Here is a 115343-nt window from a genome sequence, read left to right as displayed (position 1 = left end):
TGTCTGGCTCAGGTCCCTTCGGCCCGAGCTTCAGCGGTGTGTGGCAATCATTGCAAGCAGCAATGGTGACGAGGTATTTGCCACGGCTGACTTGGTCGTCGGCGGTCGCGACGCCGAGCATGAGCACATACGCCGGAACAATCATGAGGAACGAGGCGGCGACGGATTTCATGAGATTACTCCCTGGAGGTGGATGGATTCTTGTCTTGATCGATCCAGCGCGCGATCAGCGCCAGACCTTCGGAATCGGGGATTGCCGTGCCGAGCGGCGGCATCTGAACGCTCGCGTCGCGTGATCGCATTCTGATCAGCAATGCGCTGTTGTGAGATGCGCCGGGCGAAACGAGCGGCACGGCGGCGGTCGTCCCCGGCAGGCGAAACTGCGACGATGAAGAGCGCAGCGACTGCAAGACTTTCTCCGTGCTGGCTGGATCGGTGACGTCTTGAGCCAGCTGCAGATCGACGGGCACCGATGCATCCGAGGAATTCGTATGACACTGACCGCAGTTGCCATGCAGATAGCCCAACGCGGCGCGCTCTGTCGGCGACGCGGCGCTGATCCGCGGCGGTGTTTTGATCAAGGACGTCGGCAGGTTCCTCACCAGGCCGCGTTCGATCAGCTTGCGCAGATCGACATCGTCCGCCCGCAACGATTCCGCATGTACTGCCAGCGGATCGCGATCCGACGACAGCTGCAGCGCGCTGAACCCCAGCACGGGCACGGCAGGTCCCTCATGACAGGCGCGACAATCCAGCTCGGAGGGAATGGAATATTGCCGGGGCTCGGTGCCGTTCAGCGTGAGCGAAGCAATACCCTCGCCCGATGCGAGCACGGCGTCTTGCCCATCTTCGCTCCAAATGTAGGTCGCGTATCGCCACGAACCGTCCGCAAGACGCTCGATGAAACGCGTCTCCACCCGGCGCTCCAATCGGAACTCCTTCCACAACCGTGTGCCTCTCGGAAACTCCCAGGCCGAAGGGCGGCTCGCATCGATGAAAGTGCCGGGCGGCAGATAGATCCAACGCCGCTTGATCGCACCATCGGACCACAGCGGGTACTGCGGAGTGAAGGACAAGACGCCCGCTCGTACCTCGCTCGTCGAGCCTTCGACGAACAGGCCGGTGTCACTCAGCCGGTCGGGCAACGGTCCTGCGCCAGCAGAAACAACGAACACCATGCCCGCAAGAGCAGTGATCGCCGCGGCCATGAGAACTTTGAAGCTCATGGCGGAAATGATGCCTCCGTGCCGGGGCACGAACATCGCCTTCAATGGGCTATGCGCGTGGTCTCAATGGGCCATGCCGCGGGCCATGCCCGTTAGTACCAGCCCCGCTCAGGCCTGACTTCGATAGGTCTGCGCCGCTTCAGCCCGCGACGCGACGCCAAGTTTGTCCAGGATGTTGGCGACATGTCGCTTCACGGTATGCGGACTGAGGTCAAACGCACGTGCAATAATTTTGTTTGTATCGCCCGAGGCAATGCGTTGAAGGATTTCCCGCTCGCGGACTGTCAGTTGGTTCTGGCAGTCGGTAACCGCCTGCGCCAGCCGACGTTCGAGCGTCGAACGCACGACAAAATGCCCTCGCGAGCGTGGCGGCCGGATCTTGTGTGCGCGAATGCCGAGGATGACATATGGACTGCGCTGTAGGTTTTTCCGCGTGATACCGAGGGATCGGCGGGCGTAACACTCACTAAAAGAGCCATGAACGTCACCCGGTCGGTGCGCACGGCACACCGGGACACGCGGCGGATACACTTGTTCGACGAGCCCGCTCCGGGCGTTAATTCCGAGGCCATGCGAACAGAACTCAGTGAACTGCTGTCGGGCATGACCGCCCAAGCGGCCCCGGTGTCGACCCGGCACGCCGAGCGGATTGCACTCGATCACTACGGGATCGAGGCAATCGCCCAGCGCCTGACCGGCGAGCGCGACGAAAACTTCCAGTTGCAGACCCCGGATGGCGCGATGTACGTGCTCAAGATCGCGAATCCCCTGGAGGAACGCGCATTTCTGGAGCTGTTGACGGCCGCGCTGCTGCACGTCGAGCAGGCCGATCCGACGCTGCCTTGCCCGCACGTGCATCGAGATCTGTCCGGTCAGTCTCAAACCGAGGTACGCGACGAAGATGGCGCCGCCCGGTCCGCACGCATGCTGACCTGGGTCGCCGGCAAGCCTCTGCGAATGGCGCAGCGGTCGGCCGAACAGCGCCGGCATTGCGGCCAGCTCGCCGCGCGACTGTCGCTCGCTCTGCGAGACTTCTCACATCCCGCCGTGCATCGCCCGATCGTCTGGAATCTTCGCCATCTGCCGAAGATGCAGAAACTGCTCGAGGAACTGCCCGACTTCCCGCGCGCCGATCTGATTGCAGAATTCATTGCGCACTTCCAGACCGACATCGCCTCCCGCCTCGCCACGTTGCGCCAGCAAGTGACCCATAACGATCTGAACGATCGCAACATCCTGGTCGCCGACGGCGACGACCGTCGGATCGCGGGCATCATCGACTTCGGCGATACGGTCCACACCGCGCTGGTCGCCGATGTCGCCATCATGATGGCCGAGCAGATCCGTGAACCGCACGAGGCCGAGCAGGTCGTCGCCGACTTGCTCGCGGGCTACGAAAGCGTTACGCCGCTGCAGGAATCGGAGCTGGCGATACTGCGTGAACTGATCGTCGCGCGCATCGTAATGAGCGCGGTGATTCCGTCGTGGCATCGTCATCGCAATCCCACCAACACCCACTACGCCAGAGTCACCCGCGACTTCGTCAGCAAACGAATGCTGATCGCCGAAACGCTGCTGACCACTGCTTGAGAGACCTGTCCGATGTCGAGCTCATCTTCCAGGACCGCCGACCTGCTCGCACGCCGCAGACGCCTGCTCGCCCCCACCTACGGGCTCTTTTACGAAGAGCCGGTGCACATCACGCGCGCCTCGGGCGTATGGATGTATGGACCGGACGACCGCGCCTACCTGGATGTTTATAACAACGTGCCGGTCGTCGGCCATTGTCATCCTCATGTCGTCGCAGCGTTGGCCCGTCAGTCCGCGCTGCTGAATACACACACGCGCTATCTAACCGACAAGCCCATCGAACTGGCGGAGCGGTTGCTTGCAACCTTCCCGCCGGAGCTTGCGACGGCGATCTTCACCTGCACCGGCAGCGAATCGAACGACCTCGCCATTCGTGTCAGCAAGGTGGCGACCGGCGGCACGGGCGTCATCGTGACTGAGTGGGCCTATCACGGCACGACGGAAACGCTGGCCGGCATGTCGCCTTCCTCAGGCACCGGCCGTCTCGGCACGCACGTCTACACGGTGCCGGCCCCGATCGATCCGGAAAGCGCAGGCCAATTCGCCGCCCGAGTGCAAGCTTGTATCGAAACGATGCGCGCGAATGGTGTGAAACCCGCGGCATTGCTGGTCGACACGATCTTCTCGAGCGACGGCGTCGGCTCGGATCCGCCGGGATATCTGGCTGCAGCGGCCGCGCACATACGCGCCGCCGGCGGATTGTTGATTGCTGATGAAGTGCAGCCGGGCTTCGGTCGCACTGGCCACTCGATGTGGGGCTTTCAGCGGCACGGCGTCGTGCCGGACCTGGTAACCATGGGCAAACCCATGGGCAACGGACATCCCATCTCGGCGCTGATTGCACGCCCGGAAGTGATTGCGGACTTCGCGCGACAGACGCGCTACTTCAACACCTTCGGTGGCAACACCGTCGCGTGCGCCGTTGCGTTGGCCGTGCTCGATGTCATCGAGCAGGAACAACTCATCACGAACGCTCGCGAGATCGGCGCACAGCTACGTCGCGGCCTGGAGGAGCTCGCGTCACGTCATCCGACGCTCGGCGCCATTCGCGGCGCCGGCCTGTTCATTGGAGCGCAGATCACCACGGGCAGAGCTGAGACGACGCGCATCGTCAACGCGCTCCGTCAGCGTGGCGTGCTGATCGGCTCGGCCGGTCGCAACGGTGACGCGCTCAAGATCCGACCGCCACTGGTCTTCAAACAAGAGCACGTCGACCAGTTGCTCGACACGCTGGCGCAGGTGTTGTAACGCCCGCGCCGTCGATTGCGTCAGCGCAGCCCGATTTGCGACGGGCTGCTCACTGGCGTACCGAAGTCCGGATCGCCCTTGCCCGCCAGCGGCGACTGCGGCTGCTGACGATACTCCGCATCGAGCTTCGGATCCTGCTCGATCACGTTCGGGCCCTTGCGCACCGACGCCGCATCCTTCGTGAGCATCGCATTCTCGTTGCCGAACAGCGCGCTGTAGCCAAGCCAGATCTTGCTATTGCCCAGGGCGTGCGCGGCATAGGGCTTGTTGTTCACCACGATCGAGTTGGTCACATAGATCGACGCGTCGTGCTCGGTGTACAGGCCGTCGTCGATGTTCCGATCGATGACTGAGTTCGCGACGTGCGCGGTCGAGTTGTCGTAAGCCGCGATGGCGCTGGAATCGTTGCCACGGATCACCGCGTTGCTCAGGCGCAGATAGGCCGTTTCGTGCAGCCAGATCGCGACGTGTCCATCGAGGATGCGCAACCCGTCGACGTCCAGAATGGTGTCGCCGCGACCGGTGAGGCCCATCTTCTGATACTTCTCGATGGTCACATCGTGCAGGCGCACGCGGCTGTCCATCGCGAAGATGCCGTGGCCTTCGTAGATTTCATCTTCCTCAACGTCGAATTTGAATCCGGTCAGGGTAAGGCCGCGCACCTCGAGGTTGGCGCGATTCACGACGATGCCGGTGCTGCGCGGGCCCGTGCCGCCGTCGAGCACGACGCCGGGCTCGCCCACCAGGCTCAGTCGCTTGCCATCGATCACGACGAAACCGCGAATCGTATGGATCCTGTAGGGCACGTCTCGCACTGCCGTCGCGCTGTAAGTACCGGCGCGCAGCTGGACCGTATCGCCATCCGCTGCCGCATCGATCGCGGCTTGAATCCCTGAGCCACCTGCAAACGCGCAGTCCGCCGCCATGTTGGCCGTCGGGCACACGATGTGAGTATGGGGACCGGTGCCGGGCGTCGCGGACACGGTCTCGATCGGGCGCGGCGCGCAGCCGGTCAGGACGCTCGCGATCAAGACGGCGATCAGGCTCGTTCGTTGGGGCATTCGGGTTCTTGCTGCAGTTCGATGAGCGCCTTATGTTGGCAGCCGCCGCGCGTTGGGAAGATGCGAAGTTGGTCACTCCTGGTGCCGGAGGATCACCGCTGTGACACAATCGGAACCAAGATGGGCGATGAAAAGACTGAGCTGTACGTCCCGAGTCCAAGGCTGCCGCCTCGCAAGGGACTCCCGCCGTTCGAGGCGCTACGGGCGTTCGACGCCGTGGCCCAACTCGGCGGCGTTCGCAAAGCCGCCGACTACCTGTACCGCGACCAGACCGTCATCAGTCGTCATCTGCGCACCGTCGAGGACTGGGTCGGCGCCAAGCTCATCGTGCGCACGCCGTCGGGCAGCATGCTCACCGAGCAAGGCTCGCAGTACCACAAGCAGATTGCCGCAGCCATCGATGCGATCGCCGCCGCCACCGCGGATCTGGTCAAGCGTGGCGATACCGGCAGCCTGCACATCCGCTGCATGCCCGGCTTCGCGTTGCATTGGTTGTCACGTCGGCTCGGCAGCTTCGAGGAATCTCATCCGGGCTTCTACACCGTGCATCCGGCCGAACGCCGCCCGGACTTTCTGAGCTTCGACGCCGATGTCGAAATCCGTTTCGTCGCCGGCTACAACCACGAGTCGGAGCCGCCGGAGGAATTCCGCAGCTCGCTGATCGTGCATTCGCCCGTGCTCGCTGTGGCGAGTCCCGAGTATCTGGCGCGCAGCGCCCCGATTCATGAGCCTCACGACCTGCTCCAGCATCAGCTGTTACATGAAGAGAGCTTCGATCGCTGGCGCAACTGGCTGGGCTCGTATCAGGTTAAGGACGCCGCCGACCTGACCGGTCCGCGGTTGTGGCAAGGACATCTGACGCTGCACGCGGCCTGCCAAGGGCGCGGCATCGCGCTCGCCAACTATGTGATTGCCAGCGAAGACCTCGCCGCCGGTCGGCTGGTGGATGTGGGCGCTGACAAAGCCGGCTTTCAGCCGCAGGCCATGGGCACCTACTATTTCATCGCCAAAGCCAATCGCTGGGACTCTTCTCTCATCCGCCGCTTCCGTGACTGGCTCACCGATGCCGTGCGTGCCGACTTTCCGAATCTGAAAACTTCCTAGCCACCTCGCGGTGTGCCGCGCTCACCACGAGCGGCGCGGCATCCCAAACTTGGGCGTGGCTTTGGCGTCATCATCGGTGCACCACCCTGGTTTGCTCACTTGGAGGCGACATGATCGTCCGGCGATCGCTGCTCATTGCTCTGGCCGTCACCGCAACTCTTTCTGGCGTCGCCCGCGCCGCCGACGATCAATCGTCGTTGCAACCGGTGCTGAACGCCGGCGACAACGTGCTCAAGTTCGACTGGCCGGCCGTATCGGTCGGCACCGGCGAATATGAAGAAGGGCCCACGGGCGTCACCGTGTTCCGCTTCGATCGACGCGTGCATGCGGCGGTCGACGTACGCGGCGGCGGTCCTGGGACAGTGAATACAGACTATTTGCGCATCGGCTATGAAGTGCCGGAAGTGGACTCCGTCGTGTTCTCCGGCGGCTCGTGGTACGGCCTCGAAAGCACGACCGCCGTGGCAACCGCACTCAAGGATGACCATATTCGCGACGGCATCTGGACCAACCTCGCGCTCTCCGTCGGCGCCATCATTTATGACTTCGGCGATCGACGCCTCAACGAGATCTATCCCGACAAGCGTCTCGCACAGGCCGCGGCACGCGCCGCCCGACCCGGAATGTTTCCTTTGGGCGCGCATGGCGCGGGCCGCATGGCGAAGACCGGCCACATCTTCGATTGCGGCGCGTACTCAGGCCAAGGCGGTGCCTTCAAACAAATCGGCGATTTGAAGATCGCTGCGTTCACCGTGGTCAACGCCGTCGGCGTCGTCACGGATCGCGAAGGACGCGTCGCCGCCTGTTATCGCGATAAAGACTGGCCGCAGGGCGAGCTGAAAACGGCGGAGCTGTTCAGCGCCTTTCCCGCCAGCAGCCAGCAAGGCGCGTGGCGGCCCATGGCTCAGAAGCTCGATGCCAAGCGCAACACCACGGTCAGCCTGGTCATCACCAATCAAAAGCTGGATCGCGCGCGACTGGAGCGTCTCGCCACGCAAGTCCACTCTTCCATGGGCCGCGCCCTGCAACCGTTCGCGACGGAGCTCGATGGCGACGTGCTCTACGCGGTCTCCACGGCCGAGCTGCAGGGCCCGGTCGATGAATCCCCCACTCCCAACGTGGATCTCGACATCATCGCTTCAGAACTGATGTGGGACGCGGTGCTGGCCTCGATCCCGGCGCAACAGCCCATCAGGCAGCCCGATCCAAACGTCACATTCAGCACCGCACAGCTGCGCGTTTTCGCCGGCGAGTACGTCTTCAGTAACAATGTCAGCGTGCGCGTCACTGTCGAGGGGAACAAGCTGATGGCGCAGGCGAGCGGCGCGCGTGCGGCGTTCGCGGTCCGCAAGGAGACGGTTGAATTGTTGCCCGCCTCGAAGACGGAATTCGTCGTGCCGGGCCGCTATCCGACGACGCTGAGCTTCGCCGGGAAAGGCAAGCTCGTGCTCAATCCCGGCCACTGGCAGCAGGTCGGCTCGCGCAGGAAATAGCGAGCCTCGTCGCTTTGTGCCGAGCTGCGGCTAAGCGAGCCGCAGCTCGCGTACGAAGCGATGTTTGCAGATCAGGATCACCACGCCGCCACCGATGCCGATGGCCGCGTGCAACAGCCAGAACACGCTCGGCTGCAATGTTTCATAGAAGCGCCCCAGCCAGCCGCTGACGATGCCGCCGATGAAGATGCCCAGATAATACGAGCCCACCAGCATCGCATTCACCGCGGCCGGCGCTGCCCGCGACACCAGCGACAACGCGATCGGCGCCGCATACAGATAACCGGCGGCGACCAGGAAGTGAAACACCACGGGCCAGCCGACCAGCACGCGGCCATCGACCGCCAGCGCCTGCCCCAGGCTCAGCAGGACGCACGACAAACCAAAGAAGCCGCAGCCCAGCGCGATCTTCACGAGGTCGGTGGGCTCGGCCGCCCGCTTCGACTGCCAGCGCCAGAACAGCACGGTGAATGGCGCGAGCACCAGCACCGCCAGCGCATCCAGCGATTGAAACCAGGTGACGGGAATGGTGAAGCCGAACAACTCACGATCCACGACATCGCGCAGCCACAGCGGATAAATGTTCCAGACCTGCGCCTGGACGATCCAGAACGTCGACGTCAACGCCAGCAGCGCGAGCAACGCCACGATCACCCGGGCATCGCCGGGCGCGAGTGACACACGAGCGCCGCCGGCATGACGCGGCGAATCGGGTGGCAAATATCGACGGCCCGACAAATAGATCACGATGCCGAGCAACATGCCGAAGCCAGCCGCCGTGAAGCCATAGTGCCAGCCATACAACTCACCGAGCGAGCCACACACCAGCGGAGATATGAACGCACCGATGTTGATGGCAGTGACGTAGGCGGTGTAAGCACTATCGCGTCGACGATCGTCCTTCGCATACAACGCACCCACCTGCGCGGCCAGATTGCCCTTGAGCAGACCGGAACCCAGGATCAACGACAGCAACGCGGACAGGAACGCCGCCTCGAAGGCCATCATGAAATGGCCCGCCGCCATGAGCATCGCGCCCGCGAGCACGGCGCGAGTGCGTCCGATGAGACGGTCGCCGATCAAGCCACCGACGATGGGCGTGAAATAAATGAGCGCGACATACAGGCCGAAGATCTGCGACGCGAGCGCCTGCGTCGACAGCTCACCGAACACACTTTCGAGCGCCGCCTTGAATCCCGCGAAGCCAGCAATGCCTTCCACTGCGCCCGGCTGCAACAGGTAGCCGGTCATGTACAGCATCAGCAGCGCCTGCATGCCGTAGAACGAGAACCGCTCCCACGCCTCGGTGAAAAAGATATAGGCCAGGCCGCGAGGATGGCCCAGGAACTCACCGGCCACGGCTGGGCGTGGCACGGCGGCGTCGCTTTCCAGGTTGGCGGTATTCACGCTATTGATGCGCCCAGGCTTGCTTCCAATCGATGATGTTCTGAGTGTGGCCCACTTCCCAATAGAACTTGCTACGGGGCCGCTCGCGCAGCCCGATCTCGTTCATGCTGTAAGAGTCGTAGAGCCGGCCATTCACCATCGTGTAGCGCACGGTGTTGGTCTGGCGGATGTCTGCGAGCGGATTGCCATCCAGCACGATGACATCGGCGAGCTTGCCAACTTCCAGCGAGCCGATCTGTTTATCCAGACCCAGGGTCCTGGCACCGTTCAAAGTGCTCGAGCGCAGCACATGGAGATTGCTCATGCCGCCTTCGGCGAGCAGCCACATTTCCCAGTGCTGAGCCACGCCGGGCGCCTCGCCATGGGAGCCCGCATTCACGGTCACGCCCGCGTCATCGAGCTTCTTCATCGAGCGCGACACCGAGCGGAAGCCAATGTCATAGATCTCATCGGCGGCGTGGATCGTCGTCATGCCACGAACATACGGCGGCGCATAGTGCGGCGAGCCCAGCGGGTTGTAACCGCTGGTCGTCACCTGGATGAACGTCTGCGCCTTCGGATCATCCCACAGCCGCGTGTGCTGGTAGATGTAGTTCTCACCGAGCAGCTCGCCGAACGTCATCACCAGCGTCGGCGTATGAAAGCTCCTGGCGCGCGCCATCAACTGCACGACGTCGTCGTAGTACGTGGCCACCGGCATGTTGTGCTGGAGGTTGGTGTTGCCATCCAGAATCATGGTGATGTTGTCGAAGAAATTGCTCTCGCCCTCCACGTCCACCATGATGTCGGTGTCACGACCGGCCTTGATCAACTGCTGACGCTGGCTGCGCATGGGCTGGCGGTAGCTCTTGACGATGATGCCGCCGAGCGCGCGCTTGCGCTCCATCAACACTTTCGCGTCTTCGTAGCTGTTCACCGGCAGGAATGCGTTGTCACCCTTGCCATTGCGACCGAACGCAATGAATCCCGACTCAATGGCGCGCGGTCCGACCATGTCACCCGACAACGTCATCTCGGCTTGCGAATAGCTCGGCAACTCCGAGGTGTACGGGTCGTAGTTCGTCGTGACTCCATACGCAAGGTCGGCGTAACGCGACTGCTGCTTCTGTGGCATCAGTCCGGAGGATGTGTAGTAACAATTGTTGATGTGACCGTGCATGTCGATGAGGCCCGGCATGATCGTCTTGCCGGTCACATCGATGACTTTCGCGCCCGCCGGAATCGCGACGCTCTGCGCATCGCCAAGTGCGACAATGCGATTGTCCTTGACAACCAACGTGCCGCGCTCGATGACGCCGTCGCCCGCGGCATTCTCCGCCATGGTGATGATGCGAGCATTGGCGAGCGCCACCGTGCCCGACGGCCGATCCGCCTGCGCGGTCAGCCCTGCGTCGACTCGTTGGGTCGTCGGCGCCTGCCCTGCATCGAGCTGCACCCCGATCGGCGCCGTGTAGAGAATGTTGCCTACCGACCAGTGAAGTCGCTGCGAGGTCGCCGACCACTTGAGACCGTAGCCACCGAGATCGCTGATCTGCACCGTCTTGAATGCCTGGCCGCTGGTATTCACCGTCAGCGGCTCGGCGAGCTCTCGAAACCGGCCGACGTAATACTGCTGGTGATCGCGGAATGCCAGCCACTTCAGATCCGGGCTCAGGCGCAGCTCGGATGTATCGGCGTCGCGCGTCACCGCATGCACACGCTTGTCCAACCCGTTCAGATCCACGCTTTCCAGCGTCGTGACGGTCTGGTGATCGATGTAAGCCTCGACGGTGTAGTAGATGCGCTGGCCGTTCGGCGAGAACATCGGTGCTTCGCCCGGGAGGGTCACGTAATGATTCTCTCCGGTGCTCAGCTCCATCCAATAGATGCCGACTTTCGCTTCGTGACCGCCGAGGCAGCGATCACCCGCGTCGATCTTGTATAGCAGCCGCCGCCCATCGCGAGAGAACGATGGAGAACGCAACACGCCGCCGCTGGTCATTAACGAGCGCGAAGTGCCACTGCCGAGATCGAGCAGCTTCAGTGCCCCACCGATTTCGTCGGCCCACTCCACGTACGCGACCCGTTTGCCATCGGCCGAGAACGCCGGCTCGAACTCCAACGCGGAGGCTTTAGTCAGACGCGCCGGTGTCGCGGTGCCGGACTTGCGCCACAACCGACCGAGTGCGTTGAAGATCACCGTAGCCCCGTCCGGCGAATACGCAGGCTGACGGATCGCCTTCACCGGGAACCGCTCGGGCGCCAGATCGTGCGTGAATCGCGGTGGCGTAGTCACCTTGTGCCTGGCATGCACCCGAAATGGAATCGGCGCGGCCGAGCCGTTTTCCATATCGATCTTCCAGAGCTTGCCCTTGCCCCAAATGGCAACGTGACGGCTGTCCGGGAACCAGTCGAACGCCGGATAGTAGATGCCCTGCCAGGTGTAATCGGCCTGGGCATCGCGATCCAGCGCGTCATAGATGGGCCGCTGCTCGCCGGTCGCGATGTCGTATCTGAACAGCACCGTCTTGGCCTTCACCCGTCGCACGAAAGCGATGTATTTACCGTCTGGCGACGGCTGTGGCGTGGTGGCGCTGCCGAAGCCTCGAATCAGCGACTCTGTCGCGCCCGTCCGCAGATCACGACGCATGACCGCGTAGTGAATGGCATTGGCGTCGATGTAAACGACCGAATTCGACGGCGGCGTGATCTTCTCGGTGTAATAGAGATAGCGACCGTCCGGTGAGAACTGTGCCTCGTGCACGTTCTCGCCGCTGGCAGGCGCGGGCACCAGAATCCGCCCCTCACCGCCCGACAGCTCGAACAATCGCAGCTCTGCCGCATGCAGCTTGTCATCGCCCGCGAACAACTGTGCCGCTGCAAACGATTGACCATCGGGCAGCCACTGCGCACCGGCCAATGAATTTACGGTCTGCGAGGTGACGGCGTGCGCAGCGGAGCCATCGACATTGGACAACCAAACATTGTCGCCACCGCTGCCATCACTGATGTAGAGCATCTGCTTGCCATCGGGGCTGAAACGCGGCCCGCGTTGCATGGCTGCGCCACCGTGGACGAGGCGTGCTTCACCGCCGGTCGCCGGCAAGGAATAGATATCGCCGAGCAAATCGAACATCAGCGTCTTGCCGTCCGGGCTGACATCGACGCTCATCCAGGTGCCTTCCTCGACATCGAACGCCACGTCCGTCGTCGGCTGCCCGGTGTTCTCGATATCCCAATTCGAAGCCGCACTCGCGACACTGTACGCCAGCCACGCGCTCATCAGATACGCGCGCATGTTCAACGCCCTCCCCATGCTTCGTTCCAATCGATACCGTTGCGTTGTTGCAGCTCCCAATAGAACTTGCTTCGAGGTCGGTCGTAGTTGCCGGTTTCGTTCATGGTCATCGAGTCATAGAGGCGTCCGTTCACCATGGTGAGCCGTACGCTGTCGGTGTTGGCGATGTCCTGGAGCGGATTGCGATCGAGTACGATGAGATCCGCCAGCTTGCCCGGCTCCAGCGAGCCGATCTGTCGATCGATACCCAGCGTGCGCGCGCCGTTGATCGTGGCCGCGTGCAGGATACGCATCGGACTCATCCCGCCTTGCGAGAGCAGGCGCATCTCCCAATGCATCGCGAGACCCGGAACCTCGCCATGCGAGCCGACATTGATCACGACGCCCGCGGCATCGAGCTTCGCGGTCGCACGCGCAACACCGCGAAATCCGATCTCCCACAACTCATCGGCGACGTGAATGGACGTCATGGCACGCGCATACGGAGGCGCGCCGTACGGTGTGCTCAGTGGGCTATAGCCGCTCAACGTTTCCTGCACGAAGGTCTGGATCCGGGGATCTTTCCAGGCCTCGGTGTGCTGATACATGTAGTTCTCGCCGAACAGCTCGCCGAAGTTGACCACCAGCGTCGGCGTGTTGTGCACCTTCGCCTGCGCGAACAGCTGCACGATGTCGTCGTAGTAGTTCGCGAACGGCAGGTTGTGCTCGAGATTGGTGTGGCCGTCGATCACCGCGGTGATATTGTTATAGAACTGACTCTCGCCTTCGATATCGACCATGATGCCCGCCTCGCGACCGGCGGCCACCAGCAGCTGGCGTTCGCGCCGCGCCGGATAGCGATAGCTCTTCACGATCGCGCCGCCGATGGCGCGCTTGCGAGCCATCACATTGCGCGCATCGTCGAGCGTTTCGATAGGCTCATACAGATTCGAGGCCTGTTCGGACCGGCCCCACAGCGCGCCGCCCGTGCCGATCCAGCGCGGTCCGACGTTCAATCCCGCGAGCGTGGTTTCGGTGCTCTCGTAACTGGTCAGCTCGTTCGGATACGGATCGAAGTTGGTCGTGACGCCGAACGCCAGCGCCGCGTAACGACTCGCCTGCTTCTGCGGCGACGTGCCGGTGCCGTAACAACAATCGATGTGACCGTGGGCATCGATGAGGCCTGGCAGGATGGTCTTGCCCGCCGCATCGATAACCTTGGCACCTGCCGGAATCGCGACGCTGGCCGAAGGACCGAGCGCGGCGATTCGGTTGCCGGCCACGACCACCGTGCCGTCTTCAATCACCTCATCGCCACGCATGGTGAGGATGGTCGCGTGCGTGAACGCGACCGTGCCTTTGGGCACATCCAGCGGCATGCTCAGATTGATCGAGCTTTGCGCGCTGCTCGATGCGTTGGCGAACGGCGCGGCGGCTCGATACAACTCCGGCCCCAACGCCCAATGCAGCGACCGCGAATCGCTCGCCCAGGTGAGCGCATAGCCTCCACGATTCGTCAGCTTCGTCGCCGCGACTTCGGTGGTGTTCGCACTCACTCGCAGCGGCGCGCCAGTCTCGCGATACGGCACGACGAAGTACTGCTGCCGATCCCGGAACGCGATCCAGCGCAGATCGGGACTCGCGCGCAGGTCCGTCGTGTCGGCATTTGGCGTGCGAGCGTGTTCGCGAATATCCAAGCCATCGAGCGTCGCGCTCCGCAAGCTCTGGGCAACGCTGGGTCCGGAGTAGTCGGACACGACGAAGTACACGCGCTGACCGTCCGGCGAGAACTGTGGCGCGTCGTCACCCGCCGCGATGAAGTGAGGCTCACCGCCTGTGGCCTCGACCCAATAGATACCCGGCTTGGCACGCGCGCCGCCCATGCTCACGTCGGCGGCCTGGATACGAAACGTCACGCGTTTGCCATCAGCGGAAAACTGCGGCTGCCGGATCACGCCGCGACTCATCGCAATCGTTCGCAGGCCCTTGCCGCTCTGGTTCGCGATGTTGAGCGCGCTGCCACGCTCGTCGTCCCATTCGACATAGACGACGCGCTTGCCATCGCTGGCGAACGCTGGCTCGAACCCGGCTGCGCCCGACCGACCGAACGCCGTCGGCTCACCATCCGCCCCGGCACGACGCCACAGACGATTCAGTGCGGTGAAAATCGTCACCTTCTCATCCGAACTCACGGCGAGATCGCGAATCGCCCGGACCTGCACCTGAGCCGGCGCCAGATCCTGCTCGAAGCGCACCGGCTCGACGACACGCGCACGAACATGCGCTCGGAAGGGAATCGGCGTGGCGGCTCCCGTCTCCACATCGATCTTCATCAACTTGCCCTGCGCCCAGACGGCAATGTGCTTTTCATCCGGAAACCAGGCGTAGCCAGGATAGTAGTTCACCTGCGCTTCGTAGGAGGCTTGCAGATCCCGATCGAGCCCGTCGTAGACCGCGCGTTGCGCGCGTGTCGTGAGATCCATGTGGAACAGTAGCGTTTTGTCCTTGACCCGGCGCACGAATGCGAGATGTTTGCCGCTCTTTGAGATTTGCGGCGCGAGTGCCGCGCCCCACCCGCTCGCCAGCTCTTCGCTCTGGCCGGTGCGCACATCGCGCCGCTTGACTGCGTAGTTGATGTGATTGGCGTCGATATAAATATTCGGCGTGGTCAGACGCTCGCTGTAGTACACGTACTGACCATCGGCAGACATCTCAGGCTCGGCGACGTCCCGCTTGTTCGCTGGAACTGGCACCAGCGTGCGACTGCCACCGCCCACTTCATAGAGCTTGATCTCGGCGCTCCACCGCATCGGATGCCGCGCGGGAATGAACGACGCCACGACACTTTGCTGGTCCGGCCCCCAGTTGGCCGCCTGAATCAGATCGCGAGTTTCATGCGTGACCGCTCGCGCATTGCTACCATCGACGTTGGAGATCCAGACGTTCTCCGCCCCCGAGGCATCGCTGACGAACAACAACTGCTTGCCATCGGCGCTGAAGCGCGGCGTGCGTTGCATCGCCGGCCCGCCCTGAACCAGCCTGGCCTCGCCGCCGTTCACCGGCAGCGTGAAGATGTCGCCCAGCAGATCGAACACCAGCAACTGGCCGTCCGGACTCACATCCACACTCATCCACGTGCCTTCCTGCACCGTGAACTCGACATCGCGATATGGCTGGCCGGGACTCGACACGTCCCAACTCTGCGCCGCCGTCGCGGCGCCCGCGAGCGCCATCCACGCCAAACCGACAGTCCACCGCCATCGACGCGCTGAACCGCTCGCTGAATTCGACTGAAACATTCTGGAGGCTCGATCCCCTGGTGCGACAGGCCTGGCATCGTGCCGGCCCTGTCGTCATTGATGGATAAGGGACGGCCGCTACCTCTGCAGCGGCCGTGCGCGATCGTCAGAAGTTGAACGCCGCCTTGATGCCGATGGTACGCGGTTTGGTGCGATTCGCCTGCGACCACAGCACGAACGGGTCCACCGCCTTGTTCTCGTTGGTGAGGTTGGTACCGAACAGCTCGAGCGAGGTCTTGCCCCAGCTCATGCCGAGCCGGGCACCGAGCAGCGTGAAGCTGTCGGAAGCCTGCGTGACGTACTGCGGGTAGTACATGAAACGGTCGGTGTACAGCACCTCATCGCGATGGTTGATGTCCAGGTGCACGAAGCCGTCGATGCCGGCGGCCCACTGGAACGAGTAGTTCGCCGCCAGCGTGTAGCTCACCTTCGGCACGTAATCGGACGGATCGCCGACCTCGTTGGCCGCATTGTCGGCGTCGAGCTCGACCACTTCGGTGTCGATGTAGGAGCCGGACGCGCTCAACATCAATTGATCGGTAGCGCGCCAGCCGAAGCCCGCCTCGATGCCCTTGATCTCCACCGTGCCGATGTTGGCGGCGATGTTCTGGAACTGTTGATTGACCACCACCAGGCCGCGGCGAATCATGTTCTTGTAGTCGGTGTAATAGGCCGCCGTCTCGAACTGGAACCGGCCGTCCATCACCGAACCCTTGGCGCCGATTTCGTAGTTGTAGATCTTCTCGGGATCGTACGGCGGCTGACCGTACGAATTAAAACCGCCGCTGCGGAAACCCTTCGCGACATTGGTGTAGATCTTCACGCTGTCGGTGAGCGCGTAGGACGCATAGATACGCGGATCGGTCGACTCGAATGTATCGCTTTGCGTGCGCGTGCCGTCGAAGATCGAGGAATCGTCCGTGAAGTGACGCACGCCCGCGCCCACTTCGAAGCGCTCGCCGAGCTTGACCGAGCCATCGGCGAACAACGACCAGGATTCGCTATGGTTGTCGGAGATGTAAATGTACGGCTCGAGCACCACCGAGTTGTACAGCGTCTCGATCGGACCGGAGAACGCCGAATCGACCTGGCGGTAGTAGGCACCGAGCGTGTAGTTGAAGCGGCGCTCGCCGGTGGAGACCAGTCGCAGCTCCTGCGTGAATTGATACGTTTGATCGTCGTAGGTGCTGATACCTTCCAGATTGCCTCCCGGCGGCCGATAGGTCGACTCCACCGGCGTGATGTACGGCAACGCGTAGTCACGCATGTAATCGATGTAACTGGTCGCACTGGTCAGCGCGGAGTTCTCGAACGAGTACGTGCCGGTGAGGTTGTACAGCTGATAACGATCGACGCGCGGACGGATGCGGCGCGAGCGGTCGAGCCCCATGTCGATGGTGCGATCCGGCCCCTCGTAGTCCAGACCCAGCTCGCTCTTCAATTGATACGCGGCGATGGTGCCTTCGATCTCCAGCGCATTGCTGGGACGCCACAGCGCCTTGGTGCGGATGTTGTAGACGTCCTGATTGTTGCCGTCCTTGATGCCGGCTTCGGGCTGATCGATCCAGCCACCGCCCTGTTCACCCGACGCCGCGACACGCACGCCGAACACGCCATCGACGATGGGCAGGTTGACGATGCCGGTGAGCTTCTCGTTCGAGTCGCCATCCTCGATGAACGACAGCTCACCCTCGGCGCGTCCCTCGAAGCGATCCAGTTTCGGCTTCTGCGTAATGAAGCGGACGGTACCGGCGGCCGAGCCCTGGCCGTACAGCGTGCCCTGCGGGCCCTTGAGGACTTCGATACGCTCCATGTCGAGCGAGCGCAGATCCAGTTGTCGAAACAAATACAGCGTGGTCGGCGTCTCGTCCATGTACACGGACGTGAGCGCTTCGGAACCGGCGAGATTGCCGATGCCGCGCATGAAGAGCTGCAGCGAGCCCGGACCGTCGACGCGCATGGCCACGCCGGGCACCGCGAACGACAGGTCCTGAATCGAGCGCACGCCGCGCTGTTCCAGCTCGGTGGCGCCCATCACCGTGAGGCTCATCGGCACGTCGATGGTGCGCTCCTCACGCTTCTGCGCCGTCACGACGATTTCCTCAACCACGCTGTCCTGGGCCCAGCTGGCGATCGGTTGCACGGTCGCCAGCGACATTGCCAGCAGACATTTGGTATTTCTGTTCATTTTCCCCATCCCCTTGCGCCGGGAAGCCGGCACGGTGCCAAAATAATTGAGGTGACCCGCTACGTGAACACTGCATCCGATGCAGGCAGCGGTGTGTTCAGCGCAACGCCGCCACCACACCGTTGAAGAAATCGTTGTCGACGATCGCCTCGGCGAACTTGGGCTTCGAGCGCGAACTGCACACCGCGATCACCACTTCGGCGCGCGGGTTGACGTAAATGAACTGGCCGAAGATGCCGCGTGCGCCAAAAGCGCCGTCGGCAAACGAGCCCTCGGCGTCCGGCACTGGCCACCACATGTAGCCGTAGTCCACCCGCTTGCCATGAATGGCCAGCGACGCACTTGCCTGAGCAACCCAGCCTTCGGGTAACACGCGCTTGCCCTCGATCAGGCCGTCGTTCATGAGGAACAGGCCGAAGCGCGCGTAATCGCGCAGCGTGGCGTGAATGCCGCTGCCAGCGACCTCGAGGCCCTCGGGCGACTCCAGCCACCAGGTCGCCTCGCTCTGCATCCCGAAGGGGACCCAGATTTTTTCCGACAGGTAATCGCTCAACCACCGCCCCGTCGTGGCCTGCACCAGCGCACCAACGACGTGCGTTTCGGCGGTGCTGTAATTCCAGACGCTCCCGGCCGGAGCAACCCGCGGCAGGCTTGCGACGAAATCGAGGATGGCACCGGAGCGCTGGGCGATCTGCAATTCCAGCATGTGCGAACGTTCGGAGCCCGGATCCGTGTGGGTATCGTCCCACTTCACGCCCGACGTCATCTGCAACAGCTGGCGCACCGAAACGCCATCGTACGAGCTGCCTCGGAGTTGCGGCAAGTAGTCGGTGAGCGGCTCCTCGACGCCGCCGATCAGGCCGTCCTGGATGGCCGCCCCGACCAGCGTGGTGCTGACCGACTTGGCGCACGACATCGAAATCCAGCGCGCGTCCGCGTCGAGCCCGAGGTCGTAATGTTCGAGTGCCACGCTGCCTCGATGCGCGATGAGCAGGCCGGCCACGCGATTGCGCGAAATGTAATCGGCGAGATCGAACTCGACACCGCGCGACTGAATCGCAACGTCACGCAACTCGCGATCGCTCGCTGGCAGCGCACGCACTCGCGAGCCGCGCGCGATGGATCGGGTCGCGAAGGCCCAACTGCCATCGAGGAACAGCGACCGCTGCGTGGGCGGCAGCAATTTGCCGGCGTAGGCCAGACGACTCAGCTGCCGCCGATCGGGCATCTCGCCCTTCACTTCGAACCGATTACCCGTTTGCAAGATACCGACCTGCGCTGCGCGTGACAGGTGTCTATTTACGCTGCTTGCCTCCAGGCAGGTGATTGCAATTCGATCCGCTGCCGGTGAGCTGATCACACCAGCGAGGCTGGACCCTGGCGATGCGGGCGGCTATCGTCCTGCGACATGAAGAACGATCCGCGCAAATCGCTGCCGCCTTTCGAAGCGCTGCGTGCTTTCGACGCTGTCGCGCGCCTCGGCGGTGTACGCAAAGCGGCCCCTGCCCTGGGCCGCGATCACGCGGTGGTGAGCCGACACCTGCGCACCATCGAAACCTGGACCGGCGCGACGCTGTTTCAACGCAGCCCGGCGGGCATCGTGCTCACCGAGGACGGCAAGCGATATCACAAACAAGTGGCCGCGGCGTTCGACATGCTGACGCAGGCCACGATCGAGCTGATGCGACATGGCGAGCTCCGGCGTCTGCACGTGCGCTGCATGGCCGGCCTCGCGTTGCAATGGCTGTCCAGCCGGCTCGCCGAGTTCGAACGGCTCAATCCGGAGGTCGACATCGAGCTGCGTCCCACCACGCGCGTGCCGGATTTCTCGTCACAGGAAGTAGACGTGGACATTCGTTTCATCGCGACCTATCGCGTCGAGCCCACGTTGCCGCCCGAACTTCGCAGCGTCGACATCGCATATGCGCCTATTGTCGCGACGGCGAGCCCGGCTTATCTCGCCAAGGCGCCGCCGATTCGCAAGCCCGCCGATCTGCTGCAACACAAACTGCTGCACGAAGAAAACTTCGATCGCTGGAGCAACTGGCTGGCCGCGCATGGCGTGCAAGAAGAAGTGGACCTCATCGGTCCGCGCCTGTGGCAAGGCGATCTGACGTTGAATGCCGCACGCTACGGTCGCGGCATCGCGCTCAGTAACAAACTCATCATCGCGGATGACATCGCCGCGCGGCGACTCGTTGAAGTCGGCGCAGGACTTGCGACCTTCCAGCCCTACAGCATGGGTATTTATCAGCTCGCCGCGCGAGCGGATCGATGGGACGCGCCACTCATACGCGGCTTTCGCGAGTGGCTCATCGAAGAAATCGCCAAGGCGGCACCGAATCTGGTGCCGCCCGCGAGTTAATTACCCCAGCTGTGCCGCCGCCTGGTCGAGGCCCGCGCTCAACTTGCTGACCAGCTCATCAATCTCCGCGCGCGAAATGATGAGCGGCGGGCTGAGCACCACCGCCTCGCCTACGGCGCGAACGATGAGCCCTTCCTGCAGGCTGGCTTCACGACACTTGATGGCCGGCTCCTGCTTCGGATCGAACGGAATGCGCTTTTGTTTATCTCTTACCAGCTGCACGGCGGCCATCAAGCCGACACCCCGCACTTCGCCGATCAATGGATGACGCTGCGCCAGCTCCCGCAGCTTCTGGAAGAAATACGGCGAGGCCACCTCGCGCACATGCTCGACGATGCGCTCGCGTTTCATGATTTCGAGATTCGCGATCGCAACGGCGCATGCCGTCGGGTGTCCCGAATAGGTGTAGCCGTGCGCGATCGGACCGCCGCCGGCGATGACGTCGAAGATCCGATCCGTCATCGCGACCGCCGAGATCGGCAGATAACCAGACGACAGCCCTTTCGCCATGCTCATCAGGTCGGGCGCGATGTCATACGTGTGTGAGCCGAACCACCGACCGGTGCGGCCGAAGCCGCAGATGACCTCGTCGGCCACCAGCAGTACGTCGTATTTCCTGCAGATCCGCTGAATCTCGGCCCAGTAACCCGCGGGCGCTTCAAACACTCCGCCCGCGCCCTGCGCCGGCTCGCCAATGAATGCAGCGACGTTATCGGCGCCGAGCTCGAGAATCTTCTCTTCCAGCGCACGCGCCGCCTTCAACCCATAACTTTCCCTGGTGACTCCTTCGCCCTGCCAATACGCGTGCGGATGGATGATGTGCTCGAACTCGGGCAGCGGCACGCGATCCATGCCTCGCATGTTCGGCATACCACCCAAGCTCACCGCCGCGAGCGTGCTGCCGTGATAGGCCAGCGTCCGACCGATGAACACGCGCTTGGTGGGTTTGCCCAACGTGGCCCAGTAGTGACGCACCAGTCGCACGACGGTGTCGTTGGCCTCGGAGCCCGACGATGAATAGATGAAATGGCGCAGCCCGTTCGGCGTGAGCTCGGCGAGCATGCGGGCCAGCTCGATCTGCGGCACGTTCGCCGTCTGAAAGAAATTATTGTAATAAGGCAGCTCTTCCATTTGCCGCTGCACGGCCTGCGTGAGTTCCTTGCGTCCGTAACCGACGTTCACACACCACAGCCCGGCCATGCCGTCGAGGAATCGATTGCCCTCGCTGTCCCAGATGTAAACGCCTTGCGCGCCGGTGATGACACGCACGCCGCGCCCATGCAGCGCTTTCTGGTCGGTGAACGGATGAACCTGATGCGCATGATCGAGCTGCTGCCATTCGCTCGTCGGGCGGGAGCTTGCGGATAGAGTGGACACGATCGGCCTCGTTGGAAGTACGAGGCTGTTATACCCAGGCAGGCCCCTCACCATCGCTGCAATCGGTGCAGCGATGGTGAGGGCTTCACACCGCCACCCGTTGTCAGAACTCCGTGTTGACGCTGAAACGGACCGAGCCCGGCATGCCCTGCTGCACCAGGCTCGCGCCCGTTGCGGCCCAGTAGCGTTTGCCGGTGATGTTCTCGCCGTTGACCCTGAATGTGACCTTGCGCCCGTTCATGTCCGTCGAGTAGCTCGCGCCCAGGTCGTAGGTCGTATAGCCGGGGATGAAGGCGGTATTCGCCGCGTTCACGGCACGCTCGCCGGTGTAGAACGCGCCTCCCGAAATGCGCAAGCCGGGCACGAACGGCAACCGATACTCCAGAAACACCGAACCCGTGGTCTCCGCGGTGTTCTCGATTTTTTTGCCCACCACGGCAGCGGCGCCGCTCTCCTGGATGGCATCGAGCGAGATGGCGCTGATGGCGATCGACAGGTCGCGCGTGATCTCGCCCGTGGCGCTCAGCTCATAGCCCTTGTAGCTGGCGCGTCCGTCGCGCACGAAATAGTTGCTCGGATTCAAATAGGACGACGCGCGATCGATATCGAAGTACGCCGCAGTGATCATGAGGCCCCGCATGGGCTGGATCTTCACGCCGAACTCGTGCTGCTCGCTGACCGCGGCTGGCAGGATCGTGCCGGCATTGAGCGCGATACCCGGCGCCGTGCCCCCTTCCTCCAGGCCCTCGATGTACGTGCCGTAGAGGCTGATCCACTCACGAGGCTTCAGCAGCACGCCATAAGAGAGCGACTCGGGCGTAGCCTCATACGTAGATGCGGGACTATGGTTCCGATAATCGGTGCCACGATAGCCGGCGGTGAGCTGCAGCCAGTCGGTGATCTTCGCGCGATCCATGATGTAGTAGCCCGCATCTCTCACCTCCGCCGGGTTCGCGATGATGCGCACGGGATTCGGCTGCTCGGGGATCTCGACAGGGTTGTACAGATTCTGCGCATAGGAGGTGCGCGCGGCTGTCGGGATGAAACTCCGTGTGGTCGTCTCCGAATAGCCGAGCAGGATTTCATGCTCGATGGGACCGGTGGTGAACGCGCCGGCGAGATCGCCGCGATAAATGAAGTTCTCATAATCGTTGCGATAGAAAATCGCGACATTGACCGTGCCGTTGCCGGTGGCGAGATCGTAGCCACCGAACGAGGAATAGCGACGCGTGCGGCTCAGCGAGGACTGCCCGACGCTGAATGACGCGCTCCACGCGGGCGAGAAGTCATAACGGACTTTCGACATCAGGTTGTATTCGTAGCCATCGGCCTGCAGCCAGTCCGCGCCTACGTTCTTGGACGCACGCTGTAACGGCAGGATCGTGGTGACGCCGTTGACCGGCGCCGGCAGCGCATATTCCGTCGGCTCGGTCACCGTGCGGTAGATATATTCACCGTCGAGCTCGAACGAAAGCTTCTCGGTCGGCTCCCAAACGTAAGCGGCCGAAGCGAACCGGCGGTCGCCCGAGGTGCGATCCACGCCGGTCTCGATGGTCGCCGCGGCGGCATTGATACGCAGCCCCTGGTTGCCCCAGCTGCGACTCACATCGAAACCGCCGCCGTAAGCGCCATTGCTGTTGCCGGTGAGGTCCACGCTGGTGAACGGCTCCGGGGTCGGCCGCTCCGAGGTGAGATTGACGATGCCCGCGGGCGAGGCGAAGCCGTAGTACAGCCCCGAGGCGCCCTTCAATATCTCGACGCGATCCTTGTTTTCGAGCGGCATGTCGATCAGGTTCACGATCGGCAACACGCCGTTGAGGCGATAGTTGGTGAAATTGTTCACTGGAATGCCGCGGATGGCGAGATTGCTGTAGATGACGGTGTTGATTTGCGACGCTGTCACACCAGCCGTGTTGCGCGCGGCATCGAACACTGTGACGGCCTGCTGCGAATTGAGCAGATCCTTGGTCACGACCGCGACCGTCAGGGGTGTGTCGATCGCCCGCTGGTTACGGAAGGTGCCCGCCTGGACGAACTCGGCGCCGAAGCTGTCCCGCCGGTCGGCGGTCACCACGATCTCCTCGAGAGTCGCCCCGTCGCGCGCGTTCGCATCACGCGGCTCCTGTGGCTTCGCGTCCTGTGCCAGCGCCGTTGCGGACACGAGCAGTGTTGCCATCACTGCCACCGATTCACCCGCGCCGCGGGCGACCACCGACTCGAACTGTTTGATGTGCGTCATTCTGTTTCCCCAATCCCCACAAAGCCAATGGATGCCGCTTTCTTGTGTGTATAAGGCACCAGAAATCCGCCGCGCTGTCGATTTCAATTAACGCAAGGGTCGGCGCGAAAATGTTGGGCCAGGGCCCGTCCTGCCCTCGGCTTTTGTGGCCAGCCTTGAGTTTATTGAAATCGACTCGCCGGCGCGTTTCTGGTGCGCTAGCGCCCGCCGTTGCGCAGCGGGAGCAGGATCGTGGATCTGGACGGGTTGACAGTGGTGAGTGTCGAACAGGCGGTGGCGGCACCGTTCGCTTCGGGCCTGCTCGCGCAGGCGGGCGCCCGCGTGCTGAAGGTGGAGCGCCCGGAGGGAGATTTCGCACGCAAGTACGACAGTGACGTGGCGGGCCTCAGTGCCTACTTCGTCTGGCTGAACGCCGGCAAGGAATCGATCTGCCTGGACCTGCGCGAAGATCGGGGCCGCAAGCTGCTCTCGGCGCTGGTCGATGCGGCCGATGTTTTCATTCAGAACTTGAAGCCCGGAGCGCTGGCTCGCCTGGGGTTCGACTCGGCGGCGTTGCGCGCGAGCCATCCGCAACTCATCACCTGCGACATTACCGGCTTCGGTACGAGCGGGCCCTGCGCCGATTTGAAGGCGTACGATCTGGTCGTGCAAGGCGAAGTCGGGTTGTGCTCGATCACCGGCAGCGCGGAGCCAGCCAGAGTCGGCATCTCCATTTGCGACATTGCCGCGGGCGTGACCGCCCATGCCGCGATTCTGCAAGCACTGTTTGCGCGAACACGATCGAAGCGCGGGCGCGGCATTCAAGTCTCGCTGTTCGACAGTCTGGCGCAATGGATGAGCGTGCCGCTGTTGCAATACCTCTACGGCGGACGTACGCCGCCACGTGTGGGGGTCGCGCATCCGACCATCGCTCCCTACGGCGTTTTCGACTGTGCCGACGGCTCGAAGCTGATTCTCTCCGTGCAGAATGACCGCGAGTGGTCTACGTTTGCCACGGATTTTCTGCAGCGAGCCGAGCTCGGCACGGATCTTCGTTTCCGTGACAACACGGCGCGTGTCGCCAACCGGCCCGTGGTCGATGCAATCGTCGCCGAAACTTGTGCACGGTTATCGTATGCGGAGGCGAGCCTACGTCTGGGCCAGTTGGACATTGCGCACGGACGATTGAACTCGCTCGCGGAGGCGACAGCACATCCTCACCTGCGCACCGTGAGTGTAGAGACCCCGAACGGTTCAGTGCGTATCGTGGCGCCGCCGGCCATCTTTTCCGACAGTGCGCCGCGCGTCACTCCGAAAGTGCCCGCGTGTGGCGAGCATACTCACGCGATCGAACAAGAGTTCGGCCGGGCCAGACAGCAGTCGAGTGCCTCCTGATGCAAACCGCAGCCTGCTCGCCGATCTGGCGATCCATCCTGTTCGTGCCGCCGCATGTGGAGCGATATGTTTCCAAAGCATGCGTCAGCGGCGCTGACGCAGTGATCCTGGACCTGGAGGATGGCATCTCCTGGCGCGACAAAGCGGCGGCGCGCACGGCGATATCGTCCGCCGCGGCCACGCTGGCATCCCACGGCATCGACGTTCTGGTCCGCGTCGGCTCCGACCTGGCCACGCTGGACCAGGATCTGTCCTATTGCGGGCATGCCAGCATCGCGGGTTTCGTGCTGCCGAAGGTGGAGAGTGCCCGCCAGATCCGACATCTGGAACGGTCGCTGCTGATCATGCACAAGAGACAGCCATTGCTGCTGCCCATGATCGAGTCCCCCCACGCCCTGCTGACCATCTCCGGCCTGCTCGATTGCGAATCGAATATCGCCGGACTGGCGCTGGGCGATGAAGATTTCTCGACCGCCATCGGCTGCGATCCACGGTCCGAGACGCTACAACTGGCGCGGCAGCTGCTGGTGCTCGCAGCCTCGGCGCAAGGACGAGCCAGCTATTCACTGATCGACTCGAACTTCAGCGAACTCGACAATTATCGAGCCGCCTGCCGGCGCGCACGCGCGCAGGGACTATCCGGCGGACTGTGCATTCATCCAGCGCAGGTTCCGATTCTCAACGAAGCTTTCGCTCCGACAGCAGCTGAAATCATGGCCGCCGAACGCGTGCTCGCCGCGAGCGCTGGCGACGGCGCAACCTCGGTCGATGGCACCATGGTCGACCGCCCCGTCGCGGCTCGAGCCGCCGCGCTACTGAGACGCGCGAAACTCATCGCTCAGCTCGAGCACAACAAACACTGTGACCCGCAGCCACCTCGATCATGAGCGGAGCGCCCACGGATTCAGGCGCGCCCGGAATGCAACCGTTATTGAAATAGCCGTGGCCGGCAGGCGCCGGCTGACGGCGCGTTGGAAACGTATGCAACTCGAACGCGCCGTCGGCTCGACGCACCAGGCGCGGCGTCGCCTCCAACAGGCGCATCGTGTAGGGATGCAGGGGCGAGTCGAAGATCGTATTGCGCGGGCCGACTTCCAGCACCCGGCCACGAAACATCACTGCGACCCGATCGGCCATTTGCTCCACGACGCCGAGGTCGTGCGAGATGAACAAATAAGTGAACCCGTACTTCTCCTGCAGCTGAGTCAGCAACTTCAGCACCTGGCGCTGGATCGTCACATCCAGCGCCGAAACCGGCTCGTCCGCGACGATGAATCGCGGTCGGGCCACGACGGCGCGCGCGATGCACACGCGCTGACGCTGGCCGCCGGACAATTCATGGGGATAGCGCTCGACATAGGCGCCGGGCAAGCCAACCTCCTCCAGTATTTCCGCCGCGCGCCGCAGCCGCTCCCCATGCTCGAGGCCGGCGACGTGCCGCAACCCCTCCGCCACAGCCGCACCGAGTGTCATTCGCGGATCGAGCGATGAAAATGGATCCTGGAAAACCATCTGCGTGCGGGTCCTGAAGCGCGCAACGGCGTCGGCATCCATGCCGTTGAAGTCCTGGCCATCGAAACGGATGGACCCTGAGCTACTGTCGCACAGTCGCAGCAGCGTGCGACCGATGGTGGTCTTGCCCGAGCCGGACTCCCCGACGACTGCCAGTACCTCGCCGTCGAAGATGGACAGAGACGCTTTGTCGACGGCGCGTTTGGCCGCCGCACGACGCGACAGCAAGCCGCGCTTGCGATGGAAATCCACGCATAGATCGTTGATCTCGACCAGCGGAGCACGCACGACCCCGTTGGTCGGAGCGCGTGCCGGCAACGCATCCATCAGCGCCCGCGTGTATTCGTGAGTCGGACGCAGCAGCATGCCGGCCGGCGAGCCCTGCTCCACTGTCTCGCCCTGGCGCAACACCGTCACGTCATCGGAATATTGCGCCACCATCGCGAGGTCGTGGCTGATCAACAGCACCGAGGTGCCGATCTCGCGCGTCAGTGCGACCATGAGATCCATGATCTCCTTGCGGATCAGCGCATCGAGCGCGGTGGTCGGTTCATCCGCAATGAGCAGCCTTGGCCGCATCGCCAGCACCGACGCCAGCATGATTCTCTGACGCATGCCGCCGGAGAACTGGCGAGGATGGGCTCGCAGCGCTTCTTCCGGATCGACGATCCTGACTTTCTCCAGCATCGTCATGCAACGACGCCTGGCCTCCGCCTGCGACACCCGCTCGTGCAAGCGCATCGCCTCCATCATCTGGAAGCCGATGGTGAGCGCGGGATTCAACGAAACCATGGGTTCCTGAAATACGGCGCCGATCTGCCGTCCGCGCAGCGAGCGCATCTGCGTCTCATCGAGCTTCGTGAGCGACGCGCCATTGAAAACGATATCGCCGCCGACCAGCGCCGCCACCGGCGGCAACAGCCGCATGACCGAGCGGCCGATCAGCGTCTTGCCGCTGCCCGATTCGCCGACCAGCGCCGCAATCCTGCCACTATCGATACTCAAACTCACGTCGTTGACGACGCGCCGCGTGCCGGCGCCGCCCGCGCGAATGTCGATGCTCAGTTTCTCGATGGTCAGCACGCGGCTCATGGATTCTTCATCAAAGATTTTTCATGCGAGGATCGAAGTAGTCGCGCAAGGCATCGCCGAACAGATTGACGCCGAGCAAGGAGATCGACAACGCGAACCCGGGCGCGAGCGCGAGCCAGGGTGCATCTTCGAAATACACGCGGCTGTCGGCCAGCATGCCTCCCCAACTCGCCGCGGGCGGCGGCACCCCCAACCCGAGAAATGACAATGCGCTCTCGGCGAGCAGCGCCCAACCGAAGATCGAGGTGGCGAGCACGATCACCGGAGCGAGCGTGTTCGGGAGCACGTGACGCAATAGCGTGAAGGCGCGGCTGTTGCCCATGATGGTCGACGCATCGACGAAGTCTCGATGTTTCAGCCCGAGCACCGAGGCCCTGACGACGCGCACCACCGATGGCAGATAAGCGACGCTCAATGCCAGCACGGGCGTATACGGCCCCGCGCCGAACACCGTCACCACCGCCAACGCCATGATCAGCGACGGAAACGCGAGCAGCGCATCCATCACGGCCATCACGATCTTGTCGATCCAACGCCCGTAGAAGCCGCAGACGGCGCCGATCAACGCACCGATCGACGTGGCGATCAACGACGTGAGCGCCGCGATGCCGACGCTGACGACGGCGCCCGACAGCACGCGACTGATTACATCGCGCCCCCACTCGTCCGTGCCGAGCCAGTGCGCCATCGAGGGTGCGCTCAGACGCCGATGAAAATCGATCGCCACCGGATCGTACGGCGTGTACACGATGCCGGCCAACGCGGCGCTCAGCATGATGGCGATCAGCACGCCGCCCGCCACCGCGTTCGGACGCCGGGCGAACACCTGCCACCAGCGCTCAGTCATGTTCCACCGCCGGACTGAACAACGGATACGTCATCTCGACGATGATGTTCACCACCACATACGCGAGCGTCACGAACAGCATGCAACCCTGAATCACCGGATAGTCGCGGGCGAAGATGCTCTCGACCAGCAGGCGTCCCAGGCCTGGCAGCGTAAACACCGTCTCGGTGACGACAGCCCCGCCGAGCAACGAGCCGAGCGTCAGGCCGATCATGGTCCAGGTCGGCGCCATGGCATTGGGCAGCGCGTGGCGCGCCATGACTGAAAATTCCGGCAATCCTTTGGCGCGCGCGTGGGTGATGTATTCCAACCGTGCGACGTCGATCGTGCTCGAGCGCATCAGCCGCACCAGCACGCCGGCCTCGATGAGCGCCAGCGCGATGACCGGCATGACCAGATAACTCACACCCTCGCGAAAGTTCTCGAGCAACGAGACATATCCCACGACTGGCAACAGGTCGAGCTTGACCCCGAAGAACAACAGCAACAGCAGACCCAGCCAGAAGCTTGGAATCGACAGCGCCACCGTCGCGGCCGTCATGATCACGGCATCGGTTCGAGAGTTTTGTTTCCAGGCCGCGATCGATCCGGCGGGAATCGCAATCAATGCCGCCAGCAGTACCGCAGGCACCACCAGCGAAGCGGTCACGCCGAAACTCGGGATCAACAGATCGAGCACCGGACTCTGCTGCGCGATCGAGACACCCAAGTCGCCGCGCGCCAACCGCAACAGCCAGTGCAGGAACTGAACGCCGATCGGCTGATCGAGCGCCAACTGCGCGCGCAGCCGGGCGAGCGCCTCGGGATCGTCCACTTCGCCCAGCATCAGTTGCGCGGGGTCGCCGGGAATCAGGCGCATCATGAAGAACACGACCGCCAGTACGATCAGCAGCGTCGGAACGGTGAGCGCCAGACGGCGCAGAAGATATCGCATCACGCGGAGCTCACACCAAATCGCTGCGTGGATTTCGCACCGTCGCGCGCCCGCCGGGCGCTCCATAACAGCACCCCGAATACGATCGTGCCCGTGAGCCACAACCCCACCACGAGCGCCAGCAAACGCGTCGTCACACCGCCCCACTCTCCCGAATGAATGGGATAGAGTGCGACGAACATCCGATCGGAGATCGACATCCGGAGCGCGTCGACCATCGCCAGTGGCTGGCCGGTGTCCGCATCGACACGCACCTGCGTGGTTCCGTAGATCTGCCGCAACTCACCAGGCTGGCGCAGCCGGATCGAGTACCACGGGCGTCGCGCGCTGGGCATCGACACGATTGCGACCACTGCGTCCGGATAAAGACGCCGCGCGACCTCCACCGCCGCGGCGGAAGAAATCATGCGCCCATCGCGAGCCGACACTGCATGATTCATCGCCGGCGTCGGCAACGCCGCCGGCAGTTCACTGGTCCACGTCATGAGACTGCCGGTGATTGCCACGACCAATGCGAACGGCGCGAGGCACAGCCCCAGCGCCCTGTGCCACGCGAACGCCCTGGCCACGGGAGCTTTGGCACGCCGTGGCCACAATGCGGCGCGCCACTGCCCCGCCGGCGGCCAGGCAAGCTTCAAACCCAACGCGACGCTCACGATCAGGAACACCCCACTGAGCCCGATGAGCCACTCGCCGACCTTGCCGGCGAGCAGTTGTTTATGAATCAGCAGCACGAAGCGAAACACGCCGAGCTGTGAACGAGGTTCCTCCCAAGCGCTCGTGCGCAGAATGTCGCCGGTCGCACCATCGATGCGCACCACTTCGCGCGCGGCGCCGTCGCGATCGACCAGCAAATCGGTCTGTCCCTCGACCCCGCCGCTGGCAAAGTACTCGACCACCCTGGTCGCCGGCGCGCTTCGTTCAATTCGCGCGACGGCCTGATCGACGACCGCAAAGTTCACGGCCCGGCCCGAGGCATGCAACGACGCGTCATCCAGCTCACGATGAAACACCAGCAGCATTCCGGTCAGCGCCTGCAGCAACCAGAGGGCGCCGAGGCACAACCCCAGATACTTGTGGCAGATTCGGAATGCCGCTTTCATCTATTGCAGGGCGCGGACCACGGCCGCGAAAAATGTTTCGTCGATCAGCTCGACACGGGATACCACGCTCGGCTTCGAGCGCGCACTGAGCAGAACGATCACGACCCGCTCGCGTGGATGCACGTAGATGTATTGACCGAACACACCTTCAGCCTGGAAGGCACCGACGTGCAACGGCTCGCTCTGCGGAGGAATCCACCACTGATAGCCATACGGCACCGGACTGCCGCTGACGATCTGCGGCACGCCGCCTTCGGCGACCCAGTTCTCGGGCACGATCTGCTTGCCGTTCACGCGCCCACCCTCGAGCACGATCTGGCCGAAGCGGCCATAGTCGCGCAAGGTCGCACTCATGCCGCTGCCCGCCACCGCCATGCCACCGGGTGAATCGAGCCACCACGTGGCATCGCGCTCCATGCCGCCCGGCGCCCAGATTTTCTCGGAGAGATAGTCGACCAGCGAACCGCCGATGGCCGCCTCCATCACCGCGCCCAGCACGTACGAATCGCCCGTGTTGTATTTCCAGATCGAGCCCGGCGGACCGGCGCGTCGCAACGAGCTCATGTGGCGAATCACGGCACCGGGCCGCAGCGTCATCTGGCACTCGAGCAGTCGCCGCCGGTCCGATTCGGGATTCGTGTAAGTCTCGTCCCAGCTCACCGCGGTCGTCATCGTCAACAGATGACGGACGGTCACCTGCTCGTAAGCGCCGCTCGCCAGCATCGGCACGTAACGCGAGGCGAGATCGTCCAGGCTGCGGATCGCGCCCTCGCGGACAGCCACGCCGACCAGCATCGACAGCACCGATTTCGCCATCGAGCACGAAGCCCAACGCGTCTCCGGAGCGATGCCCAACTCATAGCTCTCGAGCGCGACGTCGCCATCCTTGAGCACCAGCAGTCCTGCCACCCGGTTGGTGGCCAGGAAGTCGTTCAGGTCGAACCCACGGCCCTCCTGCTCGAATCTCACATCCGCAAGCGGCTGCCGTCGCGCGCTCAACACGCGCACCGGACCGGCACGCCGCACTTCTCGCGACGGAAACATCTGATCGCTATGTGAGAACGTGTGCACGGCGACGCCCGGCCGCATGTTGCCGGACAGGAACGTTCGAAAGTCCGCAACGCTCAGATAGGACGACGACATCTCTTGCAAGCTCCTTCAACTTCCAGCGACCGGGTAGCGTCGCAGACGCAACGACCCGGCAATGATGACGACAACCGCGAGCAGCGCCAGCGACAGCAGGTCCACCAGCGTGCGGCGAAACACTTCCCCGCCGGAGGCCGGCACATATTTGAAACGCGGAATACCAACCATCTCCGCGCGGGTCAGCATCCGATCGTTCAACACGCGCGGCAGGAAATAGGCGCGCCACAGTTGCTGATATGCGCGTACCGCCGCGCTGAATCGATCGTATGACGCGGTGCTGGTATCGGCGATCTCGCCGATCGCCGTCTGAACGACGATGGCCGGACTCAGGAAACGCAGCCGCTGCGCGAATGCCTGCTGTGCCGAGCGCCGGGTCTCGAAGCGCTCGAAGATCGGAGCGGCGATGGCTTCGGCGCGCTGCTCCAGCGGCAAAACGCGCTTGTTATATTGATTCAGCGACGTGACCACCACGTCTTCGCCGAGCCGCGCTGCCAGCTCGGTCGCGCTGGCATCGGTCGAGGCGGGCTGCTCCTGTTTCGCCTGCGCATCGGCCCGGCGCATGGTCTGCACCAGCTCGATACGCGAGGGCAGCGGATACAGCGCCTTCGCCACCATGTTCAGCGCCGCCGGCACGATCAACACCAGCACCAGCCAGCAGGCCATCAGGATGATGGCATTGGTCGAGGACTTCTTCGCCAGTGCATTGACCAAAACCGCCAGGCCGAACCAGAAGGTGGCGTAGCCGATGACGATCGCGGCCCACATGGCAAGCCGCCACCCCTCACCCGCCGCGATGATGCCGGGATTGCTCGCCAGCACACCGAGCAACGACAGGCCCGTGGCGATGCTCACGATGACGATCCCTCGCAGCAGAATCTTGCCAAGGACGAATTGGCGCAACGTGATCGGCTGGGACAGCAGCAGCGCCTGCGTGCCGCCCTCGCGTTCCGCCGAGAGGATGTCGTAGCTCAACGCAATGATGAGCAACGGCAACAGATAAACCAGCACGTAGCCCAGATCGAAACGACCGGCCGCGAGATTGACCGGATTCTCGGTCTCGTCGAGGTTGGTCTGCGAAAACACCTGCCGCCACTGCACCTTCAGATAAGAAGGATAGAGATCGCTCTGCCCTACGGCGAGCGCCGCGGTGGCCGCAGGAGGCTTGGTCGCCATCTCGAACCCGAGACTGCGGGCGAAGTAACCTGGGTTGCGCGGGTCCTCGTAAGCGCCGAACGGTTTTCCGTGCTCGATGTCATCCAGCATCGACTGCAAGCCGTCCAGGTTCTGCTCCACGTGCGCGAGCGCCGCCGTGGTGCTCCGCTGCAAAAAGCCCTGCCACGCCGCGCCGTTATAGACGGCATAGGCGATCAGCAACGCATACACCGGGACCGTAATCAGCAACAGCCGGTCGCGGAGGAACAGCAGCCACTCGTGCCTGACGATGTTTCCAATCATTGTCGTTCCACCTGCATGCGTCGGGCGAGACCGCGCAGCAGGGCGATACTCGCAACCAACCATAGTGCCAGCACGATCAGTGGCGTCACATTGCGTTGGAGAATCGTGCCGAGCGAGGGTGCATCGAAATCGAACGGCGGCACCTTGGCCCACAGCTCCTTGTTGCCGCGGTACTGCCATTCGGCAGCGTAGTTGGATTGGCCCGCCGTCCTGCGCATCAGGTCGTCGTTCATCACTCTGACGAGATTGCGACGATAGGCCTCGCCGGCCGCGGCGAAGTCCTGGAAGAAATAGATATCGGTGCCGGACAGCGCCGCCGATACCGAGCGGATCGCGATGTACGGCGAGAACAGACCCGCGAGCTGTTGCAGGCGGTTCTGACGATCGTGCGCCTCGCGCAGCGCTCCATAGTATTTGTCGAAGACCTTGAAGCCGTGCTCTTCGTCCGCCTGCAAGGCCAGCCCGATGAAGCTGTAGGGCAGCTCCTCGACGCGCGTGACTCCATACTTGCGAAGCATCTCATCGCGAAACGCGATGTGATTCGGGTGATTCACCTCGTGGGGATGCGGCCCTTTCGATTTGTCGCGCGCCACCGCCGTCGACAGTTCCAGCGCGGATGGCGTCGGCTGCACGAGGCGGCTGATATCCGCCGCGGCTCGTGGCAACAAGAAGCCGCTGACGATCCAGAAAGCCATCAGCATGGTCAACGCCGCACTCGATGAGCGCATGAGGATCGACGCCGACATGGACACGACGATGAAGATGCCGAAGTAGACCAGGTAGGCGCCGGCGAGGATCGCGGTCTTCGCCGGCAGATCGATCAGGTCGTGGCGATCGGCGGCTTGCAGTTGAGTCGCGGCGATCAAACCGCCGACGACGGCCGCCGGTACCAGCAACAGCGTCAGAACCATGGCAACGGCGAGTACCTTGCCCCAAATCAGATCGCGTTGATCCGCGCCGACGCTCAACAACTGCCGCAGCGTGCCCTCCTCGCGCTCGCCGGAAATCATGCCGAAGCACAGCAGGACGATCAGCAGCGGCACCAGCAATTGCAGCACCATCGCGCCGGAAAGATCGCCGAAGCGCTGCAAGGCCGTGGCGTCCTGCGCCGGCTTGTAGCTCGCCTGATTTTCCTTGTGAGCTTCCAGCATGGTGACGATGCCGGTGTAGTCGTTCATGCCGGGATCGAACAGCGCGAGCGGCGTCGCCGGCTTGAATGCATAGACGCCGTAGTGGGCTGCCGAGTGCGGACCTTTGGCCCCTTGATCGAGCCATTGTTGCCGCGTTTCCCGCACGGCCGCCGCACGCAATTCGCTCTCATCGGCATAGCGCGACGCGCCCAGGGCCAGCGATAACAACAGCAGCGCGGCGACGATCAGGCTGCTCCATAGAAAGCGCCCGTCGCGAGTGATCTCGGTGAATTCCTTGCGTGCGATGTGCCAGATCATGACGGGCAACCTCAATCGCGCATGAAGTCGAGGTACAGTCGCTCAAGATCGGCATGGCCGATGTCGCTCATCGCGACTTCGGTCAGCAAGCGGCCCTGGCGCATGATGCCGGCGCGCGTGCCGCTCTCCTTGGCACGAAACAAGTCATGCGTCGCCATCAGCACGGCGACCCCCTGCCCGCTCAGTTCGGTGAGCAGACTGGAGAACTCGTTCGAGGCCTTGGGATCGAGCCCGGACGTCGGCTCATCGAGCAGCAGCGCCTTGGCCTGCTTGGCGAGCGCAATGGCGATACCGACCTTCTGACGCATGCCCTTGGAGTAGCCGCCCACCCGCCGATGTGGCGCATCCTCGGGCAGACCGGCACGGCGCAGAAAACCGATCAATTCCCGGTCCGAGTAGTGCGCGTGCCCCGCGAGCGTGCTGAAGTAACGCAGATTCTCGATGCCGGTGAGATTGCGATAGAGCATCACGATCTCGGGGATGTAGGCGAGCGCGCGTTTGGTTTCGAGCGGATGCGCCTGCGCGCTCCGACCATCGACCAGTGCCTGGCCGGAGCACGGCTGCAGGAAGCTGAGAAACAAATTGATCGTGGTGCTCTTGCCGGCGCCATTCGCGCCGAGCAGGCAATAGATCTCGCCGCCCTTGACGTGCAAGTTGAGATTGTCCAGGGCAGTGTGACCGTCATAGGTCTTGCGGAGATTGATGGCCTGTAACATGCGCTGTCGTGTCGGCTTCGATTCTTGAAAACATCGCCGCCTCGCGGCGGCGACGCCCTGTGCCCCGTCCTCGCGAAGTGAATGTCTCGCGGCCTATTTGAGTATCACCTCGCGAGCGGTCGGGGCCCAACCGGTGAACGTGCGCCACGCTTCGTAATCGATCTCCATGAGCTTGCGCGCCTCCGGATCCTTGATCTGATCGAGCGCCTTCTTGCTGGCCTCGGCCCACAGCGCCGAGGGTGCGTCCAGCGCCGCCATGTTCTTGTATTGGAACATCATGAAAATATTCGGATCGTCGACACCCTGCGGCTGCGTGACCAGGATCTTGTAGTCGGTGAGCAGCCCGGCGGCCTTCCACGCCGCCATGTTGTGCTGGTAGACCTTGGTGAGATAGTTGAGGTAGTCGTCCATCTTGTCTTCGGCAACGCGCGCGGTCCACGTGCGCCACACCGGCCCTTTGTCGACGTCCTCGCCCGCAAGGCTGGCGAGCGGTGTGAGCGTGGCGAGCATCACTGCAACGGCAGTTGCGAGAGGCGCCGTTCTTCTGGACTGGTCTCGGTTGCGAATCATTGCTGTCTCCCCAAGTGTGCTCTGTGCGCTCACTACATCAAACATCCGCATCCCGTGTCGATTTCAATAACCGCAACGCGGGGTGCAAAAATGAGAGTCAGCTGGATGCCGGGCGCACGCCCCACAGGCGCGCACGCCCGAACACCCAGGAATCGAAGCCGCTCACGCCGCTGCGCACGGCATTTACGTCGGACAGGCTGTACAGCACGATCAGCGGACAGTCCGCGATCATCAGCTCGTGCATGCGATCGAACAATTGCTGTCGCGTCAACCGATCGGAGCTTTCTCCCGCGGCACGCTGCAGTTCCAGCGCCACCGGGTTGTCCCATAGCTTCGTGTGGCTGCGGCTGCGATCGCCGAGCATCGCGTCGTAATTCAGATACGGATCGGCGCGCGCCGTGAACCCGAACGACATCAGCTGATATTTGCCCGACTTCCAACGATCCAGCTGCGTGGCCCATTCCAGCACTTCGAGCTGCAGATTGATGCCGGCCTGGCGCGCCATCGCCTGCACCAGCAACGCCTGGTTGAACATCGCCGGATAACGGCGATTGGTCGTGAGCACGATCGGCGCGCCTCGATAGCCGGCCTGCGCCAGCAATGCGCGCGCCTGCGGGACGTCAGGCTCGCCACCTGCAAAATGCTGCTTCGAGTGATACGGACTCGAGCTTGGAATGACCGATGGGTTCGCCACACCCACCTCGTTGGTGACCAGCGCGGCGATCGCCGTCCGATCGAGGCTGAGTGCCAGCGCACGGCGGATGCGGACATCGCCCAGCGGCGGTGCCTGGTCTTGAATCAAGATGGCGTAGTTGACCAGCATCGGTTTGGCGATCAGCGTGATGCCGGGCATGCGCCGCAGTTGCACCGTCTCCGCGGCCGGCACCTCCGGCATCACATCCACCTGGCCCTTCACCAGCGCCGCCAGCCGCGCGGCACTATCGCGAATGATCAGCCAGCGCACGTGAGCTGCCGACGCGATCTTGCCGCCCGTATTGCCGTCGCGTGGGCCGCTTCGGCTGCGATAACCGTCGAAGGCACGCAGGTCGATGTATTGCCCGCGCTTCCAGGTCTCGAGCCGGTAAGGCCCGGTGGCGACGGGGGCGTTCCAACTGCCATCCGCGTTGAGCGAGGAGCGATGCAGGATCGCGCCGCCGCCACACTGGATCGCCGCCATCTGGCTCAGGAACAGGGGCTGCGGACGATTGAGCTTGAAAACCACGCGGTCGACGGCGACGGCCGTCACCGACTCGATGCGATGGCCGCGTGAGCCGTCGAAGTCGCTCAAACAACTCCAGCCCGTGGCCGGATCCAGATACCGTCGCCACGACCAAACGACATCGTCCGCGGTCAGCAACGCTCCGTTGTGAAAGGGTACCTGCGGTCGCAGGCGAAAGGTGTACTCGGTGCCGTCTGTTGAGACCTCAATGGATTCGGCAAGCAGCGGCCCGACGCTGCCATCCTCCCGATAGGCCACCAGTCCTTCCAGGACATGCATCATCACGGTGTCGGTATTGGCGTCGCGGTTGACGCCTGGATTGGTGCTCCGGATATCCGAGGTGAGGGACACACGCAGCGTATCTCCCGACCCGCCGGCCGAGGCCGACAGCGGCAGCGCCAATGCGCCCAGCGCAATCAGCAGGTGCTGCCATCCTCGCCACGGCCGCCCATCAATGGGTATGACGTTCGATGATCTGGCGTGCGTCGCTGATCTCATCGCAGATCCAGTCGTGCAGCAGACGCACCTGTCTGCGATCCGATAAACCGGGTGCGCGCACCAGATAGTACGACACGTCGCTCGGCACGCATTTGTCGACCGGTGCTATCAGCTGTCCCGATTCGAGAGCATCGTGACCGAGCACCACGTCCGTGATGGCGATGCCGAAGCCGGCCTCCGCCGCCTGCAACGCCCAATCCAGCCCGTCGAAATCCAGGCCGCCATTGGTGTCGAAGCGGCCGCCGCCCCAGCGCTCCGACCAGACCCGCCAGTCGTCCCGGCTCGGCAACGGATGCAGCAACGTGAGCTTCTCGAAATCCTGCGCGGATTCCAGCTTGCGGCCGGCGAGATAACTTGCGGCACACACCGGCGTCAGCCACTCCGGATACAGCTCGGTGGCCTGCTCGGCGGCCCAGTTGCCCAACCCATAGCGAATGCCCAGGTGCGCCTCGCCGTCGCCGGACACCATGTCGTGCCAACGCGTGTGCACGACCACCCGGATCAACGGATTCTGCGCCTGGAACCGCTGCAATCGCGGATACAGCCAGCGGAGCGCGAAAGTAGGCAAGACACGGATGTGCACGGTGTCCTGGTCGCGCTGAAACGAATCGATGGTATTCGCGATCTGGTCGAAGGCGCCGCGCGCGCTCTCGGCCAGCGCACTGCCGGCCTCGGTGATTTCCAGGCCGTTGTGGTTGCGATTGAACAGCGCCACCCCGAGCTGATCTTCCAGGATGCGCACCTGGCGACTGACGGCGCTTTCGCTGATCCGCAGCGTGCCGGCGGCTTTCTTGATGCTCAGGTGGGTCGCCACCACCTCGAAACAACGTAGGGCATTCAGCGATGGCAGCCGACGCGGCATGGCGGGCGATCTTCTGTGCGGTGGCCGAGGATAAACCGATCATAAGGATACTCCCGTTGTGTGCGCAAAGGGCGCACCGCACTCACGGCTGCCGCACCGTCATCCAGACGGTCTTCGCCTGCAGGTACTGATCCATGGCCTCGGTTCCCTTGTCCCGCGCCAGCGAGCCGGATCGTTTGTAGCCGCCAAAGGGCGTCTTGATGTCGCCTTCGGTGAAGCCGTTGATGGCGACCGTCCCACAGGCCAGCCGCCGGGCAGCCACCAGCGCATTGTTCAAATCGCGCGTGTAGACCGTCGCGTGCAGGCCATATTCGGTGTCGTTGGCCACCGCCAACGCCTCCTCGAGCCCGCGCACCCCGATCACGCCCAGCACCGGTCCGAAGATTTCCTCCCGCGCGATCTTCATGTCGGCACTCATGCTGGAGAACACCGTCGGCCCGACGAACCAGCCGGGGCGGTCGTCATGGGCATGAGCCAGATCGAGCGCCAGCTGCGCGCCTTCGGCCTTGCCTTGCGCCACGTAGCCGAGCACTCGATCGCGATGCTCCGGGGTGATCATGGGGCCGAGCTGGGTTCGCGGATCGAGTGGATCGCCGACCACGATGCGCCCGGCGCGCTCGACCACCCGCTGCAGGAATTCCTCGCGAACCGCGACATCGACGAGCTGGCGCATATTGGCCGAACAATTCTGCCCGCCGTTCCAGAACGCCGAGGTGATCGCGTTTTCGATCAGCTCCTCGGTGACCGGGGCGTCCGCCAGCACGATGAACGGGCTCTTGCCGCCCATTTCCAGGCCCACCGGCTTCAGGTTGCTGTCGCTCGAATAGCGCAGGAAATAACGACCGACTTCGGTCGAGCCGGTGAACGACACCACGTCGATGTCATTGTGGCAACCGATCGCGCGGCCCGCGCTCTCACCCATCCCCGGCACCACATTCAGTACGCCCGGCGGCAAGCCCGCCTCCATCGCAAGCTCAGCGAGCCGCAGCGTCGACAAGGATGTTTGTTCCGCCGGCTTCACCACCGCCGAGCAACCGCTAGCGAGCGCCGGCGCCAGCTTCCAGGCCGCCATCAGCAACGGGAAATTCCAGGGCAGCACCAGCCCGGCCACGCCCAGCGGCTCTTTGATGATGAGCGCGCAGGCGTCGGCGCCGGTCGGTGCCACTTTGCCGAACGTCTTGTCGATCAGCTCGGCATACCATTCGAACGTCGCCGGCACTTCGGTCCCGATCTCGCGCAGACAATCGCGAATGGGCTTGCCGCTGTCGAGGCTTTCGAGCACCGCGAGTCGCTCGCTGTGCGCGCGAACCAGATGTGCCAGTCGCAGCAGTACACGCTTGCGTTCCTCGGGCGCCGAACGCGACCACGCGCCGTCGTTGAACGCTCGCCTGGCAGCGGCGACCGCGCGATCCACATCCGCGACCTGACAATCAGCGACGGTACCGATGACCTCCCCCGTCGCCGGATTGCGCGTCTCCATGACGCCCCCCGACGCCGGTGCGACGTATGCGCCGTCGATAAAGGCCATCGCCCCCGGCAAGCGCACACTTTGCGCCACGCGTGCGTAGTAGCTTCGATCTTGCTCGTTCATAGCAGCCTCCCGTCTCGAATGCGCGCCGCTACAACGGCGCATGAGAACGCCCGTACTCGCCGAGTGCGAATCGCTCCAGGCGCAGCGGCTTGAGCGCGTCGTTCGGGGTCGCGCCCATGGCAAGCGTCGCGACGTTCTTGCCGACCGCCGGGCCGAGCCCGAAGCCGTGACCGGAAAATCCCGTCGCCACGATCAAGCCGCGCACCGCCGCCGGCGTATCGATGACCGGCAACGCATCGGGCAGCACGTCGATCTGCCCGGCCCAGGACTTGACGATGGCAACGTCGTGCGCGCCACCGAATAAACCGTGGAACAACCCGACGTTGTTCGCGGCACGCTTGCGATTCGGCGCGATGAGCGGACGGCGCGGCTCCAGCGCCAGCCGCTCTTTCGGCAAGGTGAGTCGACGGTGCAGATCGTCGATGAACGGACGGCCGAAACGAAACGAGAACGTGCGCCAGTTGCGTAACAACTCGGGAATGAAATAACGCGCCGAGCGCATCGAATCCAATGTGAGATCGACATCCGAGAGCGACTCTGCCGCGACGATGCACGAGCCGTCGGGCCGCTGTCGCAAACCGAGGCCGTAGCCGCAGAAACAAGCTTCGCTGATCATCGGCGCCGGCGACGTGAGTGAGACGGTGCTCCGTACCACTTGCTGCGGCAGAAACAAATCGAGCTTGCCGAGCAGACGATGCGAGTGGGCGCCGGCCGCGCAGATCACCATGTTCGAGCGGATGAAGCCATGCTCGGTCAGCACGCCCGTGATCGCACCGGCCGATGCATCGATCGCCAGCGCGCCGCAGTCTTCCAGGATCTGTGCGCCCAGGCTCTCGGCCGCGCGTGCAAAAGCCGTCGTCGCCAACCCCGGCTCGGCCTGTCCGTCCGAGCGCGTGTACAGCGCGCCAGCCGCTTTGACACGCAACGCCGGCATGAGCGCCGCCACTTCGCGCCCCGAGAGCATGCGGGCGTCGGTCGCGATATAGCATGTCAGATTCAGCCATTGTTCGAACTGCTCGAGCTCGGCTTCGCTCTGCGCCAGAAAGATACAACCGGTGCGCCGCCAGGCGAGTTGCGAGCCGAGCTCCTGCTCGAGCGTGGGCCACAGCGAGAGCGCCTCGACCGCCAGCGGCAGCTCGGCCGGATCGCGATATTGGGTGCGCACGAAGCCCCAATTGCGCCCCGATTGCTGAGCCGCGACTTTGTCCTTCTCGACCAGGACCACGTCGACGCCGGCCTTGGCAAGGTAATACGCCGCAGCCGAGCCCATGATGCCGCCGCCAACGATCACCACATCGGCCGACTTTGGGAACACGCTGGGCCGGGGGCCGATGCGCGCCAGCACATCATCGGGAATGTGAGGATAGAGACTAAGTGCCCGCATTGATCGCTGCATCCATGTCCATCTCGATGCGGATCGCGGGATCGAACAACCCGGCCTGCACCGTCGTGCACGTTGGATCGATCCCTGCAAACGTCCGTGCGAACACCTGCATGATCGTTTCGTAGTCCTCCGGCCGCGCGATATACATGCGCACCCGGATCACGTCCTTCAGCGTCGCACCGGCTTGTGCCAGCGCGGACTCGACGTTGCGAAACAGCTGCACAGTCTGATCGTGCGCACCCTCCGCGAGGGTACTGGTGGCGTAGTTGTAACCGGTCGTGCCGGAGACCAAGACATGATTGCCGAGCACGATTGCGCGGCTGTAACTGTAAGTACGCTCGAACTCGCTGCCGGAGGAGATGTGACGACGGGTCATGACTGCAACTCTTTACGACTCGGTGAAAGAGCCTCTGCCGTGAGGCCCAGCGTGCGTTGTTCTTCCGGCAGTTCGCGGCCAGACATCAATGCAGCCACTGCCTGGCCCAGCGCCGGTGAAGTGAGAATTCCACAGCCGCCCTGACCGGCCAGCCAGAAGAAGCCCTCGGCCTCCACGCGCGTCCCGCACACAGGATTTTTGTCGGCGACGAAGTTGCGCAGGCCGGCCCACTTGCTGAGCGGTCGATCGATCTTGAACGTCGTGTCCTGCTCGATGTTCTCGATGCCCTGGGCAACGTCCATATCGTCCGGATAGACGTCGCCCGGCGGCACGGGCACCGCGTCGGCCAGACTGCCGACCAGGCTGTCGCCGCGAGGACTCACATACCAGCGATAGTCGACGTTGCTGACGTGCGGCCAGCGTGACGCATCGATGCCGGTCGGCAGGAACGTGAAAGCGGTGCGTCGATGCGGCGTCAGGCCGATCGGCGCGAGACCCGCGAGCCGGGTGATGTCGTCGACCCATGCGCCGGCTGCATTGAGAACCATGGAAGATACGACTTCACCCACCGGAGTCGTCACGATCCATTTGCCAGACTTGCGCTCGATGGCGTTGGCGCCGGCATTCGTGAGTATCTTTGCGCCGTTCGCCCTGGCGCCGCGCAAGTAGGCCTGCAACAGCGTGTTGACGTCGATGTCCATCGCACCGGGCTCGAGCACACCGCTATCGAACTTTTCCGCGCGCAGCGCCGGAAACAATTGAAGTGCTTCGTTGCGGTCGACGTAGCGCGCCTCGGCGCCCACTCCGGTCAACCTGCCATACAAGCGCTGCAACGAAGCCTGCTGATCGGCCCGGCCCACCGTGAGACAACCGCGCGAGGCCAACAGCGGCAGCGGCGCAAAACCCCCCGGAGGATTCTCCAGGAATGGCCGGCTCGCCTGCGCCAGACGGCGCATCGTGTCGGCACTGATACCGACCGTGAACTGTTCCGACGAGCGCCCGGAGCTATGCAGCCCGGCAGCCTCCTCCCGTTCGAGCAGAACCACAGCGGCACCGCGCGACAGAAAGTACGCCGCGGCCGCCCCCGCCATTCCTCCACCGATGATCGTGATATCCGCTTGCATGCTCTCCACCACCGCCCCCAGGACGTGGTGGAATGATGAGCAACGACCTCGACGCTGTCGATTTCAAGAAAGGCAATTACGGGCAGCAAAAACCTCGGGTCGGAATTTGCGCGTCCGGCCCCAAAGGCGCCCTTCGAACGTGTCGGGTCGAGTGCGATTGGAACCCTCCACCCTCATGACGGCGTCGCCCGCCGGGCACAGGGAACGTCGCCGGAGCCTCTTCCAAACATCGCCTCATGTGATATCGTGCGATCGATTCGCACTCCTGGTTTGCGTTGTGTCATGAGTCGCCCGCACGCTCTACCCGCTCTGCGCCGGTTACAGCGCCGCTTCAGCCTGGTGCTGGCGGGCGCGCTGTGCCTGTGGATGCTGGCGGTCGCGTCGCACTTCCATCTCGGCGACGCCGACGGCAAGGACGCTCACCACAACACGCATGCGCTCTGCGCGTTCTGCGTCTCCGTTCCCAGCTCCGGTGCCGCGCCCGTCGTCGTGGCATTCGTCGCCGCTCCTCAGCGGCATGCCTTCCTGCCGCCGGTTGAAATCCTTCCGAGCGTCTCCGCGCCGGCAACCGCACGCTATTACAGTCGCGGCCCGCCTCTCGTCTGATCCCCTGTCGTTTTTCAAATGACCTTCGTGCAGCGCTGAGCTGCGCGACCGACCGCGGCTGCGCGTGACATTCAGTCACCTGCAATACCCGCTGCGCACGCCCGTGGCGTGCTATTGGGGAGAATTTTGTGAGTCAAGCATCTGTCAGCCGCCGGCCGCGGCTGCTTGCTTTATCTGTATTGCTTGGTTCGATTGCCGCTCAGAACGCTGGTGCACAGACGCCGGAAGACATTCCGCAGGTCGTGGTGACCGCTTCGTTCATCGAGCAGAAGGTCGAGGACGCGCCCGCCTCGATCACCGTCATCGGTCGCGAGGAGTTGAACAACCGCCCCGTGCAGGATCTGGCCGATGCACTGGTGGGTGCAGCCGGTGTGCACGTGGGCGGCGTGGGACTGGCTCGCCGCGGCATCAGCATTCGCGGGATGTCCAACGAGTACACGCTGACCATGATCGATGGTCGCCGCGTCAGCCAGACCGCCAGCGTGATCGGCCATTCAGAAGCCGACGTGGGCTGGCTGCCGACGGAAGGCATCGAACGCATCGAAGTGGTGCGAGGGCCGATGTCGTCGTTGTATGGATCGGACGCACTCGGCGGCGTGATCAACATCATCACGCGACCGGCCACCGATGAATGGCGCGCCAGCCTGACCAGTCGCGGCGAATGGCGTGAGGACGGGCGTGGCGGCGATGTCTTGCAGACCGGCCTGTATGTCTCCGGCCCGCTCGTTCAAGACAAACTGGGCGTCACCGCCTACGGTGAATTTCGCGACCGCGAGCCCACCGTCAGTCCCACCGACCCGCGCCTGTCGGAAATGGAAGGCCGCGAAGTCACCAACGGCAATCTGGCCTTCAACTGGACGCCGGACGACGCGCAGCGGATCAGCCTGAACTACGGACGAGGCAGCGAGGATCGCGAACGCAATGCCCTCACCGGCCGCACCTATTACGTCTCGACGGATCTGATCGATCGTGAACAGTATGCTTTGAGTCACACGGGACGCTGGCACTGGGGCGAAACGAGCGTCCGCGCCTATGGCACCAGGCTCGAAAAAACCAATCGTCGATCGAGCGGCACACCAGTGCGTCCGCAGCGCCTCGAAGACCGAACCTACGATGCGCGCACGACGCTGAATCTCGGCGAGTCCAACCGGCTCAGCCTCGGCGGCGAATGGCGTGAGGAAGAACTGTTCGACACGTCCATGAGTCGCGAAGGTTACGACAGCGTACGGTATCGGGCGGTGTTCGTGCAGGACGAGCTCGAAGTCCAGCGATGGCTGCTGGTGCTGGGCACGCGCTACGACGACCACGACATCTTCGGCGGTTACAACAGCCCCCGCGCCTATGCCGTGTATCACGCGACCGACCATCTCATCTTCAAGGGTGGCGTCGGTCGGGGCTTCAAGGCACCGAATCTGAAAGTGCTGTCGCCGGAGTATTCGGTGACGACCAGCTCGTTCGTGGTCTACGGCAATCCCGACCTCAAGCCGGAGTTCAACACCAGCTACGAGCTCGGCACGCACTATCGAGCAGATCGGTGGTCGTTGCAGGCGACGCTGTTTCAGAACGACGTGAAGGATCTGATTCAAAGCTTCTGCGCGGCGGACTGCAACGCCCTGCGAGTGTTGAACTATGAGAACGTCGCCGAGGCGCGCATTCGGGGCGTTGAGATCGCCAGCTCCTTCGCACCGGCACGGCAGCTGGCATTGGATCTGAACTATACGTTCCTGAACGCCAAGAACCTGACAGCCGACCGGCCACTGGCCGAGAAGCCCAAGCATGCCGCCAACCTCACGCTGAAATGGCTCGCCACAGACAAGCTCAATGCACAGGTTCGAGGCAACTACTACGGCAAGCAAACGATGTATTCGAGCGAGGTGCGCTATGGCCTGCCCGATTACACGCTCTGGGGTGCGGATCTCAACTACCAACTGACCCCGCGGTTCAAGCTGCACTTGTCCGGCGACAATCTCACGGATGAGCTCCTGGCTGAGCTGTCCACCCGCTTCAACTACGTCGAAGTGGGTCGCTCGTACTCGGCGGGCTTCACGGGGAGTTTCTGATGTCGTGGAGACTTCTCGCGCTGGCACTCGCCAGCATCGCGAGCACATTGGCGCACGCAAGTGCGCCAATGGTCCGCGTGCTGGCCGACGAATCTGTACTCCAGGGACGGTTGGAAAAGCTTCGCGACATCGGCGCAACGGCCGGCGTGCGCGTCGAATGGACCTACGGCAACGCCTTTCCGGAACCCGCCCAGCAATGGCTCGGGGCAGCGGACTTGCTGATCATCGAGGCCCCTTTGCAGAGCGCTCGACAGCGCATCGATGAAAGTGTCGGCGACACATTGGCGCGCGTCGATGTTCCTCGAATCGAGGCCACCACCCGACGCGAGTCGTATACCGGACTGCCCGAGCGCCAGGGTCGAACGCTCATCGAGTATTACCGCAATGGTGGCGAGGCCAATCTGCGCAACTTCTTCGCCTACGTTCGCGCGTGGCATGACAAGGAGGATCTTTCCAAGGTGATGCCGCCGATGGTCGTGCCGGTCAATGGTTACTACCATCCCGATGCGCCACGCCTGTTCGCGAAGCTGGACGACTACATTGCGTGGGGACAACCGCGCTGGAAGACAACTGCCCCGCGCGTTGGGCTCGCGATTCACGCATCGGCGTTTGCGACCCTGCAAACGCAGGTGATCGATGCGGTCATCCGCCGGAGCGAAGCGCTCGGACAAATGCCGGTGCCCTTCTGGTTCGACAGCGAAGATCCCGATGCCTTGAAGAAGATGTTGCAGCCGGCGCGAGCCGACGTGCTCATCAACATGCAGCACATGGGCAACGGCCGAGCGCGGATGCGCGAGTTCGAGCAACTGCGCATTCCGGTGTTACAGACATTGAACTATCGGGACGGCGACATTGAAGAATGGAAGCAAGAAACCAGTGGCGCGCCGTCGCGTCTGGTGGCCCCCTTCATCGCCGTGTACGAGACCTGGGGCATGAGCGATCCGCTGGTCATCGCCGCCGTCGAAGAGGGTGTGCTGGCCCCGATGCAGCCGCAGGTCGACGCGGTCCTGCGCAAGGCCTCGGCGCTCGCGAACCTGCGTCACACACCACCGGCGGAAAAGCGCCTCGCGTTGATGTTCTGGAACTATCCGCAAGGCGAGAAGAACTTCTCCGCCTCGAATCTGAATGTGCCGCGCAGCCTGGAATCATTGACCCGCGCCTTACACGACGCCGGCTACCAGGTTCCTCCCGCCACCGAACAACAGATCATCGACACGGGTCAGCGACTGCTATCGGTGCTGTATCACCACGATCGGCTGGACGATCTGCTCCGCTCAGGCCTAGCGGCCACACTGCCCGTCAAAAAATATAATGAGTGGCTGGCGACGACCTCGACCGCCGTCCGTGCGCAGATGCGTAAGCGTTGGGGCGCCCCCCAAGCTCACTGGGCCGTTCGACAGATCGACGGCGCGCCGCAGTTCGTGATTCCGCGCTGGCAGCTCGGTCATCTGCTACTGATGCCTCAGATGCCTCGTGGTGGCACGCCCGGCGAGGGATATCACGACGCCGCGCTGCCGCCCGATCATCTATACATGGCGGCTTATTTGTATCTGAGGGAACAAGCGCCGCACGCATTGATTCACTTCGGCACGCACGGCACGCAGGAATGGCTGCCCGGCAAAGATCGCGGGCTCTCCGTCGATGACTATCCATTACTGGCAGTTGGCGACGTGCCCGTGTTCTATCCCTACATCCAGGACAACATCGGCGAAGCCTTGCAAGCCAAGCGTCGCGGTCGCGCGGTGATCGTCAGCCACCAGACGCCGCCGTTCGCCCCCTCCGGCCTCTATAAAGAACTCGCGGAGGTTCACGCACTACTGCATGAATACATTCAGCTCGATCCGGGCGCGGTTCGCGACCGGACCGCCGAGCACCTGCGCCAGCTGATCATCGAACACTCGCTCCAAAAGGACATGGACTGGACCGAGCCAGCCATGCGCGAGAACTTCGACGGCTTTCTCACGGCGTTTCACGATCATCTGCACGGACTCGCGCAGCGTAGTATTCCCCTGGGATTGCATACGTTGGGATCGTCACCGAGTCCCGAGCACCGGCTGAGCACCGTGGTCCAGCAACTCGGCGATGAGTTCGCGAACGCAGTCGCCGCCGACCAGGCGCCCGCCGCATCGACTGCAGTTCATCCGCCCGGCCACATGATGGCCGGTGCAGTCACCGGCAAGGAATTCTTCACCGGTGACTCCTCGCAGCTCGCCTCCACGCCGCCCTACAAACTCTTGCAGCGTCATCTGCGCGAGCAGCAGCCGCTGTCGCAATTGAGTCCAACGCTGCAGCCCCTCGTCGAGCGCGCCATCAAGCTGGACCGTCACCTCGCCGCCAATCACGAGCTGACGGCACTGCTCAGTGGACTCGCCGGAGCTTTCGTGCCGCCCGGTCCCGGCGGCGATCCGGTGCGCAACCCAGAGGTGCCCAACGGTCGCAATCTGTTCGGTTTCGAGCCGGACAAACTGCCAACGCGGAGTGCGTTCGATGCCGCCAAGGACGCATTGAATGCACTCGTCGATGACTATCGCGCCAAACACGCCGGCGCCGCGCCCACGAAGCTCGCCTTCAGCTTGTGGTCGGTGGAGGCCATGCGACACATGGGCATCACCGAGAGCCAGGTGCTGCATGCGATGGGGCTTCGTCCGCGTTGGGATGAAGGCGGTCGCGTCGTCGCGCTCGATATCATTCCGGCGCGTGAGCTCGGGCGCCCGCGCATCGACGCCGTCGTGCAGGTGACTGGCGCCTATCGAGATCAGTTTGAGAATTTCATGCGTCTGCTCGCTGAAGCTACTGAACGCCTGTCGCGACTCGATGAGCCCGGTAACACGGTCGCGAAAAACACAAAGGCCGCGGCGCTCAGTCTGAAGCAGCAAGGAATGGATGCCGCGCAGGCCGAGCGGATGGCCGCCATTCGTTTGTTTGGCAATCAGCCCGGCGACTATGGCGTCGGCTTGTCCGATGCGGTGCTGGATTCAACGGCGTGGGAGAACGACGCTCCGCTCGCCGAGCAGTACCTGTCACGTCTGCAGTATGCCTATGGCAGCAAGGACTGGGGCGTCAGCGCCGGTAAGGTAAACGTCTATGCTGAACAGCTGAAAGGCGTGCAGGCAGCCGTGCTGTCGCGCTCCTCCAATCTGTATGGCGTGCTCACCGGCGACGATCCGTTTCAGTTCCTCGGCGGGCTGTCGCTCGCGGTTCGTCACCTCAATGGCACGAGCCCCGAGCTCTACATCTCCGACCAACGACGACCGCAAGGCCGCGTGGTATCCGCCGCAAGCTTTCTTTCCGAGGAGATGCGCACGCGTTATCTGAACCCGGAATGGATCAAGCCCATGCAAGCCGAGGGCTACGCCGGCACGCTGGAGATCGTCGATACCGTCAACAATCTCTTCGGCTGGCAAGCGCTCGATCCCGCCACAGTACGCGCGGATCAGTGGCAAGCGATGCACGACGTCTACGTGATGGACAAACATCAGCTCGACATGAAGCAATGGTTCGAGAAGAACAACGTAACGGCGCAGGCACAGGTTCTGGAGCGCATGGTCGAAGCCATTCGCAAAGGTTACTGGGACGCCAGCGAGCAAACGCGTCGCGAAATCGCCGAGCGCTGGCAGGAGTTGGCGGATAATGGCGTGACGACCGGCGCGGCCGCCACCCGTGAGTTTGCCCAGCAAATGGCAGCGGGCTTTGGATTGCAGCCCGGCAAGACGAACGATGCCACTGCGGCTTCAGCTTCAGTACCTACCGTACGCGGCCAGGTCCTGAAAGAAACAACTCAGCAAACCACGCCTGAACCGCTGTGGCGCCTGTGGCTGGCGCTGCTCGCACTGTTTTTGTGCTTCGGCAGCGGCGGCGCACTGCAAGCCCGACAGACTTCTTTCCTCGCAAAACCTGTATGAACGGAATGACTCCCCATGAATGAATTCGAAAGCACTCTGTACGCCCTCACCCGGCTGTTCATGACCCCCATCCTGCTGCTGATTCTCGCCGCGCTGATCTATGCGTTCGTCGCACTCGGCGCGTTCACCGTGGAAGCGTGGCAACGTCGTCGCGGGACCTATCGCTCGCTCCTCGGTGAATATGGCAAGCAGCACCCATTCAGCAGCGACGATCTGGAGCTGTGGATCATGAAACGCCTGGAGTGGCTGCGTATCACTTCGCGCAGCGCTCCCATGCTGGGTCTGGTCGCCACCATGATTCCGATGGGCCCCGCCCTGCTCGCGCTCACGCGCAGCGATGCTCAGGGCGTTGGCGACAATCTGGTGGTTGCATTCTCGGCCGTGATCCTCGCACTCGTCAGCGCCAGTATTACTTTCTTCGTTCTCACGATTCGTCGTCGCTGGCTGTTGCAAGAGCTGCGTGAGATCGAGCGCGCAGGGGCATCCGCATGAGCCGCTTTCTCGAACATGACGAAGCCGACGATCCCATCCTGTCGCTGGTGAACCTGATCGATCTGTTCCTGGTGGTGATCGGCATTCTGCTGATCGTGATCGTGCGCAATCCGCTCAATCCGTTCTCGAAACAGAATGTCGTGGTGATCGAGAACCCCGGCCAGGCCGATCAACGCATGCTCATCAAGCAAGGCGAGGAACTGCGGCGCTACGAGGCCGGCGCGGAGATCGGCGAGGGGGAAGGCGTGAAAGCCGGCATCACGTATCGGCTGTCGGACGGCCGATTGATCTATGTGCCGGAGGGCGCCAGTCCGTAGCGCTGCGCTTACAGGCCACCTGGCGAGCATCCTTGCAGATTTAAAACGTAATGTTAAAAATGCAAGGAGCGCGACGTACGGCAATTCGGGCCGCGTCATCCCCCAGCGAAGTTGAAATGGTGGGTCGGGAGGGATTCGAACCCTCGACCAATGGATTAAAAGTCCAGTGCTCTACCAACTGAGCTACCGACCCACCGCCCTGACGGGGCGCGCATCATACCTAAAGAGGCGCGGAAATTCATCGAAAATACCGCGTCGGGTCCGGCACGCCGGCGGATTGGAAACCGGACCGGCGCAGGCGGCAGGAATCGCAGCTGCCACAGGCCCGGCCGTCGGCGTCGGCCTGATAGCAGGACACTGTCAGTGAATAGTCCACGCCAAGGGACACGCCACGCTGGATGATCTGGGCCTTGGTCAGGTCGATCAGCGGCGTCACGATCTTGAACGCCACCGTGCCCTCCACGCCCGCCTTCGTGGCCAGGTTCGCGACCCGCTCGAAGGCGGCGACGAAGGCCGGCCGGCAGTCCGGATAGCCTGAATAATCGACCGCGTTCACGCCGATGAAAATGCGCGGGGCTTCGAGCACCTCGGCCCAGCCCAAGGCGAAGGACAGCATGACGGTATTGCGCGCGGGGACGTAGGTGACGGGAATGCCCACCTGCGGCGACTCGGGCACGGCGATGCTCGTGTCGGTCAGTGCCGAGCCGCCGATGCCGCCGAGGTCGATGCGCAAGGTGCGATGCTCGACGACGCCCAAGGACTGAGCAACGCGCGCCGCCGCGTCCAGCTCGGCACGATGCCGCTGACCATAATCCACGCTCAGCGCGTAGCACTGAAAGCCCTGCTCGCGGGCGATCGCAAGCACGGTGGCGGAATCCAGACCACCGGATAACAGCACGACAGCGCGATTGTTAGCCATTACTCAAGCTTCTCTTCAGTCCGGGCCGGTAGAGCACATGGCTACGCTGCCGCGGGTCCGCAGATCGAATCTCTATTTACCGGGCGTATCGCCCCACAAAATCTTGTGCAGCTGAATCTGCAGCCGCACCGGCAGCCGCTCATCCAGCACCCACTGCGCCAGATCGCGCCCGTCCACCTGACCGTAGCTCGGGCTGAACAGCACCATGCAGCGCTCGTACAGCCGGCGTTCGCGAACCAAATCGCGGGCCCATTCGAAATCGGCGCGGCTGCAGAGCACGAACTTCACCTGCTCTTCCGGCCGCAGCACGTCCAGATTCTCGTAACGATTGCGCCCGACCTCGCCGCTTCCCGGTGTCTTCACATCGACGACTCGCACCACGCGCGAATCGACGTTGCTCACATCGATCGCACCGCTGGTTTCCAGCGAGACGCTGTAGCCGGCATCGCAAAGTTTCTGTAGCAGCGGAAAACAGCCCTTCTGCGCCAGCGGCTCGCCGCCAGTGACACAGATGTGCCTGGTATTGAACGCGGCAACCCGCGCCAGCACATCGTCGAGCGCAAACCATTCGCCGCCGTAAAACGCATAAGCCGTATCGCAGTACTGACAACGCAGCGGACAGCCGGTGAGACGCACGAACACCGTGGGCCAACCGACGCTGTCGGCTTCACCTTGAATCGACAGGAAGATCTCGGTGAGCTTGACGCGCGCGGCGCCGGTGCCGGTGACGGCGGAATCGATAGTGGTTGAGTCAGCGAGGTTCATGAGACTGATCTAACCACGCGAGCGATGGCAGCACAGCAGGCGCTCCGAAAAGAAGCGCCCGCAATGAACTATCTGCCCTCGCTATCCAGCTTCGCGATGCGTTGGCTCGCGAGACGGGCGGCGGTGGTATCGCCAAAACGCTGCACGACCTGGTTGAGCGCCGAGCGCGCCTCACCCCAGTTCTTCAGCTCGTAGTTGCAGTAACCGATCTTGAGCAACGCATCCGGAATCTTGCGCGACTCCGGATACTTCTCGATCACCGTCCGGAAATCGCGCAACGCATCCGGATACTGTTTGGTGACGTAGTGCGCCTCGCCCAGCCAGTACTGCGCGTTGTCGGCCAACGGGCCGTTCGGGAACGTGGTCAGGTACTGCTTGAACGCGCTGATCGCTTCCGGATATTTCGCATCCTTCAGCAGATCGAACGCGGCCTGATAGTTGGCGCGATCGTCGCCTTGCGGAATCGGCAGACCGCCCGTGGCCGGCGCCGCATTGGACGCCGCCGCACCGGGATTGCCTTCGAGCGCCGACAGCCGCCGATCGACATCGCCATACATTTCGCGCTGCTGCGTCTGGCTCTGCGTCGCCTGGTGTTGCAGCTCATCGAGCTGGCCTCGCAGTACGCGCGTTTCCGCCTGGGCCGCTTCGATCCGTTGCGACAGATCGAGCAGGCTTTGATTGGCGAGCACGCGCTCGAGACGCAACAGACGGCTGTCGAGCTCCGACAGCTTCTGCACCGTCGGATCGGCTTCCGGCGGTGTGGTCGCACAGCCCGACAGCACTGTCGCCGCGACGGCGATCAGTCCGACGCGAACGGCAGTAATGTTCGGCAGCAATGTCATGGCGGCTCGGCTCATCGACCGTAGACCAGCTCGACGCGGCGGTTCTTGGCGTAGGCCGCCTCGTCACTGCCCTGCACGGCCGGACGCTCTTCGCCGTAGCTCACGGTGGTGATCTGATTTTCAGTCACGCCCTGGAGCATCAGCGCGCGACGCACGGCCTGCGCACGACGCTCGCCCAGACCAATGTTGTACTCACGCGAGCCGCGCTCGTCGGAGTGACCCTCGAGACGAATCTTGCGGGTCGGGCTGCCGTTCAGGAATTTGGCGTGGGCGGCGACCACCGGCACGAACTCCGGCTTGATCTCGGCGCGGTCGTAATCGAAGTAAACGATCACACCGGCGGCCTTGGCCGCTTCCATCGCCTGCTGCTCGGCTGACAGCGCGCTGCTGCCGACGCCGCTGCTGTCCGCACCCGAGGTGCTGGTCGAAGGACCCACCGACTCAGAGGTGTTCTGCGCCTCGGGCAACGGCTTGTTGCCGCAGGCCGCCAGCATCAGACCAGTCGTCGCGATCAGCATCAGCCGAGTCATACGCATCTACACTCTCCTGAATTTAGTAGTTGTTACGACCTCGGGACCCGCTGAAAAATCCCTTGTCGCCATTCACAGACCAAAACTGCCGCGAATTTTGCCACAATTCGGGCCTGGACACGGCGCTTTGCCTGTGATTTTTTTCGGCCCGCGGCCGGCAAATTCCAGCTCAGCGCTGCGGGAACGGCGCCCAAACGGGCTCTCGCACTTCACCGACGGTATTGGTGAACCGCTCGGCGGTGCGTCCATCGGTCGACACCGTCGCCAGCACACCTTTGCCCCGCTCCTGCGTGGCGTAGATCAGCACCGCGCCATTCGGCGCGAAGCTCGGACTCTCATCCTGACGCCCCTCGGACAGCACCTGCATGCCCTTGGAGGCCAGGTCGATGATGGCAATTCGGTAATTGCCACGGTCCAGGGTCACGACCGCGAGTTGTTTGCCATTCGGCGACACGCGCGGCCGGGCGTTGTAGCCGTTTTCGAAGCTGACCCGCGTGGCGCGATTCGGGTTGGCGACCTCGATCTCATAAATCTGCGGGCCGCCGGCACGATCGGAGTTGAAGTACAGCTTCTTGCCATCGGAGGACCAGCTCGGCTCGGTATCGATGCCGGGATCGAACGTCATGCGCGTGAGCACCTGGCTGTTGAGCTCCAGCGTATAGATGTCCACGTCGCCGTCCTTGCGTGACAACGTGATCGCCAGCGTCTTGCCATCCGGCGACCACGCCGGAGCGCCATTGATACCGGCGCGTGCCGACACGCGTTTACGCTCGCCGGTACGCAGTGTTTGCACATAGACCGCCGAAGCCTTGGTCTCGAACGAGACATACGCGAGGCTCTGACCATCGGGCGACCACGCCGGCGACATGATCGGTTCATCCGAGCTGGTGATCACCTGCTGATTCTCGCCGTCGTAGTCGGAGACGATGAGCTTGTAACGCTGCTTCGGCGGCGTGCCTTCGGCGCTGATGAAGGCGACGCGCGTCGAGAAGGCGCCGCGCACTCCGGTCAGCTGTTCGAAAATGATGTCCGAAATCCGGTGCGCGAGCGCGCGCATGGAATTGGCATTCGCGGTGAGGCGCTGGCCCGCGAGGCGCTGACCGGTGAGCACGTTATAGAGCTCGAAGTTGGCGGCGAAGCCCGGGCCTTCCGGCATCAGTTTGCCGACCGCGATGAAATCGGTCTTGAGATAGCGCCAGTCCTGGAAACGGATCTGATCGCCCTGGCTGGGCCGATCGATCATTTCCTTGCGATCCAGCGGCGCGAAGCGACCGCTGCGTCGCAGGTCGGCGGCGACCACTTCAGCCACGTCGAAAGGCGCGGCGCCGCTGGACTCCCAGCCGAACGGCACGATGGCGACCGGCACCGCGTCCTCGGCGGACTTGGTGATCTCGATCACCAGCTGGGCGTTGGCCGCGACCGCGAACCACGACAGGGCGAAGCAAACGAAAACGGCAAAGGTTTTTTTCATCAGTCACAGCTCCATGGAGCGAAATCGGTGAGCCACGCGCGTCAACCCGCGCCAGGCCTGAAATTGAACGTCAGCTCGGGCCGGAACAGACGCGGATTGGACGGCGTCGGCAACGGCGACGCACTGACCACTGCATTCTCGACCGACTGCTTCACGGCGGGATCGCCATTGCAGGTTCCGATCTTCGCCGACAGAACGACGCCGGCGGGCGTTTGCCGCACGGTCACCTGGCACAGCAGATCGTCGCGGGCCGACAGCGGACGATTCCAACGACGTTCCACCGCCTGGGCGATCATGGCGATGTACTGCGCCATCTCGGGCGAGCTGGCGGCGGCGGCATCGGCCGCGGCATTGGACTCCTCTTCCTGCAATTGACGCTGCAAATCATTCTCTCGCGCCTCCTGCAATCGTTTGTCATCGGCGGCCTTGCGACGTTCCGCCTCTTCCTTCTGCCGGCGCTGGATTTCGGCGACTTTCTTCGCCTCATCCTCGGCCTGCTTCTTGCGAGCGGCGTCCTCGGCGGCGCGTTTCTTCTCCGCCTCCTGCCGCTCGCGCAATTGTTGCTCTTCCGCCTGGCGGCGCTGGTCGGCTTCCTGGCGTTGTTTCAATTCGACCTGACGCTCCGCTTCCGCCCGTTGTTCCGCTTCCTTGCGCTGAACCTCCTGCTGCTCGCGTTTGCGCTGCTCGGCAGCCTGTTCCTTGTCGCGCTGGGCCTGCTCCTCACGCTGCTGTTGCTGAGCCCGGTCGCGATCGCGCTGCTGACGTTGCTGACGGGCGGCGTCATTCAGGGTTTTCGGATCGACCACGACGGCCTGGATGGCGAGCTGCACCGGCGGCGGCGTGCGCTGCATGTTCAGCATGGTCAGACCGAAAATGCCGGCAAACAACGCGTGCAGCAGCAGCGCGCCGAGAATGTACGTCCAGTGTTGTTTGATGAAATCGACCATGCGGCCTTAGCGCTTTTTGTTATTGCGCGCTTCGGCCGGGTCGGTGATGAAACCCACCTTCTCGGCGCCCGCTTCTTGTAACAGCACCATGCCGGTGACCACGCGGCCATACGGCACATTGGTGTCGGCCTTCACCAGCACCGGCGTCTGCGGCTCCCGCTTCAACACCGTCCCGACGCGTTCGACCACGGCGTTTTCATCCAGCGCGGTTTCCTCGTCCTTGCCGATGTTCAAGTAATACTTGCCCGCGGCATCGACACTCAGGATCAGCGGCTGATGCTGGCGCATGAGATCTTCCGGCAGCGGCTCGGCGGCCGCCTTGGGCAGATCCACCTTGATGCCCTGGGTCAGCATGGGCGCGGTGATCATGAAAATGATCAGCAGCACGAGCATCACGTCGATATAGGGAACGACGTTCATCTCGGCCACGAGCCGCCTGCCGCGGCGGTTGTTCATCGGGCTCATGCGTGCGCCTCGGCGCCTCGCTGCGACTCACGAGGAGCCGATGCGTGACGCTGCAGAATCGTCGAGAGCTCTTCGGTGAACGTGTCGTAGCGCGTTTCGACGCGAGTCACCTGATCCGCATAACGGTTGTAAGCGACCACCGCGGGAATGGCGGCGAACAGACCCATGGCGGTCGCGATCAGCGCTTCGGTGATGCCGGGCGCCACCATCGACAGCGTCGCCTGCTGTACGTTACCCAGGCCGTGGAATGCATTCATGATGCCCCACACGGTGCCGAACAGTCCGATGTACGGGCTGGTCGAGCCGATGGTCGCGAGCATCGCGAGACCCAGTTCCAAACGATCGCTTTCCTTCAGCAGTGCGACGCGCATGCCGCGACGGGCGCCTTCGATCAGCTGCGCGGAGGCGATGCCGCCCTGCTGGCGCAAGCGTGAGAACTCACGAAAGCCCTGCTCGAAGATCGCTTCCATGCCGCGCGTGACCCGGCGGCTCTGATCGATGGAACGAAACATCGCGGTCAGATCGCCGCCCGACCAGAACGATTCCTCGAAGCGGTCGGCATCGGTGCGCGCCTTTTTCAGCTCGGCGCGTTTACGCAGCATGATGGACCATGACACCAGCGATGCCAGCAGCAGCAGCGCCATCACGATCTGCACCACGATGCTGGCGTTCAGCACCAGCTCCAGAGGATTCAGGTTCTCTGCCATTTCCCATCACTCCCGATTAGCCAGTCAGACTGCGCCCCGGCGCTGCGCGCGGGGGGCATTCACATCAGATCCTTTGGTAACGCCGTCGGCCTCAAGCTCACGGCGTCCAGGCACGCCACGCGCACCTTGCCTTCGACCAGCAGCTCGCCGTCGAGGCCGCCGCGAAACACCTGTTGTTGAAACGTGAAGCTGGCGCGCGTGCGCTCGGCGATCACGCAGGTCACCAGCAGCTCATCGCCATACCGCGCCGGCCGGCGATAGTGCGCTTCGATATCGACGACCACGAACATCAGCCCGTGCTGCTCCTTCAAGGGCAGCTGCTCGATGCCGGCGGCGCGCAACCATTCGGTGCGGGCCCGCTCCATGAACTTCATGTAGTTCGCGTAGTAGACGATGCCGCCGGCGTCGGTGTCTTCCCAGTAAATACGCACCGGCCAGGCGAACGGGCGCGACTCAGTCATTGAACAACTCGCCGGTGCCCGGCCGTTCCGGCAGCTTCAAGCCGAAATGCTGATACGCCAGGCGCGTCGCCATCCGGCCGCGGGCGGTGCGCATGATGAAACCTTGCTGGATCAGATACGGCTCGATCACGTCCTCGATCGTGCCGCGCTCCTCGCCCAGCGCCGCCGACAGGCTTTCCACGCCCACCGGCCCGCCGTCGAATTTTTCGATGATGGTCAGTAGCAGCTTGCGGTCCATCAGGTCGAAACCCAGCGGGTCCACGTCCAGCATATCCAGTGCCGCCTGCGCCACTTCGTCGGTAATCCGGCCACCGGCGCGCACCTCGGCATAGTCACGCACGCGCCGGAGCAATCGATTGGCGATACGGGGAGTTCCCCGGGAACGCTGGGCGATCCGTGCCGCTCCGGCCGCATCCGCCGGCACGCCCAGCAGGCTCGCCGAGCGAGTCACAATGCGTTGCAGCTCGGCGATGTCATAGAACTCCAAACGTTGCACGATGCCGAACCGGTCTCGCAGCGGCGAGGTCAGCAGGCCGGCGCGCGTGGTCGCCCCGATCAACGTGAACGGCGGCAGGTCCAGCTTGATGGAGCGCGCGCCCGGGCCTTCGCCGATCATGATATCGAGCTGAAAATCTTCCATCGCCGGATACAGGATCTCCTCGACCTGCGGGCTGAGCCGATGAATCTCATCGACGAACAGCACGTCGTTGGCCTGCAGATTGGTCAGCAGCGCGGCCAGATCGCCGGCGCGCTCGATCACCGGGCCCGAGGTCTGGCGCAGATTCACGCCGAGCTCATTGGCGATGATGTTCGCCAGCGTGGTCTTGCCCAGGCCGGGCGGACCGAAGATCAGCACGTGATCCAGCGCTTCGCGCCGGTTGCGCGCCGCCTGGATGAATATTTCCATCTGCGTCTTGACCGCCGTCTGACCGACATAGTCGGCCAGCTTCTTCGGCCGCACGGCGCGGTCGAGGGCGGCTTCATCGCCCTGCGAAGCGGCGGATACGATGCGGTCCTGCTCGATCATGATGGCTTATCGGGTGGCAGCGGCCTGCAATGCGCGGCGAATGATTTCCTCGGTGGTCTGCACCGACGCGTCCACCGACTTCAGCAGTCGCGTCACTTCGGCAGGCTTATAACCCAACGCGACCAGCGCGCTGAAAGCCTCCGCTTGTGGACCGATCGCAGGCTCGGCGGTTCCGCCGGTCGGCAACACCGCGAGGCCCGTGTCGCCAAAACCCTTCACCCGGTCGCGCATCTCGACCACCAGGCGCTCGGCCGTCTTGCGACCCACGCCCGGCGTGCGGACCAATGTATCGATGTCCTGCGCCTCGATGCACATCAGGAAGGCATCGACGGTGAGGCCCGACAGCAGCGCCAGCGCCAGCTTCGGCCCCACATTGGAAACTTTCAGCAGCTCGCGAAACAGCCGGCGCTCACGCTCGGTGCCGAAGCCGAACAGGATGTGCGCATCCTCGCGCACCACCAGATGGGTGAACAAATGAACGTCCGCCCCGGCCGCCGGCAACCCATAGAACGTCGACATGGGCGCTTCCAGCTCGTAACCGACGCCGCCCACGTCGATCACCAGCTGCGGAGGTTGCTTGGCGGTCAGCCGACCGCGCAAAAAACCGATCATTGCGCCGAGCCCGCCGCGAGCTGGCGCAGCTGGCCGTTGAGATTGCGGGAATGCGCATGGCAAAGCGCGATGGCCAGCGCATCGGCCGCGTCGGCGCCGAGCGGCCCGGAGAGAGACAACAAACGTCGCACCATCAACTGCACTTGTTCCTTCTGGGCTGCACCGGTTCCGACCACCGCCAGTTTCACCTCACGCGGCGCGTACTCAAAAACCCGCGGACGCACGGCAAAAGTCGCACTCAACGCCGCGCCCCGCGCCTGCCCCAGCTTCAACGCGCTGTCGGCATTGCGGTGCATAAACACGCGCTCGATGGCGACTTCGTCCGGCTGGTACTCGGCCGCCAGCTTATCCACGCCGGCAAAAATTTCCTGCAGACGATCGGCCAGCGAGGCGCCGCGGGCCCGGATCGATCCGCTCACCACATACGTGACCTTGGGTCCTGTCTCAACCACCGCGTAACCGGTGCATAACGAGCCCGGGTCCAGCCCAAGGATTCGCACTCTCGGCGCCGGCGCCAGGGCTTCCTTGGTCGCGCGCTGACGGAGGCTGACGATCGCCGTCGATACCTTCACGTCACCTCGGGCCAGGTTGAGCTCGGCGAGACTTTTCGGGCGCCTGTGTCTGCGCAAGGACTCCCCTCTGCTTGACCCGCTCGGGTCTCGAGTTGCGAAGGTCGGTATGATACCGGCAACGGCTACAATCCGACACGATCCGCGCTTCCATGCCTTCCGTCGACGACGCAGCATCCGACACCGAGCAGACCGCGAACGCCCGCCGCCGGGCCCACGAGCTGTTATCGAAATTGTCGGCCGCGGTCGGCGCGGACCGGCCCAAGGCACCGGCCGCGCTCGCCCGGGCGCAGGCCATCGTCGACATCCTGGTCACATTGACCGATGACGACGACATTCTCGGCGGCGCCCTGCTCCTGCCGCTGCTCGAAGCCGAGGTGCTCACGCCGGAACAGGCCCTCAAAACGCTGAGCGCCCCGGCCAATCGAATCGCCAGCGAGCTGCAACGACTGGGCTCGCTCAACATCACCATTCCAGCCGCAACGGGCGGCGGCCGCGGCACGCCCTCGCTCTCGGGCAATCAGGCCGAAGGCCTGCGCAAGATGCTGCTGGCCATCGTGACCGATCCGCGACTGGTGCTCGTGAAGCTCGCCGCTCAATTGCAGCAGCTGCGCGATAGCAAGGATGCGCCGGCCGCCGAGCGCGAACGGCTCGCTTATGAAACGCGCGAAGTCTACGCGCCGCTCGCGAACCGGCTCGGTGTGTGGCAACTGAAGTGGGAGCTCGAGGATCTGAGCTTCCGCTACCTGGATCCCGAGAACTACAAGACCATCGCCGGCTGGCTCGCCTCCAAGCGCATCGATCGCGAACGTTACATCGGCGAGGTGATCGACGTGTTGCGCCGGGAGCTGGAGAAGGCGCACATCGAGCACGCCGAGATCGCCGGCCGGCCGAAGCACATCTACAGCATCTGGCGAAAGATGCATCGCAAAGGTCTGCAGTTCGATCAGCTCTACGACGTGCGCGCCGTGCGTGTGCTCGTGGACAGCATCGCCGACTGCTATGCCGCGCTCGGCATCGTGCATGGAATGTGGCCGTACATTCCGGGCGAGTTCGACGACTACATCGCGACCCCCAAGGACAATCTGTATCGATCCCTGCACACCGCCGTCATCGGCCCCGGCAAGCTGCCGCTGGAAGTGCAGATCCGCACTCGCGAGATGCATGCCCACGCCGAGCTCGGCGTGGCCGCTCACTGGCGCTACAAAGAAGGCGGCAAAGCGAATCCCGCGTACGAACAGAAGATCGTCTGGCTTCGGCAAGTGCTCGAACCCAGCGAGCGCGGCGAGGAAACCGAAGGCGAGTTTCTGGACCGGGTGCGCTCGGAATTGTTCGAGGATCGGGTCTATGCGATCTCGCCGCGAGGTGAGGTGGTCGATCTGCCGCGAGGCGCGACCCCGCTCGACTTCGCGTATCACATCCATTCAGATCTGGGCCATCGCTGCCGGGGCGCCAAGGTCAACGGCCGCATGGTGCCGCTGAACCAGATCCTGCAGAACGGCGATCAGGTCGAGATCATCACCGGCAAGCAACTCAACCCGAGCCGCGACTGGCTGGTGCCCTCGCTCGGCTACCTCGCCTCGCCGCGCAATCGAAACAAGGTCCGCGCATTCTTTCGCAAGCTCGACGAGCAGCAGAACACTCAGCAGGGTCGACAGATTCTCGAACGCGAACTGCAGCGGCTGGCGGTGCACTCGGTGACGCTGCCCGAGCTGATCAGCGAGTTCAATTTCGACAACGCGGAGCAGCTGTATCGCGCCATCGGCGAAGGCGAGATCAACGTCGCTCAGATCAGCGGCGCCGTGCAGCGCCGGGCCAAGCCGCAGGAGTTGCCGACGCCGGTCGTGAAACGGCCCGCGGCCGAGCCGAAGAAGGCCTCGGGCATCACCATCGATGGCGTGGACGATCTGCTGTCGAACTTCGCGGGCTGCTGCAGTCCCGTGCCGCCCGAGTCCATCGCCGGTTACATCACGCTGGGCCGCGGCGTCAGCATCCATCGCGACGACTGCGCCAACTTCAAACGGCTCGCGATCGCCAATCCCGAACGGGTCATTCCGGTCGAATGGGGCAGCGGCGGCGACCGCGCGTTCCCGGTCGATATCAACGTTCGCGCCTACGACCGTCGCGGTCTGTTGCGCGACGTGACCGCGATTCTGGCCGACTCGAAGATCAACATTCACGCCATGAACACGTTGACCCACGAGACCGACGACATCGCCGACATGAACCTGAAAATCACCGTGCACGACCTGGAGGAGCTGTCGCGCGTGCTGGCGCGGATCCAGGGCCTGCCCAATGTGTTGAGCGCCCGACGCAAGGTTTGAACGATGAAACTGATCTCCAACACGCTGCTCGATGAAATCGCCGCGAAAGCCGCCGCCAGCCCGCGCCGGCGCGCCCATCACAATCTGCACAGTTCACCGAGCGATCTGGTGCAGCGTTTTGTGGTCGTGGCTCAGAGCGATACTTACATTCGCCCGCACCGGCACATGACCAAGTCGGAGCTGTGCACGATCGTGCGCGGCCGGTTTGAATGCGTGGTGTTCGATGCGGATGGGACGATTACGGAACGGAGTGTCGTTGGCGAGGGCACACCGAATCTCGCGTTCGAGCTGCCGTCGCAGACCTGGCATACGCTGATCGCGCTCACCGACGGGGCTTCCTTCGTGGAAGTGAAGGAGGGACCGTACGACCCCGCGACCGCCGCCGAGTTCGCACGTTGGGCGCCGGAGGAAGGTGGCGCAACGGCCGCGTTTCAAGGCTGGGTGAAGACCGCGCCTGTCGGCGCGCGCGTGCCGTCGTTCAACTAGGCCCAATGGCACTTGGTTAAGCGCATAACACAGCGGATGGCGGTTTGCGGTTGGCGGACAGCCGGAGAAGGACGCCGGATTTTCGCCTTGGTTCTGTTCCAACCGCCACCCGCAAACCGCCATCCGCTGTGCAATGGCGCTATCTAAGTGCCATTGCAACTAGGCCGAGGCTTGTGCCAGCGCCGTCTCCATAGCGCTGTCTCCTTGCACGCGGAATGCGGCAATCTCGGTTTCGCTCCACTCGCGCACGATGCGGCCGTCGATCAGCAGCGCCGCTTTGTCGGCGTAGTGCTCGACGATATCCAATGAATGTGTCGCGAGCAGCACGGCGCAGCGTCCATCCGACAGCCGGTGTTGCAAGTGATGTTTGACCTGTAACGCACTCGCCGGATCGAGCCCGTTGAAGGCTTCATCCAGCACGATCAGCGTCGGCTCGCCGAGCAGTGCGAGCAGGATGCAGAGCTTCTGTCTCGTCCCGAGCGAATAAGTATCGACGAAGCTGTCGAAGTACCCATCGAAGCGCAGCTCGCTGGCCAGCGCCAACACATCGGCGTTGATCTCTCGCAACCCTTTGGCCTGCGCATACACCTCGAGACACTGCCTTCCCGTCAGCAGCCCCGGCAGTTGCTCCGGCGCACAGGCGTAACCGAGTCGTTGCTTGGCGGCCAGCGGATCGGTGATCGCAGAATACCCCGCGATCAGCAAGTCGCCCTCCGAGGGCGTGAGCGCACCGCTGATACAACGTAACAACGTGCTCTTGCCGACGCCATTCGGCCCGAGCAGACAGAACCACTCGCCGGCCGGCACCTGCAAACTCACGCCGCTCAGCACTTCACGCTTACCGTACCTGGCATGCACCTGACGAACATCGAGCACGATCGAAGTCATGTCTTTGCTCCCGCGCGTAGCTGCAAGACGGTCGCCACAGCAGCGAACGCCGCGACCGAAAGCGCGATCTTCACCAGCGGCGATCGACCCCGATAATGATCGACCAGCGCCCATCCAGAGATCGAAATGAACAACCCGATCCAGAGCGCGGCGACCTGCAGCGCCATGCCGACCGGCGCACCGAGCAGGATCATGCAGACGATCGCCAGCGCGATACCGATGAGCTGATGAACGAGTGCCCGCCGGGACACGGACCAGACGAATCCCATCAACGTGATCGGAGTCGCACGCAACCAGAGGGCGGCGGACTTCGCGACGGTCGTCATCGCCGATACCAACGCGGCCAGGTAACTTGCAACGAAGTACATCGCGACCACGGACAAGCCTGCGACCGCCGACGACCCGCCCTGCACCGCCAGCAACGCGGCGACCAGCACATACCGCGAGTTTTCCGGACGGCTCCAGGACAAAACCTGCGCGATGGGCCAACCGGCCAGCCCGGCCGAATCAGGCCGCATATCAGCGCTTGCATACTCGCCAGTGGCCTGCGCGACCGCGCCCGAAGACTGTGTAGCTCGCGTAAGCTGACGTGACGGCTGCGCCGACTCGTGCGACTCGTGCGCAGGCCGGTGCGACGGCTGCACCGACTCGTGCGACTCATGCGCAGGCCGATGTAACGGCTGTGCCGAGTCTTCCGTAAATTGGCGCGATGTCTGCGCGGCTTCACCGGAAACCTGTGAGGACCGCGCAACAGCCGTACGACGAACGCGGGGCTGTGGCACATACCGCGACGGCACGACGCCTAACGGTTTCGCTCGACGCGCAGTCCACCATCCGAACACTCCACCGATGAACAATCCGCCGGCGGCAGCGCTCGCAACCTTCTCAGCCGCGGCAGTGATGCCGTCAGTCGTCAGCGCGACCAGCGCGGGCACCATCACTACCATCACGGCGAGTGCGCACAGAGGCAGCAGCACACGAATCGCCTGCGATATGAGCAAACTTCGCGGCGGAATCGGCGTGGCAATCAACCACGACTGTGACTTCGACTCCTCGAGCTGTCGCCGCCGCCCACTCACGGAGGTCGCCGCATAAATCGCCGCGACCACCGCCAGCAACACCCAGTATTCCGCCAGCGTCGCGACCGCACCGGCCAAGTGCCCCGACACTGAAAACATCAGCGCGATGACAACCGCGACAGCACAGAGAATGAGCAGCACCGCGCGACGTCCGTCGCCGCGCAGGCGCGACAGCGAATTCACCAGTCGCAGCCATTCAACCCAGAGCGCCGGATGCCGACGCAGGAAGGTCGGCGCGGGTGTTACGCGGTCTGAGCGGCCTTCAGTCGCCACGTTCTCAGCCCGTACAATACAAACACCACCACCAGCACGATCAGCAACGCCACGAACTGCTCACGCGTCACGGTCTCATAGAACAACCACGACAACGACAGGCACGCGGCGATCGGCACCAACGGTCCCCCAGGCGTGAGATACGGCTCGCCATCGGTACGGATATCTTTCTTCCGCAGCACGTACGCCGCGATGGCGCACAGGAAATAAAGCATCAACGCCGACAGATTCGCAAAGATGGTCAAAGTCTCATAGGTGCCGGACAGCGCGATCGACGCCACGATCACGCCATAGATGACGATGGCCTTGTGCGGACTGTGAAACGTCGGATGAACCGCGGTCAGGATGGGCGGCAGGAACCGGTCGCGACTCATCGCGAACAATCCGCGCGGCTCCGACAAGACATTCGCGCTCAAGTAGCCAAACATCGAGATCACCGCGCCCACGACCAGGATCGTGCGCCCGACCGGCCCGACGATGGAGCCCGCGGCGCTCGCGAGCGGCGTCGTGCGGTCGTTCGCCAGGTCCGCTCCCATCACGCCGAGCGCCACGAACTGAATCGCCAGATATAACAACGTCGCCGCGCCCAACGCCATGAACGCCGCGCGCGGCACGGTCTTGGCGGGATTCTTCACCTCGCCGCTCGGCATCAGCGAGCCTTCGATGCCCGAGAACGCGAAGATCACGATGCCCGCCGTTCCCAGCACGGTGCTCGCTTCGGGCACGTGCGTCCACGCCAGATTCGACGGCTCGATGAAGAACACGCCGATGAACACGAACGCCAGCAGCGGTAACAATTTGGCCACGGTCACCGCCTCGATGACCCGTGCGCCGGTTTTGACACCGCGATAGTTGATCGCGACCAGGGTTCCGACCAGCGTCACGACCACGATCTTGTAAACCCAGGCCGGGCTGCCGGGCGCCAGCGTCAGAATGGATCGGGCCAGTACGTTACAAACGCCCGCGGCCGCCGCGGTGCCCGTGGCCAGCACCAGACATCCGGCCACGAAGCCCCACATCGGTCCGATTGCCGTTTCGACATAGGCATACGGGCCGCCGGTGGCCGAGACCCGGCTGCCCGCTTCGGCGAAGCACATGACGACCAGGCCGATGATGATGGCGCAGGCCACATAGGCCAGCGGCGCGGCGGTGCCGAGCTGCAAGACGGCGAACGCCGGCAGCACGAAAATGCCGCTGCCCACCGTGTAGTTGAAAATGGTTGCCGCCAGCTGACGGGTGCCGAGCTCGCGGGATAGCAGTGCGTCGGGATTATTGGAGTGCATCGGCCGGAGAATAGCCGATTCCGCCGTCGGACCCACCCCCTGGCCCCCTCTCGTGAACGGGAGCGGGAATCAAATTTTTATTTCGGCAACATCCCTTCCGCACAAAAAAAAAAACACGTTCCCCCTCCCGATCACGGGAGGGGGACAGGGGGTAGGTCTTCCGGCGGGAATGAGCCCGCTTCGACTCGAATTATCGATTCGGGAAATCGATCGCGATCTTGTCCGCCGCCAGCGCCGCCTCGTGCACGGCTTCGGACAGGGTCGGATGCGCATGGATGGTACGCTGCAAGTCTTCGGTCGAGGCCGAGTACTCCATCGCCAGCACGGCTTCGGCGATCAGCTCGCCGGCCATCGGGCCGATGATGTGCACGCCCAGGATCTCATCGTCATCGGTCGCCGCGACGATTTTCGCGAAGCCGGCGGTGGCTTCCATGGCGCGGGCGCGACCGCTGGCGAGGAACGGGAACGAGCCGACCTTATAAGCACGGCCGCTCTTCTTCACTTCCTCTTCGGTCTGGCCGACCCAGGCGATTTCCGGCGCGGTGTAGATGACCGAAGGAATGGTCTTGTAATTCACTTCGGCGATCTTGCCGGCGATCAGGTCGGCGACCATCACGCCCTCTTCCTTGCCCTTGTGCGCGAGCATCGGGCCACGCACCACGTCACCGACCGCCCATACATTGGCGACGCCGGTCTTGCAGTCGTGATCGACCTTGATGAAACCGCGCTCGTCGATCTGCACGCCGGTGCCCTCGCCGAGCAGACCGTTGGTGAACGGACGGCGGCCGATCGCAACCACGACCTTGTCGACTTCGAGGGTCTGTTCGCCCTTCGCGTCGGTGTACTTCAGCTTCACGCCGCTGGCCGACTTGTCGGCGCCGCTGACCTTCGCGCCCAGGCGAATGTCCAGGCCGAGCTTCTTGAAGTGCTTGAGCGCTTCCTTGGACACGGCGCCATCGGCGGCAGGCAGGAAAGTATCGAGGGCTTCGAGCACCACGACTTCCGAGCCCAGGCGACGCCACACGCTGCCCAGCTCCAGACCGATCACGCCGGCGCCAACGACGCACAGACGCTTCGGCACGGCGTCGAATTCCAGCGCGCCCCAGGAGTCGACGATCTGCTTGCCGTCGAACGGCATGCTCTTCAATTCGGTGGGCGAGGAGCCGGAAGCCAGGATCACATGCTTGGCCGTCAGCTCTTCCTTCTTGCCGTCCTTGCCGGTGAACTCGACCTTGTTGCCCTTGAGTAGCTTGCCGTGACCCTGCAGACCCGTGACGCCAGCCGCCTTGAACAGCGCGTTGATGCCCTGAGTCGAGGCCTTCACGATGCCGGCGCGACGCTTCTGCATGGTCGCGACATCGACCGACACGTCGCCGACCTTGATGCCGTGAACGGCGAACTCGTGCTGAGCACGGTGCACCAGCTCGGAGCTCTCGAGCAGCGCCTTGGAAGGAATACAGCCGGCGTTCAAGCAGGTGCCGCCGAAGGCATACGAGCCGTCTTTGTTCACCCACTCGTCGATACAGGCCACTTTGAGCTTGTTCTGGCCAGCACGGATGGCGGCGGGATAACCGGCGGGACCGCCGCCGATGACGATGACGTCGTATTCAGAAGACATGCGAGCTCCGCGATGCTTGTTTCTTTAGAGTGGAAATGGGGACGAGCCAGGGCGCTGCAAGGGACAGCGCCCTGGGTCATGGATCGAGTGTTACAGCTGCAGCAGCAGGCGGGCCGGATCTTCCAGCGCGTCCTTGATCGCCACCAGGAACTGCACCGACTCGCGACCGTCGACGATGCGATGGTCGTAAGTGAGCGCCAGGTACATCATCGGGCGGATCTTGATCTCGCCGTCGACCACCATCGGACGCTCCTGGATCTTGTGCATGCCGAGGATGGCGACCTGCGGCGGATTCAGGATGGGCGTCGACATCAGCGAGCCGAACACGCCGCCGTTGGTGATCGTGAACGTGCCGCCGGTCAGCTCTTCCAGGGAGATCGAGCCATCGCGCGCCTTCTTCGCGTAGTCGCCCACGGCCTGCTCGAGCTCCGCGAAGCTCAGCGCTTCGGCATTGCGGATCACCGGCACCATCAGACCCCGCTCGGTGGAGACGGCGACGCCGAAGTCGTAGTACTCGTGATACACGACGTCGTTGCCATCGATGGAGGCATTCACCGCCGGGAACTTGCGCAGCGCTTCGATCGCCGCCTTGATGAAGAACGAGCTGAAGCCCAGCTTCACGCCGTGCACCTTCTCGAACTTGTCCTTGTAGCGGGCACGGATTTCGTTCACCGCCGTCAAATCGACTTCGTTGAACGTCGTCAGCATCGCCGCGGTGGACTGCGCCTGAATCAAACGCTCGGCGATGCGAGCCCGCAGACGAGTCATCGGCACGCGCTGTTCATTGCGCGAACCCACCGCCGCCGGCAACTTGACCGCCGGTGCCTTGGCAGGCGCCTTCGCTTCGGCCGGAGCCGACGACTTGCCCGCCATGTGTTGAATCACGTCGCCCTTGCTCACGCGGCCATCGCGGCCGCTGCCGGCGATCTGCGCGGCGTCGAGCTTGTGCTCTTCGACCATGCGCTTGGCAGCCGGCGCCAACTTGCCGCCGCTGGCGGCAGCAGCTTTTGTTTCAGCCGCCGCCGGAGCCTCGGCCTTGGCGGCAGCAGGAGCCGCGGCAACCGCGCCCTCGCCCGCCTCCAGAATCGCGAGCACCTGACCGCTGGTCACGGTCGCGCCGTTCGCAACCTTCAACTCTTTGATCACGCCGGACGACGGTGCCGGCACTTCGAGCACGACCTTGTCGGTTTCCAGGTCGACCAGATTCTCATCGCGGCTGACGGCCTCGCCGGGCTGCTTGTGCCAGGACACCAGGGTTGCGTCGGTAACGGACTCGGGCAGTTGCGGGACTTTGATTTCGATTGTCATCACTTGATCCTGTTATTGCTCGCGGCTCACTTCTGCGCGGCCTTCAGCCGCGTGGTGTGCCGGAGGGATTCTTCGGTGCTGGTGGAGCGCAGCGCGGCGTCGACCAGCGCCTGCTGTTGTTCCTGGTGCATCTGGGCGATGCCGGTGGCGGGAGCGGCCGCGGGGGCGCGACCTGCGTACAGCAGCTGATGATCCTTCGACAGCGACTCCTGCAGACGATGGCGGATCTGATACCAGGCGCCCTGATTCTGCGGCTCTTCCTGACACCAGACGATTTCCTTTGCGTTCGGGTATTTCTTGATGATGGCCGCGTATTCCTCGGCCGGGAACGGATACAACTGTTCCACACGCACCACGGCGATGTTGTGCAAACCATCACCGCGACGCGAATCGAGCAGGTCGAAATACACCTTGCCCGAGCAGAACACGACGCGCGTGACCTTGGCCGGCTGAATGTCGTCGACCTCGTCGATGACGGTACGGAACGAGCCGTGCGTGAGATCGTCCAGCTGCGACACCGACAGCTTGTGACGCAGCAGGCTCTTCGGCGTCATGATGACCAGCGGCTTGCGGAAGCTCTGTTTCATCTGACGACGCAGCATGTGGAACATCTGCGCCGGCGTCGAGGGCACGCACACCTGCATGTTCTGCTCGGCGCACAACTGCAGGAAGCGCTCCAGACGCGCGGAGGAATGTTCCGGACCCTGGCCTTCGTAGCCGTGCGGCAACATCATGGTGAGTCCGCACAGACGACCCCACTTCGCTTCGCCGGAGCTGATGAACTGGTCGATGATGACCTGCGCGCCGTTGACGAAGTCGCCGAACTGACCTTCCCAGATAGTCAGGCTGTTCGGCTCGGTGGTCGAGAAGCCGTACTCGAAGCCGAGCACCGCCTCTTCGGACAGGAACGAGTCGTAGACATCGAAGCGCGGCTGGCTCGGCGCCAGGTGCTGCAACGGAATGTAGTTCTCGACGCTGTTCTGGTCGTGCCACACGGCGTGACGATGGAAGAACGTGCCGCGACCGCTGTCCTGGCCGATCAGACGCACTTCATAACCCTCGGTCAACAACGACGCATACGCGAGGTTCTCGGCGAAGCCCCAATCGAGCGGCAACTGGCCGGCGGCCATCTTCTCGCGATCCGTGACGATCCTCGCGACCTGACGGTGCAACGACAGATTCGCCGGCAGCGTCGTGAGTTTGGTGGCCAACTCGCGCAACTGTTCGATGCGCACGCCGGTCTTCACCACCTCGGTGAGATCGACATTGTGATACTTGGTCCAGTCGACGGTGTGCTTGTTGCCGATCAGACCGAGCGACTGCTTGGCCTGCGACTTGCCCTCGTCCATCTCGCGACGGTACTGATCGACCATCGCATCGGCATCCGCCATGGCGATCACGTTCTCGGCGACCAGGCGCTCGGCGTAGATCTGACGCGGTGTCTTGTGCGCGCGGATCTTCTGGTACATCACCGGCTGCGTGGCCGATGGCTCATCCGACTCGTTGTGACCCAGGCGGCGATAGCAGACCAGATCGATCACGACGTCCTTGTGGAACGTCATGCGGTAATCGAGCGCGAGGCGGGTCACGAACGCGACCGCTTCGACGTCATCGCCGTTCACGTGGAAGATCGGCGCTTCGATCATCTTGGCCACGTCGCTGCAATACATGGTCGAGCGCGCATCTTCGGGCTTGGAGATGGTGAAGCCGACCTGGTTGTTGATGATCACGTGCACGGTGCCGCCGGTGTAGAAACCGCGCACCTGCGACATCTGCAACGTTTCCATCACGACGCCCTGACCCGCGAACGCGGCGTCGCCATGAAGCAGCAGCGCCAGGACCTTATCGCCCTTGGTGTCGCTGCGACGCTGCTGACGGGCACGCACCGAGCCTTCGACGACCGGGTTCACGACTTCGAGGTGCGACGGGTTGAACGCCATCGCCACGTGCACGTTGCCGGCCGGGGTCTTGATGTCGGTCGAGAAGCCCTTGTGGTACTTCACGTCGCCCGAACCCTGCATGTGGTTGGTGTCGTAGATGCCTTCGAACTCGGAGAACAGTTTCTGCGGCGACTTGCCGACCACGTTCACCAGCAGGTTCAAGCGACCGCGGTGGGCCATGCCGATGACCATTTCTTCTATACCGCGCAGGCCGCCCTGCTGGATCAGATCGTCGACCAGCGGCACCAGCGCATCGCCGCCTTCCAGCGAGAAGCGCTTCTGCGCCGGATATTTGGTGGCGAGATAACGCTCGAGACCCTCGGCCGCGGTCAGATGACGCAGGAACGTCTTCTTCTCTTCAGCGGAGTAACGGTTGGTGACGCGGCCTTCCTGGAAGCGGTTCTGCAACCACAGCCGTTCGGTGGAGTTGGAGACGTGGGCGAACTCGGCGCCGATGGTGCCGCAGTAGATCTGGCGCAGCTGAGCGACGATGTCCTTCAGCTTCATGCGCTTCGCGATCGCATCGGTGCGGCTGCCGGTGAAGAACTCGGTCTCCAGGTCCGCGTTGCTCAGACCGAAGTGCGACAGCTCGAGCACTTCGGGCACCGGACGCTTCATCAGACCCAGCGGGTCGATGTCGGCGACCAGATGGCCCCGGTTCGAGTAGACCTGCACCAGTCGGGACACGGCGCCCTGCTTGGCCGCCGCGGCATCGCCGGCCGGCGTCGCGGGGGCCGCCGCAGTGGGAGCACCGATCGTATAGGCACGCTTGGCGAGCGCGTCGCGAATCGGGCCGTGCGCCACATCGGTGGTGCCGCCCGCTTTGCCCCCGCTATTTATTAGACCGGCAAAGTAGTCGCGCCACCTGGGCTCGACCGATCCCGGATCAGCAAGGAATTGTTCGTAGAGAGATTCGACGTAGGGGGCGTTGCCAGCCCCGAGAGGCGTAGAGTCGAGCAAAGCTCGCAAAGAGTCGCTCATTGCGCTCGCAAGTTCCTGTTAGAACTGAGGAAGGTTGGGCCCGTCGGGGCCGTATACAGCACTTTAGAGGGCCGGCATTGTAGCCGAACCACGCCGCCGTTGAGAAACGCAGTGTGATAAGTCGCACGCGAGGCGAGATCGATTTCACACCTCGACCCCGCCGGGCCCTTGGTCAACCCGCTGTCCATTCCTGGTGCATGATGGGGTCGGCGGCGGGGATTTCAGCGTTCAAGCAGCAGGTTTTTGACGCGGCGGACGCGGAAATTTAGCGACTTTGGCAGCCTCACCGCCCGGCGTCGCCGAATTGCGACTAGTGGCCACGATACGATCCGCGCCGACGACCGTCGCGCCCGGAGGAATGTCGCGGGTCACGACCGCATTGGCGCCGATGGTGGCGCCCTTACCGATACGCACGTCGCCCAGAACCCGCGCGCCCGCGCCGATGGTGACGTCATCGCCAATGACGGGAGCGATGTTGGGGTCGCCATCGCGACTGCCGATCATGACCTGCTGCATGATCGTGACTCGATGACCGATGACCGCCTGTCGGTGCAGGACGATGCCATAGGGATGCGGCATGTGGACATCGCCCGGCAAGCGGCAATGGATGTCGCTGTTGAAGAGCACACGAATCAGCTTACTCAGCACCGGCACGTGTCGCCGGCAGAAGAACAGCAGCACGTCCGTCGACGTCGGATTGTCTTTGCTCGTGTCGGGCAAGCCGAGGCGTCGAGCGGTCCGGCTCGCAAGCTGCGCGACGATCGCTCGCTCCGCCTCTGCGCACACCTCATCGATCGGCTGCTCGGCATCCAGCACGACCACATCTTCACGACGACGCCGAAGCACTTTGCGGTATTCACTGCGCAATCGTGCGGCCTCCGCCGCCGCCACCTCACGCGTTCGCGTCTGCAAGACTTCGCAAGGCACATCGAACACGAGCCACAGCCCGGGACGCGGAATCCAGGGCAACAGCCAGCGAGCCAGCCTGCGCAAGCGATCGATGCGGTAGTAGCCCGGGTCAACCAGGATGTCGTCGAAATAGCGGTTCGACACCACCATGGTGGAGGCCACCAGCTTCGGACGGATCTGCCACCAATAGCCCAACCAGTAATCGGCGACGAACATCATCAGCTTGGCCATGGTGCCGAGCCGGCCGCGCGGCACGCGGGACTCCGGATCCACCGGCACGGGCCGCACGATGTGCGGTCGAAGCTCCATTCTGTGAGCCGCCAGGAACGGCGCGAGTGGCTGGGCACCCAAGTGCTCCGCCACGTTGCTGCGGCCACTGCCATCCGGGCCGATACACGCGATCAGCAATCCCGACGGCTCACGCCAGCGTCGCCACTGATCGCGCTTTCGCTGCCACCAGCTGCCCTGCTTCGCGGCGTGCCGCTTCACGTGCAGGGCCATGAAGTCGGGTCGCTGCCGTTCGTTGAGCCAGCTCAACAGGAACAGCTCATCGCTGCCCCGGCACCAGTGATGCACCAGTTGCATCTCGTGCCGGCGACAGAATTCATTCAATACCGGGGGCAACAGCGGCAAAGTTTCCGATGCCACGACGATCGTCGCGGTGAGCTCCACGCCCGAGCAGGCCTCGTCGGTCAGCTCTTCCGAGACGACGTGCTCGATCGGCTCCGACTGCAAATGACGAAGGAGCGCGGCGAGCCGGACCGTGCCGGCGTCACTGGCATTCGGCTCCTGCATGATCAGAACGGCAGCTGGAAGGCGCCGGCTTTGACCGCCTGCGCCGCCATCGCGAGCGCGCAGAACATCATGGCGATCCAGACGTGGAGTTGTGTTTTACGCATGGCTCTACCCTTCAATAGGCGTTCCGGTCGCGCCACACCAGCGAAGCGGTCCGGAACAGAATGGTGAGGTCCAGTCCCAGGGACCAGTTGCGCAGATAGTCCAGATCGAATTCGACCCGGCGCTGCATCTTGTCGACCGTGTCGGTCTCGCCGCGCAGGCCGTTCACCTGCGCCCAGCCCGTGATCCCCGGCCGCACTTTGTGGCGGAGCATGTAGCCTTCGATGATGCGGCGATATTCCTCGTTGTGAGCCACGGCGTGCGGCCGCGGCCCGACCAGGCTCATCGAGCCGAGAAACACATTGAAGAGTTGCGGCAGTTCGTCCAGCGAGGTCCGGCGCAGGAAACCGCCGAAGCGCGTGACGCGCGGATCGTTCTTCTGTGCCTGCGTGACTTTGGCGCCGTCCTCGCACACCGTCATGCTTCGGAACTTGAACACGTTGATGGCTTCACCGTACATGCCGTAGCGGCGTTGCCGGAACAGGACGGGACCCGGCGAGCTCATCCGCACGCCGAGGGCGATCAGCAGCAGCAGCGGCCAGAGCATCAACAACAGCACCGAAGAGAATACGATGTCGCTGGCGCGCTTGATCACGCCGTCGAGGCCGGCGAACGGCGTCTCGCACACCGCGAGCATCGGAATGCCGTCGATGTCACAAACCCGGGCCTGAATCAGATCGAACATGAAGATGTCAGGCACGAAGTACACGGACGCAGTCGTGTCCTTCAACTCTTCGAGCAACTTGTTGACGCGCTCGTCCGCGCGCATCGGCAGACAGATATAGATGTTGCTGACGGCATTGATGCGCACGTAGTTGACGATGTCCGACATACCGCCGAGCAACTGCTCCTGAGGCATGTCGGGCAGACGCGCGGTGTCGCGATCGTCGAAGAAGCCCTTGAACAGGCCGAGATGCGGATGTGCCATCAGGCGCCGGGCCAGACGCGAGCCAGCCTCATTCGCGCCGATGATCACGTGGCTCTGCTGAATCTTGCCGCGCAGGGCCGAGAACGCCGTGTAACGACGCAGCCCCGCCTCCGCCGCCACGACCACGAAGGGAGTAATCGCGAACCAGGTAAGAATTACCCGTCGCGAAAAAGTCTCAGTGACCTTGAAGGCGAACGCCATGAGCAACAACGCCGCCGAGACCAGCAGCCACTCGGCGAAGATGCGATGCTGAAGCAGATTGGTCAGACCGTTGCGGGCCGAACAATCCATCACCGGTTCACTCACCACTTGTGAGGCGATCAGGAAGGCGAGCGCGGCGAGCGCGAAATAGGACGGCGTCAATTCCTGAGAAAACAGGAAAACACACAACATCAGGCTCAACACGATGACTGAAGGGTTCAGCACGTGTCGAAGCAGAGCGACGGTCGGCGGCTCGGACGTGCCATGATGAACGCGCTGGTTTCGACGACGCAGCGCCGCGCTCATTTCACTGGAAGCATGCCCAGCCGAGCCGCGCGAATCAGCGCGTGAATTCTCTGCTTGAAGGGCTTCGCGCATGACTCGCCGGATGCTTACTAAATTACCAACAGCTGCCTCGTAACTGGCGTTGCTGCACAAAAGTTCCAGCTTGCATGGGCGTCGGCTGGCAACGACGTCTGGAGTCGATGACAACCCGGTTACAGCGCACCAAAGCAAACGGCGCGCACCTCTCGATGCGCGCCGTTCATATCGAAACGCGGTTCGACTTGGATTCAGGCGCGGGCCTGACCCAACCCTTCTTCGATGCGACGAACCAGCTCCACCAGCCGCGGCCGCACGTCGGTGAGCAAATATTCCTGCGACACCTTGAAGGCCGGCGCGCCGCAGTTGATGGACATCGGCGGCAGACCGTTGCCCGGCCGGAAACCGACCGCGATGCCGTTCACATCGGGCTGCCATTCGCCGAACGAGCTGCACACGCCGAGCTCCGAATACATGCCGAGCGCCTTGTCGATGCCCTGCTTCAAGCCCGGCCAGGCGAGATGATCCAGTTCTTTCAATTGATCGAGCAGATCGGCGCGCTCGGTATCGCTGCACACGCAGAGATAGGCGCGACCGATGGCGGAGGTCGCCAGCGGCAGGCGCATGCCCACTTCCATATTTAATGAGAGCACCGCGTTGCCCTTGCAGACTTCGACGCAGACCATGCTGAGCCGCTGGCGTGCGCCCAGAGCCACCGAGGTGCCGGTCGCATCGGCCAGTTCCTGCATCAGCGGGCGCGCCAGATCGCGGACTTCGAAACGACCCAGCACCGCGCTGCCGAGCGCCAGCGTCGCGGTGCCCAGGCGATATTTACCGGACTCCTTCACATAATGGAGATAGCCCAGCTTGGTGAGCGTGTAAGTCAGACGAGACACCGTCGACTTGGGCAGCCGGCAGCGCTCGGAGATGTCCTGATTGCCCAGCAGCCGGCTGCCGCTACGGAAGCACGACAGCACGTCCAGGCCGCGCGACAGCGCGGTGACGAAATGCCGGTCCTGTTTGCCCACGTGCGGCTTCGGTGCGGCGCTGGCCGCGCCGGTCGTCTCGATCATGCGAGTCGTTTCTGATGCTCTGGTCGCCATAAAATGTTCCCCAGCTGGTTCGTACTACCTTGTTCGATTCGATCGGGCCTTCAGGCTCGCGCCATTTCGGCTTCCTGCAACTGACGCCATTGAACTTTGCCGGTCGCCGACTTCGGCAACGCGTCGACAAATTCGATCACCCGCGGATGTTTGTAAGTCGCCATGTTCTGGCGGGTCCACTCGATGATGTCCGCTTCGCTCACCTTGCCCTTGTGAGTGGCCCGCAGCACCACCACGGCTTTCACGGTCTCGCCACGATGCGCATCCCTGGCCGCGATCACACAGGCTTCCTGGATGGCCGGATGTTGATACATCTGCGCCTCGATCTCCGCCGGCCACACCTTGAAGCCGGAGCAGTTGATCATTCGCTTGAGCCGGTCGACCAGGAAGAAATAACCATCCTCATCGACATAGCCCAGATCGCCGGTGCGGAAGAACTGCTTGCCATCGAGCGTGACGAACGCCGCCTCGGTGGCTTGCGGATTGCGCCAGTAGCCCTGAAAGATCTGCGGCCCGTGGGTCACGATCTCGCCGACCGTGCCCTGCGCCACTTCTTGCAATGACTCAGGATCGATGATGCGCGAGTCGGTGTTGAAGATCGGCACGCCGAGACACTGACGCTTGGGCCGGTGCGGCGGATTGACGTGCGTCGGCGCGATGGTCTCGGTCAAACCGTAGCCTTCGATATATGGCGAGCCGATCAGCTGCTGCAACCGTTCGCCCACGGCCGCCGGCATGGCCGCGCCACCGCCACTCACTTTGATGAGCGATGAAAGGTCGTACTGATCGAGCTTCGGATTGGCGAGAAAGTCGATCACCATGGTCGCGATCGCGGTCCACGACATCAGCTTGTTACGCTGAATCAGTTCGGCCGCGACCTCGCGATCCCAACGGCACATCAGCACGATGGTGCCGCCGTAATACATCGGCGCGTTCATGCCCCCTTGCATGCTGGTGACATGGAAGAACGGCAGCACGACCAGCTGGCTGGTATCGGAATTGCCGCCGAACCAGAACGCGTTGGTGAGCAAGGTGTGCATCACATTGCGATGGCTGAGCATGCAGCCCTTCGGCCGGCCGGTCGTGCCGGAGCTGTAAGGAATCACGCAAAGATCGTCGGGACCGGCGGTGAGCGGCCCCGGCGTACGCTGCGCCGCCAGCGCATCGACCCACAGAGTCACATTCGCATCCTCGATCAATTGCCTCGGCGCGCTCACCACCTCGGGCATGCGCAGATCGGTCGTCGGTTTGATGTAGTCGCTGTAAGCCGCGACGATGGTGCGATCGAGTTTGCCCAGCAGCGGCTGCAGCTGCGGATAAACCTCTTGGGCCACCAGAGCGACTTTGGCGCCGCTGTCCTCGAGATAGTGCTCGAGCTCGGCGGTCACACTCATCGGGTTCACCGGGACGACCACCGCATTCGCCCGCAACACCCCGTAATAGGCCAGGATGAACTGAGGACTGTTCTGCATCACCAGCAGCACGCGGTCGCCGGCTTTGACGCCACAGTCCTGCTGGAGGTGGCCGGCGAGGCGCTCGGCTTCATCCTTGAACTGCGAGTAGCTGAGCGGCGCCTCGAAAAAGATCAGGTAGGCTTTGTCTGGATATCGAGTCGCGGAAACTTCCACGTTGTAAAACAGATTGGTCGCCGGCGCGGTGATATCGCGTGGCAGCCCTACAGGCCAGAAATCGAAATGCTTTTGGGACATGCGCCCAATCCCCCCACTGGTCCTTGTCCGCACCCTTGTTGTGGATTCCACAATGCGGGCGCTCATTCTGCTCGAAAATTATCATACCCGCACTGCGCAACCAAGCCGCCCGTCGTTCAAGGTAGGTGAGCATGCCTTGCCAGGCAAGAACCCATCGGGAGGAAATGCGCCCTGACAGCGCGAGACCCCGCTACCCTCGCCGCGGTTTCGCTCGGTTGCGGATGGAAAGGTCGAGCCCCTATCATCCCGATCTGCATCGAGAATTATTGTTCTGCATAGCAGTCAAAGCAGGTTGCCCATGGATTTGAACTTCACCCCCGCCGAGCTGGCGTTTCGCGACGAAGTGCGCTTGTTTCTGCGCGATCAGCTCCCAGTGGACATAGCGCATCGGGTCAAGAACGGCCTCGCGCTCCGAGCCGAGGACTACACCCGCTGGCAGAAGCTGCTGTATCAGCGCGGCTGGGGTGCGCCGGGATGGCCGGAGCCGTTCGGCGGACCGGGCTGGGGTCCGGTGGAGATGCATATATTCGATGAGGAAGCCGCCGCGGCCGGCGCCCCTCGAACCATCCCGTTTGGTTTGAAGATGGTGGCGCCGGTGATCATGGCGTTCGGCTCGCCCGCTCAACAGCAACGCTTCCTGCCCGGAATCATCAGTGGCGAGGCGTGGTGGTGCCAGGGCTATTCCGAACCGGGCGCCGGCTCGGATCTCGCGTCGTTGAAGACGCGCGCCGAGCGGCAAGGCGATCACTACATCGTGAACGGCCAGAAGACCTGGAACACGCTCGGCCAATACGCCGACTGGATCTTCTGCCTGGTGCGCACCGATCCGAACGCCCCCAAACAACAGCAAGGCATCTCCTTCCTGCTGATCGACATGAAAACCCCGGGCATCACCGTGCGCCCCATCATCACCATGGACGGCGCGCACGAAGTGAACGAGGTCTGGTTCGAGAACGTCAAGGTGCCGGTCGAGAACCGGATCGGCGAAGAAAACAAAGGCTGGACCTACGCCAAGTTCCTGCTCGGCCATGAGCGTACCAACATCGCCGGCGTCGGCGCGTCCAAGCGCGAGCTCGGCCGTCTGAAAGACATCGCCCGCAAAGAAACAAAGAACGGCCGCCCGCTCTTGGAAGACCCGCTGTTCGCCGCGCGGGTCGCGCAGGTCGAGATGGAACTGATGGCGCTCGAGATCACCAATCTGCGCGCCCTGTCGGCTGAATCGGAGAAACGCGCGCCGGGACCGGAAGCGTCCATTCTGAAGATCAAAGGCACCGAGATTCAGCAGGCCTTGAGCGAGCTGATGATGTATGCGGTCGGCCCCTACGCCCTGCCGTTCGAGCGGCACTCGGTCGAGGAAGGGGATCTGGCGAGCGTCGCCGGCCCCGAATACGCCGCGCCGCTGGCCGCGACCTACTGCAACGTCCGCAAGGTCACGATCTACGGCGGCTCCAACGAAATTCAACGCAACATCATTTCCCAGATGATTCTGGGTCTCTAAGAACGGGCAGATCATGGATTTCAATTTCAGCGAAGAACAGCAGCTGCTGGCCGACACGGTCCAGCGCTTCGTCCGCGACAACTACTCGTTCGAGGCCCGGCGCGGCATTCTCCACGGTCCAGGCGGCTGGAGCCGCGACCTGTGGAAAGAGCTCGCGAACCTCGGCCTGACCGCGCTCAACGTCCCCGAAGAGCATGGCGGCCTGGGCAACGGCCCGGTGGAAACGATGCTGGTGATGAATGCGCTGGGCGAGGGTCTGGTGGTGGAGCCTTTCCTGGCCGCCGCGGTGATCACCCCGGTGTTTCTGACTCACATTGGTGACAAGAGCGCGGCTGAGCAATTGCTCCCGAACATCGCCTCGGGTGAGCGCATCGTCATCCTCGCGCATCAAGAGCCACTGACTCGCGGTGAGATCAATCACGTCACGACGCGCGCGGAGAAAACATCCAGCGGTTACGTGATCGACGGTCTCAAGAACGTCATCATCGGCGGCGGCGCGGCGGATGAGCTGCTCGTCAGCGCCCGCACCAGCGGCCAACCAGACGGCACCGACGGCATCAGCGTATTTCGTATCGATCCCAAAGCCGCGGGCGTGACGGTGAAGGACTACGGCACGATCGACGGCCTGCGCGCCGCCGACATCGAGCTGAAGAAAGTCTCAGTCCCCGCCGCCGCTCTCGTGGGCGCGGAAGGCAAAGCATTTGCCGCCATCGAAGCGGCTCACGACCAGGCGCTCAGCGCGTTGTGCGCCGAAGCCGTGGGCATCATGAAAGCGGTGAATGCCACGACGCTCGACTACACCAGGAACCGTAAACAGTTCGGTCAGCCGATCGCGAAGTTCCAGGTGCTCCAGCACCGGATGGCGGACATGTTCCTGCATGGCGAGCAGGCCCGTTCGATGAGCTATCTCGCGGCCATCAAAAGTCTCGATGCGGATGCGGGCGAGCGACGCCGCGCGCTGTCGGCGGCCAAGGTGATCATCGGGCAGGCCGGCCGGTTCATCGGTCAGCAGGCCGTGCAGCTTCATGGCGGCATGGGCATGACCGAGGAGCTGATGGTGAGTCATTACTTCAAACGTCTGACCGCCATCGATCTGACCTTGGGAGACACGGACTTCCACACTCAGCAGTTCATCGCTTCCGCCAACGCGACTTGACCCGAGCCGATACGCGGGCGAGCGGCCAGCGCTCGCCCGCGCAACCCTCAGCAATCGTCAGATCGCGGCACCGGCCGCGAATCGGCATGGGCTCATTTCAGTTTGTAGATCAGCTTCTGGCCGCGCTTGGTCTTCGACTCCAGCGCCAGCCATTGCTGTTGCTCCGAATACCAAAGATCGATCGACAGCTTCTCGCTGCGCAATTCGTAGCGACGCGCCGGCGTCTTCACGCCGCGCACGTCGATCGCGTCGGCGCCGGCATCGGTGATCTTCACCTTCACCCGTTCGCCATCCTGAGAGTTGAGCAGCTCCGTCTGCCGCAACATCGCGGGGTTCCAGTAAGCAAAGGTGAGCACGCACTCTCCCAGCCGCTGCGTGCCGTCGAGCGTTCTCACGACCGTCTCGCCGTCCCGACGCTGCACATCGACGCGATGTTTCTCGCCGTTGTCATCGGTGGTCGACGACAGCCTGGTGACGCAGTCGCCATGCCAATGCTCGACGTCGTGATGATCGTAGGTGTACGCGGTCACGAACAGCAGTTTGACCGCCATGCGCGCCTCGCTCGTGAGCTCACGCTCGCCGTCGCGATCGACCAGATCGAAGCGATGCGTGCCGATCTCCTTCTGATCCAGGAACACCCGGAAATCCCAGGTCTGATTGGCCGACGCAGGCGTCGCGCCCAGTGCCAGCAGCGCCGCCGCCAGGCCGCGTCCAAGAATCTTGCTCAAGCCGCGCATTGTCATAACCAAGTTGGTGCAACCTGAACAAAGGTTCGGCGTACGCACCGATTTGGATGCCTGAAGCAAAACGTTAGGCGCGCCCAAATATTGCCGGGGTGTCCCATGTTAAGCTTCGCGCCGTTCCCTGCGGGGGGATGTCGGGCTCGGACTGGCACCGTCGGGACATCATTGGGCTGGGGAGGCAAATCGTGCGTGAATGGTTGGCCACGTGGCTGCTGGCGCTGGGCGCCTGCCTGCTGGCCCTGCCGTGCCCGGCCAGCGCCGCGGCGTCGATCGTCGCGAGCGGCACCAGCCTGAAAGTCGACCTGCTCGACCCGGCCACCGGCGATGTCGGCATCGATACATTGACCGGCGGCTCACTCGACACACGCTTCAAACCCTTGGACGTTGCCGCCGCTCGCAAGCTCGACAGTGCGTTCTGGCTGCGACTTCGCGCCGAAGAAAACTCCACGCCCGGCGCGGTGCCGACGCTCAACATCAGCAAGAGCCGGCATCTGCAGATCCAGGCCTACACGCTGGATAACGGCCGCACCGTGCCGCTGCGAACGGCAACTCACCTGCCCGGCTTCCGCGGCATGCATCAGTTGGTGTTCGCCCTGCCCGAGCGCCTGACCGAGGGTCAGCTGCTGTTCGTTCGCATCGATCCGCAGGGTCAGGGCTGGGACGGGCTGATGTTCTCGGTCTCCACGCTCGAGCAAACACTCGCGACCGGTGCCGAACACGCACGCATGATCGCCATCGCGTTCGGCGCTCTGATGGCGATGGCGTTCTCGTCACTGCTGATCTGGCTGGTGCTCTCCGACCGCCTGCTGCTGTTTTACGCGACGCTGTTCTCACTGCAGGCGTTATATGTCGCCTACCTCTCCGGCCAGGGCTTCGAATGGCCCGTGCTGGAGCTGGGCGCCTCCGTTATGTCTTACACATGGAACGTCACAGCCGCGCTGAGCGGCGCGGCCGCCTGCCTGTTCGTGCGTGAGATCGCCGAGCTGCGTCTGTATTCGCCCAAGGTCTATTCGATCTTCGGCTGGATGGCGGGCACGTTCGTGGTGCTCGCCTTCGCCAACCTCGCTCAACATATCGGCCTGGGCGGTGTGGTGGCCGCGATCGGCAACCTGGTGTTCCTGGGCTCCGCCATCTTCACACTGGTGGTCGCCTTCCTGGCCTGGCAGCGAAACAACCGGGCCGCCGGCTGGTTCCTGATCGCCTGGGGACTGCTCGAAGGGTTCACCATCGCCACGGCCATTCGACTGTTGCTCACCGATCCCGAAGGCGCCGAAGGCCTGCTCTATTACGGCCTGCCGCTGTCGATGGTCGCCGCCGCCGTGCTGATCGCGCTGGGCGTCGCCGATCGACTGCGCGATCAGCGGCTGGCACTGTCCGATGCTGAAAAACGTGCACAGACCGATCCTCTCACTGGCGTGCTGAATCGGCGCTCGCTGGTCGAACGCCTCGAGGCGGCCTGTCTGCGGGCACGGGCACGCGGCCTGCCCATCGCGCTGTTGTTCATCGACCTGGATCATTTCAAGGAGATCAACGACACCCGCGGCCATCAGGCCGGCGATGCCTGTCTGCGCGCCATCATCGACCCCATCCACGCCGAGTTGCGCCAGTCGGATGTCATCGGCCGGTATGGCGGGGAGGAGTTCGTGGTCATTCTGAGCAGCGCCGACATCTCGGCCGCCGGCCCCATCGCTGAACGCATCCGTCATCGGGTCGCCGACGTGCGGGTCGAGGGCTTCGGCGAGCCCATCCGGGTGACCTGTAGCATCGGAGTGGCAACGAGCGACACCCTCGGGGTCTGGGGCGAACACCTCATCGCTCGCGCGGATGAGGCCGTCTACGATGCAAAAAGGTCAGGTCGGAACCGGGTTCAGATCGCCGGAGCCCTGACCGCATGAGCTCAAGGTCCAACGGATTCTGCCGACTCAGGGGGTGCGGCCCGCGCCCCCGCGCGAGCGCCCGTCGGACTATAATTTTTGCGCCTAAGCCTTGGATTTTTCAGGGCCTGCCCCATCTCGGGAGCACGTCCCGAGGCGCCCCGAGGGCCGCCGTCGCGGCGCTTTGAGACGAACTGGAAGCGAATTGAGTGCGAATCTGACCCCCGATTGAGTCGAATTTCACGGTGAAACCCGTGTTAGAGGCGGCCCCAGCGGCCGCGTTTTGGCATACAATCCGCGCCCCGAAAATCTCCCTCTGCCTGTCTGTCCAATAATTGGCCTCAATGGCGAGCTATCGTTTTGTCTACTCCCCGTAACCAACCCCAGGAAGTGAATGTGGAACAAGCGCAACTTGAGCTGCAGTTGAAAGTTTGGAAAGAGCTTGCGATCAGCAAGCAGATTTTGATGCGGTCGGCGACCGATGCCTTGAAGCTGGATCCCAACTGCTCTCAGGATGAACTCAAAGTAGCGCTCGACGCAGTCATCAAGAAGATTGCCGAAGCCGACTCGAGCGTGGCCGTCGCCCGCCAGGAAGCGAAGACGGCGATCACCGAGATGGAGAAGAAGCTGCAGATCGCCGAGAAGGCACGTGCCATCGCCGTGGCCTCCGCCGACGAGGTCCGCATCGCGCAGGACAGCGCCTCTCGCCAGATCGAGATCGAGCGCGCCAACTTCACCAAAGAAATGCAGCAGATGAAGAGCGTCGTGGCCGAGAGGGACAAGACGGTCAAGGCGATCAACGCCGCGTTGGCGGACACGCCGGAAAACGTGGTGAAGAAGCTCAAGGCGCTGCGCAAGGAAAAGCAGGACGAGGCCGATGGCCGCCGTCAGGCCGAATCCAACATGGCGACACTGCGCAAGGAAAAGCAGCAGACCGAGGAGCAGCTCACCAAGGCGAACGAAAAGAGCGCCAAGCTGGTGACCGCGTACACCGAGACCCACGCATTGGCGACCAAGCTGCACGAACAGCTCAAGCCGCTGCTGGCCGATGATAAGGACCTGCCGGCGCTGCCCGAGCTCGACAAGAGCCTGACCGAAGAAGCCAAGGACGAGCCCAAGGGCAAGAACGGCAAGAAGTAAGCTTGTAAAAACGCGTCATATGCTTCAATGACGCGTGCAAGCAACAGCAGTGACATGCGGCGGCTGGAGTTGAGACACAGCCGCGCATCGTCCCCTAAGCCCGCGTAATCCCACACTTCGTGCGCGTATAACTCAGGTTAGGTCGCGACGCGCACGCCCTCCTTCGACCTGTTGCGCCGATTCGCCGACAATAATTGTCGCCGATCTCCTACGGAAATCCGATTGTAAAACCGAGCCCGGCAGGCATATGGTTTCGACCTCTGACAACAGCGAATCAGCGGACGGAGGTTCTCATGTACGCCACTGTCATTCCCGCGGGCACGCTGACCATCCGCGCGGCCACCGACGACGCCATGAGCTGCGAGCTGTGGCTCAACGACGACTTCGTCGGCTCGTTTCCGTCCGCGGACGCGGCGGCGCAGAGCGTGAGTCATCACAGCAGCGGCTGCGAACTGATCGACGATGCCAGCACCGACCTGCCTCCGAGCATCGATGCGTGGCAGTGGATCAGCGTGTCGTCGAAGGCCGCGAATCAGCCCGTGTTCCTGATGAAAGGCGCCGTGCCGACCGTTTGACGAGCTTCATCGCATTCCTCACATCCCGCGCCGACGGGATGCAGAAATAACAGCGGGTCCCTGGATAGATATTCGAGCGCGACACTGACGACGTCGCGCGATCCGACGAGTCGGGCGTGCGCCTGCCCCACTCGTCCTTCAGCCTGCAGCTCTCGCGACCGTAACCAATCGTCCGCCAGCGCGAAGCGCGCACAGCAGTGATTGTTCTCGCCGTAGTCGATACGAGTCGGCCGGCCGTGCTCCAGCACCGTGCAATGACTCGGCGTTCGATACGGCACCCCGGCGATCAGCTCCGCCAGATGCAGCGTCGTGTTGGCATCGTGACCCACGCCGAGTAACAACACCTGGCCATCCAGATCATGCACTCGCCCCACCGGGCTCGCCGGAATGTGCGGCGGCAGCGGCAGTGGATCTGCAGTGATGACATCGGCTTGGGGGCCGAGCGCCGCGAATGCATGGAAATGATTGCTACGGCGAACGTCGGGCAGTCGCCAGAATGTTTGCGCGACGACACCGAGATCGCGAGCGCTGGGCGTCGTGTGCGCGTCGAACGGTTCGTCATCCAGCTCAGTCCACGACGGCATCACCAACGTTCCCTCGGGACCCAACGCATCTCGCAAAGCTTCGATCAGCCCCAGCGGCCCGCGCTCGATCGGACGCACTGCACGAAATGACGTGTGCACTAGCAGCACACCGCCGCGCCTCACGCCCAGGATGCGCAATTGTGACATTACGCTGCCGAGCTCCCCGTCGTTATCCGTTAGTACTTCCACCGGTAGCCTTCCTCGAAACACTTATTTTCCAGGGATTCGGGCGTTGTGGCCGCCTTCCCTGCGTATTGTGCATTACTGCCGAAATACTTTAACTTTCGTTCTGGCGTCATATACCTCAGGCCAAGCCAATGATGCAGGCATTCGAAGAAGAGATGAGGTCCCTGCGTACCAAGATGCTCCAATGGCTGGAGCGATTCGGCTGGCAGCGAGGCTCGGAATCCATCGCCAGTGCCCGACTTGCCCGGGATCTCGGCATGCCCAATGACGCGGTCAGTCGGATCCTGGATCGTACCGCCGCCGACCTGCGCAAACTCTCGATCACTGAATCGGAAGACGTCGATGCCAGGCCCATCATCGACCGCGCCGTCAACGAGCTCGCCAAGCTGGGGTTCCAGTCGCGGCCGTTCGAGGAAGCCACGATGGAGCGTTATCTGCGCGAATTGCCGGAGCGCGATTATCAGATCCTGCGCTATTTCAAGCTCGGCAAGAAACATAGTGAAATCGCCGCGATCATGGACACCAACGTCGACACGGTGCGCGCCTCGCTGGTGAAGACCTATGCCGATCTCAGGCTCAGAATGATTGCCACCGACGACGACGGCGGCGGCGAGCCGACCAGTCAGGTGCCGTACTCCAACACCTTCGTCAAACAACCGCTGAAGCAAACATCGCTCGGTCGGAACTGATCCACCCGGGGCCGTGTATCGGCCCGCACGCGATCGTGTGCCCGGCGTCTCATATTTCGCCCGGCGCTCACGAGCGCAACGCGATTGTCATCTTTCCCGACTAAGTTACGCGCCCATCCAAGGCGTGAGCTTGACTGATCGATGCCGATCTCCGCGTCACCGTTCGAACTCACTGGACCGTTGAAGCGCGTTCCCGCGGTCGGTCCTCTCATTCTGAATGTCGCCGAGCGCGCGCTCGCATTTCAGCGACTGGCGAACATTCATCGCCAGCTCGCCGGGCGCGATCTGTCGCCGGCACAGTTCGCGCGCGAAGCGCTCGAACTATTGCAGGTTCGTTTCGAGCTGGATCCGGCGCGCCTCGAAGCGATTCCCAAGACCGGCCCGGTCGCGATCGTCGCGAACCATCCCTACGGCGGTCTGGAAGGGTTGTATCTGATTCAGCTGCTGCTCAGCCTGCGTGCCGACAGCAAGCTGCTCGGCAATCAGCTGCTGCAACGAATCCCGGAGCTCAGCGATGCGATCATTCCGGTCGATGTCTTCGGCGGATCTCGCGCCGCTCAGGCCAATGTTCGCGGCATGCGCGCCGCGCTCCGGCACGTCCATGATGGCGGACTGATCATCTTGTTTCCTGCAGGTGTCGTGTCTCACCTGCATCTTTCCGCCGGACGCGTCTGCGACCCACCATGGAGTCAGACAGCGGCTCGCTTGCTGAGAAAGTGCGGCTGCCCGGTCATTCCGCTGCACTTCGGCGGCGGCAACAGCTCGATCTTCCAGACGCTCGGCCTGCTCCATCCACGCATGCGCACGGTGATGCTGACGCACGAGTTTCTGAACAAACGCAATCACGTGATCCCAGTCACCGTCGGTCGCGCGATCAAGGCGAGCACGCTCGCCGGCGAGACTGACGATGTGGCGCTGGCGCGCTCGCTGCGCTTGAGCACCTATGCATTGGAAGCCCATCGCACCGTTCAGCGTCGCGTCGCTCGCACTCCGGAGCCCACTGCCGAGCCGGTTGCAAGCGCCCTGCTCGAAGCGGAGATCAGCAATCTGCCGCCGCAGAACGTGCTCGCCTCGATGCAAGGCGCGCAAGTGATGTTCGCTCGCGCCGAACAGATTCCATGGACGCTGCGTGAAATCGGTCGTCTGCGCGAGATCGCCTTCCGCGCGGTCGATGAAGGCACCGGCCGCAGCCGCGATCTGGACAAGTACGACGATCACTACGTCCACATGTTCTCGTGGGATACGCAGAAGCGCACGATCATCGGCGCGTACCGGATCGGTCACGTCGACGAGATCCTGTCCCGGCACGGCCGACGCGGGCTCTACACCCACTCATTGTTCTCTTACGGCGCGCCATTCCTGCGTGCCGTGGGCAACGCGCTGGAGCTGGGACGTTCCTTCATCGTGCCCGAGCATCAACGCAACTTCGGCGCGTTGATGCTGCTATGGAAAGGCATCGCTCAATACGTGGTCCGTCATCCGCGCTACAACGTGCTGATCGGACCGGTCAGCATGAGCGCCGAATACCGGCCGCATTCGCAGGCGCTGCTGGTGGACTTCATCAAGCGGCGCTGCTTCGATCATCAGCTGGCGCAACTGATCAAGCCCCGACGGCCGTTCCGTCGCACCCACTCGCTGGCCGCGTTGAGCGGCGATCTCGCCGGGCTCGGCGATCTCGATGGCCTGTCGCAACTGATGGAAAAGATCGAGCCGGATGGCAAGGGCGTGCCGGTGCTGCTGCGACAGTATCTGAAGCTCGGCGCCCGCGTCGTCGGCTTCAATGTCGACGCCAACTTCAGCGACGTGGTCGACGGCATGATCGTCGTCGACCTGACTCGCGTCGAACAGCGCGAGCTCTTCAAATACATGGGCCGGGAAGCCGCCGAGCAATTCCTGAACGCCACGAAAGCTGCGACTGGACCTTAAGTCGCCCGCTTGACGCCCCGCCGAGCCGCAGCGCATCCTCGCGCTGCGGTCAAATTCTGGCGGAGACAGCGCTGGCTACGCAGGACAAACGGCGACCTCGTCGTCAGGTACAAGAAGTCACGATCGACGATGTGGCGGACGAAGCCGGCGTCTCACGCATGACCGTGTCCCGCGTCCTGCGGGGTGGACATCTGGTACGCGCCCCGCTGCAAGAGCGGGTCATGGCGGCCGTCAAAAAGCTGAACTACCGGCTGAATGTTTCGGCGCGCGCCCTGGCCGGCTCCGGTCCGTCGCGCGTCGGCCTGGTGTACTCAAACCCCAGCCAGGCCTTTCTGAGCGAGCTGTTGACCGGCGCGCTCAAGGAGTCGAGCAAGCTCGGCATGCAACTCACTTTGACCGCCGATGCCGACTCTCTCGACCGCACTTCCGAGATCGAATCCCTCCTGCGCAGTGGAGTGACGTCGTTCCTGCTGCCCTCGCCGGCGTGCGACGCGCCGGACGTGCTCGAACTGTTGCGTGAAGCGAAGGCCCGCTGGGTCGCGATCTCGCCGGCCAACCTGGAGATTCATCCGTTCAGTGTCTCCGCCGACCATTTCGACATTGCCGGCCGGATGACCGCGCGGCTCATCGAGCTCGGTCATCGGCACATCGGCTTCATCGCCGGCGATCCCGCCTCCAAGGGCGGAGCCGAGCGCTTGCGTGGACATCTGCGAGCCATGGCGTCGGCGGACCTCACCGAGTGCCCGGTCGAGCAAGGCTATTTCACATTCCAATCGGGGCTCGCCGCCACGGAGCGCCTGCTGAAGTCCTTCCCCGCCTGCACCGCCATCATCGCTTGCAACGACGATATGGCCGCGGCGGCGATCTCGGTCGCGCATCGTCATCATCTCAACGTGCCCGAGGATCTGACCATCGTCGGCTTCGACGACACACCCATCGCGTCCATCGTTTCACCGGCAATCACCACCGCGCGCCAACCCATTGCGGAGATGGCTCAAAGCGCGATTCGCATGCTGCACGCCGCGGCGATGGCCGGCGACGCGGATGAAAACAAACGAACTCAGAAAGTCCTGCCATGCACGCTCATCGAACGTGAGTCGAGCGCGGGGCCGCGACAACAGCGGCTGCCGGAAGTCACACCGCGCAGCTCAGCGACGCACGCCTGATTTCGATTTCTCGATCTGCTGCGTGTGATCTTTCCACACGCCCTCGGCCGAACGCATGACGAGCAGCGCCTTGATCCAGCGGCGCGCGTTGGATTTGAGCATGAGCTTTGCGAGCGCCGGACGCATGCCCGCGAACGTGCCCGAGCGTAGAAACAACAGGTACCCGCCACTGACCAGCAAGTCATAGCCGTACTTGCGCCCCACCTGATCCAGCGCCCGGCGGCTGTAAAAGAAGATGTGCTGCCCGGCCTGAGGCGCGAGGTACCACCAGTCCTCGCCTTGATTCGTGTAGAGGCCGGTGCTGGCCAGCACCGCCTTCGGCCCCTGTTTGAACAGAGCCTCCAGATCGTCGCGGGGCTGCGGGTAGTGCTCCAGGACTTCGAACGCGACGATCAACTCGGGTGTTGCGAAGTCCGGATGTTCGAACCCCTGCGCGTAGGTCGGCCTCGCGTAACGATCGTGCACGTAGCAGTTGATCTCGTAGTCACGCAACAGGCGGCAGAGCAAGCCATCGCCGCCGCCGATATCGAGCACATTCTTCAAGCCCAGCAGCTTCGCGATCGACCAGCACGCCGCCAGATTCTGCAGATTGCGCTGGACCGCGCCGGTATCCAGATTCGATAAGTTGTTCTCGCGGTAGGCCTCATCGAGCCAGTACGGCGGCTCGGTCTGCAGCGACTGGCACTGCTCGCATCGCAAGTACGCAACGTCGTGTTTTTCGAGAACTCGCAGCGAAAAGCGCGGCACGAGCGCTCCGTCGCACAAGCGACATCGGAGTGGCACGCGCGGGTCGGCGGTCTGCGACGTTACGGTCATCCGTTTCTCATCAGCTCATCGGAAGCGGGCGATTCTATTATTCGCCGCACGCCGCACGCCACTCTTGAACGAGCTGGCTCATCAGCACCGCCGCCGGCAGTTCGCGGGCCAGCGGCGCCCCCTGCCCGGCCCAATACGCCGCGAACTCATGATTGCCTTGCGCGCTCGCCGCCGCGTGCAAGGCCTTCGCGGCATCGTAGGCGATCGGGTAATCCGGCAATGCTGGCGCGCCTGCGCGAATCAATTCATACATCCGATTCGGCAGTCCCCGCGCCCCTCGACCGGAAATAGCCGCCGTGATCTGCGTGTGGCGCGCACGCTCGCTCTTCATTTGTTCTCGATAGGCCGCATTCGCGGACGACTCAGGACAGAGCACGAACGCAGTTCCCAGTTGCACGCCGGAAGCGCCCAACGTCATTGCAGCGGCAATGCCTCGTCCATCCATGATGCCACCCGCGGCGATCACAGGCACAGCGCACTGTTTCGCGAGCATTCGAATCAGCGCGAACGTGCCGATGCCGTCATCACCGCGCTCGGGCTCGAACACTCCGCGATGACCGCCCGCTTCCACGCCCTGCGCGACGATTGCATCCACACCTGCGCGCTCGCAGAGCGTCGCCTCCGCTGCATTCGTCGCGCAGGCCAGCGTCACGATCCCGGCGGCACGGAATCGCTTGACCCATTGCGCCGCCGGCAGACCGAAATGAAAACTCACGATCGCCGGCCGCTCCTCGAGCAGCATGGCCAGCATCGCTTCGTTGTCGACGAACGTCTCGTAGATTTCTTTCAGCGCCTGCGGCGGCCGGGCGCCGAACTCGATGAAGTGCGGCTCCAGATACGCCAGCCACGCCGCCTCGCGCGCGGCATCCGCCGTCGCACGCCGATGACAAAACAAGTTGGCATTGAACGGCCGCGACGTGAGCGCTCGCGTCGCCCGAATCGCCGCTCGCGACTGCTCGACGTTACTCGCCCCCAATCCGAGCGAGCCCAGACCGCCGCTGTTCGACACCTCCGCGGCCAGTGCCGGCGTCGAAACGCCGGCCATCGGGGCTTGAATGATGGGATGCTCGATGCCCAGCAGGGCCAGTAGCGCTTGGACGTTGCTCATGCCGCGATGGTAGCGCATGCGGCGGCATCGCCGTCCTCAGTGCTGGAATCGAGGCCCCTTCGACAGCCGCAAGGTCTCGGGGTCGGAATGTTCGACGGCGAATTTGCCATCGACCGTCAGGGAGTTGACGAAGCCCTCAGGTTCGTCGAGATAGTAATAGCCCAGATTCAACACTTTGCGGGCGACCTCGGCATCGACGATCTCGATCCGCACCTTGTTATGGCGATTGAGCGCGTCGACCACCTCGCCAATCGTCATGTCGGAGACGTCGACGGGCCGGCGCGCCCATTTCAACAGCGCCTTCGCGTCGACCTTGCTGACGATGATCTCGCCGCCGCGCGCGACTTCCAGTTGCTCGCCGGCCGTCACTCGCACCTCTCTGTCCACGCCCGAGCGCGTTACCGCAACCATTCCTTCCTGGACGATCACCAAGGGAGCAGTATCGTGCAGGCGAATCGCGAATCGCGTGCCAACCGCCTTGATGAAATGCTCGCCCGCATTGACGATGAACGGCCGCAGCGGATCGGTCGCCACCTCGAACAAAGCTTCGCCCTGCGTCATGCGCGCTAGTCGTTCCGCATCGCTCACCGCGAAACTCAGTCGAGTGCCTGGCCGCAGGTTCACGACCGAACGGTCCTGCAGACTGTAGTCGATCACCGCCTCCTGGCCCGCTTCCACGATTTGCAGCTGCGGGCGGTCCTTCATCACCAGCAACGTTCCGATGACTGCGAAAGCAGCAACAGCAGCCACCAGTGCCAGCCACTTGTTACGTCGACGCACCTTCGCCCGCGCCCGCGCCCGCGCCTGAATCGCTGCCAACAACTCGTCCATCTGAATCCATGTACGCAGCGCCTCGTCCAACGCCAGGCGGTTCTCTTCGCATTCCAGCCAGCTCTCGAACTGAGCGAGCTGACGGTCCGTCAGATCCCCCTGGTGCATCGTCCACGCGGAAGCCTGGGCACGCCGCCGCCGTTCGGCCTTCGTTCCCCGGTTCGGCCTCACGAGGCACCGCCCGCCGCGCGGCAGACTTCGACGCAATGATCGAGCGCCTTGGCGAGTAAGGTCCGCACCCGACGTGGGGAGATGTTCATCTCCGTGGCGATCTGCTGATGGGTGAGTCCATCGATCTTCGCCAGACACAGCGCCTGCATCTGTTCCGGAGGAAGCTGCTCGAGCGCTTTGACCAACAGATCATGCGTCGTAACCGTGTCTTCCGCCGACTGCGCGACCGTCGCACACACGCTGAGCAAGTCTGTGCGTCCGCCCGACTCCCAGGAGCGCTCCGTGTGCAGGTCCCTGGCGGCGTTCCTGGCCGCGACGTACAAGTACCCTTTGATATTCGCAACGGGCTCGGTCCGCTCACGACGCAGCGTTTTCATCGCAACGGCCTGAGCGACATCTTCACTGTCCTCTTTCGAAGCGCCGTGGCGTCGTACCAGATTCATCAAGCGCTGCCGACTCGCCCGATAGGCGTCGTGCAGTCGACCGGCGCTCGGCGACTGTTCGGTTGTCGCCGGTGCTCCCGGCTTCGTGGTTTTTATGGCGGCCATGCACGCCTCGTTCGTAGGTCTCCTGCGTACGACTGGCGCGAGAAAGCGGGTGACCCGCAAAAATCGACGTCACCCGGAAATTGCCGTTGCCCACAGGGCACAGGGAGTTGCTTGTCCGATCTCTAGGTACGTGGGGAACTCTGCGCGCTCCATATTCGCTGGAGCACTATCATTGTTTGTATGGATCGCCGCATTGGCCGGGGCGCGCGGCCCATTGGCTGCTGCCGCCACGACGAGCGCCACCTATCGGCTGAATATTCCCCGTCAGCCGGCGATCGATGCGTTGAAAGCTTTCAAACGTCAGACCGGCCGACGCGTCATCAGTATCGATGAGCCGCCGTTCGAGCTCGGTCCGGTCATGGGCAGCTATACCGCGGAGGAGGCACTAAAAGCACTGCTGCGCTCCACCCCGCTCGGCTTTACCATGCAGGATGATGCCTTCATCATCTTGACCGCTCCCAGGCCAGTCGATGAGAGAGCCAGAGCGCCGGCCCGGCGAGGACCGCCGACCTTTCGAGCCGAGACCGCCCCCGAACCGACGGTGGTCGTATCCGCGAAACGGCACTTTCGAAAAGTGCCATCGAGCTCCTCCGCCGAGATCACATTCGATAGAGAAGACATCGAGAAGCGGAGCCCGTCACAGACCGGCAGTCTGTTGATCAACCTGAGCCAGCAACCGTTTCCGATGAACCGCCGTGCCAATGGCGCTCAGTTCGCCGAGCTTCGCGGACTCGGCTTCGATGCCACCGTCGTCACTCTCAACGGCCGGCGCGTGCCGCCGACGGTAGGTGAAAGCGCTGGCAGCTTCGACCTGTCCCTGCTACCGATCGGGGCGATCGCGGGCATGAGTGTCGAACTCGAGCCAACAGCCGTGGAGTTCGGACCGTCCGCGGCCGGCGGCTTGGTGAATCTCGAACTGAGGAAGCAAATCGCGAAACCCACTGTGGAGATCCAGTATGGCGGCTCTGACGGAGGAGCCACCGAACGTCTCGTCGGGTTCGCTGCAGGCCTCGGCGGGCGGCGCCTCACGAGCAGCATCGTGTTGGAGCATTTCGATCGCGCCCCCTTACTAGGAGCAGCGCGTGATCGCTGGCGTAATCAGGACTATCGGCGTTTCGGCGGCAGCGACTATCGCATCGACAGAGCAAGCGTGAATAGCTACTACTCCGTGCTGCCCTCGGTGAGACGCAACAGTGTGGTCGCTTCGAGCAACCTCCAGCTCGCCGAGCGTCTGACGGCGTTTGGCGAACTTCTGCTCACGGACCGGCAGGTGCGGCAGCAGTTCAGCCCACCTGTGGTGTCACAAGTCGTGCCCGCGTCCAACCCTTACAATCCCTTCGATACCGAGGTGCTGGTCTCTCGCCTCCTGCCGGAAGTGGGCCCCCGACGACGCGACACTCAAACCACACTGGTACGCTCGGTCGTCGGTATCAAAGGCGACCGGCCGTCGTGGCATTGGGAGTTCGCCGCGGCCAACACGCAGGAGAACGCCAGGGTTGTTTCATCCAACGATCTGGATCAGCAACGCCTCGACGAAGCCCTGGCCCAGAGCGATCCCAGTCGCGCCCTCAACGTGTTCGATCCTGCATCCCCTTGGGATCAAAGGCTGCTCGAGCAGATCCGCGACTCGCCCGGCAGTACCTATTTTCAGTCCGACACCACCACACTCACCGGCACCCTGCGCGGCGAGCTCGGCATCGGCCCGCGCCGGATCTCGACCTTGCTCGGCGGTGAATGGGAACACACCCACTCGGCCATGAGCACTTCGGCACCGCTACAACGGCAGGTGGCATCGGCATTCGCTCAGCTCGGCATACCACTGACTGCTTCGACGACGCTCAGCGCCGGCTCACGAATCGATCGGGTCAGCGACGTCGGTGATTTGCTGAGCTCGCAACTCGCCCTGGAGTGGCAGCCGCTCGATTCATTCAAAGTACGCGCTGCGAGCGGCAAGAGCGTGCGGGCAGCGTCGCTGGCAAACCTGTCGCAACCCGCCTGGCTTTTCCAGACGGGCGTTTTCGACCCGGCGCGGCAAGAGGCAAGCGTCGTGGACGTCCTCGTTGGCAGCCCAGCCAGGCTCGAACCTGTGACAGCGCACACCTTCACGGCCGGATTCTCGTGGCTGCCCGAGGCGCGCTGGTTGAGGAAACTGGGAGCAAAGTATTGGCGGATCCGGCTCGATGATCGCATCACCGTGCCCTCTCTGTCTTTCCTGCTGGCCCACGAAAATATCTATTCGGATCAGATCATCCGCAGCAGCACGACTGAAGCCGACCAGGCCATCGGGCGGCCCGGGCCGTTACGACGCATCGACATCACGCGAATCAATGGCGGCCGACTCGAGACCCACGGCGTAGACCTGCAAGCATCGCTGGACGCCGATACGTCGCTCGGCAACGTGACAACGAATCTCGCTATCACCGTCGTCGACAAATACTCGAGCGCCGAGTTGCCTGGATTGCCGCAGCAGGACCGGGCCGGCATCGCCAATCCCTACGGCACCATTCCTCGATGGCGCGCCGTTGCCTCGATTGAACTGCAACGCCCGTTCGGAACAGTCGCAACCACGCTCAGGCACGTGCCTGCCTACGAAGATGTGTATATCGAGCCTACCGGTCGCATGATTCCGGCGCAGACGCTGGTCGATCTCAAGGTCGCCGTCGATCTCGAGCATCTCTTCGACCGGTTCCTCGGACTACGCGGGTCGAGGCTCACCTTGGGCGTGGAGAATGTCTTTGACGAGCCGGCGCGGTTCGCCGAAGTCGGCCAGTCCGCCGGCTACGACATGTCTCAGGGCGACCTGCGCCAGCGGTTCACGTTCGTCAAAGTGACTCACGAATTCCGCTAGCGCCACTACGCCTGCTTCCACGGCAACTCCGCCGCGAGCTTCCCGGTCTCCGCAAAGATCCTCGCCACTCGCTGCGCCGTGTCCCGATCGACCAGCTGACAAGCCTTGCGCCTGGAGATCTGACCGAGCTCGACGTCGACGTAGTCCTGCGAGGTCTCACGGGGATTGGCCAGTTCGATCTCCACGCCTGCCACACCGTCCCAATGCGAGACGAAGTAGTAGCCCTGCGTGCCGCCGGCAATCGCCAGATAGATCTCGGAGGTCTCGTCGCTGGGAAACAGCATGACGTAGGAGCAGCTGAAGCCATTCATGCCCGCGATCGCCTCCTCGATCTGTGCGATGGACGGCTCCTGGATCTCGATGTCGCTGTTGTCGCCGGGCTCCGAATGCTCCATCCACATGACTTTCACGAAACTCATGCATCCATCCCTGTCAAAACGGGCGCGACGAGTTTAAACGACGCGCCCACTCCGAGGCTTTCGGACCCGCTATCGAGGAGCCGCGCCCGACGGCGTCGCCGGTGCTGTCGCGGCGGCCGGATAGGCAATGCCGAGCTGCTGCAGGTAGCTGCTGTATTTCTTCGGGTTGTAGTAGTACTGGGTCATCTGCGGCCGCAGCCGGTCCATCAACTCCTTGTTGAGATGAATGGCCGGCCGATCCTCGGCCGTCAGCACCGGGTCGTACTTCGTATCCTTGAGCTGTTCGTTGTGGAAATAGTCCTTGGCGCTGGCCAGCAGTGCCGGCGTCGTCACCATATCCATCACAGTGAGCGCGACCGCCTTTGCCCCCGTCACCGCGCCCTTGTGCGCGATCGGCGTGGCCATCGCCATGGCCGAGGTGACGTTGTGACCGATGACGTTGGGAATATTCGACGGAAAACGGATCGTGATCGTCGGCACCGTCCACATGATGTCGCCAATATCATCGGAGCCGCCGCGCGTACCGTTATCACGGGTCTCAGGCGTGGTCAGCGCCGCCACCTCGCTCGCGAGCTTCTCGACTTTGAAGCCGTTCGCCTCTTGCACGGCTCTCGCAAATGCCTGGTCGTCGTCGCTCCATTGCGGCATGCCTATGGCTTTCATGTTCTCGTACGCCGCTTCCGCCAGCGGCTTGTTACCGAAATTCGGCGCTGCATAGCCGAGCAGGCGGCGGCTCACCGTAGTGCCAGTGGCCTGCGCGGCCGCCTGCGAGATGGTGTTACCGATCTCGTACAGATCTCGAATGGCCGGGAACGTCTGATCGCGGAAGTAATACCAGACCGTGCTCTCACCAGGCACGACATTCGGCTGACCGCCGCCGTTCGTGATCACGTAGTGCGAGCGTTGCGTGAGCGGCAGATGCTCGCGTCGCATATTCCATGCGATGTTCATGAGCTCGACGCCGTCGAGCGCGCTGCGACCGGACCAGGGCGAGCCCGCCGAGTGGGCCGTCTTGCCGAGGAAGGTGTATTCGACCGACACCATGCCGTTGTTGCCGGCCGGTCCCCATGACGTGCTCAGATCCTTGCTGACATGAGTGAAGATGGACGCATCGACGTCCTTGAACAGCCCGGCGCGCACATAGAAAGCCTTGGAGCCCAGCAGCTCTTCGGCAACGCCCGGCCAGATCATCAGGCGGCCCTGGATCTTGTTCTTCTCCATCACTTCCTTGACCGACAGAGCGGCCGCGACGATAGCCGGCATGCCGGAGTTGTGCCCCTCGCCATGCCCTGGCGCGCCGGTGACCTGCGCCTTGATGGTCGGCGAACCCGGCAGCTGCGACAGGCCGAGCAACGCGTCGATGTCGCTGCCCAGCGCGATCAACGGCCCCGAACTGCCCCACTTCGCCGTCCACGCCGTGGGAATGCCAGCGACGCCCCGCTCGATGGTGAAGCCGTTCTTTTCGAGAATGCCGGTGATGTATTCCGACGTCCGGAATTCCTGGAAGCCCGGCTCGGCGAAGCTGTAGATGGAGTCCACCATCTCCTGCACCAGCTTGGCCCGTTTGTCGACGCCGGCGAGCGTCGCCTTCTTCAGTTCAGGTGCCGCCTCCGCGAATGCGGCCGGCGGCGCGGCCTGCAACGCGCAGGCGGCCAATACCGTGCCCAGGATTCCAGGACTCTTTTTAATCACGTGCAATCTCCTGTGAAACGCCCCGACAGTAATGTATCGGAGCGCGCCACAAAAGCTTTGCACGTTCAGGCGGCCGGCTGGAAGATCTCTCTTGCGGCCGACATAGCGAAGCAACAGCGTGGTGTTGAGCTTGTGCCCGGACCTCGACGCCGTTACTTCGCGTTCTGGTCGATGAAAGTCTTGATGTGCTCGCTGAACCTGGCCATCGAGCCGGGGTGCACATACATCATGTGGCCGGCTTCGTAGAACTCGATATGCACGTTACGCCGCAACTCCGGCGTGATGTTGAGATGATCGATCGCGTGCTTCACGGTGCCGTACGGGCACGCCAGGTCGAAGTAGCCCGACTGCACCAGTACTTTCATCTTCGGATTCATGGTCATCGCATAGGAAATATCGGGCAGCACGTTGGCATACGGCACCTTCTGGCCGTTCGTATCCGGCTGCACGTGGCTCACGTCCCAATCCTTGTACAGCCCCGCCGACAGCTCGTACTTCTGATCCGAAACCACGTTGAGCTCATCGCGCACGTAGGCGTTGTAGGTCGCGACGACTGCTGGAGCGACGGCGCTTGCATAAGGATCGAATGCGGTGGCTTCGGAAATCCGGCTCGGCATGCCGCCGGCGAAGCGCGAGTCGATGCGTCCGATCGTCTTGCCCTGGGCGCGCATCAATTCTTGCAGGAAATGATTTTCGTCCATGCGCAGATTGGCCGCGTCCCAGTAGGCGGCGCTGACGCCGGTGTAGCGAGCCAGACCCTCGAGCGCTCTTTGCCGCTCCTCGGCCGTCGCACGCGCCCCCTTGTAGAGCACCGGCAGATACACGGCTTCGATCCACTGCTCCACTTCTCGCAAGAACGGCTGCAGTTCAGGCGGCTGCGGGTTGAGCACCTTGTGATACCAGGCGGTCGACGCATACGTCGACAGGAAGTTGGCATCGCCCGCGTCGGTGTTCAAACCGGCGGTGCCACTCACGAAGTCCAGATACGGCGACACCAGAATGATGCCGTTCAACGCCACGTTGTGACGGGTCAGCAAGTCGTACGTGACGCCACCGGTGCGGATGCCACCGTAGCTCTCACCGAGTACGAACTTGGGACTCGCCCACCGGCGGTACTCACCGAGGTAACGCACGATGAAGTCGGAGACCGACTTGATGTCGTTGTCCACGCCCCAGAACTGCTTGCCCTCGGCCTTGCCGACGGCGCGCGAGAAGCCGGTGCCGACCGGATCGATCAACACCAGGTCGGCGCGATCGAGGAAGCTGAATTCGTTGTCGACGACTTTGAAGGGACCGCGCGTGTTGCTGCTGAGGTCTTCGAGCACGGCGCGACGCGGACCGAGAATGCCCATGTGCAACCAAGCCGAGGCTGAGCCTGGACCGCCATTGTATGCAAACACGATGGGACGCGTGCGTGCGTCCTGCCCCTGACGAACGTAGGCCGTGAAGCCGAACAGCGCGATCGGCTCATCCTTCTCGTCCTTCATCAACAGCGTGCCGGTGGTTGCTTCGTAATCGATGGCTTTGCCGCCGATGCGAATCTGATGACGCGACGTCCACAGCTTCGGTTCGGGCTTCGGCTTCTCCTGCTTGTCCTCGGCCTTCTTTTCCTGCTCCGCCGGCGGCGTTGGCTCGGCGGCGTTGGATACAACGGGCGCCGTGAACCAGATCAATGCAGCCAGCGCGGCGATCACGCCATGATTTTTCATCGTGCGGTCTACCTGTCGAATTCAGGGGCGGCAAGTATAGGGCGCGCACACCTGCATGACGAGTTGCGGACAAACGTTCACGCCACTGGGGCCTGGGCGATGATCTGGTCGGCACACTGCTGTTCTTCAACATCGGCGTCGAGCTCGGCCAACTGAGCATCGTCGCGATGTGCTTGCCGCTGACGATCTGGATGTTCAAACGTCAATGGGGGCTGAAAGCGAGCTCGGTGCTCTCGGGCGCACTCATCGCCGTGGGCTTGGGCTGGTTTATCGAGCGGGTGCTGAGCGGTTAGCAAACAACCGAATCAATCCATGCAGCGCATCCATATTCGGCGTCTCCACTCCCGCCATGCGCCCGATCTCGCGAGGCGCTGCGACCAGTGCGTCGATCTCGAGCGAGCGACCGGCCTCTGCATCTTGCAACATGGATGTTTTGAAGGCGCCGAGCTTGCGAGTGACCGCCATGCGGGCCTCGCCACTCTCCGCGATGGGACAGCCGATTCGCGACCCGATCTCAGCCGCTTCCGCCATGACCCGTAAGATGAAACCGCTGACGAGCGGATCATCGAGAATCAGATCGCACGTGGCCGAGGTGAGTGCGGAGATGGGGTTCATGGTCATGTTGCCCCAGAGCTTGTACCAGATGTCCTTCTGAATCTGCGGACTGACCGTGACATCGAACTCCGCGGCGCGAAGCGCGGCGACAACGCCGTCGAGTCGTGCTGACGTTCCGCCGGATGGCTCACCAATGATGAGTCCGTTACCGCTCTTATGAATCGAACATCCGGGCGTCTGCACTGAGCACGATGCGTGCACGACGCCACCTAACATTCGCGCTGGCGGCATCAAGTGAGTCACGCGTCCATCAGGATCGACCGAGCGTAACGAGGTATCCGCGTAAGCCACAGGTAACCCGTGAAAGAACCACCACGGAATACCATTCATCGCCGACAGAATCGTTGTCTCTTCCCCCAACAAAGCCACAACCGACTCCGCCACACCGGCCAATGCCTGACCTTTGACAGCGAGCACCACCAGATCCTGCTCACCCAGATCCGCCGCACGATCACTGACATTCACCGTCGCAATGCGCGTGCCGCCACCGATGACGAGCCGCAACCCCTGCCGCCTCACCGCCGCCAGCGTCTCCCCTCTCGCCAGCACACTCACTTCCTGCCCGGCATTCGCCAGTCGAACACCCAGCCAGGTGCCAATCGCACCCGCTCCCACGATTGCAACGCGCATGGCTTCTCCGGCGACAGTCATTGAGCTGAGCGTAACACGGTATTACGAACCCGCCGTCCCCAGAGCCGAGCGAACGCACAACGACTCGCCATCGATCGCTAACACAAAAGTCAGCTGATTCCAGCAGTTTTAGCGCGCCCGTTTGCTTCTCAACACGGCTCAAACCACCCCTGTGATGCCGCCATCATGACAGTCGCCGCCCTTCACCGCGTCGGGCAAAAAAAGCCCGATGCATTCTCTACGTAACTTGCGTATACTCATATGAATGCAGTTTTCGTCGAATTGCCGGCGTTCGAGCGGCACCGCCCCGATTACCTGGACGAGGACAGCTTCCAGAAGTTACAGGAGGCGCTGATGGCCAACCCGGGAGCTGGCGAACTGATCGAAGGAGCCGGAGGCCTTCGAAAAGTGCGTTGGGTGGATACTCGAAGGTCCAAAGGCAAACGCGGCGGCTTGCGCGTGATTTATTACTACTGGCTCAGCGGGCCGGAGTTCTGGCTGTTTACGCTGTACGACAAGGACGAGGCGTCCGATCTGACGCCCAGGCAACGAGAAATCTTCAGAGGACTCGTCAAAGACGAGCTGAGAATGAGGAGCATGTATGAATAAAAAGCGCGATCTGTTCGCGGAACTGACGGAAGGCTTCGATGCACTCGCCGAGCAGCGCGCGGGAAAGCGAACGTTGCGTACGCACACCGTCAAGATCAAGCCCGCTCCGAAAATCACTCCTCGCGAGCTCGCCAAGCTTCGCAAGGATATGAATCTTTCCCGGGGACTGTTTGCAGGCTACTTGCGTACCAACGTGCGAACCGTCGAAAACTGGGAACAAGGCCGGGCGAAACCCAATGCCCAGGCGGCCTTGCTGATTCGAATGGTTCAGCGCTACCCGGACACCGTCCTTCGGCTGGCCGCGATCTAGAGTCTGCCTTCTGTCGTCTGCTATCAAGACGCCCCGCAGCCGTCTTCATAAGGTAGGACTCGAATGGGCTCCGCGCCCGGCAAGTCCCCGGATAGGAAATGAAGACTGAAGACATCAGGCACGGGCGCACTGCATCGGGTCGTTCCCTACGCCGCGGATTCCGGACGCAGGATGCACCGAACCTCCGTTGCAGGCGCCGAAGCCGTGCTCTAACCCCATGAATTTACGAATATCACCAGCGAACCGCGGCGATTCACCCCGGCAGCATCCTGCGATCGGCCCCTGTCGCCAGCCATCATTTAGCTTCAAAATATTTCACTTTCAATCAAGAGCTGTCATGATGACGCCTAACTCGGACAAATGTGGGCGCCGGAGGTAACCGGTTACCCCGTGCCGAGGTAACAGCTCATATAACGAACGTGATTGGGGGACCTATGCCGATGTCGAATCGTGGTCGATCCGTCGTTTCTGCCGCTGTGTCCGCGGCGCTATTGAGTAGCTCCCTTGTCATCCCCCTCGCAGCGCTCGCCGCCGAGACCGGCCCTGCTCCTCAGCAAGACAACAGTCAGCTGGAGGAAATCGTAGTCACCGGCTTCCGTGGCTCATTGAACACGGCGCTGGCCGAAAAGCGGGCGGAGACCGGGTCGATCGATGTCATCGCCGCCGAAGACATCGGCAAATTCCCAGACAGCAACCTCGCCGAATCCATGCAGCGCATCCCCGGTGTGACGCTGTCTCGCGGCGACGGCGGCGAAGGCCGAAACATCTCGGTGCGCGGCCTCGGACCTCTGTTTACTCGCGTACGAGTCAACGGCATGGAAGCCGCTGCGCAGGCAGGTTCGAGCGACATCTACGGCGCCGGCAACAACGGCCGCAGCTTCGACTTCAATGTCTTCCCCACCGAAATCTTCTCGCAGCTCGCGGTTCGCAAGACACCATCCGCGGACGTCGAAGAAGGCTCGCTCGGGGCGACGGTCGATCTGAAGGCGCCCCGCCCGTTCGATTTCGCGCAGGACCGGGTGTTCAGCCTGACAGGACGTGGCGTGTTCAACACCATCAGCGAGGACCTGGATCCGCGCGCGTCGATGCTGTTCTCACAAAAGTTCTTCGACAACACGTTCGGCGTGCTCGCGTCCGCGGCCTTCCAGAAACGGAACATTCGCGAAGTCGGCTATTCGGCCGTCGACGTACTCTCGGCCAATACCAACGGCAACAACATTGGCACGAGTGCCGCACCGATCCTGTTGCCTTACTGCACACCGATCGGCTGGACCGCCACTGGGCCGAGCCCGGTGACCGGAAGCCGCGGATCAACGGCATCGAATTGCAGCGCGCTCACTCCTCGCTCAAGCAACCTGGCGGCTTTCAACACCGTCTATAACATGCGCCGTGCGGATGCGCCCAACACCCCAGGCAGCGGCGCCTTCCTGCCTCGCCTGCCTCGCTATGTGAACTCCGAGCAAGATACCGAGCGCACCGGCGGCACGCTGACGCTGCAGTGGAAACCCAACGAGAACACCGACATCGCGCTCGACGGTTTGCTGTCGCGCTATCAAGTGGAGCGTCGCGACAACTACATCCTCGGTCTGTCATTCGGCCGCAGTCTCACCAACAACGGCCAGCCGATGGTGGCCGTCAAGGATATTTCTTTCGACAAGAACGGTTCGCTGGAATATGCGGTGTTCGACGGCGTCGATGTGCGCTCCGAGGGGCTGGTGGATCAATTCGTGTCCACGTTCGAGCAGGCCAACCTGACGTTCGAGCACCGCTTCAACGACAGCTTCAAGATCAGCGGTCTGGCCGGCCGGTCCAATTCCATCTGGGACGGCCCGATGCGTCTGCAAACCTACATGGACCACATCGATGCCCAGAACTTCACGCTCGATTTCCGTGGCGGTCGCGAGACGCCGCTGATCGGCTTCGGCATCGACGTCAACGATCCGGCCAGCTTCCAATACGCGCCAACTCCGGACGGCAATCAGACCGTGCTCGGTGGCTTCTCCACACAAGGCAAGCCGTCGCGCAACGTGACCCAGATCGCCAACTTCGATCTGGCCGGCGAGTGGCAGGCCACCGACCAGATCGCGCTGACGCTCGGCGGACAATATCGCGAGAACGATTTCCACAGTCGCAATTCCAACCTGGTGCCGTCGCAGGCGGCGACGCTGGCCCTGCCCAACGGCGTAACCCTTGCCGACCTCACCCGTCGCATCACGGGCTTGAATGACTCGTTCGGCTCCGGCGCGCCAGCCAGCTGGGTGGCGATCGACTCCAAGAAGTGGCGTGAAGTGTTCAACTTCGCCGACATGGATTTCTGCGAGGTCGAGTGCGGCGCCGCCCAGTCACAGATCCTGGAGAAAGTCACCAGCGGCTTCTTCATGTTCAAGTTCGACAGCGGCCGCGACTGGCGCTTCCCGGTGCGCGGCGATATCGGTGTTCGCTATGTGAAAACGGATCAGTCCGCCGTCGGCTATATCCCTGTCGTCGCCCCCGCGGGCGCACCGTTCCAGGCCGTTGGTCAGCGCAATCAGGTGGATCGCGAATACAGCGACACGTTGCCGTCGCTGAATGTGGTGGTGGATCTCACGCCCGACCTGCTGGCTCGCTTCTCGGCATCGAAAGTGATGTCCCGACCCGAGCTCGGCAACCTGACCCCGACCGCGACGATCACTGCCACTACGCGTACCGGCACGGTGAACAATCCGTTCCTCGATCCGATTCGCGCCAAGACCGCGGACGTGGCCCTCGAATGGTACTTCCGCCCGGGCTCGCTGCTGTCGGCTGCATACTTCTACAAGGACATCGAAACTTACATCCAGCGCATCACCAGCCCGATCGTCTACACCGAGCTCGGCCTGCCCGACTCGCTGCTCGCCGGCACGCCGACCTTGCCGAGCGAGATTTTCAACGTCAGCCGCCTGGAGAACACCAAGGGCGGCCCGCTCAAGGGCTTCGAGCTCAACGCGCAACTGCAGCTCGACATGCTACCCGGGATGTGGAGCCATTTCGGCGTGCTCGCCAACTACACGCGTGTCGAATCGGAGATCCAGTACATCCTGACCAGCGTCGGCGGCGTCATCACTTCATCGACCACTGCGGATCTGGTCGGCCTGTCCAAGAACTCAGCCAGCGGCACGCTGTTCTACGACGACGGCACTTTCAGCATTCGCACCACCGGCACCTTCCGCGACAAGTACATTCGCGGCATTCCCGCTTCAGCCGGCAGCGATCTGCAAGGAAACGGCGAAACGTTCTATCTCGACGCGGCGGCCTCGTGGAACTTCAACGACTATCTGACGGTGATTCTGGAAGCACAGAACCTCACCGAGGAACGCAATACGCTGTTCATCGACAGCACGCGCGAAGACACGCTGTTCCAGACCGATATCGGCCGCACTTACACGCTGGGCGCGACAATCAAGTTCTGAGGCCGGAAAAGCTGCGCGACTCAAGGAGCGCGGCTGCGGTCATCCCGCGGGAAGACGACGGTTCGATTCGATAGTCAGCCACCCGCACACGGCGCTCGCGAAAGCGAGCGCCGCTGCGACCAGCGACACGACCCGAAAGCTGTGCACAAACGACTCTTTGAACGCTCGTTGAAGCGCCATTCGTTGCGCGTCATCGCCTGACGGCGGCGCGGCGGCTTCAGCGAGCTTTGGGACTTCAGCACGCACCAGCTCACGCGTTTCATTCGACAGCGACATCGTCTCCAGACGTTCGTCGAGCGCGTTGCCAAACGAGGCGACCGCAACCATCCCCAGAACGGCCACCGCGAGCATGCCCGCGACTCGCGCCGTTGCATTGTTGATGCCGGATGCGACACCAGCGTGACGATCATCGACAGCGCGCATCACACTCGTCGTGAGCGGCGCCACGCTCAGCGCCATCCCAAACCCGATCACCGCCATGGGTGGAAAGAACGTCGTCCAGTACGAGCCCCCCATGCCCGGCATCGCGAGCAACACAAAGCCCGCGGCGACGACCGCGGGTCCAATCGTCAGCAAGGTGCGGGCGCCATATTTCTCGATCAGCCCGCCGGACCAGCGCGACAGCACGCCCATGATCAAGCTGAAAGGCAGAAACGCCGCGCCTGCGGCGGCCGCCGAATAGCCTTGAATTCGAATCAGATTGAACGGGATGAAGAACATGGCCCCGCCCAGGGCGAAGTACAGCAGCAGCGTGATCGTATTGGCGCCGCTGAAGTTTCTGGACCGGAACAGCTCGAGCGGCATCATCGGAACACGCGCCCGAGTCTCACGCCACACAAACAAACCCAGCGCAACCACCGCGATTGCCAGCGAGCCGAGCACAGACGCCCCACTCCAGCCACTCTCCGACGCAAGCGTCAAACCATACGCCAGCGTGCCCAGCCCGACGACGGCCAACGCGCCGCCAGCCCAGTCCACCGCCACATCGCGCGACTCGACGCGGCTCTCCGGCACGTGCCACAGCGCGATCAGGACCGCAACCGCCGCGATCGGCACGTTGATCAGAAATATGATTCGCCACGACCAGGTGTCGACCAGCCATCCCCCGACCACCGGGCCCAACGCTGTCGTGAGCGCGGAGGACCCAGCCCAGGTGCCAATGGCACGGCCTCGTTCGTTCTCGGGAAACGTCGCACTGATGATCGCCAGACTGCCGGGAACGAGCAGCGCGCCACCCACGCCTTGAATCGCTCTGGCCGCGATCAGCGCCGATGCATCGGGCGCCCAGGCACAAGCGACGGATGCCACCGCGAACACCACGGTGCCGATTACAAACATCCGGCGTCGACCGAACCGATCGCCGGCCGCACCACCGACGAGCAGCAACGCGCCAAGCATCAGCATGTAAGCGTTGACCACCCACTGGGCCTCGCGCACCGGCGTCGCGAGATCGGCCTGAATGGCGGGCAGCGCGACGTTGACCACCGACGTATCGATGAACGCCATGCTGGAGCCGACGATGGTTGCAGCGAGCACCCACGGTCTGGAGCGTTCCGCACAAGGCGTGGCGCCATCGTGAGCGCCTCGAATGACGCTCTCGTCACAGGAAATGAACGCCGAACTGTTCATCCAGGTACGATACAGGTCGGCTCGCGCCCCGAGATAGTCAGAAAGTGCGCAACTTTCGCTTCGTCGGTGTTTTCCTCAAGCGTTGCCCCGGGCTCGATTGACCGGAATCCCTCCTTCAGGTGTCATGTCTCGGTCCTATGCTGAGGTCTTCGAGCACAACCACCGGAGCCAACGATCATGGTCAAGCCCATCCCCGCAGGCTATCACTCGATCACGCCCTACCTCATTGTCGACGACGCGAGCCGGGCCATCGATTTCTACAAACAAGCGTTCGGCGCCACCGAAGACATGCGCATGCCCAAACCCGACGGCAAGATCGCCCATGCCGAGCTGTCCGTCGGCGACTCGAAGATCATGCTCGCCGACGAATACCCGGAGCTGGGCTATCGCAGCCCGAAGTCCATCGGCGGCGCCGGCGTGAGTCTCATGTTGTATATCGAGAAAGTCGATGACGTCTTCAAGCGGGCCCTGGCCGCCGGTGCCAAGGAACTGCAGGGCGTGAAGGATCAGTTTTATGGCGATCGGTCAGGGACGCTGCAGGACCCCTTCGGCCATGTATGGACAGTAGCGACGCACGTCGAAGATGTCCCGCCCGAAGAGATGGGTCGCCGCGCCGAGGAATTCATGAAGTCGGCGAAGTAGCGGGACTCATCCTGGCCAGTCCGCGTCCAACGGAAACGGACGGGCCGTTGTATCGTTACAGCTGCCCCCGCACCGACAACCAACGTCATGACGAACTCGGGGGCGTTTTTCCTCAGCGGGCAGTTTATTGACCGATCGACACGGTCGAAGCGATCCCGACCCCCTGCTTGATGGCGAGCGTCACGGGCGTGCGCTCGATGATGTCCGCCAGGCGGGCCCGTTGCTCTTCACTGATCGGTGCGGAGACCGACACCGCGCGAGTGATCCTGGCGACTTCTTTGCTTTCTCGAATGTACTCGAGCTTCACTGACACATTGCCGAGGTTCCAGCCTTTGCGATCGGCATACATGCGCAGCGTGATCGAGGTGCACGATCCGAGCGCCGCGAGAAAATAATCAAAAGGCGCCGGACCGGCGTCGCCACCGTCGCGCTCTTTGGGCTCGTCGGCGAGCATCTGGTGGGCTCCAGCAGTGACGTGCTGGATGTACTGCGCGGCCCCAGCCTCGCCGAATACGGCAACTTCAGAAATGATCATTGGCGCCTCTGAGATCGACTTTTCGACCGAGGCATTGTACATGGAGGACGGCGGTGCCTGCCCTCACCCAGCTTGGATTCCTGCGCTGTTATCTCAACCGCTGATCCGTGGACGTTTGGGCAGCATGGGCACGCGCTTCGGTCCACGTCGATGACTGGGCTTCGCCGTGCCGCCGTCATCGAACACTTTGCGTGCGGCCTCGATGCTCGGGCGATTCCTGCGCACCCACGCTGCCACGGCCGAGATGGGTTCGTAGAGAGAGCGGCCCAGCTTCGTCAACTCGTACTCCACTCGCGGCGGAATCGTCGGATACACCGTCCTCGTCACGAGGCCATCGCGTTCGAGATCGCGCAGCGTGAGCGTGAGCATGCGCTGGGAGATGCTGCTCACCGTGCGACGAATCTCATTGAAGCGCATCGGTCCGCTCTTGAGCAGCTCCACGACCAGCACGGTCCACTTGTCGCCGATGCGGGCGAGCATCTCGCTGATCGCGCGACACTCGGTGTGGTCGCCTTCCTCAGTAGGTATCAAGAATGTGCCTCCGGCTAAAAAAAGTGCCTGCCGCTCAAAAAAGTGCCTTCTTGCGGCGTCGTCCTGCAGTACTCATCCTAGCGTCGGTTCCGAAAAGTAACCAGGCCACCATTGTAGCCCAATCGAGCAGAGCACATCATGACCGTCATTTCCGTCATCGTCGGCAGCGTTCGTCAGGGACGTTTCTCCGAGAAGTCCGCACGCTGGATCCTCGATCGTCTGCAGCAGCGCGCAGGCATCGAGGTGCGCCTGCTCGACCTCGCCGACTATCCGATGCCGTTCTTCGACGCCGCCCTGCCACCCGGCATGCCGGGCCGGCCGGCGTACGGGCCCGAGGTGGTGAAGCGCTGGACCCAGGCGATCGCGGCGTCCGACGGCTTTGTCATAGTGACACCCGAGTACAACTATGCGCCGCCCGCGGTACTGAAGAATGCCATCGACTGGGTTTATCAGGAATGGCACCGCAAGGCGGTCACCTTTGTCGGCCATGGCGGCGTCGGCGGCTCGCGCGCCATTCAGCAGCTACGCGAGATCGCAGTCGAACTTCACCTCGCGCCGATCCGCCACGCCGTTCACATTCCGATTGCGGCCGTGTACGCGCATTTCCAAGGCAAGGACGTCTCCCCGCACCTGACCGAGTTGGATGGCGTCGCCAACCAGGCGATTGACGACTTGTTGTGGTGGACGAAGGCGTTGAAGACTGCGCGGGAGAACGCGTAACCGCGCGCTACCCGCCCGACTCATCCGGCGACAGTGCGCGATCACTCGGATAGCGCACTGAATAGTAGTGATGAATCGATTCGGTTTTCTTGGGTGTGCCCGGCAGCTTCCACAGCAGCACGACCGCGGCGGTTTGAGGATACACAGTGACCTGATCGATCGTCAGTGTGGTCGCGAGGTCAGCTGCGTACGTCGCCGGTGCGGCGACGTACATGATTGTCACAAGGGCAGCGGCGGCAAGAAACCGAGTGCTATCCATACGAGTGCCCGCTCCGAATAGTTATTTATGTCGCGCGCCCCCGCGCGCCGGAGCAGTATATGCCTTGGCGGACGACGGATCATCCTGGCGATGGTTTATGTCACCTCCGATCGATCGGCATCCGCGCCGAGAAAAACTCCACCATGTTCTCCGCCGCGGGTGGATCAAAGTTGCTGAGCCCCACCAGGATATATCCCAACTCCGGGTAGATTCTAAGCTCACCATTCATCCCGGGCGCGCCCCCGACACCTCCGTAGAAGCGCATCGCTCCCTCACCCTGAAGGGCGAAGCCATAGCCGAAGCCGCCGCCGAGGTTCTTTGGTGACGTCGCGGCGGCAAGAAGTTGTTTCGGGAGGAGCCTGCCGGCTTCGAGCGCTTGCGCGAAACGTAACAAGTCGCCGACGGTGGAGTAACCGCCACCGGCGGCCATTCCACGAAATGGTAGTGAGCTCGCGTTCGACACCAACCGGCCCTCTTCCCTGGTGTATCCCAGAGAGCGACCGGGCACGACTTGCGATTCAGGCAAGGAGCCCGTCGATTGCATGCCGGCCTTCGCGTAGATGTGCTGCTGGACATAGTCGTAATACGACATGCCGCTGGCCACTTCGATCAAACGACCGAGCAGGACATATCCATAGTTGGAATAGCCGTCCTGTGAACCGGGTTCGAACACCGGCCCACGCGTGCCAAAGAGCGTCACATAGTCAGCGTGCGCCTCGAGTTGCAGGCGGTGAACGTCGAACTCCGGACCGAAGATGTCGCCCGTTCCACCGGTATGCGTGAGCAGCTGATGCAATGTGACTTTCGTTGCGATGTCACGATTCGGATAGTACGGAAGATACTGGCCGACGGTCCCTTGCAGCGACAGCTTGCCGGCGTCCACGAGCTGCAATAGCGCCACTGCCGTGAACATCTTGTTCATCGAACCCAGGCGGAACTGTGTTTCGGTCGTCGCTGCTCGCGATGCCTCGCGATCGGCATATCCCCAGGCCTGTTGGAGCAGAATCTGCTCGCTCCTCGCGAACAGCAGCGCGCCGGAGAATCGATCCGCCGCAGTCTTCTGCGTGGCCCGATCTCGTAGCGCGGCCAGCGTATCGACCATCGACAATCTCGATGCCGCAAACTGCGGCGGCAGCGACGCCGGACGAATCTCCATGATGAGATTGTCACCGCGACCGTCGCCCTTGACGGTCACCTCCAGATACATTCCCCGTTGCGACTCGCCCTCCCTCATCAGTGCCAGCAGGTTGTCGGGAGCGCTCCGTTCCAACTGCAGAAGCTCGAGCCCACCCGTGTACTCACGAAACTGCAACGTATCGGCGACGTCACCTTTGCGGCGGTACTTCCGATTGAAAGCGGCGACTTGTTTCGGATCGGCCGAGTTGAAAGAAGTGAGCCAGTCCGCGAACGCCTGCCCGGCCGGAGTCTCGGGAATCTCAGGTTGAGCGAACGCGGGCAGGCAGAGCAGGATCAACGCGAGCAAGGCTGACGATGCACCGGAATTCCTTGGCTGGCGATTCATCGACGATCCTCGCAATGATCGAATCGGGACGATCCTCGCACGATCAGCGTGAAACTGCGAGGCGCGCCGTGCCGAATCTTCGATTGCTCGGCTGACTCAACCGTACAACAATGTCGTGCCGCACGTCAGCCCTGTCGACTGGTGAAGTGCCGCAGTCACCCGGGAGCCCGCTCGCCCCAAGCGCGCGCTTTGATGGTTCCTGATATTGCCGATCAGCTTCTACTGCATTCTATTCGGTCTGCTTGGAGCGCCGCTCGCCGGCGCGGAGGGTGATCGGGCTTGAGCGCCGCCGCCTCAGCGCGGCGACCGCAAAGAAATCCCGTGCATTCCCGCCTTGTTTCTGACCGCCGACGCAGTCCGCCGAAGCGCGGCGGCGATGGCATTCAGGGGCGTGCCGGTGGCCGCCAGGTCTCGCAGGCGGTGGAGATCCTCGTTCGACCACTCATTGCGCCGGCTGCGACGGGAAAAATGGGGCGCGTAAGTGGTGCCGAGGCTCGTCAACTGATTCACTCTCTATTTCTCCGCAAACATCAAAGGGGACATCGATTCGGTCTCGGGCGCGCGGCCGGCAAAGAGCCGGTCGAGCCAGAGATAGATCACGGGGGTCGTGTAGAGCGTCAGCAGCTGGCTCACCAGCAACCCGCCGAAGACTGCGATACCGAGGGGCTGTCGCAGCTCAGATCCAGTACCGAAGCCGAGCATCAGTGGCACGGCGCCAAGCATCGCGGCCACGGTCGTCATGATGATGGGGCGAAACCGCACCAGACAGGCTTCGTGAATGGCGGCGATTGGCGTGGCGCCCGCGCGCTGCCGTTCGAGCGCGAAGTCGACCAGCAGAATTCCGTTCTTCTTCACGATGCCGATCAGCAGCACGACGCCGATCAGCGCCATGATGGAAAAGTCCTGCCCCACGGCCCACAGCGCGAAGATCGCGCCGACGCCCGCCGAAGGCAGCGTCGAGAGAATCGTCAACGGATGCACGAAGCTCTCGTACAGCACGCCCAGGATGATATAGACCGTGACCAGCGCCGCCAGAATGAGCCACGGTTGAGTGGCGAGTGCTTCCTGGAACGCCTGCGCGTTGCCTTTGAATGTTCCTTTGATGGTGGCCGGCGCCCCGACCTCCGCTTCCGCCTGCGCGATCAACTTCACCGCCTCGCCCAGGGCGATGCCTCGCGCCATGTTGAAAGAGATCGTTGCGGATGGAAACATGCCGTCGTGAGTGATGCTCAACGGGCCGACCGACGGCGGCTCGACGCGCGTCACCGCCGCCAGTGGCACCATCCGACCGGTCGTCGGCGAGCGTAAATAGAAGTGTTGCAGGCTATCGGCCCGACTGCGCTGTCGCGGGTCCGCTTCCAGGATGATTTTGTACTGGTTGATCTCGTTCTGATATTCGCTGATCTGGCGCTGGCCGTAGGCGTCGTAGAGCACCTGATCGATATCCTCCGCGCGCAACCCGAACCTGGCGGCCGCGACCCGATCTATCGTGAGTTTCGTCACCGCCGCCCGCAATTGCATTTCATTGGAGACGTCTCGGAACTGCGGCATGCTCTGCAACTTCTCCGCGAGGCGATTGGCCCACTCGCCCAGCTCGCCGCTGTCGGCTCCGCTCAACACATATTGATACTGAGAGCGCGAGCCACGACCGGCGAGATTGATATCCTGCTGGGTACGCAGGACCAGATTGATGCCGGGCACCTGATTCAATTGCGAACGCAGCCGTTCGATGAGCTCCTCCGAGGACACGTCCCGATCGCTCCGGTCCTTCAACACCAAGTAGAAACGTCCGTTCGCCAGATTCGGGTTAGGCGGCGCGGCGCCGACCACGTGGCTGATTGCCTGGATTGCCGGCTCTCGACTCAGGATCTCGGCGAGCGCCTGGTGTTTCTGCACCATGCTGGAATAGGAAACGTCGTCGGCGGCGCGTGAGGAGCCGACGATGTAGGCGGTATCCTGGAGCGGGAAGAATCCCTTGGGCACGAACACGTAGCCCGCGATTGCGATCCCGATCGTCAGCGCAAACCCTGTCAGCACGATGCGCTGATGCCCAAGCGCCCAGTCGAGCCCCCGGCCGTACCCCGCCACCAGCCGGTCACTGAAACTCGTCGTTCCAGGTTCATGGGCCGGCAACGGCTTCATGAAGCGCGCGGCCATCATCGGTGCCAGGGTCAACGACGCGATCACCGAGAACACGATCGCCGCCGTCAGCGTCGCGGCGAACTCACGAAACAGACGACCGACCACGCCGCCCATCAGCAACAGTGGAATGAAAGCGGCAACCAGCGACAAACTGATCGAGACCACCGTGAAGCCGATCTCAGCTGTGCCCTTGAGCGCCGCCGCGGGCATCCGCTCGCCCGCTTCCAGATGTCGATGGATGTTTTCGACCACGACGATGGCGTCGTCGACCACGAACCCCACCGCCACGACCAGCGCCACCAAGGTCAGATTGTTGAGGCTGAATCCCAGTACATACATCGCGGCCACGGTCGCGACCAGCGCCACCGTCAACACGCAGGCGACGATGATCGTCGCCGACAGCTGCCGCAGGAAGGCGCCCATGACGAGAATGACCAGCACGAACGTCACCGCCAGCGTGAGCTGCACTTCGTGCAGCGACGATCGAATCGTGCGCGTGCGGTCGTTGAGCACCGCGAGCTCGACGCTGGCCGGCAAGCGCTCCCGAATCGCCGGCAATGCCGCTTGCACCGCTTCGGCGGTAGCAACGATGTTCGCTCCAGGCTGGCGCCGGACCATGATGTAAACGCCCGGCTTGCCGTTCTGCCAGGACGCTATGTAGTCGTTCTCGGCGCCCAGCGACACCTTGGCGACATCGCGCAGAAACACCGGCGCGCCTTGTCTGTACGCCACGATCAGGTTGTCGTAATCCGCCGGTCGAAAGATTTGATCGTTGGTGGCCAGGGTGGAGACTCGACCCTCGCCATAGATCGCCCCCTTGGCGCGATTCACACTGCCGGATTGAATGATCTGCCGCAGATCGGCAAACGTCAGTCCCAGTGCCGCGAGCTTCTCCGGCGACGCCTGCACACGCAGCGCGGGCTTACGCTGACCGTAGATATTCACTTCCGACACGCCGCCGATCTGACTGAGCTGGCGCGCGACCGAGGTTTCAGCGATGTCGCTCAGCGCAGTCAGCGTCATTACCTCGGACTGCATTTTCAGGCCGAGAATCGGACTGTCGTTGGGATTGGATTTCTTCCAGGTCGGCAGGCTCGGCAGTTCCGCGGGCAATCGGGCGGACGCCCCGTTGATCGCGGCCTGCACTTCCTGGGCAGCCACGTCGATATCTTTCTCGAGCTCGAACAGCAAGGTGATGGACGTGCGCCCGAGCGAGCTGCTCGACGTCATCTCACGAATGCCCGGCACGCCGCTCAGTTGGACTTCCAGTGGCGTCGCCACCGATGAGGCCATGGTTTCGGGGCTGGCCCCCGGCAACGACGCGCTCACCTCGATGGTCGGCAGATCCACTTCCGGAATCGGCGCGACCGGCAACATCGGATAGGCGACGATGCCGAGCAGAATCAACCCTATCGTCAGCAACGTCGTGCCGATGGGATGCGCGACACACCAGCTCGAGATCGTCGCGCGCGCCAGGCTCGCCTGGGCACGGCTCATCGCCGCGGGCTCAGGTGCCGGCGACATGTTCTTTGCCGCTGGCTGTCGATGCCTTCACTTTCGCGCCCGGCCTGAGCCGCGACTGCCCATCGATCACGATCACATCGCCGGGGATGACGCCGGTGGCGATGACCGCGATCTCATCGTCGAGATAACTGGTGACCACCGGGACCGGCTCGGCGACCGCATCTGTCACGCGATAAACAAACGGTCCTTCCAGACCTTGCTGGAGGGCGTGCGCGGGCACGACAGTCGCGCCCGCGCTCGTGCCGGTCTCCAGCTGCAAGGTCACGAATTGTCCGGGCCACAGGTCGTTGCTCGCGTTGTCGAACTCGGCGCGCAGACGCAGGGTTCCGGTTGCGGTGTCGATCTGATTGTCGAGCGTCGTCAGGCGCCCTTGGGCCAAAGGCGCGCTGCCATCGCGGTCGAACGCGGTGACACGCATTCTTTGACTCGCTTTGGAAACATCCCGTAACCGTGGCAATACCTCCTGCGGCAACGTGAACATGACGGAGATCGGGTTGACCTGAGTGACGGTCACGAGACCTTGC

95 protein-coding genes and 1 tRNA gene (2 of these 96 running past the window's edge) are annotated in these 115343 nt (G+C 63.1%); 29 read left to right on the top strand and 67 right to left on the bottom strand.

The window, feature by feature from the left end; genetic code table 11:
• The 3 genes from EKO19_RS25360 to EKO19_RS38925 form a co-directional block, all read right to left on the bottom strand.
• Positions 1-172: the beginning of a c-type cytochrome gene (locus tag EKO19_RS25360; protein WP_129779783.1), read on the bottom strand. The gene continues 395 nt to the left of window position 1, outside the view; the window shows 172 of its 567 coding nt (coding positions 1-172); the start codon lies at positions 170-172; the stop codon falls past the left edge of the window.
• Between the two features lie 4 nt (positions 173-176).
• Positions 177-1226, bottom strand: coding sequence for a hypothetical protein (locus EKO19_RS25355; RefSeq protein ID WP_129779781.1), 1050 nt, complete (start codon positions 1224-1226; stop codon positions 177-179).
• A 108-nt stretch (positions 1227-1334) separates the two neighbouring features.
• Positions 1335-1571, bottom strand: coding sequence for a response regulator transcription factor (locus EKO19_RS38925; RefSeq protein ID WP_217705573.1), 237 nt, complete (start codon positions 1569-1571; stop codon positions 1335-1337).
• Between the two features lie 225 nt (positions 1572-1796).
• Between EKO19_RS38925 and EKO19_RS25345 the strand changes: the two genes are divergently transcribed.
• Positions 1797-2816, top strand: coding sequence for a phosphotransferase (locus tag EKO19_RS25345; protein WP_217705572.1), 1020 nt, complete (start codon positions 1797-1799; stop codon positions 2814-2816).
• A gap of 12 nt (positions 2817-2828) precedes the next feature.
• Positions 2829-4064, top strand: coding sequence for an aspartate aminotransferase family protein (locus tag EKO19_RS25340; protein WP_129779777.1), 1236 nt, complete (start codon positions 2829-2831; stop codon positions 4062-4064).
• A 20-nt stretch (positions 4065-4084) separates the two neighbouring features.
• Here the strand turns inward: EKO19_RS25340 and EKO19_RS25335 are convergent, their stop codons facing one another.
• Positions 4085-5125, bottom strand: a complete 1041-nt coding sequence (locus EKO19_RS25335) for a right-handed parallel beta-helix repeat-containing protein (RefSeq protein ID WP_129779775.1) — start codon at positions 5123-5125, stop codon at positions 4085-4087.
• A gap of 120 nt (positions 5126-5245) precedes the next feature.
• Here EKO19_RS25335 and EKO19_RS25330 point away from each other — a divergent pair, with 120 nt between their 5' ends.
• Positions 5246-6229 carry a LysR substrate-binding domain-containing protein gene (locus tag EKO19_RS25330; protein ID WP_129779773.1) on the top strand — a complete coding sequence of 328 codons (984 nt, stop codon included), beginning with the start codon at positions 5246-5248 and terminating at the stop codon, positions 6227-6229.
• A gap of 110 nt (positions 6230-6339) precedes the next feature.
• Positions 6340-7722, top strand: coding sequence for a P1 family peptidase (locus EKO19_RS25325; protein WP_129779771.1), 1383 nt, complete (start codon positions 6340-6342; stop codon positions 7720-7722).
• A gap of 30 nt (positions 7723-7752) precedes the next feature.
• On the opposite strand, the gene EKO19_RS25320 is transcribed toward EKO19_RS25325, so the two are convergent.
• From EKO19_RS25320 to EKO19_RS25300, 5 genes are all read right to left on the bottom strand, one after another.
• A complete protein-coding gene (locus tag EKO19_RS25320) occupies positions 7753-9129 on the bottom strand; it encodes a peptide MFS transporter (RefSeq protein WP_217705571.1) in 1377 nt (458 codons plus the stop codon).
• Between the two features lies 1 nt (position 9130).
• Complete coding sequence (locus EKO19_RS25315; RefSeq protein WP_129779769.1) at positions 9131-12424, bottom strand: amidohydrolase family protein; 3294 nt, start codon at positions 12422-12424, stop codon at positions 9131-9133.
• Positions 12409-15618 carry an amidohydrolase family protein gene (locus EKO19_RS25310; RefSeq protein ID WP_217705570.1) on the bottom strand — a complete coding sequence of 1070 codons (3210 nt, stop codon included), beginning with the start codon at positions 15616-15618 and terminating at the stop codon, positions 12409-12411. The genes EKO19_RS25315 and EKO19_RS25310 overlap by 16 nt, the downstream gene beginning before the upstream one ends.
• A gap of 172 nt (positions 15619-15790) precedes the next feature.
• Positions 15791-17872 carry a TonB-dependent receptor gene (locus EKO19_RS25305; protein ID WP_175597184.1) on the bottom strand — a complete coding sequence of 694 codons (2082 nt, stop codon included), beginning with the start codon at positions 17870-17872 and terminating at the stop codon, positions 15791-15793.
• Positions 17873-17969: 97 nt separating this feature from the next.
• Complete coding sequence (locus EKO19_RS25300) at positions 17970-19136, bottom strand: serine hydrolase domain-containing protein (RefSeq protein WP_217705569.1); 1167 nt, start codon at positions 19134-19136, stop codon at positions 17970-17972.
• Positions 19137-19280: 144 nt separating this feature from the next.
• On the opposite strand from EKO19_RS25300, the gene EKO19_RS25295 reads away from it, so the two are divergent.
• A complete protein-coding gene (locus EKO19_RS25295; RefSeq protein WP_129779762.1) occupies positions 19281-20237 on the top strand; it encodes a LysR substrate-binding domain-containing protein in 957 nt (318 codons plus the stop codon).
• Here EKO19_RS25295 and EKO19_RS25290 read toward each other — a convergent pair whose 3' ends face one another.
• On the bottom strand, positions 20238-21614 hold the full coding sequence (locus tag EKO19_RS25290) for an aminotransferase (protein ID WP_217705568.1): 1377 nt from the start codon (positions 21612-21614) through the stop codon (positions 20238-20240). It abuts the gene before it with no gap.
• Between the two features lie 103 nt (positions 21615-21717).
• Entirely contained in the window at positions 21718-23853 is a 2136-nt protein-coding gene (locus tag EKO19_RS25285; RefSeq protein WP_129779758.1) for a TonB-dependent siderophore receptor, read from the bottom strand.
• Between the two features lie 231 nt (positions 23854-24084).
• Between EKO19_RS25285 and EKO19_RS25280 the strand changes: the two genes are divergently transcribed.
• Positions 24085-25227 (top strand): CaiB/BaiF CoA transferase family protein, encoded by a 1143-nt coding sequence (locus tag EKO19_RS25280; protein WP_217705567.1) that lies wholly within the window; start codon positions 24085-24087, stop codon positions 25225-25227.
• Entirely contained in the window at positions 25227-26114 is an 888-nt protein-coding gene (locus tag EKO19_RS25275; RefSeq protein ID WP_129779754.1) for an HpcH/HpaI aldolase/citrate lyase family protein, read from the top strand. The genes EKO19_RS25280 and EKO19_RS25275 overlap by 1 nt, the downstream gene beginning before the upstream one ends.
• Here the strand turns inward: EKO19_RS25275 and EKO19_RS25270 are convergent.
• The 15 genes from EKO19_RS25270 to EKO19_RS25200 all read right to left on the bottom strand — a co-directional run bounded on the left by EKO19_RS25270 (position 26059) and on the right by EKO19_RS25200 (position 43104).
• On the bottom strand, positions 26059-27831 hold the full coding sequence (locus EKO19_RS25270; RefSeq protein ID WP_129779752.1) for a dipeptide ABC transporter ATP-binding protein: 1773 nt from the start codon (positions 27829-27831) through the stop codon (positions 26059-26061). The two genes, EKO19_RS25275 and EKO19_RS25270, sit on opposite strands and share 56 nt — an antisense overlap.
• Positions 27832-27841: 10 nt before the next feature.
• Positions 27842-28678 carry an ABC transporter permease gene (locus EKO19_RS25265; protein WP_129779750.1) on the bottom strand — a complete coding sequence of 279 codons (837 nt, stop codon included), beginning with the start codon at positions 28676-28678 and terminating at the stop codon, positions 27842-27844.
• Positions 28671-29615 carry an ABC transporter permease gene (locus EKO19_RS25260; RefSeq protein WP_129779748.1) on the bottom strand — a complete coding sequence of 315 codons (945 nt, stop codon included), beginning with the start codon at positions 29613-29615 and terminating at the stop codon, positions 28671-28673. The genes EKO19_RS25265 and EKO19_RS25260 overlap by 8 nt, the downstream gene beginning before the upstream one ends.
• Complete coding sequence (locus tag EKO19_RS25255) at positions 29612-30715, bottom strand: PepSY-associated TM helix domain-containing protein (protein WP_129779746.1); 1104 nt, start codon at positions 30713-30715, stop codon at positions 29612-29614. The genes EKO19_RS25260 and EKO19_RS25255 overlap by 4 nt, the downstream gene beginning before the upstream one ends.
• The gene (locus tag EKO19_RS25250) at positions 30716-31858 is read right to left on the bottom strand and encodes a serine hydrolase domain-containing protein (RefSeq protein ID WP_129779744.1); all 1143 of its coding nucleotides are present in this window, start codon (positions 31856-31858) and stop codon (positions 30716-30718) included.
• A gap of 15 nt (positions 31859-31873) precedes the next feature.
• Entirely contained in the window at positions 31874-33316 is a 1443-nt protein-coding gene (locus EKO19_RS25245; protein ID WP_157995432.1) for an ABC transporter permease subunit, read from the bottom strand.
• Entirely contained in the window at positions 33313-34764 is a 1452-nt protein-coding gene (locus EKO19_RS25240; RefSeq protein WP_129779740.1) for a DUF3526 domain-containing protein, read from the bottom strand. Before EKO19_RS25240 ends, EKO19_RS25245 begins: the two co-directional genes overlap by 4 nt.
• An 11-nt stretch (positions 34765-34775) precedes the next feature.
• Complete coding sequence (locus EKO19_RS25235) at positions 34776-35480, bottom strand: ABC transporter ATP-binding protein (RefSeq protein ID WP_129779738.1); 705 nt, start codon at positions 35478-35480, stop codon at positions 34776-34778.
• A gap of 93 nt (positions 35481-35573) precedes the next feature.
• A complete protein-coding gene (locus tag EKO19_RS25230) occupies positions 35574-36050 on the bottom strand; it encodes a hypothetical protein (RefSeq protein ID WP_129779736.1) in 477 nt (158 codons plus the stop codon).
• A 97-nt stretch (positions 36051-36147) separates the two neighbouring features.
• On the bottom strand, positions 36148-37767 hold the full coding sequence (locus EKO19_RS25225; protein WP_129779734.1) for an ABC transporter substrate-binding protein: 1620 nt from the start codon (positions 37765-37767) through the stop codon (positions 36148-36150).
• Positions 37721-38629, bottom strand: coding sequence for a LysR substrate-binding domain-containing protein (locus EKO19_RS25220; RefSeq protein WP_129779732.1), 909 nt, complete (start codon positions 38627-38629; stop codon positions 37721-37723). The genes EKO19_RS25225 and EKO19_RS25220 overlap by 47 nt, the downstream gene beginning before the upstream one ends.
• Positions 38630-38711: 82 nt before the next feature.
• Positions 38712-40220 (bottom strand): aldehyde dehydrogenase, encoded by a 1509-nt coding sequence (locus tag EKO19_RS25215; protein ID WP_129779730.1) that lies wholly within the window; start codon positions 40218-40220, stop codon positions 38712-38714.
• 28 nt (positions 40221-40248) lie between these two features.
• Positions 40249-41604 (bottom strand): NAD(P)/FAD-dependent oxidoreductase, encoded by a 1356-nt coding sequence (locus EKO19_RS25210; RefSeq protein ID WP_157995431.1) that lies wholly within the window; start codon positions 41602-41604, stop codon positions 40249-40251.
• Entirely contained in the window at positions 41591-41980 is a 390-nt protein-coding gene (locus EKO19_RS25205; protein ID WP_129779726.1) for a RidA family protein, read from the bottom strand. Before EKO19_RS25205 ends, EKO19_RS25210 begins: the two co-directional genes overlap by 14 nt.
• On the bottom strand, positions 41977-43104 hold the full coding sequence (locus tag EKO19_RS25200; protein ID WP_129779725.1) for an NAD(P)/FAD-dependent oxidoreductase: 1128 nt from the start codon (positions 43102-43104) through the stop codon (positions 41977-41979). Before EKO19_RS25200 ends, EKO19_RS25205 begins: the two co-directional genes overlap by 4 nt.
• Positions 43105-43386: 282 nt before the next feature.
• Between EKO19_RS25200 and EKO19_RS25195 the strand changes: the two genes are divergently transcribed.
• The 5 genes from EKO19_RS25195 (at position 43387) to EKO19_RS25175 (ending at position 50481) form a co-directional block, all read left to right on the top strand.
• Positions 43387-43710 carry a hypothetical protein gene (locus tag EKO19_RS25195; RefSeq protein ID WP_129779723.1) on the top strand — a complete coding sequence of 108 codons (324 nt, stop codon included), beginning with the start codon at positions 43387-43389 and terminating at the stop codon, positions 43708-43710.
• A gap of 128 nt (positions 43711-43838) precedes the next feature.
• Positions 43839-45770: a TonB-dependent receptor domain-containing protein gene (locus EKO19_RS25190; protein ID WP_129779721.1), complete on the top strand. Its 1932-nt coding sequence runs from the start codon at positions 43839-43841 to the stop codon at positions 45768-45770.
• A complete protein-coding gene (cobN, locus tag EKO19_RS25185) occupies positions 45770-49672 on the top strand; it encodes a cobaltochelatase subunit CobN (RefSeq protein WP_129779719.1) in 3903 nt (1300 codons plus the stop codon). Before EKO19_RS25190 ends, cobN begins: the two co-directional genes overlap by 1 nt.
• 15 nt (positions 49673-49687) lie before the next feature.
• A complete protein-coding gene (locus EKO19_RS25180) occupies positions 49688-50164 on the top strand; it encodes a MotA/TolQ/ExbB proton channel family protein (RefSeq protein ID WP_129779717.1) in 477 nt (158 codons plus the stop codon).
• Positions 50161-50481: a DUF2149 domain-containing protein gene (locus EKO19_RS25175; protein ID WP_129779715.1), complete on the top strand. Its 321-nt coding sequence runs from the start codon at positions 50161-50163 to the stop codon at positions 50479-50481. Before EKO19_RS25180 ends, EKO19_RS25175 begins: the two co-directional genes overlap by 4 nt.
• Positions 50482-50598: 117 nt before the next feature.
• On the opposite strand, the gene EKO19_RS25170 is transcribed toward EKO19_RS25175, so the two are convergent.
• From EKO19_RS25170 to ruvC, 13 genes are all read right to left on the bottom strand, one after another.
• A tRNA-Lys gene (locus EKO19_RS25170) sits at positions 50599-50674 on the bottom strand.
• 45 nt (positions 50675-50719) lie between these two features.
• Entirely contained in the window at positions 50720-51400 is a 681-nt protein-coding gene (queC, locus tag EKO19_RS25165; protein WP_129779713.1) for a 7-cyano-7-deazaguanine synthase QueC, read from the bottom strand.
• Between the two features lie 72 nt (positions 51401-51472).
• The gene (gene queE / locus EKO19_RS25160) at positions 51473-52165 is read right to left on the bottom strand and encodes a 7-carboxy-7-deazaguanine synthase QueE (protein ID WP_129779711.1); all 693 of its coding nucleotides are present in this window, start codon (positions 52163-52165) and stop codon (positions 51473-51475) included.
• 68 nt (positions 52166-52233) lie between these two features.
• Positions 52234-53007, bottom strand: coding sequence for a tol-pal system protein YbgF (gene ybgF / locus EKO19_RS25155; RefSeq protein ID WP_175597183.1), 774 nt, complete (start codon positions 53005-53007; stop codon positions 52234-52236).
• Positions 53008-53018: 11 nt separating this feature from the next.
• A complete protein-coding gene (pal, locus tag EKO19_RS25150; RefSeq protein WP_129779707.1) occupies positions 53019-53543 on the bottom strand; it encodes a peptidoglycan-associated lipoprotein Pal in 525 nt (174 codons plus the stop codon).
• 163 nt (positions 53544-53706) lie between these two features.
• The gene (gene tolB / locus EKO19_RS25145; RefSeq protein WP_129779705.1) at positions 53707-55008 is read right to left on the bottom strand and encodes a Tol-Pal system beta propeller repeat protein TolB; all 1302 of its coding nucleotides are present in this window, start codon (positions 55006-55008) and stop codon (positions 53707-53709) included.
• Between the two features lie 41 nt (positions 55009-55049).
• Positions 55050-55955, bottom strand: coding sequence for a cell envelope integrity protein TolA (gene tolA, locus EKO19_RS25140; RefSeq protein WP_129779703.1), 906 nt, complete (start codon positions 55953-55955; stop codon positions 55050-55052).
• A 6-nt stretch (positions 55956-55961) separates the two neighbouring features.
• Positions 55962-56420: a protein TolR gene (gene tolR, locus EKO19_RS25135; RefSeq protein WP_246038955.1), complete on the bottom strand. Its 459-nt coding sequence runs from the start codon at positions 56418-56420 to the stop codon at positions 55962-55964.
• Entirely contained in the window at positions 56417-57127 is a 711-nt protein-coding gene (gene tolQ / locus EKO19_RS25130) for a protein TolQ (RefSeq protein ID WP_129779701.1), read from the bottom strand. Before tolQ ends, tolR begins: the two co-directional genes overlap by 4 nt.
• Positions 57128-57186: 59 nt before the next feature.
• On the bottom strand, positions 57187-57588 hold the full coding sequence (gene ybgC, locus EKO19_RS25125) for a tol-pal system-associated acyl-CoA thioesterase (protein ID WP_129779699.1): 402 nt from the start codon (positions 57586-57588) through the stop codon (positions 57187-57189).
• Positions 57581-58612 carry a Holliday junction branch migration DNA helicase RuvB gene (gene ruvB / locus EKO19_RS25120; RefSeq protein ID WP_129780293.1) on the bottom strand — a complete coding sequence of 344 codons (1032 nt, stop codon included), beginning with the start codon at positions 58610-58612 and terminating at the stop codon, positions 57581-57583. The genes ybgC and ruvB overlap by 8 nt, the downstream gene beginning before the upstream one ends.
• Before the next feature lie 9 nt (positions 58613-58621).
• On the bottom strand, positions 58622-59227 hold the full coding sequence (gene ruvA / locus EKO19_RS25115) for a Holliday junction branch migration protein RuvA (RefSeq protein WP_129779697.1): 606 nt from the start codon (positions 59225-59227) through the stop codon (positions 58622-58624).
• Positions 59224-59727: a crossover junction endodeoxyribonuclease RuvC gene (ruvC, locus tag EKO19_RS39305; RefSeq protein ID WP_129780291.1), complete on the bottom strand. Its 504-nt coding sequence runs from the start codon at positions 59725-59727 to the stop codon at positions 59224-59226. The genes ruvA and ruvC overlap by 4 nt, the downstream gene beginning before the upstream one ends.
• Before the next feature lie 221 nt (positions 59728-59948).
• On the opposite strand from ruvC, the gene EKO19_RS25105 reads away from it, so the two are divergent.
• Entirely contained in the window at positions 59949-62120 is a 2172-nt protein-coding gene (locus EKO19_RS25105; RefSeq protein ID WP_129779695.1) for a RelA/SpoT family protein, read from the top strand.
• A 3-nt stretch (positions 62121-62123) separates the two neighbouring features.
• Positions 62124-62606 carry a WbuC family cupin fold metalloprotein gene (locus EKO19_RS25100; RefSeq protein WP_129779693.1) on the top strand — a complete coding sequence of 161 codons (483 nt, stop codon included), beginning with the start codon at positions 62124-62126 and terminating at the stop codon, positions 62604-62606.
• 159 nt (positions 62607-62765) lie between these two features.
• Here EKO19_RS25100 and EKO19_RS25095 read toward each other — a convergent pair whose 3' ends face one another.
• The 10 genes from EKO19_RS25095 to EKO19_RS25050 form a co-directional block, all read right to left on the bottom strand.
• On the bottom strand, positions 62766-63494 hold the full coding sequence (locus EKO19_RS25095; RefSeq protein WP_157995430.1) for an ABC transporter ATP-binding protein: 729 nt from the start codon (positions 63492-63494) through the stop codon (positions 62766-62768).
• On the bottom strand, positions 63491-64846 hold the full coding sequence (locus EKO19_RS25090) for a hypothetical protein (protein ID WP_129779689.1): 1356 nt from the start codon (positions 64844-64846) through the stop codon (positions 63491-63493). Before EKO19_RS25090 ends, EKO19_RS25095 begins: the two co-directional genes overlap by 4 nt.
• The gene (locus EKO19_RS25085; RefSeq protein WP_129779687.1) at positions 64816-66129 is read right to left on the bottom strand and encodes an APC family permease; all 1314 of its coding nucleotides are present in this window, start codon (positions 66127-66129) and stop codon (positions 64816-64818) included. The genes EKO19_RS25090 and EKO19_RS25085 overlap by 31 nt, the downstream gene beginning before the upstream one ends.
• Positions 66130-66319: 190 nt before the next feature.
• A complete protein-coding gene (gene lpdA, locus EKO19_RS25080) occupies positions 66320-67747 on the bottom strand; it encodes a dihydrolipoyl dehydrogenase (protein WP_129779685.1) in 1428 nt (475 codons plus the stop codon).
• Positions 67748-67837: 90 nt separating this feature from the next.
• Positions 67838-69055 carry a 2-oxoglutarate dehydrogenase complex dihydrolipoyllysine-residue succinyltransferase gene (gene odhB, locus EKO19_RS25075; RefSeq protein ID WP_129779683.1) on the bottom strand — a complete coding sequence of 406 codons (1218 nt, stop codon included), beginning with the start codon at positions 69053-69055 and terminating at the stop codon, positions 67838-67840.
• A gap of 26 nt (positions 69056-69081) precedes the next feature.
• A complete protein-coding gene (locus EKO19_RS25070) occupies positions 69082-71976 on the bottom strand; it encodes a 2-oxoglutarate dehydrogenase E1 component (protein ID WP_129779681.1) in 2895 nt (964 codons plus the stop codon).
• 228 nt (positions 71977-72204) lie between these two features.
• Positions 72205-73680, bottom strand: a complete 1476-nt coding sequence (locus EKO19_RS38920; protein ID WP_217705564.1) for a hypothetical protein — start codon at positions 73678-73680, stop codon at positions 72205-72207.
• 115 nt (positions 73681-73795) lie between these two features.
• Complete coding sequence (locus EKO19_RS25060) at positions 73796-75217, bottom strand: undecaprenyl-phosphate glucose phosphotransferase (RefSeq protein ID WP_129779679.1); 1422 nt, start codon at positions 75215-75217, stop codon at positions 73796-73798.
• A 266-nt stretch (positions 75218-75483) separates the two neighbouring features.
• A complete protein-coding gene (locus EKO19_RS25055; RefSeq protein WP_217705563.1) occupies positions 75484-76335 on the bottom strand; it encodes an IclR family transcriptional regulator in 852 nt (283 codons plus the stop codon).
• Positions 76336-76385: 50 nt separating this feature from the next.
• Positions 76386-78044: a long-chain fatty acid--CoA ligase gene (locus EKO19_RS25050; protein ID WP_129779677.1), complete on the bottom strand. Its 1659-nt coding sequence runs from the start codon at positions 78042-78044 to the stop codon at positions 76386-76388.
• A gap of 298 nt (positions 78045-78342) precedes the next feature.
• On the opposite strand from EKO19_RS25050, the gene EKO19_RS25045 reads away from it, so the two are divergent.
• Together EKO19_RS25045 and EKO19_RS25040 are read left to right on the top strand one after the other, a co-directional pair.
• Positions 78343-79542, top strand: a complete 1200-nt coding sequence (locus EKO19_RS25045) for an acyl-CoA dehydrogenase family protein (protein ID WP_129779675.1) — start codon at positions 78343-78345, stop codon at positions 79540-79542.
• A 13-nt stretch (positions 79543-79555) separates the two neighbouring features.
• The gene (locus EKO19_RS25040; protein WP_129779673.1) at positions 79556-80698 is read left to right on the top strand and encodes an acyl-CoA dehydrogenase family protein; all 1143 of its coding nucleotides are present in this window, start codon (positions 79556-79558) and stop codon (positions 80696-80698) included.
• 92 nt (positions 80699-80790) lie between these two features.
• On the opposite strand, the gene EKO19_RS25035 is transcribed toward EKO19_RS25040, so the two are convergent.
• A complete protein-coding gene (locus EKO19_RS25035) occupies positions 80791-81426 on the bottom strand; it encodes a DUF6134 family protein (protein ID WP_129779671.1) in 636 nt (211 codons plus the stop codon).
• Positions 81427-81626: 200 nt separating this feature from the next.
• On the opposite strand from EKO19_RS25035, the gene EKO19_RS25030 reads away from it, so the two are divergent.
• From EKO19_RS25030 to EKO19_RS25020, 3 genes are all read left to right on the top strand, one after another.
• The gene (locus EKO19_RS25030; protein ID WP_175597182.1) at positions 81627-83336 is read left to right on the top strand and encodes a sensor domain-containing diguanylate cyclase; all 1710 of its coding nucleotides are present in this window, start codon (positions 81627-81629) and stop codon (positions 83334-83336) included.
• A gap of 375 nt (positions 83337-83711) precedes the next feature.
• Complete coding sequence (locus tag EKO19_RS25025; protein WP_129779667.1) at positions 83712-84455, top strand: hypothetical protein; 744 nt, start codon at positions 83712-83714, stop codon at positions 84453-84455.
• A 293-nt stretch (positions 84456-84748) separates the two neighbouring features.
• The gene (locus EKO19_RS25020; protein ID WP_129779666.1) at positions 84749-85030 is read left to right on the top strand and encodes a hypothetical protein; all 282 of its coding nucleotides are present in this window, start codon (positions 84749-84751) and stop codon (positions 85028-85030) included.
• Here the strand turns inward: EKO19_RS25020 and aac(3)-IV are convergent.
• Entirely contained in the window at positions 84988-85761 is a 774-nt protein-coding gene (aac(3)-IV, locus tag EKO19_RS25015; protein ID WP_129780285.1) for an AAC(3)-IV family aminoglycoside N-acetyltransferase, read from the bottom strand. The two genes, EKO19_RS25020 and aac(3)-IV, sit on opposite strands and share 43 nt — an antisense overlap.
• Before the next feature lie 170 nt (positions 85762-85931).
• On the opposite strand from aac(3)-IV, the gene EKO19_RS25010 reads away from it, so the two are divergent.
• The 3 genes from EKO19_RS25010 (at position 85932) to EKO19_RS38720 (ending at position 89581) form a co-directional block, all read left to right on the top strand.
• Positions 85932-86489 (top strand): sigma-70 family RNA polymerase sigma factor, encoded by a 558-nt coding sequence (locus tag EKO19_RS25010; RefSeq protein WP_175597181.1) that lies wholly within the window; start codon positions 85932-85934, stop codon positions 86487-86489.
• 141 nt (positions 86490-86630) lie between these two features.
• A complete protein-coding gene (locus EKO19_RS25005) occupies positions 86631-88415 on the top strand; it encodes a lysophospholipid acyltransferase family protein (protein WP_129779662.1) in 1785 nt (594 codons plus the stop codon).
• A 131-nt stretch (positions 88416-88546) separates the two neighbouring features.
• The gene (locus EKO19_RS38720) at positions 88547-89581 is read left to right on the top strand and encodes a LacI family DNA-binding transcriptional regulator (protein WP_175597180.1); all 1035 of its coding nucleotides are present in this window, start codon (positions 88547-88549) and stop codon (positions 89579-89581) included.
• On the opposite strand, the gene EKO19_RS24995 is transcribed toward EKO19_RS38720, so the two are convergent.
• The 4 genes from EKO19_RS24995 to EKO19_RS24980 all read right to left on the bottom strand — a co-directional run bounded on the left by EKO19_RS24995 (position 89564) and on the right by EKO19_RS24980 (position 93055).
• Positions 89564-90328, bottom strand: coding sequence for a class I SAM-dependent methyltransferase (locus EKO19_RS24995; RefSeq protein ID WP_157995429.1), 765 nt, complete (start codon positions 90326-90328; stop codon positions 89564-89566). The two genes, EKO19_RS38720 and EKO19_RS24995, sit on opposite strands and share 18 nt — an antisense overlap.
• 106 nt (positions 90329-90434) lie before the next feature.
• On the bottom strand, positions 90435-91505 hold the full coding sequence (locus EKO19_RS24990; protein ID WP_129779656.1) for an NAD(P)H-dependent flavin oxidoreductase: 1071 nt from the start codon (positions 91503-91505) through the stop codon (positions 90435-90437).
• A gap of 36 nt (positions 91506-91541) precedes the next feature.
• Positions 91542-92444: a FecR family protein gene (locus tag EKO19_RS24985; protein WP_129779654.1), complete on the bottom strand. Its 903-nt coding sequence runs from the start codon at positions 92442-92444 to the stop codon at positions 91542-91544.
• Positions 92445-92503: 59 nt separating this feature from the next.
• Positions 92504-93055 (bottom strand): RNA polymerase sigma factor, encoded by a 552-nt coding sequence (locus EKO19_RS24980; protein ID WP_129779652.1) that lies wholly within the window; start codon positions 93053-93055, stop codon positions 92504-92506.
• 214 nt (positions 93056-93269) lie between these two features.
• Here EKO19_RS24980 and EKO19_RS24975 point away from each other — a divergent pair, with 214 nt between their 5' ends.
• Positions 93270-95903 carry a TonB-dependent receptor domain-containing protein gene (locus tag EKO19_RS24975; protein ID WP_175597179.1) on the top strand — a complete coding sequence of 878 codons (2634 nt, stop codon included), beginning with the start codon at positions 93270-93272 and terminating at the stop codon, positions 95901-95903.
• A 5-nt stretch (positions 95904-95908) separates the two neighbouring features.
• On the opposite strand, the gene EKO19_RS24970 is transcribed toward EKO19_RS24975, so the two are convergent.
• From EKO19_RS24970 to EKO19_RS24960, 3 genes are all read right to left on the bottom strand, one after another.
• Entirely contained in the window at positions 95909-96322 is a 414-nt protein-coding gene (locus EKO19_RS24970) for an Imm1 family immunity protein (RefSeq protein ID WP_129779648.1), read from the bottom strand.
• Positions 96323-96391: 69 nt separating this feature from the next.
• Entirely contained in the window at positions 96392-98011 is a 1620-nt protein-coding gene (locus EKO19_RS24965) for an amidohydrolase (RefSeq protein WP_407676665.1), read from the bottom strand.
• A gap of 155 nt (positions 98012-98166) precedes the next feature.
• Positions 98167-99723, bottom strand: coding sequence for a S10 family peptidase (locus tag EKO19_RS24960; RefSeq protein WP_129779646.1), 1557 nt, complete (start codon positions 99721-99723; stop codon positions 98167-98169).
• A gap of 92 nt (positions 99724-99815) precedes the next feature.
• Here EKO19_RS24960 and EKO19_RS40005 point away from each other — a divergent pair, with 92 nt between their 5' ends.
• Positions 99816-100016 carry a HupE/UreJ family protein gene (locus EKO19_RS40005; protein ID WP_129780281.1) on the top strand — a complete coding sequence of 67 codons (201 nt, stop codon included), beginning with the start codon at positions 99816-99818 and terminating at the stop codon, positions 100014-100016.
• On the opposite strand, the gene EKO19_RS24950 is transcribed toward EKO19_RS40005, so the two are convergent.
• Complete coding sequence (locus EKO19_RS24950; protein WP_129779644.1) at positions 99991-100968, bottom strand: 2-dehydropantoate 2-reductase; 978 nt, start codon at positions 100966-100968, stop codon at positions 99991-99993. The two genes, EKO19_RS40005 and EKO19_RS24950, sit on opposite strands and share 26 nt — an antisense overlap.
• A gap of 261 nt (positions 100969-101229) precedes the next feature.
• On the opposite strand from EKO19_RS24950, the gene EKO19_RS24945 reads away from it, so the two are divergent.
• The 3 genes from EKO19_RS24945 to EKO19_RS24930 all read left to right on the top strand — a co-directional run bounded on the left by EKO19_RS24945 (position 101230) and on the right by EKO19_RS24930 (position 105315).
• Positions 101230-101577, top strand: coding sequence for a toxin (locus EKO19_RS24945; protein ID WP_129779642.1), 348 nt, complete (start codon positions 101230-101232; stop codon positions 101575-101577).
• A complete protein-coding gene (locus EKO19_RS24940) occupies positions 101570-101887 on the top strand; it encodes a helix-turn-helix domain-containing protein (protein ID WP_129779640.1) in 318 nt (105 codons plus the stop codon). The genes EKO19_RS24945 and EKO19_RS24940 overlap by 8 nt, the downstream gene beginning before the upstream one ends.
• Positions 101888-102327: 440 nt before the next feature.
• Positions 102328-105315: a TonB-dependent receptor gene (locus EKO19_RS24930; protein WP_129779638.1), complete on the top strand. Its 2988-nt coding sequence runs from the start codon at positions 102328-102330 to the stop codon at positions 105313-105315.
• Positions 105316-105354: 39 nt separating this feature from the next.
• Here EKO19_RS24930 and EKO19_RS24925 read toward each other — a convergent pair whose 3' ends face one another.
• The gene (locus tag EKO19_RS24925) at positions 105355-106944 is read right to left on the bottom strand and encodes an MFS transporter (RefSeq protein WP_129779636.1); all 1590 of its coding nucleotides are present in this window, start codon (positions 106942-106944) and stop codon (positions 105355-105357) included.
• A 174-nt stretch (positions 106945-107118) separates the two neighbouring features.
• Between EKO19_RS24925 and EKO19_RS24920 the strand changes: the two genes are divergently transcribed.
• Positions 107119-107586 (top strand): VOC family protein, encoded by a 468-nt coding sequence (locus tag EKO19_RS24920; RefSeq protein WP_129779635.1) that lies wholly within the window; start codon positions 107119-107121, stop codon positions 107584-107586.
• Positions 107587-107710: 124 nt separating this feature from the next.
• On the opposite strand, the gene EKO19_RS24915 is transcribed toward EKO19_RS24920, so the two are convergent.
• Positions 107711-108121 (bottom strand): OsmC family protein, encoded by a 411-nt coding sequence (locus EKO19_RS24915; protein ID WP_129779633.1) that lies wholly within the window; start codon positions 108119-108121, stop codon positions 107711-107713.
• A 93-nt stretch (positions 108122-108214) separates the two neighbouring features.
• A complete protein-coding gene (locus EKO19_RS39565) occupies positions 108215-108601 on the bottom strand; it encodes a winged helix-turn-helix transcriptional regulator (protein ID WP_129780279.1) in 387 nt (128 codons plus the stop codon).
• 189 nt (positions 108602-108790) lie between these two features.
• On the opposite strand from EKO19_RS39565, the gene EKO19_RS24905 reads away from it, so the two are divergent.
• Positions 108791-109372, top strand: a complete 582-nt coding sequence (locus EKO19_RS24905; protein ID WP_129779631.1) for an NADPH-dependent FMN reductase — start codon at positions 108791-108793, stop codon at positions 109370-109372.
• Between the two features lie 7 nt (positions 109373-109379).
• On the opposite strand, the gene EKO19_RS24900 is transcribed toward EKO19_RS24905, so the two are convergent.
• The 5 genes from EKO19_RS24900 to EKO19_RS24880 all read right to left on the bottom strand — a co-directional run.
• Positions 109380-109586, bottom strand: coding sequence for a hypothetical protein (locus tag EKO19_RS24900; RefSeq protein ID WP_157995428.1), 207 nt, complete (start codon positions 109584-109586; stop codon positions 109380-109382).
• 145 nt (positions 109587-109731) lie between these two features.
• Positions 109732-111153: a serine hydrolase domain-containing protein gene (locus EKO19_RS24895; RefSeq protein WP_129779627.1), complete on the bottom strand. Its 1422-nt coding sequence runs from the start codon at positions 111151-111153 to the stop codon at positions 109732-109734.
• Positions 111154-111447: 294 nt separating this feature from the next.
• Positions 111448-111663 (bottom strand): hypothetical protein, encoded by a 216-nt coding sequence (locus tag EKO19_RS24890; protein ID WP_129779625.1) that lies wholly within the window; start codon positions 111661-111663, stop codon positions 111448-111450.
• 3 nt (positions 111664-111666) lie between these two features.
• Positions 111667-114819 (bottom strand): multidrug efflux RND transporter permease subunit, encoded by a 3153-nt coding sequence (locus EKO19_RS24885; RefSeq protein WP_129779623.1) that lies wholly within the window; start codon positions 114817-114819, stop codon positions 111667-111669.
• On the bottom strand, positions 114803-115343 hold the 3' portion of the coding sequence (locus EKO19_RS24880; RefSeq protein ID WP_129779621.1) for an efflux RND transporter periplasmic adaptor subunit. Its footprint extends 605 nt past the window's final position; 541 of the gene's 1146 nt are visible here — the last part of the coding sequence; its start codon lies off the right edge, out of view; the stop codon is at positions 114803-114805. The genes EKO19_RS24885 and EKO19_RS24880 overlap by 17 nt, the downstream gene beginning before the upstream one ends.

This window comes from Peristeroidobacter soli (assembly GCF_004138485.1).
In the GTDB taxonomy this organism is placed as follows: domain Bacteria; phylum Pseudomonadota; class Gammaproteobacteria; order Steroidobacterales; family Steroidobacteraceae; genus Steroidobacter; species Steroidobacter soli.
Note: the sequence above shows the minus strand (reverse complement) of the source record. Positions and strands in the feature narration are given on the sequence as shown.

Excerpts from the sequence above, each read along its gene's own strand:
- EKO19_RS25355 (WP_129779781.1), bottom strand. The coding sequence starts at position 1,226 with ATGAGCTTCAAAGTTCTCATGGCCGCGGCGATCACTGCTCTTGCGGGC.
- EKO19_RS25345 (WP_217705572.1), top strand. The coding sequence starts at position 1,797 with ATGCGAACAGAACTCAGTGAACTGCTGTCGGGCATGACCGCCCAAGCG.
- EKO19_RS25340 (WP_129779777.1), top strand. The coding sequence starts at position 2,829 with ATGTCGAGCTCATCTTCCAGGACCGCCGACCTGCTCGCACGCCGCAGA.
- EKO19_RS25335 (WP_129779775.1), bottom strand. The coding sequence starts at position 5,125 with ATGCCCCAACGAACGAGCCTGATCGCCGTCTTGATCGCGAGCGTCCTG.
- EKO19_RS25330 (WP_129779773.1), top strand. The coding sequence starts at position 5,246 with ATGGGCGATGAAAAGACTGAGCTGTACGTCCCGAGTCCAAGGCTGCCG.
- EKO19_RS25325 (WP_129779771.1), top strand. The coding sequence starts at position 6,340 with ATGATCGTCCGGCGATCGCTGCTCATTGCTCTGGCCGTCACCGCAACT.
- EKO19_RS25315 (WP_129779769.1), bottom strand. The coding sequence starts at position 12,424 with ATGGGGAGGGCGTTGAACATGCGCGCGTATCTGATGAGCGCGTGGCTG.
- EKO19_RS25310 (WP_217705570.1), bottom strand. The coding sequence starts at position 15,618 with ATGGCGCTCGCGGGCGCCGCGACGGCGGCGCAGAGTTGGGACGTGTCG.
- EKO19_RS25305 (WP_175597184.1), bottom strand. The coding sequence starts at position 17,872 with ATGAACAGAAATACCAAATGTCTGCTGGCAATGTCGCTGGCGACCGTG.
- EKO19_RS25295 (WP_129779762.1), top strand. The coding sequence starts at position 19,281 with ATGAAGAACGATCCGCGCAAATCGCTGCCGCCTTTCGAAGCGCTGCGT.
- EKO19_RS25285 (WP_129779758.1), bottom strand. The coding sequence starts at position 23,853 with ATGACGCACATCAAACAGTTCGAGTCGGTGGTCGCCCGCGGCGCGGGT.
- EKO19_RS25275 (WP_129779754.1), top strand. The coding sequence starts at position 25,227 with ATGCAAACCGCAGCCTGCTCGCCGATCTGGCGATCCATCCTGTTCGTG.
- EKO19_RS25270 (WP_129779752.1), bottom strand. The coding sequence starts at position 27,831 with ATGAGCCGCGTGCTGACCATCGAGAAACTGAGCATCGACATTCGCGCG.
- EKO19_RS25265 (WP_129779750.1), bottom strand. The coding sequence starts at position 28,678 with ATGACTGAGCGCTGGTGGCAGGTGTTCGCCCGGCGTCCGAACGCGGTG.
- EKO19_RS25255 (WP_129779746.1), bottom strand. The coding sequence starts at position 30,715 with ATGAAAGCGGCATTCCGAATCTGCCACAAGTATCTGGGGTTGTGCCTC.
- EKO19_RS25250 (WP_129779744.1), bottom strand. The coding sequence starts at position 31,858 with ATGTCGTCGTCCTATCTGAGCGTTGCGGACTTTCGAACGTTCCTGTCC.
- EKO19_RS25245 (WP_157995432.1), bottom strand. The coding sequence starts at position 33,316 with ATGATTGGAAACATCGTCAGGCACGAGTGGCTGCTGTTCCTCCGCGAC.
- EKO19_RS25240 (WP_129779740.1), bottom strand. The coding sequence starts at position 34,764 with ATGATCTGGCACATCGCACGCAAGGAATTCACCGAGATCACTCGCGAC.
- EKO19_RS25235 (WP_129779738.1), bottom strand. The coding sequence starts at position 35,480 with ATGTTACAGGCCATCAATCTCCGCAAGACCTATGACGGTCACACTGCC.
- EKO19_RS25230 (WP_129779736.1), bottom strand. The coding sequence starts at position 36,050 with ATGATTCGCAACCGAGACCAGTCCAGAAGAACGGCGCCTCTCGCAACT.
- EKO19_RS25225 (WP_129779734.1), bottom strand. The coding sequence starts at position 37,767 with ATGAGATCAGCGACGCACGCCAGATCATCGAACGTCATACCCATTGAT.
- EKO19_RS25220 (WP_129779732.1), bottom strand. The coding sequence starts at position 38,629 with ATGCCGCGTCGGCTGCCATCGCTGAATGCCCTACGTTGTTTCGAGGTG.
- EKO19_RS25215 (WP_129779730.1), bottom strand. The coding sequence starts at position 40,220 with ATGAACGAGCAAGATCGAAGCTACTACGCACGCGTGGCGCAAAGTGTG.
- EKO19_RS25210 (WP_157995431.1), bottom strand. The coding sequence starts at position 41,604 with ATGCGGGCACTTAGTCTCTATCCTCACATTCCCGATGATGTGCTGGCG.
- EKO19_RS25205 (WP_129779726.1), bottom strand. The coding sequence starts at position 41,980 with ATGACCCGTCGTCACATCTCCTCCGGCAGCGAGTTCGAGCGTACTTAC.
- EKO19_RS25200 (WP_129779725.1), bottom strand. The coding sequence starts at position 43,104 with ATGCAAGCGGATATCACGATCATCGGTGGAGGAATGGCGGGGGCGGCC.
- EKO19_RS25195 (WP_129779723.1), top strand. The coding sequence starts at position 43,387 with ATGAGTCGCCCGCACGCTCTACCCGCTCTGCGCCGGTTACAGCGCCGC.
- cobN (WP_129779719.1), top strand. The coding sequence starts at position 45,770 with ATGTCGTGGAGACTTCTCGCGCTGGCACTCGCCAGCATCGCGAGCACA.
- EKO19_RS25180 (WP_129779717.1), top strand. The coding sequence starts at position 49,688 with ATGAATGAATTCGAAAGCACTCTGTACGCCCTCACCCGGCTGTTCATG.
- EKO19_RS25175 (WP_129779715.1), top strand. The coding sequence starts at position 50,161 with ATGAGCCGCTTTCTCGAACATGACGAAGCCGACGATCCCATCCTGTCG.
- queC (WP_129779713.1), bottom strand. The coding sequence starts at position 51,400 with ATGGCTAACAATCGCGCTGTCGTGCTGTTATCCGGTGGTCTGGATTCC.
- queE (WP_129779711.1), bottom strand. The coding sequence starts at position 52,165 with ATGAACCTCGCTGACTCAACCACTATCGATTCCGCCGTCACCGGCACC.
- ybgF (WP_175597183.1), bottom strand. The coding sequence starts at position 53,007 with ATGACATTGCTGCCGAACATTACTGCCGTTCGCGTCGGACTGATCGCC.
- pal (WP_129779707.1), bottom strand. The coding sequence starts at position 53,543 with ATGCGTATGACTCGGCTGATGCTGATCGCGACGACTGGTCTGATGCTG.
- tolB (WP_129779705.1), bottom strand. The coding sequence starts at position 55,008 with ATGAAAAAAACCTTTGCCGTTTTCGTTTGCTTCGCCCTGTCGTGGTTC.
- tolA (WP_129779703.1), bottom strand. The coding sequence starts at position 55,955 with ATGGTCGATTTCATCAAACAACACTGGACGTACATTCTCGGCGCGCTG.
- tolR (WP_246038955.1), bottom strand. The coding sequence starts at position 56,420 with ATGAGCCCGATGAACAACCGCCGCGGCAGGCGGCTCGTGGCCGAGATG.
- tolQ (WP_129779701.1), bottom strand. The coding sequence starts at position 57,127 with ATGGCAGAGAACCTGAATCCTCTGGAGCTGGTGCTGAACGCCAGCATC.
- ybgC (WP_129779699.1), bottom strand. The coding sequence starts at position 57,588 with ATGACTGAGTCGCGCCCGTTCGCCTGGCCGGTGCGTATTTACTGGGAA.
- ruvA (WP_129779697.1), bottom strand. The coding sequence starts at position 59,227 with ATGATCGGTTTTTTGCGCGGTCGGCTGACCGCCAAGCAACCTCCGCAG.
- EKO19_RS25105 (WP_129779695.1), top strand. The coding sequence starts at position 59,949 with ATGCCTTCCGTCGACGACGCAGCATCCGACACCGAGCAGACCGCGAAC.
- EKO19_RS25100 (WP_129779693.1), top strand. The coding sequence starts at position 62,124 with ATGAAACTGATCTCCAACACGCTGCTCGATGAAATCGCCGCGAAAGCC.
- EKO19_RS25095 (WP_157995430.1), bottom strand. The coding sequence starts at position 63,494 with ATGACTTCGATCGTGCTCGATGTTCGTCAGGTGCATGCCAGGTACGGT.
- EKO19_RS25085 (WP_129779687.1), bottom strand. The coding sequence starts at position 66,129 with ATGCACTCCAATAATCCCGACGCACTGCTATCCCGCGAGCTCGGCACC.
- lpdA (WP_129779685.1), bottom strand. The coding sequence starts at position 67,747 with ATGTCTTCTGAATACGACGTCATCGTCATCGGCGGCGGTCCCGCCGGT.
- odhB (WP_129779683.1), bottom strand. The coding sequence starts at position 69,055 with ATGACAATCGAAATCAAAGTCCCGCAACTGCCCGAGTCCGTTACCGAC.
- EKO19_RS25070 (WP_129779681.1), bottom strand. The coding sequence starts at position 71,976 with ATGAGCGACTCTTTGCGAGCTTTGCTCGACTCTACGCCTCTCGGGGCT.
- EKO19_RS38920 (WP_217705564.1), bottom strand. The coding sequence starts at position 73,680 with ATGCAGGAGCCGAATGCCAGTGACGCCGGCACGGTCCGGCTCGCCGCG.
- EKO19_RS25060 (WP_129779679.1), bottom strand. The coding sequence starts at position 75,217 with ATGAGCGCGGCGCTGCGTCGTCGAAACCAGCGCGTTCATCATGGCACG.
- EKO19_RS25055 (WP_217705563.1), bottom strand. The coding sequence starts at position 76,335 with ATGGCGACCAGAGCATCAGAAACGACTCGCATGATCGAGACGACCGGC.
- EKO19_RS25050 (WP_129779677.1), bottom strand. The coding sequence starts at position 78,044 with ATGTCCCAAAAGCATTTCGATTTCTGGCCTGTAGGGCTGCCACGCGAT.
- EKO19_RS25045 (WP_129779675.1), top strand. The coding sequence starts at position 78,343 with ATGGATTTGAACTTCACCCCCGCCGAGCTGGCGTTTCGCGACGAAGTG.
- EKO19_RS25040 (WP_129779673.1), top strand. The coding sequence starts at position 79,556 with ATGGATTTCAATTTCAGCGAAGAACAGCAGCTGCTGGCCGACACGGTC.
- EKO19_RS25020 (WP_129779666.1), top strand. The coding sequence starts at position 84,749 with ATGTACGCCACTGTCATTCCCGCGGGCACGCTGACCATCCGCGCGGCC.
- EKO19_RS25010 (WP_175597181.1), top strand. The coding sequence starts at position 85,932 with ATGATGCAGGCATTCGAAGAAGAGATGAGGTCCCTGCGTACCAAGATG.
- EKO19_RS25005 (WP_129779662.1), top strand. The coding sequence starts at position 86,631 with ATGCCGATCTCCGCGTCACCGTTCGAACTCACTGGACCGTTGAAGCGC.
- EKO19_RS24990 (WP_129779656.1), bottom strand. The coding sequence starts at position 91,505 with ATGAGCAACGTCCAAGCGCTACTGGCCCTGCTGGGCATCGAGCATCCC.
- EKO19_RS24985 (WP_129779654.1), bottom strand. The coding sequence starts at position 92,444 with ATGCACCAGGGGGATCTGACGGACCGTCAGCTCGCTCAGTTCGAGAGC.
- EKO19_RS24980 (WP_129779652.1), bottom strand. The coding sequence starts at position 93,055 with ATGGCCGCCATAAAAACCACGAAGCCGGGAGCACCGGCGACAACCGAA.
- EKO19_RS24970 (WP_129779648.1), bottom strand. The coding sequence starts at position 96,322 with ATGAGTTTCGTGAAAGTCATGTGGATGGAGCATTCGGAGCCCGGCGAC.
- EKO19_RS24960 (WP_129779646.1), bottom strand. The coding sequence starts at position 99,723 with ATGAAAAATCATGGCGTGATCGCCGCGCTGGCTGCATTGATCTGGTTC.
- EKO19_RS24950 (WP_129779644.1), bottom strand. The coding sequence starts at position 100,968 with ATGCGCGTTGCAATCGTGGGAGCGGGTGCGATTGGCACCTGGCTGGGT.
- EKO19_RS24945 (WP_129779642.1), top strand. The coding sequence starts at position 101,230 with ATGAATGCAGTTTTCGTCGAATTGCCGGCGTTCGAGCGGCACCGCCCC.
- EKO19_RS24940 (WP_129779640.1), top strand. The coding sequence starts at position 101,570 with ATGAATAAAAAGCGCGATCTGTTCGCGGAACTGACGGAAGGCTTCGAT.
- EKO19_RS24930 (WP_129779638.1), top strand. The coding sequence starts at position 102,328 with ATGTCGAATCGTGGTCGATCCGTCGTTTCTGCCGCTGTGTCCGCGGCG.
- EKO19_RS24925 (WP_129779636.1), bottom strand. The coding sequence starts at position 106,944 with ATGAACAGTTCGGCGTTCATTTCCTGTGACGAGAGCGTCATTCGAGGC.
- EKO19_RS24915 (WP_129779633.1), bottom strand. The coding sequence starts at position 108,121 with ATGATCATTTCTGAAGTTGCCGTATTCGGCGAGGCTGGGGCCGCGCAG.
- EKO19_RS39565 (WP_129780279.1), bottom strand. The coding sequence starts at position 108,601 with ATGCTCGCCCGCATCGGCGACAAGTGGACCGTGCTGGTCGTGGAGCTG.
- EKO19_RS24905 (WP_129779631.1), top strand. The coding sequence starts at position 108,791 with ATGACCGTCATTTCCGTCATCGTCGGCAGCGTTCGTCAGGGACGTTTC.
- EKO19_RS24900 (WP_157995428.1), bottom strand. The coding sequence starts at position 109,586 with ATGTACGTCGCCGCACCGGCGACGTACGCAGCTGACCTCGCGACCACA.
- EKO19_RS24895 (WP_129779627.1), bottom strand. The coding sequence starts at position 111,153 with ATGAATCGCCAGCCAAGGAATTCCGGTGCATCGTCAGCCTTGCTCGCG.
- EKO19_RS24885 (WP_129779623.1), bottom strand. The coding sequence starts at position 114,819 with ATGTCGCCGGCACCTGAGCCCGCGGCGATGAGCCGTGCCCAGGCGAGC.